Genomic DNA, 113,676 nt, shown 5'->3' with positions numbered 1-113,676 from the left:
GGAACAGGCGCAAGCAGGGGGGCGGGCCGGTCGAGGTCCCCTCCGGACAGTCGGGCGCGCCCGAGCGGCCCATGGGCAACGAGGCGGTGGCGGCGTGAGCGACAGCGCAGGACGACCGGCCCGGGACGGCGGGCAGCCGACCGGCCGGGGGCGGATCGCGGTGGTCGGCATGGCCTGCCGCTACCCCGACGCGGACAGCCCCGAACAGCTCTGGCAGAACGTGCTCGCCGGCCGCCGGGCCTTCCGCCGGCTGCCCGACGTGCGGATGCGCGCCGAGGACTACTACTCGCCCGACCCCGCCGCCCCCGACCGCTTCTACAGCGCCAAGGCCGCCGTCATCGAGGGCTTCGAGTTCGACCGGGTCCGCCACCGCGTCGCGGGCAGCACCTTCCGCGCCACCGACATGACCCACTGGCTCGCCCTGGACACCGCCGCCCGCGCCCTGGAGGACGCCGGCTTCCCGTTCGGCGAGGGCCTGGCCGACGCCAACACCGGCGTCGTCATCGGCAACACCCTCACCGGCGAGTTCAGCCGCGCCAACCTGATGCGCCTGCGCTGGCCCTACGTGCGCCGCACCGTCGGCGCCGCGCTGCGCGAACAGGGCTGGGACGACACCGAGTTGGGCGCCTTCCTGGACGGCCTGGAGGGCCGCTACAAGAGCGCCTTCCCGCCGATCGGCGAGGACACCCTGGCCGGCGGCCTGGCCAACACCATCGCCGGCCGGATCTGCAACCACTTCGACTTCAAGGGCGGCGGCTTCACCGTCGACGGCGCCTGCTCCTCCTCGCTGCTGTCCGTCTCCACCGCCTGCGACGCCCTGCTCGACGGCCGGATGGACGTCGCCGTGGCCGGCGGCGTCGACCTCAGCATCGACCCGTTCGAGGTGATCGGCTTCGCCAAGACCGGCGCGCTCGCCACCGCCGAGATGCGGGTCTACGACAAGGGCTCCAACGGCTTCTGGCCCGGCGAGGGCTGCGGCATGGTCGTCCTGATGCGCGACGAGGACGCCCGCGCCCAGGGCCGGTTCCGCTACGCCACCATCCCCGGCTGGGGCTACTCCTCCGACGGCCGGGGCGGCATTACCCGGCCCGAGGCCAGCGGCCACCGGCTCGCCCTGGCCCGCGCCTACCGGGCGGCCGGCTTCGGCATCGAGACGGTCGGCTACTTCGAGGGCCACGGCACCGGCACCGCCGTCGGCGACGCCACCGAGCTGCGCGCCTTCTCCGAGGCCCGCCGGGCCGCCGGCGCCGCCGCGCCCGCCGCGCTCAGCACCGTCAAGGGCAACTTCGGGCACACCAAGGCCGCCGCCGGCGTCGCCGGACTGCTCAAGGCGATCCTGGCCGTCCGCCACCAGGTCATCCCGCCCGCCACCAGCCACGTCGACCCGCACCCCGAACTCACCGGCCCCGCCCCGGCGCTGCGCGTCCCCGACCGGGCCGAACTCTGGCCCGCGGACGCGCCGATCCGGGCCGGGATCTCCTCGATGGGCTTCGGCGGCATCAACGCGCACGTCGTCGTCGAACACGCCGACGGCGTCCGGCGCACCGCCGTGCCCGCCGTCGCCCACCGGCTGGTCGCCTCCCGGCAGGACGCCGAACTGCTCCTGCTGGACGGCGCCGACCCGGCCGAACTGCACGCCAAGGCGACCCGGCTGGCCGCGTTCGCCGCCCAGCTGTCGTACGCCGAACTCGGCGACCTGGCCGCCGCCCTGCAGCGCGACCTGGCCGACCGGCCGCTGCGCGCCGCCGTGCTGGCCGACTCGCCCGAACAGGCCGCCCAGCGGTTCACCGCGCTGGCCCAGCTGCTCGACTCCGGGGCCCGCTCGCTGCTCAGCCCCGCCCAGGGCGTCTTCCTCGGCAGCGCCGGCCGCGCCCCCCGGATCGGCTTCCTCTTCCCCGGCCAGGGCGCCGGCCGGCGCGGCGACGGCGGAGCGCTGCGCCGCCGCTTCACCGCCGTCCGCGACCTGTACGCGCACCTCGACCTGCCCGCCGACGGCGACCAGGTCGCCACCGACGTCGCCCAGCCCCGGATCGTCGCCGCCTCGGTGGCCGGCCTGCGGGTGCTGGACCTGCTGGGCGTCGAGGCCGCCCTCGCCACCGGCCACAGCCTCGGCGAACTCACCGCCCTGCACTGGGCGGGCGCCATGGACGAGGACACCGTGCTGCGCGCCGCCGCCGCCCGCGGCCGGATCATGGCCGCCGCCGGTGACGGCGGCGGCACCATGGCCGCCCTGTCCACCACCCCCGCCCTCGCCGAGGCGCTGACCGTCGGCGAACCGGTCGTCGTCGCGGGCCTCAACAGCCCCACCCAGACCGTGGTCTCCGGACCCGTCGACGCCGTGGACCGGGTCTGCGCGCTGGCCGCCCGGCAGGGCATCGGCGTCGGCCGGGTCAACGTCTCGCACGCCTTCCACTCCCCGGCCGTCGCCCCGGCCGCCGCCGGACTCGCCGAACACCTCGCCGGGGAGCGCTTCGGCCCGGTCGGCCCCGGCCTGGTCTCCACTGTCACCGGCGCGCCGCTGCCCGCCGACACCGACGTGGTGGACCTGCTCACCCGCCAGGTCGTCCAGCCGGTGCGCTTCACCGACGCGCTGCGCGCCATGGACGGGCAGGTCGACCTGCTGATCGAGGTCGGCCCCGGCCGGATCCTGCGCACGCTGGCCGCCGAGGTGCTGCCCGCCGTGCCCGCGGTCGCCACCGAGGCCGACGCGCTCTCGCTGACCGGGCTGCTCGCCACCGTCGCCACCGCCTGGACGATGGGCGCGCCGGTCCGCCACGAGCGGCTGTTCGCCGACCGGTTCACCCGGCCGCTGCCGCTCGACAAGGAGTTCCGGTTCTTCGCCAGCCCCTGCGAGACGGGCGGCGAGGACTTCGTCCTGGAGCACGCCGCAGCGGCCCCCGCCACCGCCGCCGCGTCCCGGCCGGCCGCCGCCGCGGCGCCCGCCGCCGGGGAGGCCACCAGCCTGGAGGTGCTGATCCGGCTCGCCGCCGAGCGCGCCGAACTGCCCGCCGAGACGGTCGACCCGGCCGCCAACCCGCTCGACGAACTGCACCTCAGCTCCATCACCGTCGGCCAGATCATGAACCAGGCCGCCCAGGAACTGGGCATCTCCGCCCCCATGGTCACCACCGCGTTCGCCACTTCCACGCTCAGCCAACTCGCCGACCTGCTGGACGAGTTGGCCCAGCAGTCGCCGCAGGAGAACCGCCCCGGCGCCGCCGCCGGCGTCGCCCCCTGGGTGCGGCCCTTCCGGATCGACCTCACCGAGACCCCGCCGCCCGCCCCCGCCGCCGGACCCGGCGGCCCCTGGGAGGTCTTCGCCACCGACCGGCACCCGCTGGCCGGACCGCTCGCCGAGCGGCTCACCGCCACCGCCCCCGGCGGCGGCGTCCTGCTCGCCCTGCCCCGCGACTGCGACCAGCGCCACCTCGGCCTGATGCTCGCCGCCGCCCGCGCCGCCCTCGACCCGGCCCGCCGCGCGGCCGGCACCCGGTTCGTCGCCGTCGGCGACCGCCGCGGCGCCGCCGGCCTCGCCAAGACGCTCCACCTGGAGGCCCCCGACATCCCGGTCACCGTCGTCACCCTGCCCCTGGACGAGGACCTGTCCGCCCCGGCCGCCGAGCGGGCCGCCGCCCGGATCGCCGCCGACACCGCCGCCACCACCGGCTTCGGCGAGGTCCACTACGACGCCGCCGGCACCCGCCGGGTCCCCGTGCTGCGCCCCGTCCCGCTCGACCCCGACCCCGGACGGCAGGCCCTCGGCCCGCGGGACGTCCTGCTGGTCACCGGCGGCGGCAAGGGCATCACCGCGGAGTGCGCCCTCGCCCTGGCCGGCGGCAACGGCGCCGCGATCGGCCTGATCGGCCGCTCCGACCCCGCCCGGGACACCGAACTCGCCGACAACCTGGCCCGGATGGCGGCCGCCGGCATGCGGGTGCACTACGCCCGCGCCGACGTCACCTCCGCCGACCAGGTCAAGGCCGCCGTCACCGAGATCACCCGCGAACTCGGCCCCGTCACCGGCCTGCTGCACGGCGCCGGACGCAACGAGCCGCAGTCGCTGGCCACCCTCGACGAGGACTCCTTCCGGCGCACCCTCGCCACCAAGATCGACGGCGTGGAGGCCGTCCTGGCCGCCGTCGACACCGCCGCGCTGCGTCTGTTCGTCACCTTCGGCAGCATCATCGGCCGGGCCGGCCTGCGCGGCGAGGCCGACTACGCCACCGCCAACGACTGGCTCACCGACCTCACCGTCCGCTTCCAGCAGGACCACCCGCACTGCCGCTGCCTGGCCCTGGAGTGGTCGGTCTGGTCCGGCTCCGGCATGGGCGAGCGGCTCGGCGTCCTGGAGGCGCTGGTCCGCGAGGGCATCGAACCGATCCCCACCGAGGACGGCGTCGCCCTGCTCGGCCGCCTGCTCGCCACCCCCGGCACCGACCCCGCCCTGGTGGTGATGGGCCGCGCCGGCGGCCTGCCCACCCTCACCCTCGAACAGCGCGAACTGCCGCTGCTGCGCTTCCTGGAGCGCCCGCAGGTCCACTACCCCGGCATCGAACTGGTGGCGGACGCCGAACTCACCGGCGGCGGCGACCGCTACCTGCCCGACCACCTGCTCGACGGCGACCTGCTCTTCCCCGCCGTCCTCGGCATGGAGGCCATGACCCAGGCCGCCACCGCGCTGACCGGCCGCCGGGACACCCCGGTGCTGGAGGACATGGAGTTCCTGCGCCCCATCGTCGTCCCCGTCACCGGCGCCACCACCCTGCGCACCGCCGTCCTCGCCACCGGCCCCGACACCGTCCGGGCGGTGCTGCGCAGCGGCGAGACCGGCTTCCAGGCCGACCACTTCCGGGCCACCCTGCGCTTCGGCGCCGCCCGGCCCGAGGACGAGCCCGCCCCCGTCACCGACGAGGTGCCCCGGGTGCCGCTGACGCCCGCCCAGCTGTACGGGCCGGTGCTGTTCCAGGGCGACCGCTTCCAGCGGCTGCTCGCCTACCGCGACCTCGCCGCCACGCACTGCCTGGCCGAGATCGACGACACCCCGCGCACCGACTGGTTCGCCGGCTACCACCCCGGCGAACTGCTGCTCGCCGACCCCGGCACCCGCGACGCGCTGATGCACTCCATCCAGGCGTGCGTCCCCGACGCCACCCTGCTGCCGGTCAGCGTCGAACGCCTGCACCTGGCCGAGGCCGCCGCCGCCCGCACCGGACGGCTGCTCTTCCTCGACGCCCGCGAGCGCTCCCGCGACGGCGACAGCTACCTGTACGACCTGGACGTCCGCGACGCGGCGGGCTCCCCGGTCGAGCAGTGGGAGGGACTGCTGCTGCGGGCCGTCCGCAAGCAGGACGGCTCCGGCCCGTGGCTGCCCGCGCTGCTCGGCCCCTTCCTGGAACGGCGGGTCGAGGCGGCGCTCGGCCACCGCGTGCGCTGCGTGGTCCTGCCTGGCGGCGAGGACGCCGACGGCTCCGTCGCCGACCGGCGCCGGCGCACCGCCGAGGCCGCCAGCTGGGCCCTCGGCCGGGCCACCGAGGTGCACCACCGCCCCGACGGCCGGCCCGAACTCGCCGACGGGCGGCGGATCTCCTCCTCGCACGCCGCGGGCGTCACCTTCACCGTCGTCGCCGACGCCGGCCGGCCGCTGGCCTGCGACGTCGAACAGGTCGCCGAACGGACCGCCGAACAGTGGGCGGGCCTGCTCGGCCCCGACGCCGAACGGCTGGCCCGCCTGCTGGCCGCCGAGCGCGGCGAGCCGCTGAGCACCGCCGCGACCCGCGTCTGGGGCGCGGTGGAGACCCTGCGCAAGGTCGGCCACGCGGTGGCCGCGCTCAGCCTCGCGGACGGCTCCGGCCTGCCGCCCGGCTGGGTCGCCCTGAGCGGCGGCGCGCACCGGATCGTGAGCTTCGTGACGGCCCTGGACGGCACCGCCGACCCGGTGGCCTTCACCGTCCTGACGGGAGGCGCCCGGTGACCGGGCCGGACCACTACGAGTACCGCCACCTGGTGGGCTTCGAGGAGACCAACCTGGTCGGCAACGTCTACTACGTCAACTACCTGCGCTGGCAGGGACGCTGCCGGGAGATGTTCCTGCTGGAGAAGGCCCCCGAGGTGCTCGCCGACATCCGCGCCGACCTCAAGCTGTTCACCCTCAAGGTGGACTGCGAGTTCTTCGCCGAGATCACCGCCTTCGACGAGCTGTCCATCCGGATGCGCCTCGCCGACCTCACCCAGACCCAGGTCGCCTTCACCTTCGACTACGTCAAGCTCGGCCCCGACGGCACCGAGTACCTGGTCGCCCGCGGGCAGCAGCGGGTCGCCTGCATGCGCGGCCCCAACACCGACACCCGCCCGACCCGGGTGCCCGAGCCGCTGCGGCTCGCCCTGGAGCCCTACGCCGTCCCCGCGACGGCACCCTCCCTGACCGGCACCACCACCGTGGGGTGATCGCGATGTCCTCCTACCCGCCCGCCTCCGCACCGCTGCCCGGCTCGCTCGACCTGCCCCCGCTGCCCGCGGAGGCGCCCGAGGCCGACGTCCACGACCCCCGGGCGCTGCGCGGGGTGCTGGGACGCTTCGCCACCGGGGTGACCGTGCTGACCGCCGGGCGCGAGACGCCGTGCGGCATGACGGCCAACTCCTTCACCTCCGTCTCGCTGGAACCGGCGCAGGTACTGGTGTGCGTGGTGAAGTCGGCCGCGGTCCACGCGGCCGTGCTGGCCGAAGGGGCGTTCGCGGTCTCGGTGCTCGCCCGCGACCAGGAGTGGCTGGCCCGGCACTTCGCCGACCGCCGACGCCCGCGCGGCGCACGGGAGTTCGACGGGATCGGCCACACCCGCGGCCGCCACACCGGGGCGCCCGTGCTGGACCACGCCCAGGCGTGGCTGGAGTGCCGCCTCGCCGACGCCCACGAGGGGGGTGACCACACCATCTTCGTCGGCACCGTCCTGGGCGCGGGCCGCTCCACCGGCGGCGACCCGCTGCTCTACCACGGCGGCGCCTTCGCCCGCCTCGCCCACTGACGCCGCACCACCTCCCCACCGCCGCCCGGCCGGACCCTCCCGGCCGGGCGTCCGGCGTGCCCGCCCCCTCCTGCCCGTCCGGCGGGCGGCGCGGCACCGCGAAGGGCCCGGACCGGGAAGCGGTCCGGGCCCTTCGCGGTACGGGCGTGCGGGCGTACGGGGTGCGGGGGGTCAGCCGCGCGGGCGGACGGTCATCGGGAGGCCGCCCTTGACGCGCAGGGTCAGCATCGGCTCGGCCCGCACCCGGTGGCCGGGCGGGACGGCCAGGTGCAGGCGGCGCAGCAGGACGGCCAGCACCACGGTGGCCTCCAGCATGCCCAGGCTGCTGCCCACGCAGACCCGCGGCCCGGCGCCGAACGGCACGTAGGCGTAGCGGTGCCGGCCCGCCGAGCGGCCCCGGGCGAAGCGCTCGGGGTCGAAGCGCTCCGGCTCGTCCCAGAACTCCGGGTGCCGGTGCAGGGTGTAGGGGCAGAGCACGACGTCGGCGCCGGCCGGCACCCGGAAGCCGCCGACCTCGTCCTCGGCGAGCGCCTTGCGGGGCAGCAGCCAGACCGCCGGGTACAGCCGCATCACCTCCTGGAGGACCATCGAGGTGTAGGTCAGCCGGTGCAGGTCGTCCAGGGTCGGCAGCCGGTCGCCGAGCACCTCGTCCAGCTCGGCGCGGACCCGGTCGCCGACCTCCGGGTGCCGGTCGAGCAGGTACAGGCTCCAGCTGAGGGTGCTGGCGGTGGTGTCGTGCCCGGCCAGCAGCAGGGTGACCAGCTCGTCGCGCATCCGGGCCCGCCGGGCCGCCGGGTCGCCCTCGCCGGCGGTGGCGTCGATCAGCCGGGACAGCACGTCGTCCCGGGTGCCGTCGGAGGCGGGCCGGCGGCGGCGCTCGTCGGCGAGCGCGGCGACGATCCGGTCCAGCTCGGCGCGGGCCCGGCGGAACCTGAGCTGGAGCGGCAGCGGCACCCAGGAGGGCACCGAACTCAGGCTCATCATCTCGAAGATGGCCTGGTCCTGGACCACCTCGAACGCCTCGCCGATCGACGCGTGCACCCCCAGGTCGGCGTCCAGCAGGGCGCGGCCGAGCACCCCGAGGGTGAGCGAGGTCATCTCCTGCCGGACGTCCACCGGGCCCGGGCCCGCCGTCCGGCGCAGGCGCTCGGCGAGCAGCGCCGCCTCCTCGGCGATCACGTCGACCTGCCGGTTGATCCGGCGGGCCTGGAACACCGGCTGGATCACCTTGCGCTGGGCCCGCCAGCGCTCGCCCTCGCTGGTCAGCAGCCCGTCGCCGAGGGCGCGCCGGGCGTGCATCAGACCGATGCCCTTGTGGTAGTTGGCGCTGTTGTCGGTGAGCACCCGGCGGACGTGGTCCGGGTGGTTGAAGAAGTACAGCGTCTTCGGGCCGAGCGGCAGGCGCACCGCGTCGCCGTAGGCCGCCGCCGCCCCGGTCATCACCGCCAGCCGGTCGGCCGCCATCCGGGCCAGCAGCAGCGGCGTGGCGACCCGCGACGGCCCCGGCGGACGCCGGGACCCGCCCCGCCGCGGCCGGACGACGGCGGGACCGGCGAGCGGGGCGCCGTCGGGTGCGGCCCCGGCTGCGGCCGGGACGGGCTCGGGGGCGCTCACCGGTGGGCTCCGGCGGCGAGGTCGGCGATCCGGTCGGCGATCTCCTGCCGCCACAGCTCGTACGCGGGGACCGGACCGTCGACCGCCGGCCGCGGCCGGGCCCGGGTGCACACCCCGGCGGCCTGCTGCGGGGTGAGCCCGCAGAGCACCGCGGTGGCGGCTTCGGCGTGCTCGGTGAGCAGGCCGGACTCGACCCGGGCGGTGGCGGCGAAGGCCGCGCCCTGGGCGAGTTGGGGCCGGTGCGGGCCGGCCCGGTCGAGCAGCAGGCGCAGTTCGGCGTCGGTGGCCCCGGCCGCGTAGCAGGCGGCCAGCCCGACCCCGGCCCACAGGTCGGCGTGCCGGTCGGCCTGGTAGCCGTCGACCAGGTCGGCGACCACGGCCGGGTCGGTGCCGCCGATGAACCACAGGGCCCGGCCGACGCCCTGGTCGATGGCGTGCCCCGCGTAGCGCCGGGTCCCGTCGCCGGGCCACGGGAAGTCGCTCTCCCGGTGGTGCCGGTGCACGTACCGCGCGGTGCGGAAGTACGCCTGGTGGAAGCCGTACCCGTCCAGGGCGAGCCAGCGCAGCAGCGGGTCGGACGGCGCGATCGAGGCCCAGCGGAAGCGGGGCAGCCGGGCCATCGCCCAGCCGACCCCGACGTGCACCATGTAGTCGTGCGGCGCGCCGTGGCCGGCCAGGAACCGGGCGACCCGGTCGTTGCCGGGCAGCGGCAGGCCGTCCAGCACGGCCAGGCCCATCGCCGCGCCCTCGTAGGCGAAGCCCCGGTAGCGCACCGGTATCCGCTCCAGCCGCTCGTGCGCCTCGTCCTGGTCGCGCGCCTCGACGGCGATCGCGTAGCCGTCGAGGAAGGTCCCGCCGACGGTCTCCAGGTTGGTCCGCGCCGCGTCGTCCTTGAGGTGGAAACCCCTGGTGGACAACTTCGTCTCGTTGTGACTCGGTGTCAACAGGCGTCGTCGGACCGCCCGCCAGCCGCCGCTCATCACTGCCTCCCGCCCGCCGCGCGCCCGGATGGCCGCAGCTCTCCGGTTACATGCTCGGGACCCCGGCGGCGCGGGGCTTCTCCCACCGTGCCGATGCCGGGCAACCCGGAAGTAGTCACCCGACCGGTCCGATCCACGACACTCTGTGACGCCCCGCGCGCCACCCGTTCCCGACACCCTTCGGGAGCGGCCCTCCGTGAGCCGAGGAGACCCCACGTGACCGAGACCATCACGGGCCGGACGGTGAAGGCGCCACCGCGCGCCACCTCGCTGTTCGTCAACGGCCTGTTCCCACGCCGCCGCGCCCTGGTCGTCCTGCTGGGCCTCCTGGGCGGGCTGCTGCTCGCCTACGCCTGGTCCTCGAAACTGGCCGACGACGAGATCGGCTTCACCACCGCCGACCGCCTGCTGGGCCACGACGCCCGGTCCACCCCGCTGAGCGGCGTCGCCGCCGGGGTCCTGTTCGCCTTCGTCTCCGGCCTGGCCGGCTCGTTCACGGCCTGCAACGTGGCGGTGTTCGGCGCGGTCGGCCCGCTGGTCGGCCAGATGAGCCTGACCCGCCGTCAGCGGCTGGGGCACGCGCTGCGCCCGCTGGGCTGGCTGGCGGCCGGGATGCTACCGGTCTCCGCCGGGTACGGGGTGCTGGTCGGCCTGTGCGGCACCCACCTGCCGCAGTTCTCCACCGCGTCCGTGCCCGGGACGCTCTCGCCGCGCATCCTCCAGGCGATGGTCGTGTTCGGCGTGATCGGCCTGGTCATGCTGGTGATCGGCCTGGCCGCGGCCGGGGTGCTGCCCGACCCGCTGGCGGGGGTGGCCCGCCGGTTCCCGAACGCCCCGCTGGTGCTGGTCGGCGCGCTGGTCGGCGGCTTCCTGATCGGCCGCCCCTACCCGCTGTTCCGCACCCTGTTCCGGCACGCGGCGCAGGAGCACGACCCGCTGTACGGGGCGGTGGCGTTCGCGCTCCAGTCGATCGGCAACGTCCTGGTGATGGCGCTGCTGTTCCTGCTGCTCTCCTTCGCGCTGGGCACGCCCGTGCAGCGCTGGCTGGCCACCAAGCCGGGCCGGGCGGCGACGCTGACCGCGACCGCGTTCCTGGTGGCGGGCGCGTTCACGGTCCTGTACTGGGACGTCCGGCTGCTCGGCAACCTCGGCTACCTGTGGTGGCCCAAGGCGCCCTGGAACGCGTAGGCCGTTCCGCCCGGCCCGGCCGACCGCCCGGCCCGGGGTGCCGCCGACCGGCACCCGACACCCGGTGGACGCGGCCCGGACCGCCGCCGCCGGACCGGACGGAACGGCGGTCCGGGCCGTGGCAGGGCGCCCGCCACCGGCTGCGGAGGCGGGCGCCCGACGGCACCCCGGCGCGCGCGCACCCCCGCCCGCCCTCGACCCGCCCGCCCTCGACCCGGTCGGCCCCGGCCCGCAGCCGCCGGGCCGTCGGACCGCCGCATCCGGCCCGCAGCCGCATCCGGGCCGCAGCCGCCGCCGGGCCGCAGCCGCCGCCGAGCCGTCGCATCCGGTCCGCGGCCCCCGACTGCCGAGCCCCTGGACCGAGCCCGCTCGGGAACGGTCGGTCAGGACGTCAGCCCGCCGGGCCCGACCGGATAGCGGGCGAGGATCTTCTTCCGGGCGTCGGTGGACGGCCGGTGGAAGTACACCAGCTCCCGCGTCGTCCCGGCGCACTGCGCCGGTCCGGCCAGCACCGCCCGCTCGGTGCCGTCCAGGACCAGCAGGTCGCGTTCGGCGGCCAGCTCGGGCAGTCGGGCGAGGACGTCCCGGGCGTTGTCGTCGTCCACCTCCAGCAGCACGTACGAGGTCGGTTCGGGCAGCCGGCCGGCCAGCGCCCGCGCGGCGTACTCCATCCGGACCGTGCAGTCCAGCCAGCCGAGGGCGCGGTCCGCCTCCGCCGGGTCGAACGCCCGGCAGATGACCTGCTGGATCGCCACATCGGCCACCCCCGCGTGCCTGGCGACGAAGTGGTCGAGGTTGGTGCGCCACTGGCCGAGCATCTCCGCCGTGACCTCGCGCTCCCTCTGGTAGGACAGCGCCTCCGGCTGGAACGCGAACGCCAGCCCCCGGCGCCGCAGCCGGTAGCCGAGCTCGGAGTCCTCCAGGCCCCAGCCCAGGAAGCCCTCGTCGAAGCCCCCGACCGCGAGCAGGTGCTCGCGGCGCACCGACAGGTTGCAGGTGAACGCGTAGTGCCAGCAGGTCTCCAGGTTGTCGAAGTTCTCCGAGAACTCGGCCAGCAGGAACTCCCGGCCGTCCCATCTGACGATCTCCGGCATCGCGTCGAGCGAGAACTCCCGGGCCAGGCGCTCGTCGTCGATCTCCCCCGCGGCCATGTCGCCCCGCGGACCGGCCACGACCAGGTCGGTGCGGAGCCGGTGGTACCGGGCGTGCGCGGCGAGGAAGCCGGGTTCGACGACCTGGTCGGCGTCGACCAGGACGACCACGTCGCCGGAGGCCGCGCGGATCCCGGCGTTGCGCGCCGCCGCCCGGCCGGAGGTCGGGGTCCGCGGCAGGAACAGGTACTGCAGGGGGTAGGGCGGCTTCAGTGCGGCGAGGAGTTCCCCGGTGCCGTCGTCGGAGCCGTCGTCCACCACGACGACTTCGAACGAGTCACCGGCGTCGAGCTCGCAGAGGGCCAGGCACGACAGCAGTCGCCGCACCTGCGGGCCGACGTTGTAGGACGGGATGACCACGCTGATGTTCATCGTGACCCGACCAGGCGTGCGCTCACTTCGACTCCCCGTCCCGGTGTTCCGCCGCGGCCGCATCCCGCTCGCGCCAGGGTCCCACAGGGGCGGCGCGCCGGGCTAGATGCCCTGTCCCGTCAGGTCGGGGACGGCGGCGGGGCGGGGGGTGGCGGTCCCGTCGTGGCGGGTGGCCGGGCCGGGTCGCTGCGGGTTCAGGCCGGTCGCCGGGCCGCCTTGGCGACCGACTCCCGGGCGCGGGCCGGGTCGTCGCCGGCGCCGAGGACCATGCCGCAGACCTGCGCCTCGAAGCAGACGTCCGCGGTGAGCGGCTCCACCAGGTAGCCGCCGAGGTCGAGGGTGACCAGGCCGTGCAGGGCGATCCAGAGTTGATGGGCCACCAGTTCCGGGTCGGCGGGCCGGAAGCGCTCGGCGGCCACGCAGCGCTTGACCGCCCGGACCAGGGCGTCCAGGGTGTAGCGGCCGTGCTGGCGGTCGGCGTCGGTGAGCGAGAAGCTGCTGAGGCCGGCGCCGCCGAACATCACGTTGTAGAGGTGCCGGTGCTCGCGGGCGTTGGCCCGGTACGCCCAGCCGAGCGCGACCACGTCGGCGACCGGGTCGTCGGTCTCCTCGACCGCCTCCAGCCGCCGGTTGAGGAGCGTGAAGCCCTCGCGGACCATCGTCCGCACCAGGTCGTCCATGCCGCCGAAGTGGGTGTAGACCGCCATGGTCGAGGTGCCCACGGTGGCCGCCAGCTTGCGGGTGGACAGCGCGGCCGGTCCTTCTTCGCTGAGCAGCTTCGCCGCGGCCTCGATCAGCTGCGCACTGAGGTTCGGGTCGACCCGCCGTGGACTCACCCTTGACAGTATGTCAGCCGCCTGTGACCCTCATTAATGACGGCGTTATGTAACGGTGCTATTGACGGAGGGGGCCACCATGCCCGGCACCACCGCACACCCCACCAGGAGCCACCCGCACAGCACCACCCACCTGCTCGGACCCGGCTACCGGCCGGTGCCCGCCGAGACCGCGCACACCGACCTCCCCGTCCGCGGCACCCTGCCGCCCGAACTGGACGGCACCTTCCTGCGGATCGGCCCCAACACCCGCGGCGAGCACGACCCCGCCGTCCAGCACGCCTTCGCCGGCGCCGGCATGGTGCACGGACTGCGCCTCGGCGGCGGACGCGCCCACTGGTACCGCAACCGCTGGCTGCGCGACGGCGCCCTCAGCCGCGAACTCGGCGAACTGCCCGTCCCCGGCCCGCGCCACGGCCCGGACGGCAACATCAACGCCAACCTGGTCCGCCACGCCGGCCGCACCCTGGCCGTCACCGACGGCGGCACCCGGCCGCTCCTGCTCGACCCCGAACTGCGCACCCTCGCCCGCACCGACCTCGACGGCACCCTCCCCGGCGGCCTCTGCGCCCACCCGCTCACCGACCCGGTGACCGGCGAACTGCACGCCGTCGCCGTCGACCCGGACGGCGACCGGGCCGTCCTGCTCACCGTCGACACCGGGGGCCGGGTCCGCGACGCGCGGCCCGTACCGGTCAAGGGCCGCCCCTGGATGCACGCCTTCGCGCTCACCGCCCGCCACACCGTCCTGTTCGACCTGCCGGTCGCCCACGACCCCGCCGAGGCCGCCGCCGGCTCCGCCTTCCCCCACACCTGGCAGCACGACCGCGACGCCCGGATCGGCATCGTCCCCCGCGACCGGCCGGACGCCGCCCCGCTCTGGCTGGACGTCCCGCCCTGCTTCGTCTTCCACCCCGTCAACGCCTTCGAGGACGCCGACGGCCGGATCACCGTCGACGTCATCCGCCACGAACGCGCCTTCGACCGCGACCGGCTGCACCCCAGCGAATCCGCCCCCGCCCTGTGGCGCTGGACCCTCGACCCCCGAGAGGGCGCCGTGCTCGAACACCGGCTCGACGGCCGGACCCAGGAGTTCCCGCGGATCGACGAACGCCGCACCGGACTGCCCTACCGCTACGCCTTCACCCTCGAACTCGCCCCCGGCCAGGGCGCCGCCCTGTGCGGCCCCGCCCTGCTCCGCCACGACCTCACCACCGGCCGCACCGACCGGCACCCCTTCGCCGACGGCCGCCAGGGCGGCGAAGCCGTCTTCGTCCCGCGCGACGCCCGCGCCCCCGAAGGCGACGGCTGGCTGCTCACCCTGGTGTACGACCCCGCCGCCGACCGCAGCGAGCTGCTCGTCCTGGACACCGCCGACTTCACCGGACCGCCGATCGCGGCCGTACCGCTGCCGGTACGGGTGCCGCACGGGTTCCACGCGCAGTGGGTGCCGTCGGGGTGGTGACCGAGGCCGCCGGGCCCGGGCGGGGGAGCGGCGGGACGGCGGCGGTGTCGGGGGGCGGTTCCGGGCGCGGGGCGGTTGCGGCGGTGGTACCGGGAGGCGGCTCCAGGCGCGACGCGGACGCGGTTGCGGCCGTGGTGTCGGCGGGCGGCTCCGGGCGCAGCGCGCTCGCCGCGCCCCGCAGCAGGACCCGGCCGAAGAACGCCGCCAGCACCGGATCGGGCAGGCCGGTCGCCGCGGCCACCGTCCGCCACAGCACCCCCCAGTGCCGGGCCGCCGCCGCCCGGACCACCGGGTCGCCGGCCGCCGCCGCGTGCAACTGCCACTGGAGGGCGAAGGGACCGCCCGGCCCGAGCATCCGCCGCCAGGCCCGCTCCCCGGCCCGCAAGGCGGCGCGGCCGCCCGCGCCCCCAGCCGCCGCAGCCCGTAGCGCGGCGAGGCGGCCCGGGTCCGGGGCCCCGTCTGTGTCCCGGGTCGCGGCTCTGGCCCCGCCCACCTGCCCGGCTTCCTCCCCGTCCGTGGCCCCGTCCGTGTCTCCGATCCACAGCGCGGCGAGGCCGCCAGCGTCCCCAGCCCGGTCCATGTCCCCGGCCGGGTTCCCGGCCCGCAGCGCGGCGAGGCCGACCGCCTCCCTGGTCCCGGCCTCGGCCGCACCTGCCTCCCCGGCCCCGGCCCCGGCCCCGGCCCCGGCCGCGCCCGCGTCCCGGGCCGCGGCCGTGAACGCCCGGGCGGCTTCGTCGGTGGCGAGCTCGGCGGCGGCCAGGAACACCGCACGCTTGGTGGCGAACAGTCGGAACAGGTAGGGCTGGGACACCCCGGCCCGCTCCGCGATCGCCGCGGTCGTCGCGGCGTGGAACCCCTCGCGGGCGAACACCTCCACCGCCACCCGCGCCACCACCTCGCGCCGCTGATCCGCCGTCATCCGCACCGGCACCCACCTCCAGCGCCGAGTCTCACCCCCCGGTCGCCGCCCCGACTTCTCCGAGCGTGCCGGGGCCGGGCGCCGGGCTGCGCCGTTCCTCGGCCCGTGCCGTCTCCGGACTGCACCGCCTCCCCGCCCGTGCCGTCCCCCGGGCAATCAGGGAGAAGTCCCGGCCGGGCGCCCGCAGGTACCGTGCGGGGCATCCGACCGCCCGTCCCAGTCCCCGCCCGCGCCCCCGTTCCCGCCCCGGGTCGCTGCCGTGCCCCCGCCGTGCCGCGAACCGGGAGACGGGTCCAATACCGCTGCTGTACAACGTTCCTGACGTTTCATCAGTCATTTTTGGGTCGCTCCCGCCCCGTGACCGAGAGGCTCCCGCATGACCCCCACCGCAGCCCGCCCCAGGATCGTCGTGGTGGGAGCAGGTCTGGCCGGCACGGCCACCGCCATCAGGATGCTCCGCTTCGCCCGCCGCCCGGTCGAGGTGGTCCTGCTGGAGCGGCGTTCCGACTACCGCTGTGCCGGGGTCGCCTACCACCGGCGCGGCAACCCCTGGGACCACGTCTTCAACATCCAGGCCGGACGGATGTCGGTGTTCCGGGAGGACGTGCTCGACTTCGTCCACTGGGCCAATCGGGAGGCCGACCGCGGCGGTTGGCCCGCGCAGTGGGCCGACCACGAGTTCACCGAGCCGGGCCCGGCGCCCCGGCGGATCTTCCAGGACTACCTGGAGCAGCGGCTCGCCGAGGCCGCCCGGGAGGCCGCCCCCGGCGTCCTGCTCACCGAGGCCGACGGCGAGGCGCTCGACCTGGTGCCCAGCGCCGCCGGGGTCGACGTGGCGGTCGGCGGGAGCGACGGCGCCGCGCACGTGCTGCCCGCCGCGCACGTGGTCCTCGCCACCGGCCTGGAGCTGAAGGAACTCCCTTTCGCCGCCGAGGTGCTGGAGCACCCGCGCTTCGTCCGCCACCCCTATTCGGCCGACGGCGTGCGCCGCCTGGAGGCGCTGCCGCCGGACGCCGAGGTGGTGATCGTCGGCTCGGTGCTCAGCGCCTACGACTCGGCGGGCCTGCTGCTGCGGCGCGGCCACACCGGGCGGATCGTGCTGGTCTCCCGGACCGGGACGATGTTCCGCTCCTACCCGGGCGCCCACGAGCACGGCGTCCTGCGGCTGGCCTGCCCCCGCACGCTGCTGGAGCCCTACCGCGACCGCGAGGAGTTCCTCGGCCGGGTCCGGGCCGAGTGGACGGCGGCCTGCGCGAGCGTCGCCCGCGACCACCCCGAGATCGCCCCCGAGGTGGTCGCCGAACGGGTCGCCAAGGCCTGGGAGCCCCACCTGCCGGAGGCCCTCGCCCGCATCCCGTCCCCCGAACTGCGGTCCCTGCTGGACGAGTTCGGGACCGCGATCGCCGCCCTGCGGGTGGGCGCGGTGCCCTACACCCTGGAGGTGGTCGAGCGGGCGATGCACCCCGGCCCGGTGCGGCTGCTGGTGGGCGGCGTCCAGGCGATCGTCCCGGCCGGGTCCGGCCTGCTGGAGGTCACCGTCGCCACCGCCGACGAGAAGCTGACCGTCCGCGCGGACCTGGTGGTCTCCAACTTCGGCCGGGAGAGCGACTACCGGCGGGTCGAGGAGCCGCTCTGGCGCAACCTGCTGCGCCGCGGCCTGGCCGCCCCCCACGAGCGCACCGGCCGCGGCCTGGAGGTCGACCACCGCGGCGTCCTGCTCACCCCCGCCGGGGTGCCCGGTGCCCCGCTCACCGCGGTCGGGCCGCTGCGCGAGGGCGACGAGATCGTCCGCAACGGCCGCACCGGCGCCTTCGCCTTCAACCTCGCCGCGATCAAGAACCACTCCATCGCGGTCGCCGCCCACGTCGTCGAGCAACTCGAACTGCCCGGCGCCGCCCCCGAACCGGACCCGCCGTCCGCCCGCGACTTGGCCGGATCCCGCGCCTCCGACGGCACGTTCGAGGAAGCGACCGACCCCGCGTTCGATCAGGCTGTGAACCTGGAGGTGCGGAGGATGGCGACCCGGTCCCGGGCCCGTCGGGAACGGCTCGACACCCGCCTGGACGCCCTGATCGGCCTCCTCACCACCCCGGGCGACCCGGGCGGCCGCCGACTGCGGGCGGCCGTCACCCGGTCCGCCGTCCGGAGGCTCACGGACGTCTCCGTGACGCCGCGCCAGCTGCGCCGTCACCTGGGGATCGCGGACGGGGGTGACACCGACGAGGACACGGAGGACTGAGTGAACGGACGACGGATCCAGGGCTTCATGCTCACCGGCGGCACCCGCGCGACGCTGCGCGGCACCTGCAACCGCACCGGCCGCCCGCAGGAGGGCTCCATCCTGATCGCCCCCCACCTGGAGGCGGGCCTGTACGAGGCCATCGTCACCGCCGGGGCCGTGGTCTGCGGCGGCGGCGGGCAGACCGGCCACATGCAGTCCCTGTGCCGGGGCCGCGGCATCCCGGTGCTCCGGGTCGACGAGGCCGACCTCGCCGCCCTGGTCGGCGAGGTCACCCTCGACCTGGAGAGCGGGGCGATCCTGCTCGACCCCGACCCGGCCGCGGACCCCGCCCCCGGGCCGGGCGCCGCCGCCCCCACCGCGGCGGACCTCGGCGCGGCCTGCGCGGTCATCGCCGACTTCCAGGACATCCGGACCGTCAACTCCTCCGGGCCCGAGGCGGCCCGGGTCGACTCGTTCTTCATCCGCGAGGAGTTCCTCTGCCTCGCCGCCGGGCTCAGCCCGTTCGACGCCCTCGACGGCGGCCCCGCCGAGATCGCCGGCTACGGACGGGCCGTCGCCGAACGCCTCGGCGCCTTCGTCGGGGAACTCCTGCCCGGCCAGCGGCTGGTCCTGCGCCTGCTCGACCTGCGCTCCGACCACGCCGCCAGCGTCACCGAGCAGTCCGCCGTCGCCGTCGAGCCCAACCCCGAACTGGGCCTGCACGGCGCCCGCTGGCTGCTCGGCTCGGCCCCCTACCGGGACGCCCTGCGCACGGTGCTCGACACGCTGCGCACCCGGCTCGGCGACCAGGCGGACCGGATCCACCTCTCCGTCCCGTTCCTCAACGACGCCGACGAGTACGCCCAGCTCCGCGCCCACCTCGAACTCCCGGACAGCGTCCCGCTCTCCGCGTTCATCGAGACCCCGGCCGCGGTCCACGCCACCGGGGGGATCTGCGCCGCCGGGGCCAGCGAACTGTTCGTCGGCGTCAAGGACCTGGTCCAGTTCTACCTGGCCGCCGACCGGGGCAACCACCTCGTCGCCGACTCCTACCAGACCCGGCACCCCTCCGTCCTGGACGGCGTCCGCCGGGTGGTCGAAGCCGCCCGGGCCGCCGGCACCCCGGTCCGGGTCTTCTCCCTCGGCGCCGACCTCACCCACTACCTCGCCCACCTGCCCACCCCCGACGGCTACATGATGTGCACCGCCGAGCTCGTCCAGGTCCTGCACCCCCGGCCCGAACCCGCCCCCGCGGCCCCCGCGGCCCGCCTGATCGGAGTCAAGTAGCCGACCTCGCAGACTTGCTGACGTACCGTCAAGTCGCCGGAGCGGGCAACTGAGCACGTTGGAAGAAGCCCGCCCCGGCGCGCGGCCACCACGCTGGGGCACGCGCCGCCACCGCGCGTGCCGGCCGAGCTCCCGCCCCTCCCTCCGCTAGGAGATCCAGACCGATGACGACGCACACCGCACCGTCGAGAACCGGCTCCCAGGGGCCGGTCGCCCACCTGAACCACGGATCGCACCGCGCCGCCCTGAACGTCTTCCTGGTGGTGGTGCTCGGCCACTGGGCCGAACACCTCGCGCAGGCGTACCAGATCTGGGGCCTCGGCTGGCCGGTCCCGAAGTCCAAGGGGCTGCTCGGGTACGCGTTCCCGTGGCTGGTGACCTCGGAGTGGATGCACTACGGCTACGCCCTGGTCATGCTGATCGGCCTGTTCCTGCTGCGCCCCGGCTTCGTCGGACGGGGCCGCACCTGGTGGACGGTGGCGCTGGCGATCCAGTTCTGGCACCACATCGAGCACCTGCTCCTGCTGCTCCAGGCCCAGACCGGGCACTTCCTGTTCGGCCGGCCGGTTCCGACCTCGGTGCTCCAACTGGCCTTCCCCCGGGTCGAGTTGCACCTCTTCTACAACACCGTCGTCTTCATCCCGATGGTGATCGGCATGTACTACCACCTGCGGCCCAGCCGGACCGAACTGGCCGCGATGACGTGCAGCTGCCGACCCGCCGCCCACCAGCACGAGGCCGCGGCCCTCGCGTGAGCACCCCCGCACCGCGGCGCCCCTTCCAGCGCATCCTGGTCCTCGGCACCGCGTTCGCCGTCCTGCTGCTCGCCGGACTCCTCTGGATCAGCGCCCGCCAGCCGGTCCGGCTGGCGGGCATCACCCCGGCCGACGGCAGCGCCCTCACCCGGGCCCCCGGCGAGGTCGCCCTGACCTTCTCCGGCGACGACTTCCACCCCTCGGCGGTCTACCTCCAGGTCAACGGCCCCGACGGCACCCCCGTCACCGACGGCCCGCCCCGCCTGGACGGCCGCCGCCTGGTCGCCCGGGTCCGCACCGACGCCGCGGGCACCTACCGCGTCGTCTACCGGCTCGTCCTGGACGCCGACCGCGAGGTCTCCGGCACCACCGCCTTCGACCTCGGCACCACCACCGCCCCCCGCCCCGGCACCCCCCTCGCGGAGGACGCGGAGGACACCGCACCGGCCCACAGCCACGCCGTCGACGGCGCCTGGAACCTGCTGCTGCTCGCCGTCGACGCCGTCCTGCTGCCCGGCGCCCTCCTCCTGATGCTCCGCCGCCCCCGGCTCCGCCGACCCCGCACCCCCCGTCCGGTCCGCTGACCGGTCCGCTGACCGGGCTGGGGGCCGGGAGCCGCGCGCGGTCAGCCGGCCGCCGGGGCGTAGCCGCGGGCGACGATCCGCTCCGCGCCCTCCTCGTAGTAGCCGGGGTCGGCCGGAAGCTCGGTGTCCAGGCAGGTGACGTACCGGTTGAACAGGCAGAACGCCGCCGCGATCAGCACCGTGTCGTGGATCTGCCCGTCGTCGGCCCCGGCCGCCCGGGCCTCCGCCACCAGCTCCGCCGGCAGCGCCCGGACCGGCCCCCGGACGGCGCCGGCGATCCGCAGCAGCGCCCGCAGCTTCGGGGTCACGGGCGCCTCGTCCAGCCCGTGCAGCACCGCCTTCACCAGCTCCGCGCCGCCGTCCAGCTGGGCCGCGGCGAAGGCGCTGTGCGACTGCGCGCAGAACTCCGTCCCGTTGAGCTCCGAGGTGTACGCCGCGATCAGCTCGCGCTCGCCCCGGCTCAGTGCGGAGGACGCCGGGCTGCGCAGCAGCGTCTCGGCGAGCTGGTTCAACGGCGCTGCGGTGTCCGGGCGCTGGGCCATCAGGCCGCTGATGCCCGGAAGGCCGTTGGTGATGCTGATGTGAGGCATGGGTGTTCTCCCGCGGGGTCGGCCGGACGGAACGGACGGTCCATGCTGGGGCCCGGGCCGCCCCGCCGCCCACTCCCAGGTTGCCCTCCCGGCCGTCCCCGCCCGCGCCCCGTCCCGCCCCCGACCGCCCCCGGCCACTTCGATGCGGGAACGGTGCGACTTCCCCCGGCCGGGCCGGGCCCCGACGGTGGAGGGCGGAGGCACCCGCCTCCCCTGTCGAAGGAGAGAGTCGTCATGGACCTCCGTGATGAGCTTCCCGTGGACCACCCCCTCGCCCGGGTGTACCGGTTCGGCGCGGGCCTGTGCGGCGTCGTGCTGCTCGTGTTCGGCTGCCTGGGCCTGGCCGACGGCCTGGCGTTCTTCAGCACCCGGGGCGAGAGCGTCGCCGGGCTGTCTAGCAACGGCCTGCTCAGCCTGGTGTCGATCGCGACGGCCGTGGTGCTGATCGTCGGCGCGGCGATCGGCGGCACCACGGCCTCGACGGTCAACATCGTGGTCGGCACCCTGTTCGTGCTCAGCGGCTTCGTCAACCTCGCCCTGCTCGACTCCGGCGCCAACGTGCTGGCGTTCCGCATCCCCAACGTGGTCTTCAGCTTCGCGATGGGCCTGCTCATCGCGACCTTCGGCATGTACGGGCGGGTCAGCGGCCGACTGCCGTACGACAACCCGTACTGGCGCCACCGCCACCCCGAGGCGGCCGCACCGGACGCCGCGCGGCCCCGCGCGATCGACCCGGCCGACGCCCGCCCCGGAACCCTCGCGGCCGGGACCGGCCACCGCCCCCCGGCACTCTGACCCGGTCGGTCACCGGCCACCGGCCACCACGCGGGCCCGCCACCACGGCGGGCCCGCCGCCGTGCCCGGCCGGGCACGGCGCACCGGCGATCACACCGGCGGACGCATCGGCGACCACACCGGCGAACGCCGCGCGGATCGATGCGACAACGCTGCAAGTGGCGGGAAACGCTGCGGGCGAGGAGCGTGCGGAGCATGTCAGCCATCGCGACCACGACGTCCCGCCCCGACCGCGCCGAGTCGCTCCGGCACCTGCTGGAGCGCACCGCCCACGGCGACCGCGCGGCGTACGCGGACCTGTACGAGGAGATCGCGCCCACCGTCCACGGCATCGCCCTGCGGGTGCTGCGCGACGCCTGGCAGGCCGAGGAGGTCGCGCAGGAGGCGCTGCTGGAGGTCTGGCGCTCGGCGCCGTCCTACCGGCCGGAGCGCGGCTCGGCCGCTGCCTGGGTGGGCACGATCGCCCACCGGCGCGCCGTCGACCGGGTCAGGTCGGTGCGGGCCCGCACCGAGCGCGAGGAACGCGTGGTCCGCGCCGACCGGACGGCGACCGCGCCGACCGCCGAGCCGGTGGCGGACGAGGTCGAGCGGTCCATGGAGGCGGCCCGGGTGCGACGGGCCCTGGCCGCCCTCGGCCGGGCCCAGTGCGAGGCCCTGGTGCTCGCCTACTACGGCGGCTACTCGCAGAGCCGGATCGCGGCCCTCCTCGACGTCCCGCTGGGCACCGTCAAGAGCCGGATGCGGGACGGCCTGCTGCGGCTGCGCGCGGCCTTCGACGAGGCGTGAGACCGCGGGGACGGGTGAGGAGGAGAGCCGTGCGCCACGAGGACCGTCCGACCGAATCGGTCTGGGACTACCCCAGACCGCCCGCCGTGGTGCCCGACGGCCGGCTCGTCGAGGTCTTCTTCGCCGGGCGGCTGCTCGCCTCCACCCGCCGGGCCCTGCGCGTGCTGGAGACCAGCCACCCGCCGGTGTTCTACCTGCCGCGCCCCGACGTGGCGACGGCCCTGCTCCGGCCGGCCGACGGCGGCACCCTGTGCGAGTGGAAGGGCCGCGCCCGGTACTGGAACGCGCTGGCCGACGGGCGGCTGTCGCCCCGGGCCGCCTGGAGCTACCCCGAGCCGCTGCCCGGCTACCGCGCGCTCCGCGACCACCTGGCGTTCCACCCGGACCGGGTGGAACGCTGCACGGTGGACGGCGAGACCGTCCGGCCGCAGCAGGGCGGGTTCTACGGCGGCTGGATCACCGACGAGATCACCGGCCCGTTCAAGGGCGCGCCCGGGACGTCCCAGTGGTGAACGAGACGCCGCCGGGAGGCCGGACCCTCGCCACGACGGACACCGGTGACCCGCGCCCCGGCCACGACCCGGCGGACGACGCCCTGGCCGGCGTGTCGACCGGGGCGGTCGCCCGGCGGCTGGGCGTGTCGCCCACCACGGTCCGCTCCTGGGAGCGCCGGTACGGGATCGGCCCCTCGCACCGGGAGCCGGGCCGGCACCGCCGCTGGAGCCCCGCGGACATCGCCCTGCTGGAGGAGATGTGCCGCCTGACCTCCCGCGGGGTCCCCCCTGGGGAGGCCGCCCGCGCCGCCCGGCCGCCGGAGCCCGGCCCCGCGCGGCCCGACTCCGCGTCCGGCCTCGCGTCCGGCCTCGCGTCCGACTCCGCGTCCGACGGGGCGGCCCCGGCCGGGGCCGGTCCCCGTCCGCCCGGCGGCAGCCGGGCGATGCCGGTGGGCACCGTCCGGCCCGAGTGCCGGGGCCTGGCCCGGGCGGCCGTGCGGCTGGACGGCCCCGAGGTCGCCGACATCCTGCGGCTGGCCCTCGCCGAACTCGGCCCCGAACGGGCGTGGACCGAGGTGATGATGCCCGCGCTGCGCGCGGCCGGCCGGAAGTGGGCCGCTGACGGCGAGCAGTACGTCGAGGTCGAGCACCTGCTGTCCTGGCACGTCTCCGCAGCGCTGCGCGCGGTGGCCGTCACCCCGGCCCGCTTCCGGCCCGGGCCGCCCGTCCTGCTCGCGGCGATGCCCGCCGAGCAGCACACCCTGCCGCTGGAGGCGGTGGCGGCCGGCATGGCCGTCCGGGGGCTGCCCTACCGCATGCTCGGCGCGACCGTCCCGGCCCGGGCCCTGCTCGACGCCGTCCAGCGCCTGGGCCCCTCCGCGGTCCTGCTCTGGTCGCAGAGCGAGCGCACCGCGGACCCGCTCCTCGCCCGCCAGGTCGACCGGGCCGTCTGGGGACCGCCCGGCTCCCGGACCCGCCCCCTGGTCGTCGCCGCCGGCCCCGGCTGGCACCGCCACGACCCGCCCGCGCCGACCGGCCGCCCCCGCACGCTCGAAGCGGCGCTGGACCTGATCGAACAGTCCTTCACCGACCGGCCGCCCACCGCCCGCCCGGCTGCGCCGTCCCGCTGAGCCCCGCCCGTCCGCCTGCCCGCCCGTCCGCCTGGCCGGTCCGCCCGTCTGGCCGCCCGTCCGCCTGGCCGGTCCGCCCGTCTGGCCGGTCGGTCCGGGTTGCCGCCGGGACCACCGCCAGAGGCAGGGGCGGCCGATTCGTGGCGCGGGTGACCGATCCGCGGGGCGGTCGGCTCCGAACCCGGGGAGCAGACACCAGTGTGGGGCCGCCCGGCGGCCCCGTCCGGCGGAGGGGACCCATGACCGTACCTGCCACCCGCACCAGCCCGGCACCCGAACGGCGCGCGGGCGCGCGCACCGGGGCCGCCGAGGTGCTCGCCCCGGTGCTCCGGGAGCTGCTCGGGGGGCCGCCGCCGTTCGGCCTGCGGCTCTGGGACGGTTCGACCACCGGTCCGGCGGACGGGCCGCAGGTGGTGGTGCGCCACCGTCGGGCGCTGCGTCGGCTGCTGTGGCAGCCGGGCGAGCTGGGGCTGGCCGACGCGTGGATCAGCGGCGAGCTCGACGTCGAGGGCGACCTCGCCGAGGCCCTGTCCGCCGTCCGCCGGGAACTCGCCGGACGGCGGCTCGGCCGGCCGTCCCCGGGCAGCTGGCCCGCCCTGCTGTCGGCCGCCGCCCGGCTCGGTGCCGTCGGACCGCCGCCGCCGCGGCCCGGCGGCCGGGCCCGGGTCCGCGGCGCCCTGCACAGCCGGGGCCGGGACCGGGCGGTGATCAGCCACCACTACGACCTGTCGAACGAGTTCTACGCCCTGCTGCTCGGACCGGCGATGGCCTACTCGTGCGCCTACTACACCTCCGACGACCAGCCCCTGGAGGCCGCCCAGCGGGCCAAGTTCGACCTGATCTGCCGCAAGCTCGACCTGCGCCCCGGCACCCGGCTGCTCGACGTCGGCTGCGGCTGGGGCGCGCTGGCCCGGCACGCCGCCGTCCACTACGGCGCGCAGGTCACCGCCGTCACCCTCTCCGCCCGCCAGCACGCCCACGCCCGGTCGCTGGTGGCCGAGGCGGGCGTCGCCGACCTGGTCGACGTCCGGCTGTGCGACTACCGGGAGATCGCCGCGGACGCCTACGACGCCGTCAGCTGCGTGGAGATGGGCGAGCACGTCGGCCGGGACCAGTACCCCGACTTCGCCGCCCGGCTGCACGGGCTGCTCCGCCCCGGCGGCCGGCTGCTGGTGCAGCAGATGTCGCGCGGGGCCGCCGCGCCCGGCGGCGGCGCGTTCATCGAGGCGTACATCGCCCCCGACATGCACATGCGCCCGCTCGGGCAGACCGTCGACCTGATCGAGGCGGCCGGCCTGGAGGTGCTGCACACCGAGGCGATGCGCCCGCACTACGCCCGCACCATCGACGCCTGGCGGGACACCCTGACCCGCCACCAGGACCGCTTCACCGCCCTGGTCGGCCGGCCCGCGGTGCGGCTGTGGCAGCTCTACACGGCGGGTAGCTCGCTGGCCTTCTCCGAGGGGCGGATGGGGGTCGACCAGATCCTCGCCCGCCGCCCCGGCGGGCCGGACACGACCGTCAGGCCCGCCGACTGGTACGGCGGCTGAGGGGGCGTCGGGCCCGCCGGGCGGTACGGCGGCCGAGGGGCCGTCAGCCGCGCGAGACCCGCAGCGCCCAGGCGATCAGCGGGGCCTGCAACGGCAGCCGGGCGAACGCGGCGGCGCGCAGCGGGGCCGGGCGGTGGCGCCAGTCGTAGGCCATCTTCACGTTGGCCGGGAAGACGGCGGCGAACAGCCCGGCGGCCGCCAGCCCGCCGCCGCGGCGGCTGCGCGGGTGCAGCACCGCCGCGCCGACGGCCAGCTCGGCCAGGCCACTGGCCCTGGTCCAGGTGCGGGGGTCGCCGGGCAGGCTGCGCGGCACGATCGAGTCGAACGGCTTCGGCGCGGCGAAGTGCGCGACCCCGGCGGCCAGCAGGAGGCCGCCCAGCAGGCGGGCGGAACGGTCGGCGGTCATCGGTTCTCCTGGTCGTCCGGGCGGTGCGGGATGTTACCGAACAGTAGACCCGGTGGGCGCCCTTCGGGAACACCCCGGGTCCCGGCCGGCTCCCGCGCCGCTGCTGTCAGCGAGCCGTAAGGCCGTCCTGGGCGGATCGGCCGCCCGCCCTCCCTAGGGTGGGGGGCATGACCACTGCTTCTGCACAGGAGAACCCGCCCCGCGCCGACGGCGTCCCGAGCGCCGAGCTCGGGGTGATCGGGGGGTCGGGGCTGTACGCCCTGCTCGGGGACGCCGTCGAGGTCCGGGTGGAGACGCCGTACGGGCCGCCGTCCGACGCCCTGTTCGTCGGCGAGGCGGCCGGCCGGCGGGTCGCCTTCCTGCCCCGGCACGGCCGGGGCCACCGGCTGCCGCCGCACCGGATCAACTACCGGGCCAACCTGTGGGCGCTGCACGCGCTGGGGGTGCGGCAGGTGGTGGCGCCGTGCGCGGTGGGCGGCCTGCGCCCCGAGTACGGGCCGGGCACGCTGCTGGTGCCGGACCAGTTCGTCGACCGCACCTCCGGGCGGGCGCAGACCTACTACGACGGCCGGATACTGCCGGACGGTTCGGTGCCCGAGGTGGTCCACGTCTCGATGGCCGACCCCTACTGCCCGGCCGGCCGCGCCGCCGCCCTGGCCGCCGCCCGCGACCTCGCCTGGGAGCCCGTGGACGGCGGCACCCTGGTGGTGGTCGAGGGCCCGCGCTTCTCCACCCGGGCGGAGTCGCGCTGGTTCACCGCCAGCGGCTGGTCCGTGGTCGGCATGACCGGCCACCCGGAAGCCGTCCTGGCCCGCGAACTCGGCCTCTGCTACACCTCGTTGGCCCTGGTGACCGACCTGGACGCGGGCGTCGAGAGCGGCGAGGGCGTCACCCACGCCGAAGTGCTGGAGGTCTTCGCCCACAACGTCGAGCGCCTGCGCACCGTCCTGTTCGGGGCCCTGGAGGCACTGCCCGCCGTCCGGCACTGCCCGTGCTCGCACGCCCTGGACGGGCTGGTCACCGGCCTGCCCGGCGTGCCCTCCTGACCCCCCGTCGGACCACGGCGGTGAGCGCGGCCACGGCCGCGCCCACCGCCAGGAACAGCAGCCAGTTCCGCAGGTAGGGCAGCGGCAGCAGGGTCGGGTTGCCGTGGTCGTCCCCGGCCCGCAGCACCGCCGGGACGGCCACCGCGCCCACCGCCGCCACCACCACCAGCCAGCCGCGCAGCACCGGCCGGCCCGCCACGGCCGCGCCGACCGCGCACACCAGCGGCAGCCACAGCCCGTCGTGCAGCACCAGCAGCCCGGCCGCCCACAGCAGGACGCCGAGCGGGCCGGTCACGTACGGGTCGGTCAGCAGGCCGGTCAGCCCGCAGGCGAGCAGGGCGAGGCCGCCGAGCAGCAGGGCGCCGCGGAAGATCCGCACCTCAGACCACCTCGATCCGGGCGACCCACTTGGTCTGCAGCACCCCGGGCCGGTTCGGCGCGACGATCCGCGCCGGGAAGCCGTGGTCGGGCGTCAGCGGGCGGCCGTCCAGGGCCAGCGCCAGCAGGGTGAGCGGGTCGTCGGCGTACCCGGCGGGCATCTCGGTGACCCGGTACGGCCCCTCCTCCTCCAGCGAGGTGATCCGCACCGCCGACCCGGCCGGGACGCCGGCCCGGCGCAGCAGGTCGGTCAGCCGCACGCCCGTCCAGCGGGCGTTCGCGCTCCAGCCCTCCACGCAGGAGATCGGCAGCTCGGCGGTGGTCTGCGGCAGGGCGCGCAGTTCGGCCAGGCCGATCCGGTAGCCGGCCGGGCCGTCGACGGCCAGCCGCCAGTCGGCCGGGACGGCGCCCGTCCCGGCCTGCGCGGCGGTGCGGTTCACCGGCAGCGCCTGCCCCCCGGCGCCCGGGCGGCGCGGGGCGAACAGGTCCGGGGCGCGCAGCCACGGCACGGTCTGGCCCGCGGTGGTGAGGGTGACCGCGCCGACGGCGGCGGCCGTCGCCGCGAGCACCGCCCGCCGCCCGGGCAGCGGGACGGCGGCGGCCCGGCGCCAGTGCGCGGCGATCACCGGCGCCTTGACCGCCAGGTGGACCAGCAGCGCGCCGACCGCCGTCCACGCCGTCCAGTAGTGGGTCTGCCGGAACGGGAACGGCCACGGGTACCACTGGAGGGTGTTCAGCAGCCCGGTGAACAGCTCCAGCAGCACCGCCGCGACCAGCAGCGCGATCGACAGCCGCTCCAGCAGGTGCAGCACGCTCCGCGCGGGCGGCCAGGCGAACAGCCGCGGGTACACCGTCCACAGCTTCGCGCCGGTCAGCGGGATCGCCGCCAGCCCGGAGACCACGTGCAGCCCCTGGGTGACCCGGTAGCCGTTCACCGGGCGGGACGGCAGCCGCGGTGCCAGCCAGCCGGGCGGGTCCTGGAGCAGGTGGCTGACCAGACCGGTCGCGAAGCACAGCAGCAGCGCCGCGCCCAGCCACCGGCCGAGCACCACCGCGGTACGCGGCTCGTGCGCGGCGGAGCGGAACGCGCCCGGACGGAACGGGCCGCGCCGCAGCACGGCGGGCGGGACGGGCAGCGGCGGGTCGAAGCGCCGCCGGGCGGGGGAGGGGTCGGAGTCCACGGGCCCATCGAAGCGCGCCCGGCCGCCCCGGCGGCGCTGCGACGTGCTTACGGAATCCGAACGGCCCGGTCCGACGGCCCGCGACCGGACGGGTGTTCGGGGCGGCCGTCCGGGACGGGTGCTCGGCGGATGCTTACGGAATCCGGACGGCACCCCGCGCCGCCGCCCCCCGGACGCCCCGAGCTGCGAGGGTGGGGCGGTGACCGCACGCCCCGCCCTGCCCTGCGCCCTCGCCGTCACCGCCCTGGCCGGCTGCCTCGCGCTGACCTTCACCACCGGCGGCACCCTCGGCGACCGGACCCCGCTGTACGGCTGGTACGCCGCCGACGCCGCCCTGTTCGCGACGGCCCTGCTCCTGCTGCGCCGGGTACCGGCCCGACAGGTGACCCGGCTGGTGCTGGCCGGCGGCGTCCTGGTCGCCGCGACCGGCCTGCTCGCCCCGCCCCGGACCAGCGACGACGCCTACCGCTACGGCTGGGACGGCAAGGTGCAGGCCGCGGGCGTCTCCCCGTACGCGCACACCCCCGAGGACCCGGCCCTGACCCGGCTGCGCGACCCCGGCCGGTTCCCGGTCGGCGACGGCTGCGCCGAGTGGGACGAACGGCGCACCGCCGACGGCGCCTGCACCCGGATCAACCGCCCCGCCGTGCACACCGTCTACCCGCCGCTGGCCGAGGCGTGGTTCCTCCTCCAACGCCCCTTCGGCGACGGCGTCCGGGTCGCCCAGGCGGCCGGGGCGGCCCTGGCGGTGGCGACCACCGCCCTGCTGCTCACGGCGACGGGCGGACGGCGGCGGGCCGCGCTCTGGGCCTGGTGCCCGGGCGTCGCGGTCTGGGCCGTCAACGACGCCCACGTCGACACCCTGGGCGCCCTGCTGACCGTGGCCGGCCTGACCTGGGCGGCCCGCACCCGGCCGGTGTCGGCCGGCGCGGCCCTGGGCGCGGCGACGGCGGTGAAGCTCCTCCCCGCACTGGCCCTACCCGGCGCCCTCTCCGGCGTCCTCTCCCCCCGCCCGTCCGGCGCCGCGCCGGTCGCGGACTCGGGCGCGCCTGGTCCGGGAGTTTCCGGCCGACCCGCCGGGGGTGCGCTGCGGCTGCGGCTCCGGTCCGGGCTGCGGCAGGCCGTCCCCTCCCCGGCGCGGTTCCCGGCCCGTCTGTCCGCCGCGCCGGTCCCGGACTCGGGCGCGCCTGCCCCGGCGACCTCCGGTCGACCCGCCGGGGGTGCGCTGCGGCCTGCCGCCGCCCTGGCGCTGCTCGTGGCCGCCGCCGGGGTGTTCGTGCTCTGCTACCTGCCGTACGTGGCGGCGTCCGGGGCCGGGGTGTTCGGCTACCTGCCCGGCTACCTGCGGGAGGAGGGCTACCAGCAGGGGCACCTCGACCGGTTCGGGCTGCTGCGCCTGGTGCTGCCCGACCGGTTCGCGCCGTGGGCCGGGGCGGCGCTGCTGGCCGCCCTGGTGTGGCGGGTGCTGCGGCACGGTGACCCGGGGCGGCCCTGGCGGGGCGCGTTGCTGGTGACCGGCGGGGCGCTGCTGCTGGCCGCCCCCGGCTACCCCTGGTACGGGCTGCTGGTGGTGGCGCTGGTCGCTCTCGACGGCCGCTGGGAGTGGCTGGCGGTGCCCGCCGCCGGGCAGCTGCTGTACCTGGCCGGCGGCGGCCGGACGCAGCAACTCGCCTACGGCGCCGCCCTGCTGGTGATCGCGGCGGTGTCCGCGCGGCGGGCCGGACGGTGGCCGCGGCCGGTGCGCGCACAGATGACGGAAGTCTGACGGCCCGCCCGCGCCCCTGGGCAACGGCGGCCCCGCCTGGTCGAATCACCCCGTGGACGACGACAACGACACCCGCGATGACGAGAACGGCGACGGAGCCCGCGGCACCCCCGTCGGCCGCCGGGTGGTGCTCGGCCTGCTCGGCCTCGGCGCCGCCGGGGTCGCGGTCGGCCCGTGGCTGCAACGCGCCCAGGACACCCTGGCCCGCAACGACCCGACTGGGCTGAGCGGGCTGCTGCCCGGCGGGGGCGGGTTCCGCTACTACTCGGTGACCGCCTCGGTGCCCGAACGCGGTGAGGCCGACTACACCCTCACCGTCGACGGCCTGGTGGAGCGGCCCACCACCCTGCGGCTGGCCGACCTGCGGGCCCTGCCGCAGCGCCGGATCGTCCACGACGTGCAGTGTGTCACCGGCTGGCGGGTGCCCGCCACCCCGTTCGAGGGCGTCCCGCTGTCCGCGCTGCTGGAGGCGGCCGGGGTGCGGCCGGAGGGCCGCGCGGTGAGTTTCGGCTGCTTCGACGGCGCCTACACCGAGAGCCTGACGCTGGACCAGGCCCGCCGCGACGACGTCCTGGTGGCGCTGCGGATGCAGGACCAGACGATCGGCCACGCGCACGGCGGCCCGGTCCGCCTGTACGTCGCCCCGATGTACTTCTACAAGTCCGCCAAGTGGCTGTCCTCGATCACCGTCACCGACGCCGTCCGCCCGGGTTACTGGGAACGGCTCGGCTACGACGTGGACGCCTGGGTCGGCCGATCGAACGGACGCGACGATGCACCCACCGGCTGACCGCCGCCCCCGCTTCACCCGCGCCCAGCGCTGGACGCACCGCGCCACCGCCGCGCTGATGCTCACCTGCCTGGCCACCGCCGCCTGCCTCTACCTGCCGCCGCTGGCCCAACTCGTCGGCCGCCGGCGCCTGGTGGCCGGGCTGCACGAGTGGTGCGGCCTGCTGCTGCCCGTCCCGCTGCTGCTCTCCCTCGCCTCCCGGGCGATGCGCCGCGACGCCGTCCGCCTCGGCCGCTTCACCGCCGCCGACCGCACCTGGCTGCACACCGTGCGCCGCCGCCGACTCGGGCCCCGGCCCGCCGGGAAGTTCAACGCCGGGCAGAAGCTGTACGCGCAGTGGACGCTCGGCACCACCCTGGTCATGCTCGGCACCGGCCTGCTGATGTGGTTCACCGGCCTCGCCCCCGCCGTGTGGCGCACCGGCGCGACCTTCGTCCACGACTGGTTCGCGCTCGCCGTCGCCGTGGTGGTGCTCGGCCACCTGCGGATGGCCCACCAGGACCCGGAGGCCCGGCGCGGCATGCGCACCGGCACCGTCGACCGGGAGTGGGCCGAGCGCGAGCATCCGCAGTGGACGGAGCGCGACCGGCCCGCCACCGACCGGCCCGCCGCCGGGTGACCCGCCGCTGATCGGCCCGCCACTGACCGGCCCGCCGCCGGGTGACCCGACGTCAGGGGCGGGCCAGCGCCAGGAACGAGCGGCCGTGCGAGACCCAGCGCTCGGCCTGCTCCAGGCCGACCGCCCGGGCGTGCCGCAGCGTCGCGGCGGGCCCGCAGCGGGCCCAGGGGAACGGCGGACCGGCGCCGTCCGGGCCCTCCACCCGGACGTCCGCGACCTCGTCCACCTCCTGCGCCGCGGTCTCCACCAGCAGCAGCCCGCCCGGGGCGAGCAGCGCGCCCGCCCGGGCCAGCAGGGCCGCCGGGTCGCCGCCGATGCCGAGGTTGCCGTCGGCCAGCAGCACGCCGCCCCAACGGCCCTCGGCGGGCAGCCGGTCGAACACCGAACGGCGCAGCACGAGACCGCCCAGCCCCGCGGTGCGCTCCACCGAGGCCGCGCAGATGTCCACCCCGAGCGCGGGCACGCCCGCCTCGGACAGCGCCGCCACCAGCCGACCCGGCCCGCAGCCCAGGTCCAGCACCGGCGCGGACAGGCCCAGGCAGCGCAGCACCAGCCCGTGGTCGGCCCCGGCCACCGGCGCGCACCAGCGCTCCACCTCCAGCACCAGCCGCGAACCGTCCGCCCGCCGCAGCCACAAGGGCCCCCGCCCGGCCCGCACCGCCCGCCCGAACGGGTCGTCGACCCAGGGCTCGGCGGCGACCCGGGGCGCGGCGGTGTCGACGCCGGGTGCGGGGGAGGGGGCCGCGCCCGCCGGGCGGGCGTTCACCGGACGGCCGGTCCGGGGGCGGTCCCGCACTCGCGCAGCCGGGCGGCGAACCGGGTGCCGGGCGCCAGCGCGGCGACCCGGGCGGCGTCGTCCGGGCCGTCCACGTCCAGCAGCGGCGGCAGCTCGCCGACCGTCAGACCGGCGGCCCGCAGCCGGTCCCGGACGTCCCGGCCGGTGCCGGGAGTCGACATCGGCACGCCGTGCAGCAGCCGGGCCGCGAGGCGGGCGTCCGGGCGGGCCAGGCCGAGGGCCCAGAAACCGCCGTCCTCCGCGGGGCCGAACCAGGCGTCGACGCCCGGACGCCGCGCGGCCGACAGCGGCGCGGCGAGGACGGCCGGGTCCAGCTGCGGGGTGTCCATGCCGACCAGCAGCGCCGGGGCGTGCGGCGCCAGCCGGGCGGCGTGGGCGAAGGCGGCGGCGAGCCGGCGGTCCAGGCCGCCCGCGCACTGCGGCACCACCTCCCAGCCCGGCGGCAGCCACCGGCCCGGCGCCCCGTCCAGGACCAGCAGCCGCCGTCCGGCCGGGGCCAGCGACAGCGCGGCCAGGGTGTCGGCGAGGGCCGCCTCGGCCAGCCCGGCGGCCCGCTCGGCGCCGAACGCCGGGATCAGCCGGGTCTTCACCCGGCCCGGCACCGGCGCCTTGGCGATCACCAGCAGGGTCGGCGGCACGGCCGCGAGCACCTTCCGCATGTCGCGCACCGCCTGCCGGGTCCCGCGGACCGTCCCGGTCACCTTCGAACGGCCCGCCCGCGGCCGGTAGTCGACCGGCACCTCGGCGATCCGCATCCCCGCCGCCGACGCCGACAGCACCGTCTCCAGCGGGTAGCCCGAGCGCCGGTCGCCCAGCCCCAGCGCCAGCAGCCGCTCCCGGCGCGCCGCCCGCATCGGCCCGAGGTCGTGCAGCCCGGCCCCCGTCACCGCGCGCAGCCGCCGGGCCAGCACCAGGTTCGCCAACCGGGCGTGCGGCGGCCACGCCCCGAACGAGACCGGCCGCCGCCGCCCCAGCACCAGATCGGCCGCGCCCGCCGCCACCGGCCCGACCACCCGGGGCAGTTGCGCCGGGTCCAGCGAGCCGTCGCAGTCCAGGAAGCACACCAACTCGGCGTCGGCCGCCAGCAGCCCGGCGTGACAGGCCGCGCCGAAACCCCGGCGCGGTTCCGCCACCACCGTCGCCCCCAGCGAGGCGGCCAGCTCCGCCGAGCCGTCCCGCGAACCGTTGTCGACCACGATCGCCCGCCAGCCGGCCGGCATCCGGCCCAGCACCCAGGGCAGCGCCCGCGCCTCGTCCAGGCAGGGCAGCACCACGTCCACCGAGGACGGGAGCAGGGGAGACGGAAGGAGAGGAGGAGTCACGCCCGCCACGCTAACCACGCCCGCCCCCGCCACGGCCGAACCACGCCCTTACGGAAGTCGTACGGCGCAGGGGAGCCGCGCGGCGCGGAGCCGCGCGGGACGGCAACCAGCGGGTGGCGTCGGGGAACCGGTCGGCGCGGAGCCGGCCGACCGATCCCCCCGGCGACCTGTTCGGGCGATCCGTTCGGGCGGCGGATCTTACGGAACCCGAACGAGGGCCCGGGCCGGGGCCGTCGGCGGGGGAGGGCTCGTATCCTCGGGCGGGTGAACCACGGCCCCGCTCCCGTCCCCGCTCCCGCCGATCCGCCGGAGCCCGCCCGCATCCTGGTCGTCGACGACGACCCGACCGTCGGCGAAGTGGTGGCGGGCTACCTCACCCGGGCCGGGCACCTGGTCGACCGGGCCGAGGACGGGCCGAGCGGGCTCGACCTGGCCGCCCGCCACCGGCCCGACCTGCTCGTCCTCGACCTGATGCTGCCCGGCCTGGACGGCCTGGAGGTGCTGCGCCGCCTGCGCGCCCGCCCGGACCGGCCCGACTTGCCGGTGGTGCTGCTCACCGCCAAGGGCGACGAGGCCGACCGCGTCCTCGGGCTCGAACTCGGCGCGGACGACTACGTCACCAAGCCCTTCAGCCCGCGCGAACTCGTCCTGCGCGTCCAGTCGATCCTGCGCCGCGCCCGCACCGCCCCCGCCCCCGCCGCGTCCGGGCCCCTGCGCTCCGGCGATCTGGCGCTCGACCACCGGGCCCGCCGCGCCCACCGGGCCGGACGCGAACTCCCGCTCACCAGCCGCGAGTTCGACCTCCTCGCGTTCCTGCTCCGGCACCCCGCGACGGTCTTCTCCCGGCAGGAGCTGATGCAGCGGGTCTGGGGCTGGGACTTCGGCGACCTGTCGACCGTCACCGTCCACGTCCGCCGCCTGCGCGAGAAGATCGAGGACGACCCCGGCGCGCCCGCGCTGATCAGCACCGTCTGGGGCGTCGGCTACCGCTACGACCCGGCCGCGCCGACCGGCCCGACGGACCCGACCGAGCCGACCGGCCCGACGGGCGCGACCGGCCCGACCGGCCCGGCCGGTTCCGCGCGGGGCGGTGCGGCGTGAAGGACCTGCTGCTGATCGCCCTGTTCGCCGCGCTCGGCGCCGCCGCCGCCGGACTGCTCGGCCTGGCCGCACTGCGCCTGCTGCGCCGCCGCTCGCTGGCGCTCACCCTGTTCGCCGTCGCCGGGGTCAGCGTCCTCGCCGTCACCTCCGGGACGTTCGCGGTCGCCCAGGCGATGTTCCTCTCCCACCACGACCTCGGCGTGGTCGGCACCGTCCTGGCGATGGCCTCGGTGGTCGCGCTGCTCACCGCCGCACTGCTGGGCCGCCAGGTCACCGCGGGCGGGCGGGCCCTGGCGGTGGCCGCCCGCACCGTCGGCGGCGACGCCGGGTTCACCCCGCCGGACCGGCCGCTGGGCCGGGAACTGGCCGCCGTCAGCGCCGAACTCGCCGCCACCAGCGCCCGGTTGGCCGAATCCCGGGACCGCGAACGGGCCCTGGACGCCTCCCGGCGGGAACTCATCGCCTGGATCTCGCATGACCTGCGCACCCCGCTGGCCGGCCTGCGCGCGATGGCCGAGGCCCTGGAGGACGGCGTCGCCGAACAGCCCGAGCGCTACCTCGCCCGGATCCGCACCGAGGTCGAGCGGCTCACCGGCATGGTCGACGACCTGTTCGAACTCTCCCGGATCCAGGCCGGCGCGCTCTCCCTCACCCTCTCCCGGGTCTCGCTGCACGACCTGGTCGACGACGCGCTGGCCGGTGCCCACCCGCTTGCCCGGCAGCGCGGCGTGCGCCTCGAAGGCCGCCGGGTCGAACCCGCGCCCGTCGAGGCCGACCCCCGGGAGATCACCCGGGTGATCGGCAACCTGCTGGTCAACGCGATCCGCGCCACCCCGCCGGACGGCCTGGTCGCCGTCTCCACCCGCCGGGAGGCCGACGCCGTCGTCCTCGCCGTCACCGACGGCTGCGGCGGCATCCCCGAACCCGACCTCCCCCGGGTCTTCGAGACCGGCTGGCGCGGCACCCCCGCCCGCACCCCCCGCCCCGCCGCCCCCGGCACCCCCGACACGGCCGACAGCGGTGCCGGCCTCGGCCTCGCCATCGTCCGCGGCATCGTCGAGGCCCACGACGGCCGGGCCCGGGTGCGCAACGTCGACGGCGGCTGCTGCTTCGAGATCAGCCTCCCGACCACCCGCCGCCCCTGACGGCCGCACCGCGCCCCGTCCCCCGCCCCGGAAAACGGCGGGCCCGGTCCGGCCCCGGCCCGGCGCCCGCCCGGCCCCCCGCCCCGCCCGGCCGTCAGGCCCGCTGCGGGGCGGCCGCGAACTCGGCCACCCCCGCCTCGAACGCCACCCGGGGCCGCCAGCCGAGTTCGGTGCGGAGCCGTCCGGAGTCCGCCGTCACGTGCCGGACGTCGCCCAGCCGGTACTCGCCCGTCACCACCGGGGCCGGGCCGCCGTACGCCGATGCCAGCGCCCGGGCCAGGTCGCCCACCGTCCGGACGTCCCCGCTGCCCACGTTGTACGCCCGCGCGCTGCCCGGCGGCCGGTCGGGGAGGGCGGCCAGGGCCGCCGCGTTGGCCGCCGCCACGTCCGTGACGTGGACGAAGTCGCGCCGCTGGTCGCCGTCCTCGAAGACCCGCGGTGCCTCGCCGCGCGCCAGCGCCGAGCGGAACAGCGAGGCGACCCCCGCGTACGGGGTGTCGCGCGGCATCCCCGGCCCGTACACGTTGTGGTAGCGGAGCGCCAGGACCCGGCCCCCGCAGGCACGGGCCCAGGCGGAGGCCAGGTGTTCCTGGGCCAGTTTCGTGGCCGCGTACACGTTGCGCGGGTCGGCCGGGGCGTCCTCGCCGACCAGGCCGGGCAGCAGCGGTTCGCCGCACACCGGGCACGGCGGCTCGAAGCGCCCCGCGTCCAGGTCCGCCGCCCGGCGCGGCCCGGGGGCCACCGGCCCGTGCGCCCCGCACCGGTACGCGCCCTCGCCGTACACCACCATCGACCCGGCCAGCACCAGGTCCCGCACCCCGCGCCGGGCCATCGCCGACAGCAGCACCGCCGTGCCCAGGTCGTTGCACCCGGCGTAGGCGGGGGCGTCGTCCAGGTCCACCCCCAGCCCGACCATCGCCGCCTGGTGGCAGACCGCCGCCACCCCGTCCAGCGCCGCCTCCACCGCCGCCGCGTCCCGCACGTCGCCGTGCCGGAACTCCGCGCCCGCGGGCACCGCCGACGGCAGCCCCGACGGGTGCACCGCCGGCAGCAGCGCGTCCAGCACCCGCACCTCGTGGCCGCCCGCGAGCAGCGCACCCACCACCGCGGAGCCGACGAAACCGGCCCCGCCCGTCACCAGGATCCTCATGCCCCGCGACGCTACCCACGCCCGGCCCGGGAACGGCGCAGGCGGACGGCGACGTCACCGACCGGTAAGGAGACCGGTGCCCGGCGGGGCGGGGCGAAGGACCCTACCGGCGACTCCCGCGCGGTCGTTACCGTCGGTGGTCCGACCCCCGTGCGACGTGCGGTCGCGCCACCGGGGCGGGAGGTGCCGGCCGCTCCGGGAGGACCCGCGAGAGGAGACAGTGCCGTGCAACCGACCACCGTCCGGCCGGGCCACCCACGCTGGATGAGGCCGTGGGCGGCCCCGGTCGCCGCGATGCTGCTGGTGGCCCTGGCGGACGTCCTGCTGGGCCCGGACTTCGGGCTGCTGCCGCTGTTCGCGGCGGGTCCGGCGCTGGCGGCCGGGCGGGGTTCGCCGCGCACGGTGCTCGGGTCGGCGCTGCTGGGCACGGTCCTGGTGCTGCTGGTCGCGGTGTGGGACGGGCTGTGGGGGCACAGCCGGGTGTGGGTCGCGCTGGCCGGAGTGGTGTTCACGGCGCTCGCCGCGTGCTGGGTGTCGGCGACCCGGCGCCGGGCGGAGCGGGAACTGGTGGACGTCCGGGCGGTCGCGGAGACGGTGCAGAACGTGCTGATGCCGCCGCTGCCGCCCCGGCTGGGGCCGCTGGAACTGACAGGTTCGTACCGTTCGGCGCACCGGACGGCCCGGGTCGGCGGCGACCTGTACCAGGCGGTGCCGGTGCCGGGCGGGGTGCGCGTCCTGGTCGCGGACGTGCAGGGCAAGGGCCTGGAGGCGGTGAGCGCGGCGGCCGTGGTGCTGGGCGCGTTCCGCGCCGCGGCGCCGGACGCGCCGGACCTCACCTCCCTCGCGGCGCGGGTCGAGCGGGCACTGGCCGAACAGACGGCCGGGGACCGCTTCGTCACCGCGCTGCTGGCCGACGTCCGGGAGGACGGTCGCACGGTGCTGCTGGACCACGGCCACCCGGCGCCGGTGCTGCTGCGGGCGGGCGGGTCCGCACCGCTGCTGCCGCGGCTGGACCCGGCACCGCCGTTCGGGCTGTCCGCGCTGACCGGTGCCCCGGCCCCGCGGCCGACCGTGCTGCACCTGCGCGACGGCGACCGGCTGCTGTTCTGCACCGACGGCCTGACCGAGGCCCGCGACGACTCCGGCGCCTTCTACCCGCTCGCCGACCGCGCCCCGGCCCTGCTCGCTCCGACCTGCCCGGAACGGGCGCTGACCCGGCTGCGCGCCGACGTCCGGGAGTACACGGGAAGCGGCCCCGACGACGACTCCGCCCTGCTGCTCTGCGACTTCCGGCCGTCCCGGGCCGCCTGAGGGCCCTCCTGCCCGGGCCGCCCGCCCACCCGACCGCACCCGGCGCCCGCAGTCCACCGGCCGTCCGACCCGCACCGGGAGCCCGGCTCGCCCCGCGCCCACCCGAACGGCCCACCGTGCGAGGCGCCCGGCCACCTCGTTGGAAAGGGTGGCAGCGACACGGAGTCCTCTCCCCGGGAGTCAGCGATGAGCCAGCACACCCAGCCCGAGCCCGCCCAGCCGAGCATCGCGGAGGCCAACCGCGCGGTGCTCGGCCGGTTCCCGTTCGAGGACACCCGCGACTTCGAGGACGCCCGGCGCGGGTTCCTCGGGACGGCGGCCGAGCCGCTGGTCGAGGACGCGGACGGACGCACGGTGTGGGACCTGGAGGCGTACGGGTTCCTCGCCGAGGACTGCCCGGACAGCGTGAACCCGAGCCTGTGGCGGCAGAGCCGGCTGGTGTCCGACCACGGTCTGTTCGAGGTGGTGGAGGGGATCTACCAGGTGCGCGGCTTCGACCTGTCGAACATGACGATCGTGGAGGGGGAGCGCGGCGTCCTGGTGGTCGACCCGCTGATCTCGGCGCAGACCGCGGCGGCCGGCCTGGCGCTGTACCGGGCGCACCGGGGCGAGCGCCCGGTGACGGCCGTGCTGTACACGCACAGCCACATCGACCACTTCGGCGGGGTGCGCGGCGTGGTCCCGGACGGCGCGGAGGTCCCGGTCCTCGCGCCGGAGGGCTTCCTGGAGCACGCGGTCAGCGAGAACGTGTACGCGGGCACGGCGATGGGCCGGCGGGCGGCGTACATGTACGGTGCGGCGCTGCCGAAGGGGCCGCGCGGGCAGGTCGGCGCGGGCCTGGGGCAGACCACCTCGACCGGCGCGGCGGGGCTGATCCCGCCGACCCTGGACATCACCCGCACCGGGCAGGAGGAGGTGGTCGACGGCATCCGGATGGTCTTCCAGCTGACCCCGGGCACCGAGGCCCCGGCCGAGCTGAACATCTTCTTCCCGGACCACGCGGCGCTGTGCATGGCCGAGAACGCCACCCATAACCTGCACAACCTGCTGACCCTGCGCGGCGCGCAGGTGCGCGACCCGCACGTGTGGTCGCGCTACCTGACCGAGGCGATCACCCTGTTCGGCGACCGCACCGACGTGGCGTTCGCCTCGCACCACTGGCCGACCTGGGGCCGCGAGCGGGTGATCGCCTTCCTGTCCGAGCAGCGCGACCTGTACGGCTACCTGCACGACCAGACGCTGCGGATGCTCAACACCGGCCTGACCGGCCCGGAGATCGCCGAGCGCATGCAGGTCCCGCCCGCGCTGGAGAAGGCGTGGCACACCCACGGCTACTACGGCTCGGTCAGCCACAACACCAAGGCGATCTACCAGCGCTACCTGGGCTGGTTCGACGGCAACCCGGCCCACCTGTGGCAGCACCCCCCGGTCGAGGCCGCCACCCGCTACGTCGACTTCATGGGCGGCGCCGAGCAGGTCCTCGCCAAGGCCCGGGAGTCGTTCGCGGACGGCGACTACCGCTGGGTGGCCGAGGTGGTCAACCACGTCGTGTTCGCCGACCCGGACAACGCCGACGCCCGCGCCCTCCAGGCCGCCACCCTCGAACAGCTCGGCTACGGCAGCGAGAACGGCACCTGGCGCAACTTCTACCTGACGGGCGCCCTCGAACTGCGCGACGGCAACGTCGGCACCCCCACCGCCACCGTCTCCCCGGACCTCCTGGCCGCCCTCACCCTCGACCAGCTCTTCGACTCCCTCGCCATCCGGATCGACGGCCCCGGCAGCTGGGACGCCTCCCTCGCGATCCGCTGGAACCTCACCGGCCACCGGGAGCCGATCACGCTGCGCCTGCACAACGGCGTCCTCACCCACACCGCGGGCCAGGGCCCGGCGGTGGCCGCCCCCGACCTCACCGCCACCCTCGACGAGGCCGACCTGCGCGCCGTCCTGCTCGGCACCACCACCCTCGACCAGCTCGCCGCCGACGGCCGGGCCCACCTGACCGGCGACCCGCACACGGTCACCGAACTCCTCGGCCACCTGACCGCCCCCGACCCGGGCTTCGCCATCGTCACCCCCTGACCCGCCGCGCCCCGGCCCCGTTCCCGTCCGTCAGCCGATCACCCGGAGGGCGACCAGCGCGCCGACCGCGCTCAGCCCCATGAAGATCGGCGACAGCACCTTCACCTCGACCTTGCTGCCGGCCCGGAACCGCATCCCCTTCGGCGGGCCGACCGGGTACCACCGCTTGCGGCCGATCGGGATCGGCCACAGCACCGGGCAGCCCGAGACGGTCAGCGCGTCGCCGACGCAGTGCACCAGCGCGCCCAGCATGATCGGCAGGCCGATCCACAGGTACTGCTGCCCCGCTCCGTCGAACAGCCACCGCGCGCCGTGGCCCGGCTCCTCCAGGATGTCCGCCAGCATCCACGCGCTGGTCAACCCGAGCAGCCACACCAGTACGTCGCTGGAGACCCGGGCGTGCCGCCACAGCAGGCCCTCGACGGCCAGCACCATGTGCACGAACAGCACGGCGAGCACGCCCCACCGGCCGCCGTACACCGTGACCGCGGCGGCCACCGCCCCGCACGTCACCGCCCACGGCCAGGTGTGCGTCAGCGTCCGGTGGCCGCCCGAGCGCCGGGCGTCGCCCTTGCCCCGGGTGGACCTGTAGACCGCGGCCGACAGCTGGTCGATCACCTCGCACAGCCAGCGCGACACCGGCCCGAACGCCCGCGATATCGTCGCCGCCCTGTGGTCCAGGTCCGGCGCGAGCGCCGCGCCCGCGGTGATCAGCGCACCGACCAGCAGTACCGGCCAGGGCATCGGTTCGTCCAGCACGGCCGCCACCGCGCCCACCGCCACCCAGGCCGCCGCGCCCGACAGCGCGTGCGCCGGTCCCATCATCGTGACACCACCCTCTCGTTCCGCCAGGGCCGTCCGGCACCTGACGGAGCGTGAGCATAGCCATTCATGATCACCGGATGATCACACCGTTGTCGATGCCGTCCGGGCCGGTGCCGCCGCCGTCCGAGCCGCCACCGCCACCGCCGCCGTCCGGGTGGGGCCTCGCCGGACGCCGTATGGCCGGGGCCCGCGCCGGGAACCCTCGGGCGGTGCTGAGAGAGATCACCGTCCACGTCGACGGGACCACGCGCCGGCTGACCGTCGACACCCGCACCACGCTGCTCGACGCCCTGCGCGAGCGGCTGGGCGTGACCAGCCCGAAGAAGGGCTGCGACCACGGGCAGTGCGGCGCCTGCACGGTGCTGTCCGGCGGACGCCGGGTGCTGAGCTGCCTCACCCTCGCGGTCACCCAGGACGGCGCCGAGGTGGTCACCGCCGAAGGGCTCGCCGCCCGCGCGCCGGAGGCCGAGGACGGGCTGCACCCCGTGCAGCGGGCGTTCATCGACTGCGACGCCTTCCAGTGCGGCTACTGCACCCCGGGGCAGGTGGTCTCCGCGGTCGGCGCGCTCGACGAGTTCGCCCGGGGCTGGCCGAGCGCCGTCACGGACGGTACCCGGCCGCCGGAGCTGGACCGCGCCGAGGTGGCCGAGCGGATGAGCGGCAACCTGTGCCGCTGCGCCGCCTACGTCAACATCGTGCCCGCCGTCCAGCAGGCCGCGGCCGCCCTGCGCACCGGCGGGCGCCCGACCGCGGAGGCCGCCGGATGAAGCCCTTCGACTACCTGAGCCCCGGCGACCCGGCGGCGGCCGTCCGCAGCGTGGCCGGGAACCCGGCCGCGGTGTTCCTCGGCGGCGGGACCAACCTGGTCGACCACCTCAAGCTGGGGATCGCCGCCCCCGACCTGGTCGTGCACGTCGCCGACCTGCTGCCCGCCACGGTCGAGGACCTCGACGGGGGCGGCCTGCGGATCGGCGCGGGCGTCAGCAACAGCGCGCTCGCCGCCGACCCGCGGGTGCGCGCACGCTTCCCCGTGCTGTCCCAGGCCCTGCTGTCGGGCGCCTCGGGACAGCTGCGCAACATGGCCACCACCGGCGGCAACCCGCTGCAACGGACCCGCTGCGCCTACTTCCAGGACGTCACCACCCCCTGCAACAAGCGCGAGCCCGGCTCCGGCTGCTCCGCCCTCGGCGGCTGGACCCGCCACCACGCGATCCTCGGCGCCTCCGAGCACTGCGTCGCGGTCCACCCCTCCGACCTGGCGGTGGCGCTGGCCGCGCTCGACGCCCGGGTGCGGGTGCTCGGCCCGGACGGCGAGCGCACCGTCCCCTTCACCGGCCTGCACCGGCTGCCCGCCGACACCCCCGAACGGGACACGGTGCTCGAACACGGCGACCTCGTCACCGCGATCGACCTGCCCGCGCTGCCGCCGGCCCGCCGCTCGGCCTACCGCAAGGTCCGCGACCGCGCCTCGTACGCCTTCGCCCTGGTCAGCGTGGCCGCGGCGGTGGAGGTGCGGGACGGCGTGATCACGGACGCGCGCGTCGCGTTCGGCGGCGTCGCCCACGTGCCCTGGCGGGCCCGCCGGGCCGAGCGGGTGCTGCGCGGCGCCCCGGCGACCGAGGAGTCCTACCGGGCCGCCGCGGACGCCGAACTCGCCGACGCCCGCCCGCTGGAGGGCCTGGACGGCGGCAACGCGTTCAAGATCCCCCTGCTGCGCCGCACCCTCGCCGCCACCCTGCGCGAGCTGGTCGGAGAGGACGCCCGATGACCTCCGTCGACGAATCCGCCGCCATCGGCCGGGACCTGCCCCGCCGGGACGGCGCCGCCAAGGTGCGCGGCACCGCCGCCTACGCCGCCGAGGCCCCGGTGGCGGACGCCGCCCACGCGCACCCCGTCCAGGCCGCCGTCGCCCGGGGCCGGATCACCGGGCTGGACACCGCCGCCGCCGAGGCGCTCGACGGCGTGCTCGCGGTGCTCACCCCCGACCGCGCCGAACGGCTGGCCGACACCGGGAACCGCGAGCTGGCGGCCCTCCAGGACCGGGAGGTCGCCTTCCGCGGCCAGGTCGTCGCCCTGGTCGTCGCCGACAGCTCCGAGACCGCCCGGCACGCCGCCGCCCTGGTCCGGGTGGAGTACGAGCGCCAGGAGCACGACAGCGAGCTGCGGGCCGACCGCGACGACCTGTACGCGCCCGAGAAGGTCAACCCGGACTTCCCCACCGACACCGTCGAGGGCGACGTCGCGGCGGCCGTGGCGGCGGCGGAGGTGACGGTCGAGCGGACGTACACCACCGCGATGTACCACAACAACCCGATGGAGCCGCACGCCACCACGGCCCGCTGGGACCAGGCCGAGGGCTTCCTCACCCTGTGGGACTCCACCCAGGGCGTCCACCCCGCCCGGACCGCGCTGGCGGCCGTGTTCGGCCTGGACGAGGCGAAGGTCCGGGTGATCTGCCCGTACGTCGGGGGCGGCTTCGGCTCGAAGGGCGAGCCGCACGTCAACACGGTGCTGGCCGCGATGGCCGCGCGCGCCGTCCCCGGCCGGCCGGTGCGGCTGGTGCTGACCCGGCAGCACATGTTCGCGCTGGCCGGCTACCGCACCCCCACCATCCAGCGCTGCGTGCTGGCCGCCGACCGCGACGGCAGGCTGACCGCCCTCGCCGTCGACGTGGTCGAACAGACCTCCCGGATCAAGGAGTTCGCCGAGCAGACCGGCGTGCCCGCCCGGATGATGTACGCCGCCGCCAACCGGCGCACCACCCACCGGCTGGCCGCCCTGGACGTCCCGGTGCCGTCCTGGATGCGCGCCCCCGGGGTGTGCCCCGGCATGTTCGGGCCCGAGGTGGCGCTGGACGAACTGGCCGAGCGCCTCGGCCTCGACCCGATCGAGCTGCGGATCCGCAACGAGCCCGGCACCGACCCCGACACCGGCAAGCCGTTCTCCAGCCGCAACCTGGTCGGCTGCCTGCGCGAGGGCGCGGCCCGCTTCGGCTGGGCCGGTCGCGACCCGCGGCCCGGGGTGCGCCGCAGCGGCGACTGGCTGGTCGGCACCGGCGTCGCCGCCTCCACCTACCCCGTGCACCTGATGCCGGAGTCGACGGCGACGATCCGGCGGGAGGGCGACCGGTACGTCGCCGAGATCGGCGCGGCCGACCTCGGCACCGGCACCTGGACCACGCTGGCGCAGATCGCCGCGGACGCGCTCGGCGTCCCGGTCGAGCGGGTGGCGGTCCGGATCGGCGACACCGCCTACCCGATGGCGACGGTGGCCGGCGGCTCCTCGGGCACGGCGACCTGGGGCTCGGCCGTGGTCGAGGCCGCCCGCGCCTTCCGGGCCCGGTACGGGGCCGAGCCGCCGGAGCGGGCCGAGGCGTCCGGCTCCGTCCGGCCGGGGTCCGACCGCTGGGCGATGCACGCCTTCGGCGCCCAGTTCGCCGAGGCGCGGGTCCACCTGGACACCGGGGAGGTCCGGGTGCCGCGCCTGCTCGGCGTGTTCGCCGCGGGCCGGATCGTCAACCCGCGCACCGCCCGCTCGCAGTTCGTCGGCGGCATGACCATGGGCCTGTCCATGGCGCTGCACGAGAACAGCGTGCTCGACCCCCGCACCGGCCACGTCGTCAACCACGACCTCGCCGGCTACCACATCGCGGCCCACGCGGACGTCGCCGAGGTCGAGGCCCACTGGCTCGACGAGCACGACCCGCACGTCAACGTGCTGGGGACCAAGGGCATCGGCGAGATCGGCATCGTCGGCACCGCCGCCGCGGTGTCGAACGCGGTGTGGCACGCCTGCGGGGCGCGGGTGCGGGACCTGCCCGTCACGCTGGACAAGGTGCTGCCCGCCCTGGAGGAGCGGCCCGGGCGGTGAGGCCGGGGCCGCCCGGGAGGGGCTCGGGCCCTCAGCCCGCGCCGTGCGCCTCCACCAGGGCCAGGAAGACCGACAGGTTCGGGACGCTCTTCGCCATCGCGCGGGCCCAGGGCGAGGGCTCGTCGTCCCGCACCACCCGGACGGCGCCGCCGCCCAGCTCGACCCGCCCCAGCCGGTCCCAGGGGAGCAGCTGCCGCTGGTGGGTGATGCCCGCGCCGGAGAGGTCGAACGGGCCGAAGTCCAGCACCCCGCCCGAGCGCAGCGCCTCCTGCGCCCCGGGGCCCTGGGCCCGCAGGACCGCGTGCTGCATGGCCCGGGCCCAGACCGCCGGGGTCCGGTAGAAGTCGGTGACCGTCACGCTCGCGCCCGGGGTCCGCAGCAGGCAGGTGTAGCGGATCGGGCCCGGTATCCCGTTGATGATCTTCTGGGTCTGCTCCTCGTGCAGCCGGACCTCGTCCCACCGCAGGGCCACCGCGCCCGGGCCGGTCTCCTGGTCGACGATCAGGCCGTGCTCGAACAGGTGCAGCCGCTTCGCCGCCTGCCGGGGGTTGAAGTCCGGCCGGCGGCGCAGCGACACGTAGTAGAAGACCACGGCCGGCACCACGAAGAGGAAGAGCAGGACGGCCAGGGTCAGGTAGAACGAGACCTTCAGCAGCACCCCGTACCGCTGGGGCTCGAAGGTGGCGGTCGGGGCGCCCAGCCCGTGCCGCGCCGCCAGTTCGGCGTGGGCGGGGGAGAGGGGCGCGGGGGGTGTTGTCGCGGGCATCGGCCTCAACTTCGTCCGTGGGGAAGGGATCGCCGCCGGCGCGTGCACCGGCGCTGCCCGTAGTCTTCCGCACCCCACCCACACCGCCCCCGGGAGAACGGGGAACTGACGCCTGGTCAGCACGCGGGGGCTCGGCCGTTCGGGTGGGATGCCGCCGACCCCGGGCCTGCCGGTGCGGTCCCGGGCGCGGAAGGGGCTAAAGAGGGCTGAAAGTACTGCGATTACTGCGATGAGAGGGTCGGACGATGAAACGGTTGATGCTGGTCGGCGGTGTGCTGACGAGCGCGGCGGTGGGCGCCTCGGTGCTGTGCGGGGCGGGTGCCGCCACGGCGGTCGACGAGGCGGGGAGCGCCGCCGCGGCGGGATGCGGCCTGGCGCGCGCGTGGGCCGCCGCGCTGAACGGGGACGACTCCGGCGCGCGGCTGTGGCAGGCCCAGTGGCCGCAGGCGGGCGGGGTGCCGCAGGAGCGGGCCCCGTTCGACGGAAGCGTCTCGGTGGGCCGGTCGACCCGGACCGGCCTGACCGACCTGGTCGGGATGTCCCCGTTCGCCGGTCCGGTCGGCTTCCCCGGCGTCGTGTCGCTGCCCGGCGTGAGCGCCGCCGCGGTGCCGGCCGCGGCGGCCGACGGGCAGGACATGGCGGTGCGCACCGCCGCGAGCGGGACGTTGGGGGCGCGGCCCGGTCCGGAGGGCTGCCGGCTGGAGGCGTCGGTGCGGGCGCGGACGCTGGGGCTGTCGATCCCGGCCGCGGTGCCCGGCGCGGACCCCTTCGCGACGGCCGGTTCGGCCGCCGTTGAGGTGCGGCTGTCGGGGCTGCGCGTCTCGGTGGTGGCGGAGGCGGGCCGCGCACCCGAGTTCACGATGGCGCTCAGCGGCGGAACGGTCCGCTACGGCGGCATCGAGGTGGCGAGCATCCCGCAGGACCCGGCGCCGGGGACGCGCATCAGGATTCCCGCGGACCCCGCGCGGCCGATGGTCGCGGAGGTCGTCCTCAACGACCGGACCGCGCCCGTCACGGCCCCGCCGCTCCCGGGCCGTCAGAGCACGCCCGCGGCGGAGTCCGCATTCGCGTCGCCGACGAGCCCGACGAGCCCGACGAGCCTGACGAGCCCGATGAGCCCGATGAGCCCGATGAGCCCGACGGCGACCGGCCTGAGCGGCCCGACCAGTCCGACCAGCTCGACCGGTCCAACTGCCTCGACCGGTCCGAGCGGCCCGACTACTCCGAGCGGTCCGAGCAGTTCGATCGGTGGTGGAGCGGGGAGCGCCGGTGCGAGCATCGACGCGGTCCGCGTCACCGTCACCGGCTCCGAAGCCCGCCAGGCCGTCCTCGGTCACGCGGACGCGACGCTGGCCGAGACCGTCGGCCCCTGACCCGGACGCGAAAGCGGCCGGCCGCGGGGGAGACGTGCACGAGGACTCGTGTGCGTCTCCCCCGCGGCCGACCGCCGGGTGCGGGGTGGGTCAGCCGGTGAAGACGTGGCTGCCGGTGCTCTGCACGCCGGCGCCGGCCGGGCCGGCGGCGATCATGCTCTGCTCGTAGCCGGCGCCCGCGGTGCCGTTGTCACCGTCGAAGACGTGCGACTTGACCTGGGACAGGGCGGCGCCGTTGGGGCCCGCCGCCAGGTTGACGGCCTCGAAGCAGGCGCCGTTGCCCGCACCGCCGACGCCGTTGCCGACCTCGCTCATGATCGAGGACGCGGCCGCACCGGTCGGACCGGCGAACTGCTGGTCCTGGTGGTAGCCGGCGGTGTCGGCGAAGGCGGCACCGGTCAGACCGGCGAGGAACGGAACGGCCATGGTGCCGACAGCGATGACACGGGCGATCTTGCGCATGGAAATGCCTCTCTCGGAAAACGGTCCGCCGGGCGAGGACCGCCGGCGTCTCGTCCATCAAGACACGTGGTGACCGGAAGTGCATGTCGAGATACGCAATGTGACCGAGTTTGGCGCAAGGGACACCCGGACGGGCGAGTTCGGCCGCGCTCGCGGGCTTCCCCGGCCGCCGGTCGGGTGCCGTGCGCCCCTCCGGGGAGGCCGGCGGTGGGGATGAAAGCCGGTCCCATCGCCGGGCATGTTCAACGACCCGGCCGGCCGGAGCCCCGATCCGCGCGGGTGCGGGCCCCGAAGCAGGGGTGGTGCCGCGCCCGTGGCCGTCCGGCGGCGGGTGCACCACGGCGCCGCCGCGGCCCGACGGGTGCCGCGGGCCCCCGTTCCAACCGGAGGAAACCTCATGGGCTACGACGTGGTCTCCTGCCCGTTCGCCGCGCCCCTGCGCCTGGTCACCCTCGACGCGGCCCCCGGCCGCACGGCCCTCGCCCTGCCCGTGACGCCGGCCGTGGAGGGCATGCCGGGCACGGTCCACGGGACGGCCATCGCCACCCTGGTGGACACCGTCTGCTGGTTGGCGGTCAGCGACGTGGTCGACCCCGGCGGTGACGCCGTCTTCACCAAGGACATCCACCTGCGGTACCTGGCCCGGGTGCCGATGACCGTGGACCGGATCGTCGCCGAGGCCGGCCTGCTCGCCCGCGCGGACCGCACGGCCGTCGCCCACGCGGTGGTGACCGACGACACGGGCGCCGTCTACGCCCACGCCACCGCCGCGTTCAGCCGCCCCCGAGCGGCCCGCTGACCCGGAGCCCGGCCCGCGCGGGCGGGGCGGCCGTCAGGCGCCGGAGGGGACCGGCTCCCGGACGGGGGCGGGGCGCTGGCCCTGGCTGACCGCGTCGAGGTACTCGGCGACGGAATCGCGGTTGCGGATCAGGCAGTTGATGCGCTCGGTCATCCGGTCCCGCTCGGTGCGCAGGGTGGCCAGCATCTCGGGGGTGGCGTCCGGGAAGTGGATGGTTCGGGGCTTGTCCAGGCAGGGCAGAATCTGTTTGATGATCCTGACGGGCAGCCCGGCGTCGAGCAGCCCGCGGATCTGCAGGACCCGGTCGACGAAGCGCTCGTCGTACTCCCGGTAGCCGTTCGGCATCCGGGCGGAGACGATCAGCTGCTGTTCCTCGTAGTAGCGGAGCAGGCGGCGGGAGGTGTTGGTGCGTTCCGACAGCTCTCCGATGCGCATGTGACCCACCTCACATCAGGATTGATTGACCCTCACATATATGTGAGGGTTCAAACATAGCCGCCATGAGCACACAGTCGCCACCGGACATCCAGAACCCGACCGACGACGGCGCGCAGCCGGAGAGCCGCAAACTGCCCCTCCTGGCGCTGTTGGCCCTGACCACCGCGGTCTTCATCACCTCCCTGACCGAGACCCTCCCGGCGGGCGTGCTGCCCGCGATGAGCGCCGACCTCAAGGTCAGCGAGTCGGCGATGGGGCAGTCGGTGACGATCTACGCGATCGCCACCGCGCTCACCGCGATCCCGCTGACCGTGGCCACCGCCGCCTGGCGGCGCAAGCGGCTGCTGCTGACCGCGATGGTCGCGTTCGTGGTGGCCAACACCGTCACCGCGCTGTCGACCGACTACGTGCTGACCATGGCGGGCCGGTTCGTCGCGGGCGTGGCGGCCGGCCTGGCGTGGGCACTGCTGGCCGGGTACGCCCGCCGGATGGCGCCGGTGCCGCTCCAGGGCAAGGCGATCGCGATCGTGATGACCGGCATCCCGGTCGCGCTGTCGCTGGGCGTGCCGGCCGGCACCTTCGTCGGCCGGGTGTTCGACTGGTGGGTGGCGTTCCTGGCGATGTCGGTGCTGGCCGTGATCGTCATCGGGTGGATCGCGGCGACCGTGCCGGACTACCCGGGGCAGCGCCCCGAGGGCCGCACCCGCATCCTGGGCGCGCTCTCCGTGCCCGGCGTGACGCCGGTGCTGTTCGTGACCCTGGTCTTCGTGCTGGCCCACACCATCCTGTACGCGTACGTCGCGACCTACCTCGACCACCTCGGCATGGGCGACTCCACCGACCGGGTGCTGCTGGTCTTCGGCATCACCTCGATGCTGAGCATCTGGATCGTCGGCGCCCGGATCCACCGCCAGCTGCGGGTCCTGACCATCGCCAGCACCCTGCTGGTCGCGGTCGCGGCGGCGGTGCTCGGCCTGCTGTCCGGCACCCACGCGCTGGTGTACGTCGCGGCGGCGCTCTGGGGCCTGGGCTGGGGCGGCGTGCCGACCCTGCTGCAGACCGCGGTGGGCGACGCGGGCGGCGAGCAGGCGGACGGCGCGCAGGCGATGCTGGTCACCCTGTGGAACGTGGCGATGGCCGCGGGCGGCATCATCGGCGGCCTGCTGCTGGACGGGATCGGTGCCGAGTCCTTCCCGTGGACGGTGCTGATCCTGCTGGCCCCGGTGCTGGGCGTGGTGGTCTCCGCCCGGGCGCACGGCTTCCCGGCCCGGCGCGGGTGACCGGCCGTCAGGTGGTCCGGGGCGCGGGACGGCTGCCGTCCCGCGCCTGCGGGCCGCGCCGCGCCGTGGCGGGGCTGGGCTGTTGCGGGCGGCCCGCCGCCGCCGACCCGGACCGAATACCCCGCTGAACCAGCGCACACCGCACCAGGAGAACGTTCGCCGTGCCAGTGAAACAGATCCACCTCGCCGCCCAACTCCCCAGCGTCCAGCACACCGTGATCTGGTCGGACCCGGCCGCCGGGAGCCAGATCGCCTTCGACTCCTTCGCCCGGCTCGCCCGGACCGCCGAGCGCGGCAAGTTCGACTTCTTCTTCCTCTCCGAGGGCCTGCGGCTGCGCGAGCACAAGGGCCGGGTGCTCGACCTCGACGTGGCGGGCCGCCCCGAGGCGCTGACCGTGCTGAGCGCGCTCTCCGCCGTCACCACCCGCCTCGGGCTGGCCGCGACCGTCAACTCCACCTTCAACGAGCCCTACGACGTGGCCCGGCGGGTGGCCACCCTGGACCACCTCAGCGGGGGCCGGGCCGCCTGGAACGTGGTGACCAGCTACGACGCGTTCACCGGCGAGAACTTCCGGCGTGGCGGCTTCCTGGACGAGGCCGACCGCTACACCCGGGCCGCCGAGTTCCTGCACACCGCCCGGGAGCTGTGGGACAGCTGGCGGCCGGGCGACTTCCGGCCCGACGCCGCCACCGGCGCGTTCATCCGGCCCGGGGCCGGCCGGTTCGCCCACCGCGGGCAGCACTTCGACATATCCGGCCGGTTCAGCACCCCGTCCGGCCCGCAGGGCCACCCGGTGATCATCCAGGCGGGCGACTCGCCCGAGGGCCGCGAGTTCGCCGCCGCCGACGCCGACGTCATCTTCAGCCGGCACAGCGACCTGGCGGCCGGGCAGGCCGCCTACCGGGACGTCAAGGCGAGGCTGGCCAAGTACGGCCGCTCCCCGGAGGACCTGAAGATCATCCCGTCGGTCAGCTACGTCCTGGGCGACACCCCGGAGGAGGCCGCCGAGCGGGCCGAGGAGGTCGCCCGCGCCCAGGTGAGCCCGCAGACCGCGCTGATGCTGATGGAGGCGGCCTGGGGCCGCGACCTGTCCGGCTACGACCCGGACGGCCCGCTGCCGGACGTCGACCCCGTCCCGGAGAACGTCGTCACCAAGGGCCACAACCTGTACCGCAGCCGGGGGCGCGAGGAGACCGTCCGGCACTGGCGCAAGACCGCCGAGGAGCGCGGGCTGAGCATCCGGGAGCTGATCGTCGAGGTCACCGCGCGGCCCACCTTCGTCGGCACGCCGCGCCAGGTCGCCGACGCGATGAACGCGTTCGTGCAGAACGACGCCGCCGACGGCTTCGTCTTCTCCCCGAACGTGGTGCCCGGCGGGCTGGACGAACTGGTCGACCGGGTGGTGCCGCTGCTCCAGGAGATGGGCGTGCACCGCGCCGACTACACCGGCCCCACGCTCCGCGACCACCTCGGCCTGAAGCCCGCCCGCCGCCACTTCGAGGAGACCCCGTGACCCACCTGCACCTCGCGGTCGCCCTGGACGGCACCGGCTGGCACCCCGCCGCCTGGCGCGAGCCCGACGCCCGGCCCGCCGAGATCCTCACCGCCCGCTACTGGGCCGGCCTGGTCACCGAGGCCGAACGGGGCCTGCTCGACTTCGTCACCATCGAGGACACCCTCGGCCTGCAGACCTCGGCCTTCCACCTGCCCGACGACCGCACCGACCACGTCCGGGGCCGGCTGGACGCCGTCCTGCTGGCCGCCGCGCTCGCCCCGCTGACCTCGCACATCGGGCTGGTCCCGACCACCAACGTCACCCACACCGAGCCGTTCCACCTCGCCATCGGCATCGCCTCGCTCGACCACGCCAGCCTGGGCCGGGCCGGCTGGCGCCCGCAGATCACCTCCCGGGCCGCCGACGCCGCGCACTTCGGCCGCCGCACCACCCCGCAGCTGACCGACGAGGACGTCCGGGACTCCGAGCTGATCGCCGCCCGGCTGCGCGAACTCTTCGGCGAGGCCCACGAGGTGGTCGAGGCCGTCCGCCGGCTCTGGGACAGCTGGGAGGACGACGCGGAGATCCGCGACACCGCCACCGGCCGCTACCTCGACGGCGACAAGGTGCACCACGTCGACTTCACCGGCGAGCACTTCTCCGTCCGCGGCCCCTCGATCACCCCGCGCCCGCCGCAGGGCCAGCCGGTGGTGGCCGTCCTCGCCCACGCCGGCACCCCCTACGAGCTGGCCGCCGCCGGGGCCGACGTCGTCTTCGTCACCCCGCAGTCCCGGGCGGACGCCGTCACCCGGCTCGGCGAGTTCGACCGGGCCCGGCAGCGCTTCGAGCGGCCCGCCGAGGAGCCGATCCGGGCTTTCGCCGACCTGGTGGTCTTCCTCGACGAGGAGCCGGGCCGGGCCGCCGAGCGCAAGCGGCGGCTGGACGAGACCGACGGCAGCGTCTTCGGCTCGGACGCCCTGGTCTTCACCGGCACCCCCGCCGAACTCGCCGACCTGCTGCTGGACTGGCGGGGGACCGGCCTGGACGGCTTCCGGCTGCGGCCCGGCGCCCTGCCGCACGACCTGGCCGCGATCACCCGCGCCCTGGTGCCGGAACTCCAGCGCCGCGGTGCGTTCCGCACCGCCTACGCGGCGGACACCCTGCGCGGGCTGCTCGGCCTGCCCCGTCCGGTCAGCCGCTACGCCCGGGCCGGTGCCCCGGCCGGGGCCGTGGGCTGAGGCCCGGAGGAGCGGCGGAATAAGGAGGAACGGTTTCAAACATTTCCGGTGAGACGGCCGGATGAACAATTCCGGAAGCGGCCCGCCGGACAATGACTGTCCGCGACGCGGACCGCCGCGGAGCACACGCGCAGTGAGGATTCGCGGCGGGGACGCTATCGCCGGGATCGGGGCGCGGCTCCCCGGGGACCGAGGGTGGAAACCCTCCGGCCCTCGGGGAGCCGCGCCCGCTTCCATTGCCGCCGTGTGAAATCCGGAGCGGGTCCTTCGGCTCGAATCGGTACCAATTTGGACAGATTCCCTGGAGGGCCGGCCCGCCCGCGCGCGGCGGGCTCCGGCATATGCTTGCCCTCGGCGGCACGGGGTGTCAGGATATGGGCGAATCGCACTCGGAACGGACGGAATTCGCACGGGCGTCTTCCGTCACTCCAGCCCCGTCCGCACCGGTGCCGGAAGCCGTTCGAATCCTCAGGGGAGCAGGTCGGATGCAGAGCCGTCGCGAACCGGCCGCCGCGCCCACCGTACGATGTCACGCCGGTCGGTGACCTGACTCCCGGCCCCTGCCGGCCGCCCCGACCCGTCCCCCCGGGACGCGCCGGGGCCCCTCCGTGCCGTTTTCGCCCCGGGACCGGGCGACCGGGGCGGGACGTCGTGATGCGACCGTTTATGGAGAGGACGAGGAAACATGGTACGCGTGCTGTTGGTCGGGGAGCATTCTACCGTGGCCGAATCTGTTCTCTACACCCTTTTGCGAAAGGGGTACGAGGCCAAGATCGCCGGCACCGGCCGGGAGGCCCTGGAAATGATCCCCGACGTGGACCTGGTGCTGCTCGACCTCGACCTCCCCGATATCGAAGGGCTCGAAGCGTGCCGACTCCTGCGATCCTCCGGCAGTACGCCGGTCATTGCCTTCGCGGCCAGGGACCGGGAGTCCGACCGGGTGCTCGCCCTCCAGGCCGGGGCGGACGACTGCGTGACCAAATCCTGCCACCCGCAGGAAATCGTGGCCCGCATCGAGGCGGTCATGCGCCGCACCCGGGCCCCCGCCCCCGACCCCGAGCCCGCGGTGAAGGACATCTCGCTGCGCCCGCTGCACATCAACGGCCGCACCCGCGAGGTGCAGCTGGACGGCCGGGTGGTCAACGTCACCGCGAAGGAGTTCGAACTGCTCTACGTGCTGGCCTCCAACCCCGGATCGGTGCTGTCCCGCAAGGAGCTCATGGCGAAGGTCTGGGAGTGCGACTGGACCGAGTCCAGCCGGACCATCGACACCCACGTCAGCAGCCTGCGCAGCAAGCTCGGCGGCAACAAGTGGATCATCACGGTGCGGGGCGTCGGTTACCGGATCGGCAGCGGTTGAAGCCCGGGCCCGGCCCGCGCGGAGCGGCCGGGCCCGGGGCCGGCGGGGTCAGGCCGCGACGGCCCGGCGCGCCAGCCGGCGCAGCAGCGGGTGGTCGCCCGCCGCCTCGCCGGGCCGCCCGCCCGCCGCGCGCAGCGCCCACCAGACACTGGCCAGGTTGGAGCTCAGCAGCACCCGGTCCGGGTCGCCGTCGAGTTCCGCCAGGGCGTCCAGGGTGAACATCCCGGTGCCGGTGAAGAGCAGCGCCGCGTCCTCGGGCACGTCCTGCCGCCGCAGCTGGGCGAGCAGCCCGCCGGTGGTCACGGTGTACGGGTCGAACCGGCCGTCGGTGGACACCTGCACGACCCGCTCGACGGCCAGCCCGGCCCGCTCCCAGTAGGAGCGGGAGAGCTCGGTCAGCCACGGCTCGTAGGGGGAGACCAGGGTCAGCCGGGTCAGGCCGAGGGCCTGGAGGGCGTCCAGGGTGGCCAGCGCGGAGGAGCGCACCGGGAAGCCGGTCCGCCCGGACAGCTCCGCGCAGAACTCCCGGTCGCCGTCCGGCGCGTGCAGGTAGTGCGAGGCGCTGCAGGCCACCACCGCGGCGTCCAGCGGCAGCCGGCCGAACCCGGCCAGCACGTCCGGCAGCACCTCGTTGTAGGTGTCCAGCATTTCCCGCAGGGTGCTGTCCGGGGTGGTCGGGAAACGGGTCGTGTGGAATGTCGGGCCGCGGCCCAGGAGCTGGGTGTACTCCGGCTCCGCATTGGGGTTCTCCGGAGGAACGACCAGCCCTATCCGGGGTGCGGAAGGAATGCCCATGGCGATCTCACCCATCGGTCGGAGGTATTCCTCCCAGGCTATTGTCGACCGACCGTGCGGACACTACGGGAAACCGTAGCGGCGGGTGTTCAGGCGATTTGTTCCGGCGGTCCGCCCGCATTTACCCGCCCGTTCAGCGCGAGGGCCAGCTGGGCCCGGCGCCGAATGGCCAGCTTCCGGTAGATGCGGGTCATCTGGAATTCCACCGCGCGGGTGGAGACCGACAGCGCCGCGGCGATCGCCCGGTTCGTCATGCCCGCCACCGCCATCGCCGCGACCCGCTCCTCGTGCGGGGTCAGCGCCCCGGCCGCGGCGGCCGGCCGCCCGGCCCGCCGCGCGACCGACGGGGCGGCGGGCGCGGACGAGGCGGCGGGCGCGGGCGGCGCCGACAGGTCTCCGGTCGGCTGCCAGGCCCGCACCGTGTACCCGGTCACGGTGCGAAAGCGCAGGTAGGGGTCGTGTTTGAGCAGGCGCAGCACGGCCGCCCGGTCCGGGGCGCGGCACAGCAGCAGCTCCCCGGAGCCGTCCTGCCAGGGGCCGCCGGCGATCAGCACGCCCTCCCCGGCCAGGCCGTCCCAGTACGCCCGGTGCTCCCGCCGCCCGCGCGGAGCGCCGCCCGCGCCCGCGGGCAGGACCAGCTCGACCGCGAAGATCACCCGATTCCCCCCGTCCCCGTGCCCCGTCTCCGTGCCCCGGCGTTCCCGCATTCCGGCGGGCCGGCCGCCAGGCTCCGGGCTCCGGGAACCCTATCCCGGAATCCCGGCGGACGCACCGGTCCCCGGCGTGATCGGGAACACTCCGCCCGGCCCGGCGGATTCCGCGGCCCTGACATCGGCCTGACATTCGCCTGAGGAATATTGACACAGCTCTGACACGGCGGATCTTGACCCCGGATCGGGCGAGCGGCGAGGCTTGACCCCGGCTTCACCGCACCGCGTCGCACTGATTCCGTACGATTCATGACGGTCAATGAGGAGTGAATGCAATGGCACCTCCGGAGAACGTCGAAATACCCCCGGGAGAACTCCCCCGGATATCCGACGCCACCCTGCGCGACTCGGCCCACATGGCCGGTGTCGAGTTCGACGCCAAGGACGCCGCCACCATCGCCGACCTGCTGGTGAGGACCGGCGTGGAGCTGGTCGAGGTCGGCATGGTGTCCGGCCCGAACTCCGGTGACGCGGACCTCGTCCTGGCCGCCCACGAGGCGGTCGGGCCCGAGCGCAGCCTGACCCTGGTCATGGTCCGCGACCGCCAGCAGGTGGTGAAGGCGCTGGACGAGGCGCTGCGGCTCGGCGTGCGGTCGGTGATGTTCTCGATCCCGACCTCCGAGGAGCACGCCCGGCTCAAGCTGGCCTCGCCGAGCACCAAGTACCTGATCTCGCTGGCCCGCACCGCCATCGAGGAGGCCAAGGACCGCGGCTTCCACGTCACCTTCAGCGGCGAGGACGGCGCGCGCACCCCCAAGGAGCGCCTGGTCCCCTACGTCACGGCCGGCTTCGAGGCGGGCGCCGACCGGTTCCGGCTCGCCGAGACCGTCGCCTGCCTGTCGCCCTGGCAGATGGAGTCGGTGATCGGGGAGATCACCGCGATCGACGGCTCCGAGATCGAGATCCACTCGCACAACATGCTGGGCATGGCGGTCGCCAACTCGCTCGCCGCCTACCGGGCCGGCGCGCGCTGGATCTCCGCCACGGCCGGCGGCATCGGCGAACGCGGCGGCAACGCCCCGCTCGCCGAACTGCTCACCTCGCTGCGGGTGGTGTACGGCGACACCCGCTTCGACCTCAGCCACCTCACCGAGCTGACCAACGCCGCCCTGCGCGGCTCCCGGCTCGGCCCCGCCTTCCAGTCCGGCCCGACCGCCCCGCACGCGTTCGCGTACGAGCTGCCCGGCCAGCTGACCCACCCCGAGGCGTACGAGACGCTCCCGCCCGAGGTGGTGGGCAACGCCCGCGGACTGCGGGTGCGCACCCGGCTCACCACCCCGCTCGTCCGGTGGGCGCTCGGCGACACCGCCGGCTCCCTCGACCTGGCGGCCTTCACCACCTGGCTCACCGAACGCCAGGCGCACGGCGAGGACCTGCTCGACCGGGACGCGATCCGCGCCGCGGCCGACCGGTACCGGGCCGCCTGAGCCGCCCCCGCCTCCGGTCCACCGAACCGACCCGGTTCGACCCGAACCGAACCGACCCGAACCGATCACGGAGAACACCATGTCTGTAGCCACGCTCACCGGCCTGTGCCCCGAGTGCGAGACCGACCTCACCACCCCGCCGCTGGTGCAGGGCGAGACCATCGCCTGCCCCGAGTGCCTGCTGACCCTGCGGGTGGAGGACATCGAGGACGGCCGGCTGAGCCTGCAGGCCGTCGAGGTCCAGCTGCGCGACTGGGGCCAGTGAGCCGATGACACGCACCGTCGCCCTCATCGCCGACCGGGTCGGCTGGGAAGAACGCCGACTGATCGACACCGCCGCGGGCCTCGGCCTGCGGATCGAATGGGTCAACGACGAGTCGCTGGCCCTGGGGGACCGCGACGCGGCCTCGCTGCGCGAGCACGCCGCCGTCCTGGTCCGCAGCCGCAGCTACACCCGGGGCGGCCTGATCGCCACCCTCACCGAGGCGGCCCGCATCCGCACGCTGAACACCGCCCCGGCCATCCACGCCTGCGAGAACAAGCTCACCCTGCGCGCCCAACTGCGGGCCGCGGGCGTGCCGGTGCCCGACTTCCGCCTGGTGCTCTCCCGGCGCGACTTCGAGAAGGCGCTGACCGAACTCCCGCCGCCCGTGGTGCTCAAGCCGGTCTTCGGCGGCATGGGCAAGCGGGTCACCCTGCTGCGCGACGCCGACAGCGCGCAGTCCGTCTACGACTACGTCGAGGACCTCGGGCACGGCTTCGAACAGGCCGGCCTGGTCGAGCCCTACCTGGCCTCCGGCACCTCGCTGCGCTGCTTCACCGTCGGCCGCGAGACCGTGGCCATCGCCGAGTTCCGCAGCGCCGGCACCGACTGGCGCAGCAACGCGGCGCTCGGCAACCGCAACCGGGCCGTCGACCCGGACCCCGAGGTCCGCAAGACCGTCGAGGGGGTGCTGGACGTGCTCGGCCCCGGCATCTACGGCATCGACCTGTTCGCCACCCCGAACGGCTACGTCGTCAACGAGGTCAACCACGCCCCGGCCTTCCGGGCGGTCGCCTCGGCCACCGGGGTGGACATCGCCGCCGCCGTCGCCCGCTACGTCCAGGAGGAGACCGGATGATCCGGGTCGGCATCGTCGGGGCCTCCGGGCTGGCCGGCGGCGAACTGATCAGACTGGTGCTCCAGCACCCCGAACTGGAACTGACCTTCCTCGGCGGCTCCTCCAGCGCCGGCCGGCGTCCGTCCGAGCTGCACCCCGGGCTGCGCCTCGACCTCGGCCTGACCATCGAGGCGCTCCCGGACAGCCTGGCCGACCGCTGCGACGTGGTCTTCCTGGCCACCCCCGCGCCCGCCTCGGCGGCGCTCGCCGCCCGACTGGCCGACCAGGTGCCCTGCGTGGTCGACCTCAGCGGCGCCTTCCGGATCCGCGACCCCGAGCTGCACCGGCGCTGGTACCCCAAGGTGCCGCGGACGGACGACCTGGCCGACCGCTTCGTCTACGGCGTCCCCGAGCTGGTCGGCGACCAGCTCGTCGGGGCCGCCCTGATCTCGCTGCCCGGCTGCTTCGCCACCGCGATCACCCTCGGGCTCGCCCCGCTGGTGCTCTCCCTCGGCCTCAACCTGAGGACCGTGGTGGTGGACGGCAAGACCGGCTCCAGCGGCGGCGGCCTCGAACTGCGCACCGCCAACCTGCACCCGCTGCGCAACGGCGCCATCGCCCCGTACGCCCCGTCCGGGCACCGGCACGCCGCGGAGGTCAAGGACTTCCTGGACCGCGGCAAGCCGGGCGGCGTCGAATCGCTCAGCATGTCGGCGTACGGCGTCTCGCACGTGCGCGGACTGATGGCCAGCAGCTACGTGTTCACCGACGACCCGGTGGACGCGCGCACCCTGCAACGCGCCTACCTGCGGTTCTACAAGGACCACCCGTTCGTCCGGGTGCGCCGCTCCAACGAGACGCTGATCCCGGTGCCCGACCCGCAGGCCGTGCTGGGCTCCAACTACTGCGACGTGACCGCCCTGCACGACGAGGAGGGCGGGCGGATCGTCGTGCTGGCCGCCCTGGACAACATGGTCAAGGGCGCGGCCGGCCAGGCGATCCAGGTGACCAACATCCGATTCGGCCTGCCGGTCCAGACCGGCCTGACCATGCAGCCGGTGATGCCCGCATGAGCGCGACGACACCCGAGTCCACCCCCACCGTGGTCAAGCTCGGCGGCAGCACCGTCGACGACCTGGCCGACGCCTGGTGGGACGACCTCGCCGCGTACGCCCGGCAGCGGCCGCTGGTCCTGGTGCACGGCTGGTCCAAGCCGCTGAAGAACCTCGGCGCCCGCTACCGCGACCCGTCCGCGATCCTGCGCGACCGGTACGGCAACCAGAGCCGCTGGACCACGCCCGAGGTGATCGCGGACATCAAGCAGGTCAGCGCCGAACTCGCCGCCGACGTCCTGGCCCGGCTGGAGCGGCGCGGCGTCACCGGCGAGCGGCTGCTCGGCAGCGACGGCCTGGTCACCGCCGGCGAGGGCGAGCGCTGGTGGTGGAAGGACAAGCAGCTCGTCGAGCTGGAGAACCTGGTCGGCCCGATCACCGGCGTCGACCCGGCCCCGCTCAAGGCGGTGCGGCCCGGCCACGTCCACCTGGTCACCCCGCTGGCCCGCAACACCGCCGGCCAGGAGGTCAACACCGACGCCGACCGGGCCGCCGCCGCCGTCGCCGGGGGCATCGGGGCCGGGCAGCTGGTGCTCGTCACCGACGTCGCCCACCTGCTGATCGACGACCGGCCGGTGCGCCGGATCACCGCCGGGGCCGCCGCGAAGTTCCGCGACAAGGGCGCCACCGGCGGCATGCGCAAGAAGCTGCGGGCCGCCGGCGAGGCCCTGGACGGCGGCGTGGAACGCGTCGTCATCGGCAGCGCCCCCGTCACCGACCTGGTCGCCGAACGCACCGGCACCGTCATCACCCGAACCTGAGCAGCGAGGAGCACCGCACGTGGCGAAATCCCGAGTGCTGGTCGTCAACAACGGGACGCTGTCCCTGAAACAGCTCCGCAGCCGCTTCGAGGAGCTCGGCTCGGAGACCGAGGTGGCCGCCGCCGCCGAGCTGCCCGCCCGGCTGGACGGCCGCTACCAGGCGATCGTGCTCAGCGGCACCAAGGTCCGCGCCTACGACGGCGAGTTCTACAAGCCGCTGATCGACCTGGTCAACGAGGCGGACGTCCCGGTCTTCGGGATCTGCGGCGGCATGCAGGTCATCGCCGTCGCGGCCGGCGGCCGGCTCGCCGAGGGCCCGCAGCGGGTCGGCGGCCACCGGGCGCAGGTCGACCAGGAGGAACCGCTCTTCGCGTACGTCGGCCCGGAGGTGACGGTCTTCCACCGGCACACCCTCTACCTCCAGGAGGCGCCCGCGGGCTTCCGCTCGATCGGCCGCTCCGAGCACGCGCCGGTGGAGTTCATCCGCTCCGACGACGGCCGCATCCTCGGCTCCCAGGCCCACCTGGAGTTCCGCAGCGACGGCCGGGAGATCCTGCGCGGCTTCGCCCGGCTCTACCAGTGACCCCCGTCGCTCTACCAGTGACCCCCGTCCGGCCCGCCGAGGCGGCACACGACCCCGAACCGTCCGTGTACTGGAGGACCCCGCAATGACTTCGACAGACCCGCAGCCGCCCGCCTTCACCACCCACCTCAACGGCAGCGGCGGCACCCTCAAGGGCTGGGTGGTGGTCGACTCCCTGGTCGACGGCCTCGCCATGGGCGGCACCCGGATGACCCCCGGCGTCACCGAGGAGGAGGTCGCCGGACTGGCCCGCGACATGACCGAGAAGTTCACCCTGGCCGGGCTGCGGATCGGCGGCGCCAAGGCCGGCATCGTCTCCGACGGCAGCGACCGCGAGCAGACCTTCCGCACCTTCGGACGCACCGTCAAGCCGCTGCTGCACGGCGGCATCCACCTCGGCATCGACATGGGCGTCACCCCCGCCGACCGGGCGGTGTTCTTCGAGGAGGCCGGGTACGACCCGCGCTACCGGCTCGGCGCCCCCGACATGCCGATCGACTGGCGCACCTACTACGAGCCGCTGATCGACTGCACCGGCCACGGCGTCGGCGTCGCCGCCGTCACCGCCCTGGAGGCCGACGGCCGCACCGGCCCGGCCCGGGTGGTGGTCCAGGGCTTCGGCGCGGTGGGCCGCGCGGTCGCCCAGTTCCTGGAGGACCGCGGCCACCTGATCGTCGGCGTCGCCGACATCGGCGGCACCATCAGCGCCGACCGGCTGCCGGTCGCCGACCTGATCGACATCACCGACGAGTTCGGCCGGATCGACCGCACCCGCCTCCCGCAGGGCGTCACCCTCTCCGGCGAGCCCGACGCCTGGCTCGACGTCGACGCCGACCTGCTGGTCCTCGCCGCCCAGAAGTACGCGCTCAACGCCGAGAACGCCCACCGGCTGCGGGCCCGCCTGGTCGTCGAGGGCGCCAACCTCGCCTCCACCGCCGAGGCCAAGGAGAAGATCGCCGGAGCCGGCACCGTCCTCGTCCCCGGCGTCATCGCCAACATCGGCGGCGCCGGCTCGGCCGCCCTCGCCGTCACCCGGGTCGTCCCCTTCCACCTGCCCGCGCAGGCCCGCAAGCAGTGGGTCTTCGACTGGGTCGCCGACCGGGTCCGGCAGAACACCCGCGACCTGCTGGAGATCGCCGCCGGCCGGGCCGGCAACCCGCTGCCCGAGCTGCTCGACGTGCGCCGCAAGGAGCGCGGATGACCGCCGCCGAGACCGTGACGGCCGGTCAATCCCCTTCGGAGGCACCAGACTTCGCGCCGAGCCCCGAACTCGCCGCCGCGTACCTGCGGCGCGGCTGGTGGCGCCGGGAGACCTTCCTGGACGACCTGCACCGGCAGGCCCGGCTGCGCCCGCGCAAGCTCGCCGTCGCCGCCCGCCGGGTCGGGGAGTCGCGCACCGACACCCTCGACTACGCCGAACTCGCCCGGCTGACCGACCGGTTCGCCGTCGCCCTGCTCGAACTCGGGGTCCGGCGCGGCGACTTCGTCGCCGTCCAGCTCCCCAACCGGTGGGAGTCGGTGCCGCTGCTGTTCGCCGCGATCCGGATCGGCGCGGTGACCTGCCCGATCGACCCGGTCTGCCAGGAGGACGAGCTGCGCCACCGGCTCGAACTGACCGGCGCCCGGGTCTGCGTCACCGTCCCGGAGTGGAACGGCTACCCGCTGGCCGCGCACCTCGCCGCCCTCAAGGCCGACCTGCCGCTGGAGCACGTGGTGGTGGTCGGCGGGCGCAGCCCCGGCACCCTCTCCTTCGAGGACCACTTCGTGGCCACCCCCTGGGAGGAGGGCCGCACCGGCGACCTGGACGGCCTCGCCCTCACCCCCGACGAACCGTTCGTAGTGCTGTTCACCTCCGGCACCACCGGCCTGCCCAAGGGCGTCCTGCACAGCCAGAACACCGTCCACGCGGCGGTCCGCGGCTACGCCGACACCTTCCTGCTCGACGACAGCCTGGTCGCGGCCGTCACCACCCCGCTGGTGCACTACTCCGGCTTCGGCCAGGGCGTGCTGACCGGCGTCATGGTCGGCGGCACCGTCGCCTTCCAGGACCTCCGGCGCAACGACGTCCTGCTCGACCTGGTCGAACGGTACGGCGCCACGCTGATCTACGGCCCGCCGAGCACCTTCGCCGACGTCATCCGCGCCCAGCGGGCCGAACCGCGCGACGTCTCCACCCTGCGGCACGCCGTCACCGGCTCCGCGCCCGTCCTCCAGGACCTGGTCGACGACGTCCGCGAGACGCTCGGCGCCCGCACCTACTCGGTGTGGGGCATGTCCGAGTTCGGGCCGGTCACCATCACCCGGCTCGACTACGACGCGGACCGGGCCGCCCACAGCAACGGCGGACCGATCGACGCGATGGAACTGCGCGTGGACGACCCCGACCGCCCCGGCACCCGGGCCGACGTCGGCCGGCTGCGGGTGCGCGGCGCGGCCCGCGCGCTCGGCTACCACCGGCGCGCGGACGCCTTCGCCGCCGAACTCGACGCCGACGGCTGGTTCGACACCGGCGACCTCGCCCGCACCGACGGCCGGGGCGGCATCCGCATCCTCGGCCGGGCCCGGGACGCCCTGCTCCGGGACGGCGCGGTCGTCCCGACCACCGAACTGGAGGCGATCGTCTCCCGCCACCCCGACGTCGCCGAGACCGCCCTGGTCGGCACCACCGGCCGCCCCGACGACCCGATCCTCGCCGTCGTCGTGCCCAGCGGGCCAGCCCGCCCCGACCTGGACGGCATCCTGGCCCACCTGCGCGCGGCCGGCCAGGAGGAGCGCTTCCTCCCCGACCGCCTGGTGCTGGTCGACGCCCTGCCCAAGACGCTCACCGGCAAGGTCCGCAAGGCCGAACTGCGCCGCAGCCATGGCGGGCAGTGACCCCGCTCCCGCCGGGGGTACCGCCCCGGCGGGGCTCGCGGGATCTGCCGGGCCCCTGGGATCTGCCGGGCTCGTGGGACCTGCCGGGCTCGCGGGCGCCGCGGGGCCTTCGGGGCCGGGGCGCGGCGGTGCCACGGCGGGCGGCGTCCCCGCCCGGCCCGCCGGCCGCCCTCCCGTCCGACCCGAACCGACCCGTGGAGTCCGCCCATGACCGAGCCCGCCCCGGTGACCCTGTCGGCGACGCTGGCCGCCGACGAGGCACTCGCCCGCCGCCGCGCCGCCGGCGAGCAGGTCCTGATGATGGCCAGCGGGGAGATCGGCCTGCCCGTCCTCCCCGAACTGCGGGAGCGGCTGGCCGCCGCCGTCGGCGAGGCGACCTACGGCCCGGTGGCGGGCAGCCCCGCGCTGCGCGCCGCCGCCGCCGGGTACTGGCGGCGGCGCGGCCTGGCCGCCGAACCGGACGCGGTGGTCGCCGGGCCCGGCAGCAAGTCCCTGCTGTTCGCCGCGGTCAAGGCGATCGGCGGTGACGTGGTGGTGCCCCGGCCCAGCTGGGTCAGCTACGCGGCCCAGGCCGCGCTGGCCGGGGCCACCGCCCTGCGGGTCCCCGTCCGGCCCGGCGAGGGCGGCGTGCCGGACCCGGACGCGCTGCGCGAGGCCGTCCGGGCCGCCCGCGCCGTCGGACGCGACCCGCGCTCGGTCGTGGTCACCCTGCCGGACAACCCCACCGGCAACGTCGCCTCGCCCGACACCGTGCGGCAACTGGCCGAGGCCGCCCGGGAACTGGACCTGACCATCATCTCCGACGAGATCTACACCGACCTGGTCTTCGACCCGGACACCCCGACCGCCTCCCCGGCCCTGTTCGCCCCCGAACGCACCGTCGTCACCGGCGGACTGACCAAGAACCTGGCGGTCGGCGGCTGGCGCACCGGCGTCGCCCTGCTGCCCTCCGGCCCGGCCGGCCGGCAGCTGCGCGAGCGGCTGGTCGCCGTCGCCAGCCAGATCTGGTCCAGCCCGCCGGCCCCCGTCCAGGCCGCCGCCGCCTACGCCCTCGACGAACCGCCGGAGGTCACCGCCCGGGTGGCCGCCGCCACCCGGCTGCACGGGAGGGTCGTCCGCGCCGTCGCCGAGCGGTTCACCGCCGCCGGCGCCCTGCTCGACCCCGTCCGCGCCACCTGCTACCTCTACCCGGACTTCGAGCCGCTGCGCGAACCGCTCGCCGCCCACGGCGTGCGCACCGGCACGGAACTGGCCCGGCTGCTCACCGACCGCCACGGCCTCGGGGTGCTGGCCGCCGAGGAGTTCGGCGAGGACCCCGGGCCGCTGCGGCTGCGCGCCGCCACCAGCCGGCTCTACGGCGACACCGCCGAACGGCAGGAGGCCGCGCTGGCCGCCGCCGACCCGCTCGACCTGCCCTGGATCAGGGCGTCCGTCGACCGGATCGAGGAGGTCCTGGCCGACCTCGCCACCCCGCCCGTCACCACGCGTACCACCGCATCCGCCGCCCCACCCGTCACCGCGCGTACCACCCCACCCGTCACCGCACGCACCGTCCGGCCCGTGCCGGACCGCACGCACCAACGAGCTCAGGAGGAACCGGAGATGGCCGTACTCTTCGAATGCGAATACCAGGGCCAGCGGTACGCGGGCTTCGAGAAGCCCGTCCCCGGCGCCCCGCTGACCCTCTACCGGGTCAACGACGGCCGACTGCAGGCCGAGTTCATCGCCGCCGAGAACCCCGAGGACGTCATCGCCGCGATCAAGGCCGAGGCCGAGCCGGTCGTCGTCGAGGGCGGCGAGCAGGAGATCCGCTACCTGCCGCCGCTGCTGCCCGAGGCCACCGGCAACGCCCTGCTCAGCGGCTTCATGCGCACCCACCGCTCGAAGTTCGAGAAGGAGCCGGTCGAGGGCGAGGAGTTCGTGGCGCCGAACTGGTTCTTCAAGGGCTTCGGCTCCTGGCTGCGGCTGCCCGGCGACCCGCTGGTCGCGCCCAAGCGCTCCGTCGCGCTGATCGAGGAGCCCGAGGTGGCCCTGGTCTACGTCAACGACGACGCGGGCAACCCGCGCTACGCCGGGTACACCTTCGGCAACGACCTGTGCGACATCGGCCTGCACATCCGCAACCCCGGCTGGAACCCGTACTGCAAGCTGGTCGACACCTCCATCGCGCCCTGGCTCTTCCTCGGCGAGCCGCCCTCCTCGGTCACCGGCCGGGTCACCATCGAGCGGGACGGCGCCACCGCCTGGGAGGGCCCGTTCGACTGCGGCGAGGACGCGCTGTACTTCAAGGTCCAGGCGATGGTGGACAACCTCTTCGAGTACCCGGCGCTGCGCCGGCCCGGGCTGGTCCACTACCTGCTGCTCGGCGCGGACCAGGCCAGCTACCACGACGGGTTCCGGATCGCGGACGGCGACCGGATCACCATCGACGTCAGCAGCCACGGGGTGGTGCTCTCCAACCAGGTGGTGTTCGGGCTGCCGGACTCCGCTTCCTGACGTCCGGTCAACCAGCTTTCGAAACAGCCGCATCGGGAGCGCCCCGACCCGGACCGCCGGGCCGGGGCGCTCCCGCGCGGCCCCTTCTGAGTACGGGTACTCAGGCGGACCGTCCGCGTACGGCCCTAGCGTGGCGGGCGGAGGACCCCGGCGGGGCGCGACGGGCCGGGGCCGCTCCGACAGCCCGACCCAGGGGGGGAAGAGCACCGTGCCCAAGAGCGTGAAGATCGCCATCGCCACCGTCCTCACGGCCATGGTGACCGTGGCCGGCTACGGCGTCTACAACATCGCCACCGCCCTGACCGGCGGGTCCGGCGGGTCCGGCCGGTCCGGCGGGGCGGCCGCGGCCGGGGCGCGGCCCGCGGTGACCGGGCCGCCGACCGCCGAGCAGGCGGCCGGCGCCGCCCGGGCGTTCCTCGCGGCCTGGGCCGGGGGCGACCTGTCGGGCGCCGCGGCGGCCACCGACGACCCCGCCGCGGCGACCACCGCGCTGACCGCGTTCCAGCGCCAGGTGGGGCCGAGCGCGCTCCACCTGACCGCCAGCGGACCCGCGGCCACGCCCGGCCCCTCGGCGGCGGGCTCCACCCCGTCCGCGACCCCGGCGGACACCGCGCTCTCCGTGCCGTTCAGCGCGAGCGTGGAGTTCGCCGGAACCGGCACGCCGTGGACCTACGACGGCGCGCTCAGCCTGGTGCGGGCCCGCGACGGCCGGACCGTCGTGCACTGGACGCCGCACGTCATCCACCCGCACCTGGACGCCGGGGAGAGCATCGCGGTGCGCCCGGTCGCCGGGGCGCCCGCCGGCATCACCGACCGCAACGGCAAGCCGCTGACCGGCTTCCCCTCCCTGGCCGGATCCCTGGAACGGTTCACGGCGCGGGTCCCGCAGGGCGGCACCGCGGACGACGGCTCCGCCGTGCTGATCACCAAGGACTCCGACGGCACGGCGGAGAAACTGTTCACCGTCACCGAACCCCGACCGCTCCCCGCCCTGAGGCTCACCCTGGACGCCCGCCTCCAGGAGGCCGCCGAAGCCGCCGTCGCGAAGCAGTCCGCGGGCGGCACCCGGGCCGCCTCGCTGGCCGCGATCGAGCCCAGCACCGGCCACGTCCTGGCCTACGCCTTCTCCCCGTCCACCGGCTCGAACCTGGCCTTCACCGGCTCCACCCCGCCCGGCTCGACGATGAAGGTGGTCACCGCCGCCGCCCTGCTGGAGGCCGGGGTCACCCCGTCCACCCCGGTGCCCTGCCCGGCCACCACCCTGGTCACCGGCCTCCCGGTGGCCAACGACTTCGCGGACGCCCGGCCCGGCAACACCTTCGCCGACGACTTCGCCCAGTCCTGCAACACCGCCTTCCTGGAGAAGGGCCGGGACGTGCTGAAACCCGACAGCCTGCCGAGGACCGCCAAGGAGGTGTTCGGCCTCGGCCTGGAGTGGAGCACCGGCCTGACCAACTTCGACACCAGGATCCCGACCGAGTCGACTATGGCCGCCGCCGCCCCCGAACTCATCGGCCAGGGCCGGGTGCAGACCAACCCGCTCGCCATGGCCTCGGTCGCGGCGACCGTCCAGAGCGGCACCTTCCGGATGCCGATCCTGCTGCCCGACCTGCCGCAGCAGCCCGCCGCCCGGCGGCTCTCCAAGGGCGTGCTGAACGACCTGCGCGCCCTGATGACCCGGACCGCGCAGAGCGGCACCGCCGCCGGACCGATGGCCGGCATCCCCGGCGCCGCCGCCAAGAGCGGCACCGCCGAGGTCGGCGGCGGCAAACCCGACGACAGCTGGTTCACCGCCTACCGGGGCGACCTGGCCGTGGCCGCCGAGGTCGAGGGCGGCCTGCACGGCGCCCAGTCGGCCGGCCCGGCCGTCGCCGAGCTGCTGCGGATCGGCAACGGCTGAACCGCCGCGGTCCGGCGACGGCCACCCCGACACCGCGGACCTGCGCGAGGGCGTCCTCGTCCACTGGTTCCGCCCCGACGACCTGCACCGCCTCCACCTGCGCGGCTCCACCCGCCGCCTCATCCGCCACCACGCCGCCACCCGCACCGGCGAACCGACCCCCCACGGAAGGAGCCCCCGGTGATCGTCTGGCTCAACGGCCCCTTCGGCGGCGGGAAGTCCACCCTCGCCGCCACCCTGCGCAGCGAGCTGCCCGGGGCCATCCTGGTCGACCCGGAGGAGGTCGGCTTCCTGCTGCGCCAGGTCTTCCCCGGCAAGTACGCCGACTTCCAGGACAACCCGGCCTGGCGCCCCCTCGTCGCCGAACTCGTAGTCCGCTGCCACCGGGAGAACGGCGGCGGGCCGGTGATCGTCCCGATGACACTGCTGCGCCAGGACTACGCCGCCGAGATCTACCGCGCCGTCCGCGCCGCCGGCGTCCCGCTGCGCCACCTGCTGCTGCACGCCGACCCGGACACGGTCCGGGCCCGTATCGACGCCGGTGCCGAGTTCCCCGGGGACGAGGAGCGCAGCGAGGGGGTCCGGGTCTTCCGGCGCGGCAGGCTGCCCCGCTACACCGAGGCGTACCGGGGGTGGCTGGCCGCCGCCGCCGACGACGTCATCGACACCGCTGGCCGCACGCCCCGCCAGGTCGCCGACCGGGCCCTGGAGCTCCTCGGGGCGCTGCCGGACCGTACGCCACAGCCCCGGGAGGAGTCGGCATGATCGACGGTTGGACCACGTTCTCGTCGACCGTTCAGTACCGGGGAGTGCGGCTGGTGGTACGCCGTGACGCGGTCCGGCGGGCCGATCGGAGCACGGGGACCTACGAGTTCACGGAGTCCGTCGACGGGGTGCGGGTCGTGGCGCTCGACGGGTGGGGGCGGGTCGCGCTGGTGGCGCAGGGCGGCGTGCAGCGCGGCCAGCCGGGCGGCCCGGGGGTCCGTCGAGCCCTCGACCAGCCGGTCCAGGGCCGCCTGCATGATCGGGACGCGGGAGTCGCCGTCCCGGTAGACCCGGTGGCCGAAGCCCATGATCTTCCGCTTGGCGGCGAGCGCCTCGTTCAGCCAGTCCGCGGCCCGGGCCGGGTCGCCGATCTCCGCCAGCATGTGCATCACCGCCTCGTTGGCGCCGCCGTGCAGCGGGCCCTTGAGGGCGCCGATCGCGGCGGTGACGGCGCTGTAGAGGTCGGAGAGGGTGGAGGTGACCACCCGGGCGGTGAAGGTGGAGGCGTTGAAGCTGTGCTCGGCGTACAGCACCAGGGAGACCTCGAAGCAGCGCACCGTCTCGGGGGCGGGCACCGCGCCGAAGCACATGTGGAAGAAGTTCTCGGCGTACCCGAGGTCCGGGTCCGGCGCGACCGGTGCCAGGCCGCGGCGGCGGCGCTGGTCGGCGGCGACCACGGTCGGCAGCTTCGCCAGCAGGTTCAGCGATTTGGCGAGGGCGGGGGCCGGGCGGCCGTCGTCCTCGGTGGGGTCCTCGGCGCCGAAGAAGCTGACCGCGGTGCGCAGCACGTCCATCGGGTGGCAGGTCTCGGGCAGCTTGGCCAGCAGTTCGGCGGTGGTGCGGTCGAGCGGGCGCAGGGCGCGCTCGCGGGCCCGGAACTCGCGCAGCTGGGCCGGGTCGGGGAGTTCGCCGTGCCACAGCAGGTGGGCGGTCTCCTCGAAGGAGCGGTGCGCGGCCAGCTCCTGGACGGGGTAGCCGCGGTAGGTGAGGGAGTTGGTCTCCTGGAGGACGGTGGAGATCCCGGTGGTGTCGACGACGACACCGGCGAGGCCGCGGTGGATCCCGGGCGTGGTGGCGGGCATGGGTGAACCTCCGGTGCGTCAGGTGCCGGGCGGCAGGGTGAAGTCGAAGACGGCCGAGTCGAAGGCCGCGTACTCCCGGTAGCCGAGCAGCTCGTACAGCCGGGAGCGGGTCTGCATCCGGGGCAGCAGGGACTCCTGGGTGCCCTCGGCGGCGAGGGTCCGCAGGCCGTCCTCGACCGCGCCCATGGCCAGGCGCAGCAGGGTGACGGGGTAGAGGGCGAGGTTGTAGCCGAGCTCCGTCAGGGTGCGGGTGTCCAGCAGCGGGGTCCTGCCGAACTCGGTGAGGTTGGCCAGCAGCGGCACGTCGACCGCCGTGCGGAACGCCTCGTACTCGGAGAGGTCGGCCAGCGCCTCGGGGAAGACCGCGTCGGCGCCCGCGTCGACGTACGCCTTCGCCCGGTCGATCGCCGCGCCGAGCCCCTCGACGGAGCGGGCGTCGGTGCGGGCCATCAGCAGGAAGTCGGGGTCGCGGCGGGCGTCGACGGCGGCCCGGACCCGGCGGACCATCTCCTCCCGGGAGGTGACGGTCTTGCCGTCGAGGTGGCCGCAGCGCTTCGGGTTGACCTGGTCCTCCAGGTGGAGCCCGGCCAGCCCGGCGTCCTCCAGCAGCTGGACGGTGCGGGCGGCGTTCATCGGCTCGCCGAAGCCGGTGTCGGCGTCGATCAGCACCGGCAGGTCGGTGGCGCGGGTGGTCTGCTGGGCGCGCTGGGCGATCTCGGTGACGGTGGCGAGGCCGATGTCGGGCAGGCCGAGGTCGGCGGCGAGCACCGCGCCGGACAGGTACGCGGCCTCGAAGCCCAGGTCCTGGATCAGGCGGGCGGAGAGCGGGTTGATCGCGCCGGGCAGGCGCAGCAGCCGGCCGGAGGCGAGCTGTTCGCGGAAGGCCCGGCGGCGCTGGGCGGGGGTGGTGCGGGTGTGCAGCATCAGAACAGGCCCTTCGGCAGGGTCGCGTCGAAGGCGCGCACCGCTTCGGTGTCCACGGCCGGGAACAGCTCGCCCAGGTCGGCGGCCCCGAGTTCGGCGAGGCCCGCCGCGGCGGCCAGGAAGCGGTCCTGGTCGGCGGGGGAGACGACGCCCTCGGCGAGGGTGCGGAACTTGCCCTGGTAGGCGGGCCGGTCGAAGGGCCGGGCCCCGGCCGGGTGGGCGTCGGCCACGCCCAGCTCGTCCTCGACGACCGAGCCGTCGTCCAGCGTGATCACCACGCGTCCGCCGAAGGCCCGGCGCTCCGGGTCGGGGTCGTGGTAGCGGCGGGTCCACTCCGGGTCCTCGACCGTGCTGACCTTGCGCCACAGCGCGACGGTCTCCGGGCGCCCGGCCCGCTCGGGGGCGTAGGAGCGCTCGTGGTGCCAGCCGCCGTCCTCCAGGGCGACGGCCAGGATGTACGGGATCGAGTGGTCGAGCGTCTCGCGGCTCGCGGTCGGGTCGTACTTCTGCGGGTCGTTCGCGCCGGAGCCGATCACGTGGTGGGTGTGGTGGCTGGTGTGCAGGACGACCGAGCGCACCCGCTCCAGCGGGCCGGCCTTCTCGCGCAGCCGCCGGGCCAGGTCGATGATCGCCTGGGCCTGGTACTCGGCCGAGTACTCCTTGGTGTAGGTGTCCAGGATCGCCCGGCGCGGCTCGCCCGGCCCCGGCAGCAGCACCCCGTAGTCGGCGGACGGGCCGTCCAGCATCCAGGCCAGGAAGCCGTCCTCGCCCTCGTAGACCGGCGACGGCGAGGTCTCGCCGCGCATCGCCCGGTCCACCGCCTCCACCGCGGCCTTCCCGGCGAACGCGGGGGCGTACGCCTTCCAGCTGGAGATCTCGCCCTTGCGGGACTGCCGGGTGGCGGTGGTGGTGTGCACCGCCTGCTGGACGGCCTGGTAGGTCACCTCGGTCGGCAGCCGCAGCAGCGCCCCGAGGCCGCAGGCGGTGGCCGCGCCCAGGTGCGCGACGTGGTCGATCCGGTGCGCGTGCAGGCAGATGCCCTTGACCAGGGCGACGTGCACCTCGTACGCCGCGACGACGCCGCGCAGCAGGTCCGCGCCGGTGCGGCCGGTGTGCTGGGCGACGGCCAGCAGCGGCGGGACGTTGTCGCCGGGGTGCGAGTAGTCGGCGGCCAGGTAGGTGTCGTGGAAGTCGAGTTCGCGCACGGCGGTGCCGTTGGCCCAGGCCGCCCACTCCGGGGAGACCCGGGTGCCGCTGCCGAACACCGAGGCGCCCGGGAGCGCGGCCCGGTGCGCGGTGGCCTGGGCGCGGGCCACCGCCACCGGCCGGCGCAGCAGCGAGGCGACGGCCACCGCGGCGTTGTCGATCACCCGGTTGACGGCCATGTCCACGCCGGCCGTCTCCAGTTCCTCGGTGCCGGCGGCCACCTCGGCCAGCTTCCAGGCGAGTTGGTCCTCGCGCGGGAGGCGGTCGGCGCTGGGGTGGACACGGACGCGGTGCTCGATCACGGGACTCCTCGGAGGCGTCGGCTGCTGGGGTTCGCATGATCGAGACTGCCGGTCGCGCCGCGGGCGGTCCAGCAGGCCACACTGCCGAATCCGCACCTGCCGGGGCTGCGAAACTGCGAAACCTGCGAATCCCGCGAAGGAACGGGGAGCGGCCCGGGAGGGGCGGGACCGGCGGGAGTGACGCACGCGCCCTTGACCCGGTGTTTCGGGCCTCGCCATGATGGGCCGTCATGTTTCCTGACTCCGCCGTCGGGGGAAGTCCGGTCCGAATCCGGCGCTGACCCGCAACGGTAGGCCGTCGACGGCTGTCGACGGCGAGCCCGATCACCCGGTGGCGGAGGTGTACGTCCACTCCTCCCGTCGTGGTCTGCGGGCCGGAGCTCCGAGGGCTGAGCCGCCGCGCGCCACCTCCTCCGGGCCCCGCGCGCAGGTTCGGAAAGGCTCTCCATGACCGTGCTCCGCCGCCCCCTGCGCCTGCTCGCCGTACCCGGGCTCGCCCTCGCGGTGACGCTCCCCGCGGCCGGCACCGCCCAGGCCGCCCCGGCCCCCGCCGGCACCGCCCCGGCCCCCGCCGGCGCCGCCACCCTCCGGCCGGACGCCGCCGCCGCGGGCTGGCTGGCCCGCCAACTCGTCGACGGCGACCACTTCGAGACCGTCTTCGACGGCACCGCCTACCCCGACCAGGGGCTGACCGCCGACGCCGTGCTGGCCTTCGCCGCCGCCCACGGCTCCGACACGGCCGCCGCCCGCGCCACCGCCTGGCTCGCCCGGCCGGAGAACACCGCCGGCTACCTGGGCGACGGCACCACCGAGGCGTACGCCGGGGCCACCGCCAAACTGCTGCTCACCGCCGAAGTCCGCGGCGAGAACCCGGCCGCCTTCGGCGGCGTCGACCTCCCGGCCCGCCTGCGCTCCCTCCAGACGGCCGCCGGCCGCTTCTCCGACCGCTCCCAGTGGGGCGACTACAGCAACTCCTTCGGCCAGTCCCTGGCCGTCATCGCCCTCACCCGCACCCCCGCCGGGGCCCCGGCCGCCGCCGTCGACTTCCTGGCCGGCAGCCAGTGCGCGGACGGCGGGTTCCCGGCCTCCTTCGGCCAGGCCGCCTGCACCGCCGACCCGGACGCCACCGCGCTCGCCGTCCAGGCCCTCGCCGCCACCGGGCGCGCCGCGAAGGCCGCCGCCGGACTCGACTGGCTGAGCAAGCACCAGAACGCCGACGGCGGCTTCGCCGCGGCCGGGGCCGCCACCTCCAACGCCAACAGCACCGGACTGGCCACCCAGACCCTGCTCTCCACCGGACGCCCCGTCGCCGGGCTCAAGGGCTGGAGCGCCCTGGTCAAGCTCCAGCAGGGCTGCTCCGCCGCCCCGGCCGTCCGGGGCGCGGTCGCCTACGACGCCACCGGCTTCGACCCGGGCAACGCCGCCCGCGCCACCGCCCAGGCGGTCCTCGGCCTGAGCGCCACCCCGCTGGTCGCCCTCTCCGCGCACGGCGCCCGCCGCGCCGCGCCCGTCCTCGCCTGCCCCGCCGCCCACTGAACGCCCTGACCACGGAACGCCCTGACCACTGAACGCCCTGGCCGACCGGCCCCCGAAACAAGGAGCACCCGCATGAGCGACACCCTCGCCCCCGCCCGTCCGGCCCGCCGCGTCCTCGGCTCGATCGCCGCCGCGACGGCGCTGACCGCCGGCCTGCTCGGCGTCTCCGCCGTCCAGGCCCCCCAGGCGCAGGCGGCGGCCTGCTCCGGCACCACCGGCGTCACCGTCGTGGTCGACTTCACCGCCCTCGGCGGCGGCATCCAGACCGGCTGCGCCCCGGGCGACCCGGCCAGCGGCCTGGCGGCGCTCACCGGCGCCGGGTTCTCGTACGCCTTCCACCCGCGCTACCCCGGCTTCGTCTGCACGATCAACAGCCTGCCGACGACCTGCACCAACCCCAGCGGCAGCGCGTACTGGTCGTACTGGCACGCCCAGCACGGCACCGCCTGGACCTACAGCAGCCTCGGCGCCGGGAGCTACAACCCGGCGCCCGGCGAGGTCGAGGGCTGGTCCTTCGGCGCCGGCGCGCAGCCGGGCATCACCGCGCCCTGAGCCGGGGAACGCCGGTGCCCCGACCCCGGACACGGGGCCGGGGACGGGGCACCGGTGGCGCCGGACCGATCAGGGCGCGGCGGCCCGCCGTCGCCGCCGTCCGACCAGGCGGGCGACGAGCAGGACCGTGCCGAGCCCGGCGGCGGTGAACAGGACGGTGTTGCCGACCGTGCCCACGGCGGTCAGCCAGCCCGGCTCGCCGCCGTCCGGCCGCACGGTGTCGGCGACCAGCCCGCCGAGGCCGGTCGCCAGGCCGCGCAGCAGGTAGACGCCCGGCACCGCGACGAGACCGACCGGCAGGGTCAGCACCACCGCCGCGAGGTAGTACCGCCCGTCCTCGCGCAGCCCGCCCAGCGCCGCCAGCGTTCCCACCAGCGCCACGTAGCAGCCCGCGAGGTACCCGGACCTGTTCATCGCGTCCCCCTGCTGTTCGGTGAATTCCCGTGCGGTGCCGTGTTCTCGGTTCTCGGTTCTCGGTTCTCGCGGGAGCGAGGCTCCGCCCGCCCGGCCGCCGTGCCCGGAGCGCGGCGCGAGCGGCCGCGGGTGGCCGAGGGTGGTTCAGCCGCCGTAGCGCAGGGAGACCGTGTCGCCGACGCCGACCGCGGTGGCCCGGGTCGCGGCGGTGGCGGCGCCGCCGTCCAGGCTGACCTTCCAGCTGTTGGCGCCCGCGTTGGCGGTGCCGTTGACCGCGGTGACCGTACCGCTGCCGGTGGAGGGGGTGACGGAGGTGACGCAGCCGCTCGGGGCGGCGGTGGCGGCGGCGTCCAGGACGGCGCCCAGCGTGGTGGTGGTCCCGGTCGGGGTCAGGGTGACGGCGCAGACCTTCAGCGCCCCGGCGGTGCCGTTGTCCACGACCAGGGCGATCCGGGCGGCGGTGCCGGAGGTGAACGCGGAGGTGGCGACCCAGGTGGGGGCCCCGGAGGTGACGGGGACGGGCGGGGCGGCGGTGAAGCCCGCACCGGCCACCGCGCGCAGGCCGTCGACCGAGGCGTACGGGGACGGCGAGGTGTCGGTGGACAGGTACTTGAAGCCGCCGCCGGGCTTGAACTGCTGGGCGATCAGGTAGTCCACCGGGGTCTTGCCCGTGCCGCTGGTGAAGTCCGTGCCCTGCGGGTTGAGGCCGCAGGCGTTCAGGCCGGAGACGGCCCAGCCGTTGGAGTCGGTGTTGGCGCCGAACATCGAGTTGAAGGCCCCGGAGGAGAGCAGCTTGCCCTTGAGGAAGTTCTTCGCGGCGACGACCGCCGCGTCCGTGGTGGGGACGCCGCCGACGCAGAGCGAGGCCATGGCGGCACCCGTCATGTCGATGTCAGAGCCCTGGGCGAGGGCGGTCGGGTCGCCCGCGGCCTTGCCGTAGTTCCAGCCGCCGTCGGTGTGCTGGTTGGCGCGCACGGCGGCCACCGAGGAGTTCAGCAGCGCCTGCGGGACGCGCTGCGCGCCGGCCTGGGTCTTCGCCCCGCCGAGGGCGAGCAGGCCGAAGACGGTGCCGTTGAAGTTGGCGGACGGGCCCCAGTAGCCGGGCTCGGCGGTCTGCCAGTAGGCGGCGAGGTCGGCGATCAGGTTGCGGCCGGCGCCGATCCGGGCCGGGTCGATGCCCGCCGCGTAGGAGTTGAGGACCGCCCGCTCGTAGTCGGTGACGACCGGCGAGGAGCCGGGCCAGGTGCTCGCGGCGAGCTGGCCGCGGTAGACCGTGCGCGCGTTCTTGGTGGCGTCCCCGCCGGGGGTCACGTCGACGGCGGCCGTCCCGGCGGCGGCGAACGCGCTGAACGCCCACTCGTTCGAGAGCCCGCCGGAGGTGACGTAGCTCCCGTCGGCGGCCTGCAGGGACTTCAGGTACGTGACGCCGGTGCTCTTGGAGGTCGCTATCTGGGCCGGGGTGGCGGTCGCCGAGGCCGGGACGGCGGACAGCAGGACGACGCCGGTCGCCAACACGGCGGCGGGGGCGGAGGCGGAGCGGAGGGACACGGTGGGTCTCCTTGGACGGCGGGCGCCGACCGGTCCCGGGCGCGCGGCTCCGCTGGCGGGCCGCGTGCTGGCGGGCGGCCGCCGCCCGGATCGCGTGGGCTGGCTTTCGCTCGTGGTGCGCGGCCGGCGGGCATTCGGGCTCGGGGCGCCGGAGAGCCCCACACCGCTGCGCGTCAGCCCCGGATTCGCACCGGGTTCCCCCACGCGGCCACCCGGGACGCTACCGCACGGGGAGCGGAGCGGGGAGGTGGCGCAGGCGACATGACTCCCCGTTGACTCCCCGTCGCGCACCATGGTCTGATGAACGGGTTTTTCACCCTCGGCAGTCAGGGGAAGCCGGTCCGAATCCGGCGCTGACCCGCAACCGTAGATCCGCCCTCCGGGGCCGGATGAGCCGGAATGCCTGCGCCGAGGGGTTCGTCAGCAGCAGATGCGTCGTCGCGGACTACGACGCGGTGCCAGGCCGACCTCCTCGTCCGGGGCCGCCCGCCGCACCGTCGACCCCGCCTCGGCCTACCACGGGGAGAACCGCCGGTGAGGGTCACCAACACGCTCGCGCGCCACGGACGAGGAGACCGACGGCTGACGCCGCCGGCCCTCGCCGCCGCCCTCGCGGTCACCGCCGGCGCCACGCTCGTCCTCGGCCACCCCGGCCGGGCCGCGGCGGACCCGATCGAGGACTGCACCGCCACCACCGGCGCGATCGTCGCCGTCGACTTCGGCCACTGGGGCGGCGGCGTCGTACGAGGCTGCGACGCCCACCCCACCACCGGCATGAACCTGCTGCACAACGCCGGGTTCACCACCACCGGCACCCAGCACGACGGCCCCGCCTTCATCTGCCGCTTGGGCAGCAGCACCTTCGGCAACGGCGCCCAGTACCCGACCCCGGCCGAGGAACCCTGCGTCAACACCCCGCAGGCCACCGCCTACTGGTCGTACTGGATCGCCGCCCCCGGCCAGGACACCTGGTCCTACAGCCAGTTCGGCGCGGACGGACAGAAGCCCAAGCCCGGCGAGGTCGAGGCGTGGGTCTACGGCGGCACCGACATCGGCGGCACCAGCGGCGGCCCCGCCTTCACCCCGGACTCGGTGCGCGCCAAGAACAGCGCCAGTCCCTCGCCCGCCGCGTCCGAGTCGGCCTCCGCCTCGCCGTCCGCGTCGGCCTCCGCGTCCGCCTCGCCGTCCGGTGCGTCCTCGCCGAGCCCGACCGGCCCGCCGCCCGCGACGGGCGACCCCGCCGCCGCGGCCGCCTGGCTCGCCGGGCAGCTCGTCGACGGCAGCTACCTGGGCAACTGGGCCTTCGAGGGCCCCGACTACCCGCGCACGGCCCTCACCGCCGTCGCCCTCGCCGCCGCCGGCACCCAGGACCCGGCCCTGCGCAAGGTGGTGGCCTTCCTCCAGGCCCACACCGACGACTTCCTCCTGCCCGACGGCCCGAACGGCGCGCCCGACACCCGGGCGGCGGCCCTGCTCGCCCTCGTCGCCGAGAGCACCGGCGGCGACCCGCGCGCGTTCGGCGGCCACGACCTGATCGCCGCCCTCACCGACCACGTCTGCACCGCCGCCGGCGAGAACGGGCAGTGCACCGCCGCCGGCGACTTCCGCGGCGCGGCCTCGCCCTGGACCCAGAGCCTCGCCGTCCTGGCCCTGCTGCGGGCCAACGCCACCGTGCCGCCCGCCGCGCTCGACCGGTTCACCGTCCTCCAGTGCGCCGACGGCGGGATCTCCGGTGCCATGATCGGCGCCGGGGAGTACTGCGAGTCCGACCCGTCCACCACCGCCCTCGCCGTCCTGGCCCTGCACGCGGCGGGCGGACACGAACCGGCGGTGGAACGGGCGACCGCCCAACTCGCCGCGAGCCAGCAGCCCGACGGCTCCTACCTCCCCTACGCCGGCGCCTCCGGCGGCGACACCTCCAGCACCGCCGGGGCCGCCCAGGGACTCAGGGCCGCCGGCCGCCCCACCGGGCAGGCCGCCACCTGGCTCGCCGCCCGGCAGAACCCGGACGGCGGCTTCGCCACCGACGCGTGGACCCCCGACTCCGACCCGGCCGCCACCGAACAGGCCATCCTCGCCCTGACCGGCACCGACCCGCTGACGGTCACCCACGACCTCGGCCCGACCGCGCCGGGCACCCCCCAGCCCGGCCGGACGCCCGACCTCGCCAAGGGCGGCGCCTACCTCACCGACCCGGCCCGCCTGCTGGACGGGCACTACTACGAGGCCTTCCCCGACTCCGGGTTCGCCGACTTCGGCCTCACCATCGACGCCGCCTACGCGCTCGCCGCCACCGGCACCGACGACGCGGCGCTGCGCCGCATCGTCGACTTCCTCGACCGGCAGGGCACCGACGGCAGCGGACGCACCGTCAACGACTGGACGGCCGTCGGCACCGAGTACGTGGGCGGCGGCTCCGTCGGCAAGGAGGCGCTGCTCGCCGAGATCGTCGGCCGCGACCCGCACGCCTTCGGCGGCCACGACCTGATCGCCGCCCTCGACCAGGCCGTCTGCGACCACGCCGACGCCGACAACGGCTGCGCCGCGCAGGGCAACTACCTCTGGGCCACCTCGGTCTTCTCCCAGTCGCTCGGCGTCATGGCCCAGCTGCGGGCCGGCGACGCCGAGCACGCCGCCGCGCCCCTCGCCTACCTGAAGGGCCTCCAGGCCGCCAACGGCTCCTGGCCCAGCCTGATCCCCGCCTCCGGCGACTCCGACGTGGACAGCACCGCGATGGCCGTCATGGCGCTCGCGCTCGTCCCCGGCGACGAGGCGGCCCGGGCCGTCGACAAGGGCCTCGCCTGGCTGGCCGCCCAGCAGCTCCCGGACGGCGGCTTCCCCGGAGCGGCCGGCGACTCCACCAACTCCGCCGCGCTCGCCGTCCAGGGACTGACGCTCCGCCGGTCCGCCCACGCGGAACGGATCGCCAAGGCCGTCGAGTTCCTCGCGGCCGAGCAGAACGCCGACGGCGGCTTCAACGTCGCCTCCACCGGGCAGCAGGGCTCCGACGTCCGCGCCTCCACCCAAGCGATCGGCGGCGCGACCGGCCTCTCCTTCGGGACGCTCCACCGCGACCTCGGCGGCACCGCGCCGACCGGCTCGCCGTCGCCGTCGGTGTCGCAGTCCGCCTCGCCGTCGCCGTCGCCGTCGGTGTCGCAGTCGGTGTCGCCGTCGCCGTCGTCGTCCGGGTCGGACTCCGCCTCGCCGTCCCCCTCGTCCCCGGCCTCCCCGTCGTCCGACGGCCCGTCCGGGTCGGCCCCGGCGCCCTCGCCGAGCACCGGTACCGGCGCCGGCACCGGCGCGGGAGCGGGCGGTCTTCCGGGGGGCCCCGGGGCACCGGCGGGCGGTGCCGGTACCGACGGCACCGGCCCGGACGGGCTGGCGTTCACCGGTACCGACGTCCTGGAACTGGTCGTCCCCGGCCTGCTGTTCGCCGCCGCGGGCGGTGCCGTCCTGGTCGCCACCCGCCGGCGCAACGCCCCGGGCGCGGGCAGGCACCGGTGATCCGCCGGCTCGCCGCGCGCGCCGCGTCCGGCTGCGCCGCCCTCGCCCTCGTCCTGGTCGGCCTGGGCCCGGGGGCCACCCCGGCCGCCGCCACGGCGCTGCCGATCGAGCAGTGCACCACCACCTCGGGCGTGGTGCTGGCGGTCGACTTCAGCCACTGGGGCGGTCCGCTGCTGCGCTCCTGCGGCACCACGCCGACCACCGGCTACCAGCTGCTCAACCAGGGCGGCTGGAAGACCACCGGCACCCAGCACGACGGCCCCGCCTTCATCTGCCGGATCGGCTACAGCGGCCACCAGGGCGGCACCCAGTACCCGACCCCGGCCCAGGAGAAGTGCGTCCTCACGCCGCCCGCCACCGCGTACTGGTCGTACTGGCACGCGGACCCGGGACAGAACACCTGGTCCTACAGTCAGTTGGGCGCGATGAGCTACCACCCGGCACCGGGCAGCGTCGACCTGTGGATCTTCGGCGGGACCGACATCGAGGGCACCGAGGGCCGCCCGACCTTCTCGCCCGACACCGTCCGGGCCCACAACACCACCCCCGGCGGCACCACCCAGACCACCGCGCCCAAGCCGACCCCGCTCGCGAACGGCGGCGGCACCTCGGGCGGCGGGACGTCCGGCGGCACCGGCAGCGGCGGCACCGCAGGGGGCAGCGCAGGCCGGGGGACCACCGGCGGTGGACCGGCCGGCGGTGGGTCGGCCGGGAGTACCGGCGGCGCGGCGGCGGCCTCCCCGTCGCCGGCCGACGGGACCGGCACCGCGCCGCCGGCGGCCCAGGAGAGCCAGGGCGCCCCCTCGGCCCCCGCCACCGACGGCGCGGCCGGGGCACCGTCCACCGCCGCGGCCCCGCCGTCCGCCGCCCCGTCGGCGGCGAGCGGGCAGCCCGTGGCGGTGGACGCCGCCCCGGCGACCGCCGCCCGCCGGTCGGCGGGATCGATCGTCCCGGCCGTCGTCGGGATCGGACTCGTGGCCGCCCTCGGCACCGCCGCGGCCGTCACCGCGCTGCGCCGCCGCCGACGGGCCGAGTGACCCGGTGCCGAAGAAACCGGCCCCGACCGCTCGCGCTTCGGCCGCTCCCGCCCCGGCCGTTCCAGGTCCCGCCCCGGCCGGTTCCGCTCCCGCTCCCGCCCCGGCCTTCCGCCGGGTCCCGCGCGACCTGCACCCGGTCGCGTGGTGGATCTGGGCGCTCGCCATGGCCACCGCCGCCAGCCGCACCACCAACCCGCTGCTGCTGTTCCTGGTGCTGGCCGTGCTCGGCTACGTCGTCACCGCCCGCCGGACGGAGGCACCGTGGGCGCGCGGCTTCACGTACTACCTGTGGCTGGCGCTGACCGTGGTGGCGATCCGGGTCGCCTTCCGCTGCGTCTTCGCCACCGGCATCACCCCGGACGACCACCTGATCCTCACCCTGCCGCACCTCCCCACCCCCGCCTGGTACGCGGGCATCCAGATCGGCGGCCCGGTCTCGCTGGAGGCGACCCTGTCCGCCGCCACCGACGGGCTGCGGCTGGCCTGCCTGCTGTGCTGCATCGGCGCGGCCAACACCCTGGCCAACCCCAAGCGCGCCCTGCGGGTCCTGCCGGGCGCGCTGTACGAGCTGGGCGTCGCCGTCACCGTGGCGCTCAGCGTCGCGCCGCAGCTGGTGCAGAGCGTGCAGCGCGTCGCGCGGGCCCGGCGGCTGCGGGCCGGGCGCGGCAAGGGGGTCCGCGCGCTGCGCGGCATCGTCGTCCCGGTGCTGGAGGACGCGCTGGAGCGTTCGCTGCGGCTGGCCGCCGCCATGGACTCGCGCGGCTACGGCCGTTCCGGCACCGCCACCCGGGCCTCGCGCAGGCTGACCGGGGCGCTGATGCTGCTCGGCATGTGCGGCCTGTGCACCGGCATGTACGGGCTGCTGGACGGGACGGCCCCGGCCTGGCTGGGCCTGCCCGCGCTGGCGGCCGGGTCGGCGCTCTGCCTGGCCGGCCTGGCGCTGGGCGGTCGCCGGGTGCGGCGCACCACCTACCGGCCGGACCCGTGGCGGGCCGCCGAGTGGGGTGTGGCCGGGTGCGGGGTGGCCGCCGCCGTCCTGCTGTGCGTCACGGTCGGCTACGACGCCACCGACCTCAACCCGTCGCTCTACCCGCTGAGTTGGCCCACCCTGCCGGCCGTTCCCGTGCTGGCCCTGCTGATCGCCGCCGCGGCCGGGGTGCTCGCCCCGCCGCCCGGCCGGCGTCCGGCTCCCGCCGCCCTGCTCGGGCCGCGCGGCGCCGGTCCCTCCACCGACATCGACCGCACGCACCCCGAGGTGGCCAAGTGATCAGCTTCGACCGGGTCTCCGTGGTGTACGACGGCGCGTCCGAGCCGGTCCTGCGGGACGTCGGACTGACGATCCCGGAGGGCGAGTTGTGCCTGGTGGTGGGTCGGACCGGCGCGGGCAAGTCCACGCTGCTGGGGGCGGTGAACGGCCTGGTGCCGCACTTCACCGGCGGCACCCTGCACGGCCGGGTGACGGTCGACGGCCGGGACACCGCGCACCACCCGCCGCGCGAACTCGCCGACGTGGTCGGCGTGGTGGGGCAGGACCCGCCGGCCGGGTTCACCACCGACACGGTGGAGGAGGAACTCGCCTACGCGATGGAGCAGTTGGCCGTCCCGCCGGAGGTGATGCGCAAGCGGGTCGAGGAGACGCTCGACCTGCTCGGCCTGGCCGAGCTGCGCTACCGGGCGCTGCACGAGCTCTCCGGCGGCCAGCAGCAGCGGGTGGCGATCGGCTCGGTGCTCACCGCGCACCCGCGCGTCCTGGTGCTGGACGAGCCGACCTCCGCGCTCGACCCGACCGCCGCAGAGGAGGTGCTGGCCGCCGTCACCCGGCTGGTGCACGACCTGGGCGTCACCGTGCTGCTGGCCGAGCACCGGCTGGAACGGGTGGTCCAGTACGCGGACCGGGTGGTGTACCTGCCCGGCGACGGCACCGTCCGCGACGGGCTCCCGGCCGAGGTCTTCCGGGACACCGCGATCGCCCCGCCGGTCGTCGACCTGGGCCGGCTGGCGGGCTGGGAGCCGCTGCCGCTGTCGGTGCGCGACGCCCGCCGGGCCGCCGCCCCGCTGCGCGGGGAACTGGCCGCGCACCCCGTCCCGCCGCCGCGCCGCACCGGAGCCGTGGGCGGGACGGTGCTCACCGCCGAGCGGATCGTCGTGCGCCACGGCCCGGTGCTCGCCGTCCGCGAGGTGAGCCTCTACCTGCGGGCGGGCGAGGTCACCGCGCTGATGGGACGCAACGGCTCCGGCAAGTCCTCGCTGCTGTGGGCCCTCCAGGGCTCGGGGCCGCGCCAGGGCGGCACCGTCGGCACGACCGGCGCGTCCGGCGGGAAGCCCGTCGACCCCAAGCGGGTCTCCGCCGCCGAGGCCCGGCGGCTGGTCGGACTCGTCCCGCAGACCCCGACCGACCTGCTCTACCTGGACACCGTGGGGGCCGAACTCGCCCAGAGCGACCGGGACGCCGCCGCCCCCGGGCCGGAGACCCGGGCGGTCCTGGACCGCCTCGCCCCCGGCATCCCCGACGGCCTCCACCCCCGCGACCTCTCCGAGGGGCAGAAACTCTCCCTCGTGCTGGCGGTCCAACTCGCCGCCGCCCCACGGGTCGTGCTGCTCGACGAGCCCACCCGCGGCCTGGACTACCGGGCGAAGGAGGCCCTGATCGGCGTGGTCGACCGGCTCGCGGCCGAGGGGCACGCCGTCGTGGTGTCCACCCACGACGTCGAGTTCGTCGCCGCGGCGGCCGACCGGGTGATGGTGATGGCCGAGGGGGAGGTGGTGGCCGACGGCCCCACCGCCGAGGTGATCACCGCCTCGCCCACCTTCGCCCCGCAGACCGCCAAGGTCCTCGCCCCGCTGCCCTACCTGACCGTCCGCCAGGTCGGCTCGGCCCTCGACGCCGCCCGGGCCGCCCGGTGAGCGCCGCCCGGGTCGCCGTCCGGGTGCCCGGCCGGGCCCGCCTCGTCGTCGCGCTGGCCTCCTTCGTCGGCCTGGTGGCCTTCACCTGGCCGTTCGTCGTGGCGCCGGGCCGGTTCGGGTCCGCGTACGCGCCGCCGCTGATCTTCGGCGCGCTGCTGGTGCTGGTCCTGGCCGTGGTGGTCTCCGAGATCGCCTCCGGCGGCATCGACGCCAAGGCGCTGGCCATGCTCGGCGTGCTGTCCGCCGTCAACGCGGGCCTGCGCCCGTTGGGGGCCGGCACCGCGGGCGTGGAGACTGTCTTCTTCCTGCTCGTCCTCGCCGGGCGGGTCTTCGGCCCCGGCTTCGGCTTCACCCTGGGCTGCACCTCGCTGTTCGCGTCCGCGCTGCTGACCGGCGGCGTCGGCCCGTGGATGCCCTACCAGATGTTCGGCTGCGCGTTCGTCGGCCTGCTCGCCGGTCTGCTGCCCCGGCTGCGCGGCCGGGCCGAGGTCCTGCTGCTCGCCGGGTACGGGGCGCTCTCCGGCTACCTGTTCGGCTTCCTGCTGAACCTGTCGTTCTGGCCGTTCTCGCTGGACCCGCACAGCTCGATCGCCTACCTGCCCGGCCTGCCGTTCACCGAGCAGTGGCACCGCTACCTGCTGTTCGACCTGGCCACCTCGCTCGGCTGGGACACCGGCCGCGCCGTCACCACCGGCCTGGCCGTCCTGGTCGTCGGCCCCGCCGTCCTCGCCGTCTTCCGCCGCGCCGCCCGCCGGGCCGCCTTCGAAGCCCCGGTCGCCTTCGAGGCCCCGGTCGCGCGCGAAGCCCCGGCTCCGCTCGCCCCGGCGGGCCCGGGCGCCGCCGTCGAAGGGGGCCCGGCCCGGTGAGCCGGAACCCGCCGCCCCGCACGATGACGGCCGACGGCGCGGAGGCCGTCGGGCTGACCCCGCAGGAGGACGCCGGACCGAGCGGCCCCGCGACCGGCCGCCGGGCGCCCTCGACCGCCGCGCGGAGCAGCTGAAGCCCGAACCGCGGCAGGCCACGTGACCTGCGGGGCCGCGCCCGCTCACACCTCCGGGTGCGGGTGGAACCCCCGGCCGCTCTTGCGGCCGAGCAGCCCGGCCTCGACCATCCGGGACAGCAGCGGGGGCGGGGCGTACAGCGGCTCCTTGTACTCCTCGTACAGGGCGCGGGCGATGGCCTCGACGGTGTCCAGGCCGATCAGGTCGGCCAGGGCGAGCGGGCCCATCGGGTGGGCGCAGCCGTGCACCATGGCGGTGTCGATGTCCGCGGCGCCGGCGTGGCCGGCCTCGGCCATCCGGATCGCCGCGAGCAGGTAGGGGACCAGCAGGGCGTTGACGACGAACCCGGCCCGGTCGCGGGAGCGGACGACGTGCTTGCCCAGCACGTCCCGGGCGAAGGTCTCCACCCGGTCCAGGACGGCCGGCGCGGTGTGCAGCGAGGGGACCAGCTCGACCAGCGGCATCACCGGCGCCGGGTTGAAGAAGTGCAGGCCCAGGACGTACGGGGCACGTCCGGTGGCGATGCCGAGCCGGGTGACCGGGAGGGCCGAGGTGTTGGTGGCCAGCACCGCGTCCTCGGCGGCCAGCACCTCGTCCAGGGCGCGGAGCACCCCGGTCTTGGCCCGCTCGTCCTCGACCACGGCCTCGACGACGAGCTGGCGGTCGGCCAGGGCGTCGAGGCCGTCGGCGAACAGCAGGTGCGCCCAGGCGTCGGTGCGCTGCTCCTCGCCGATCCGGCCGCGTTCGACGGCCCGGTGCAGCGAGCGGTCGATGCGGCGGCGGGCGGCCCGCAGCGCCCGTGGTCCGTTCTCGCAGACGACGGTGTCGAGTCCGGCGCGGGCGAAGACCTCGGCGATGCCGGAGCCCATCTGTCCGGCGCCGACGACGGCGACCCGGCGGATGTCGTTCATGCGGAGGGCCCTTCGGGTTCAGGCCGCCGGGGCGGCGGTGCGCACCAGGTGGCGGGCGTAGGCGGCGGTGGTGAGGAAGGCGGGCAGCTCGGTGCCCAGCGCGGTCTCCTCCAGGACCCGCACCGCGTCGTCGAGCCGGGCCGGGTCGGCGCCCTCGGCGAGCAGCGCGGCCCGTTCGAGGTCGATCAGCCGCCGGACGGTGTCCGGGGTGGCGAGCGAGCCGCCGGTGAGCCGGGTGCGGTGGTGCTGCCACTGCCAGAGCTGGCAGCGGGCGATCTCGGCGGTGGCGACGTCCTCCATCAGCCCGAACACCGCGACCGCGCCGGTGCCGCCCAGCCAGGCCGTCAGGTAGCGCAGCGCGACGGCGACGTTGGCGCGCAGGCCCTGCTCGGTCGGCAGGCCGGCGGTCAGCCGGTGGACGGCGAGCAGGTCGGCGGCGGTGACGTGGACGTCCTCGCGGGTGCGGTCGAGCTGGTGCGGGCGGGCGCCGAGGACGGTGTCGAAGGCGGTGCGGCAGGTGTCGACCAGGGCGGGGTGGGCGACCCAGGAGCCGTCGAAGCCGTCCCCGGCCTCCCGCTCCTTGTCGATCCGGACCCGGGTCAGCGCGGCCTCGTCGGCCGCCGGGTCGCGCTGCGGGAGCGCCGCCGCCATCCCGCCGATCGCGTGCGCGCCGCGCCGGTGGCAGGTGCGCACCAGCAGGTCGGTGTAGGCGCGCAGGAAGGGCTGGGTCATGGTCAGGGTGGCCCGGTCGGGCAGCACGAACCGCGGCCCGGCCTGGGCGAAGTTCTTGATCAGCGAGAACAGGTAGTCCCACCGGCCGGCGTTCAACCCGGCGTGGTCCCGCAGTTCGTAGAGGATCTCGTCCATTTCGAAGGCGGCGGTGATGGTCTCGATCAGCACGGTGGCGCGGATCGTGCCGTGCGGGATGCCGAGGGCGGCCTGGGCGTGGGTGAAGACCTCGTTCCAGAGCCGGGCCTCCAGGTGGTTCTCCAGCTTGGGGAGGTAGAAGTACGGGCCGTGGCCGCGGTCGATCTGCCGCTGCCCGCAGTGGAACAGGTGGAGGCCGAAGTCGACCAGCGCGCCGACGGCGGGACGGCCGTCGATCAGCAGGTGGTGCTCGTCCAGGTGCCAGCCGCGCGGGCGGACCACGATGGTGGCGGGGTCGTCGCCGATCCGGTAGCGCTTGCCCGCCGGGGTGGTGTCGTCGATCCGGCGCTCGACGGCGTCGATCAGGTTGAGCTGGCCGGTGATCAGGTGGTGCCAGGTGGGGGAGGTGGCGTCCTCGAGGTCCGCCAGCCACACCTGCGCGCCGGAGTTGAGCGCGTTGACGGCCATCCGGCGCTCGGGCGGGCCGGTGATCTCCACCCGGCGGTCGGTCAGGCCGGGCCCGGCGCCGGCCACCCGCCAGCTGTCGTCGGCCCGGACGGCGGCCGTCTCCGGGCGGAAGTCCAGCGTGCCGCCGTTCGCCAACTCGGCGGCCCGGCGGGCCCGTTCGGCGAGCAGTTCGGTGCGGCGCGCGGCGAAGACCTCGTGCAGGCGGGCCACGAAGGCCAGGGCGGCGGGGGTGAGGACCTCCTCGAAGCGGTCCTCGTGCTCGCCGAGGATCTCGACGGTGGCCCCGGAGGGGGTCTCGGTGCGGCTGGTCGGACTCATCCGGTACTCCAGGAGGCGGGAGGCGGGAGGCGGGAAGCGGGGAGGGGATGGGGCCCGGGGCCTCGTCCCTCAACGAGGCCCCGGGCGGGGCGGGCGGCGGCCGTGGAGCCCCCCGGACCGGGCCGGGGCGGCCGCCGCGGGGCGGCTCAGTGGAACTGCTCGGCCTCGGTGGAGCCGGTCAGCGCCAGCGTCTCGGCGTTCGGGTTGAGCGCGGTGGAGACCAGGTCGAAGTAGCCGGTGCCGACCTCGCGCTGGTGCTTCACGGCGGTGTAGCCGTCCGGGGCGGCGGCGAACTCGGCCTCCTGGAGCTCGACGTAGGCGGTCATGCCGTGCTCGGCATAGCCCTTGGCGAGCTGGAACATCGAGTGGTTGAGGGCGTGGAAGCCCGCCAGCGTGATGAACTGGAAGCGGTAGCCCATCGCGCCCAGCTCTCGCTGGAACGTGGCGATCCGGTCGTCGTCCAGCGCGGCCTTCCAGTTGAAGGACGGCGAGCAGTTGTAGGCCAGCATCTTGTCCGGGTACTGCGCCTTGACCGCCTCCGCGAACTCCCGGGCCTGGGCGAGGTCCGGGGTGCCGGTCTCCACCCAGAGCAGGTCCGCGTACGGGGCGAACGCCAGGCCGCGCGAGATGACCGGGGCCATGCCGGGCTCGACCCGGTAGAAGCCCTCGGCGGTGCGCTCGCCGGTGCAGAACCGCGCGTCGCGCTCGTCCACGTCGCTGGTCAGCAGGTTGGCGGCCAGCGCGTCGGTGCGGGCCACGACCAGGGTCGGCACGTCGGCGACGTCGGCGGCCAGCCGGGCCGCGTTCAGGGTGCGCACGTGCTGGGCGGTCGGCACGAGGACCTTGCCGCCCAGGTGGCCGCACTTCTTCTCGGACGCCAACTGGTCCTCGTAGTGGACGCCCGCGGCACCGGCCGCGATCATGCCCCTGGTCAGCTCGAAGGCGTTCAGCGGGCCGCCGAAGCCCGCCTCGGCGTCCGCGACGATCGGCACCAGCCAGTCCGGGCCGTCGTTGCCCTCGGCGGTGTCGATCTGGTCGGCGCGCAGCAGCGCGTTGTTGATCCGGCGCACCACCTGCGGCACCGAGTTCGCCGGGTACAGGCTCTGGTCGGGGTAGGTCTGCCCGGCCTGGTTGGCGTCCGCCGCGACCTGCCAGCCCGACAGGTAGACCGCCTCCAGCCCGCCCTTGACCATCTGCACGGCCTGACCGCCCGTCAGCGCGCCCAGCGCGTGCACGTAGTCGCGCTCGTGCAGCTGCCGCCACAGCCGCTCGGCCCCCCGCCGGGCCAGGGTGTGCTCCTCGCGCACCGAACCCGACAGGCGCACCACGTCCTCGGCGGTGTACGTGCGCTCGATGCCCGCCCAGCGGGGATCGGACGCCCACCGGGCTTCGAGCGCGGCCGCCTGGTGCTCCTGCTGCTGTCGAACCGACTGGGTCATGGTGATCCGGCTCCAGAGATGGGTTGCGAAGGATGTGAGACACCTCTCACCGCGAGGTGGGCGGGCGGCCGGCCGACGCCGGGCCGCGGCGCGGTGCCGCGGGACGTGGTGGCCCGGACAGCCCGAACCACGGTGACCGACCTGGTGGTTCGCGACTGCTCACTGCGCCTTCCGGCCGCGGCACCGACTCTTCCACCGCGCTCCGCCGCCGTCACCGGTGGACCGGAGCCACGTTCTGCGAAGCCTTCCGGGCGGATCGGCGAAGCCTGCGAAGACCGCCGGACGGCCTTCCCGGCTAGGCTCCCGCACCGAAAAGCCGACGAGTGGCCGACAAGCGGCCGACGAGAAGCCGACGGGCGGCCGACGGGCGGCCGACGAGCGGCCGGTGCACGGCCCGGCCGGGACGGGGGAGTGACCCATGGGAAAGGCGTTCGCCGGCGCCCGGCTGCGCAGGCTGCGCGAGGAGCGCGGCCTCAGCCAGGCCGCCCTCGCCCGACTCCTCGAACTCTCGCCCAGCTACCTCAACCAGCTGGAGCACGACGCCCGCCCGCTCACCGTCCCCGTCCTGCTGCGCCTCACCGAGGCGTTCGGCGTCGAGGCCGGCTACTTCGCCCCGCCCGACCGGGCCCGGCTCACCGCCGAACTGCGCGACGCCCTCGGCGAGGAGGTCGCGGCCCGCCGGATCACCCCCGGCGAACTCGACGAGCTCGCCACCCGCCTGCCCGCCGTGGCCCGGCTGCTCACCGACCTGGCCCGGGGCCGCCGGGACACCGCCGAGCAGCTCGCCGTCCTGGCCGGCGACCGGGGCGCCCCGCCCGACGCCCGCACCCCGCACGAACAGGTCCGCGAGTTCTTCTACCGCCGGCAGAACTACCTGCACGCCCTCGACACCGCGGCCGAGCGGTCGGCCGAGCGGATCGGCGTGCGGCCCGGCCGGGTCCGGGAGGCCCTGGCCGCCCGGCTCGCCGACGGGCACCTGGTCCGGATCGCCACCGGCGGCGAGCAGCTGCACCACTACGACGGGCGGACCCGCACCCTGCACCTGGCCGACCGGCTGCGCCCCGGCCAGCAGGCGTTCCGGATGGCCACCCAGCTCGCCTACCTGGAACACGACGCGCTGCTGTCCGAACTCGCCGCCCAGGACAGCCCCGAGGGCTCCACCGCCTTCGCGCTCACCCGGATCGGCCTCGCCAACCACTTCGCCGCCGCCCTCGTGCTGCCCTACCGGGCGTTCCACGCCGAGGCCGAACGCTCCCGCTACGACATCGAGCACCTCGCCGACCACTTCGGCGTCGGCTACGAGACGGTCTGCCACCGCCTGTCCACCCTCCAGCGCCCCGGCCTGCGCGGGGTGCCGTTCTCCTTCGTCCGCGTCGACCGGGCCGGGAACGTCTCCAAACGGCAGTCCGCCACGCCGTTCCACTTCTCCCGCACCGGCGGCACCTGCCCGCTGTGGAACGTCTACGACGCCTTCGCCGCCCCCGGCCGGGTGCACGTCCAGGTCGCCGCGATGCCCGACGGCCGCCGCTACCTGTGGACCGCCCGCGCCGTCACCCGCTCACCCGGCGGCTGGGGGCGCCCCGGCAAGACCTTCGCCATCGGCCTGGGCTGCGAGGTCCGGCACGCCCACCGCCTGGTCTACTCCGCCGGGCTCGACCTCGCGGACGAGTCCGGCGCCACCCCCATCGGCCTCGGCTGCAAGGTCTGCGACCGCCCCGCCTGCCCGCAGCGCTCCGCCCCCGCCATCGGCCGCACCCTCGCCGCCGACGAGCACACCAGCACCTTCGTCCCGTACGCCGTGCGCGCCGACCCGGAGCTCCGGGACCACTGACCGGCGGGCTACTCGGGCAGCCGGGTGTGCAGGCGGACGGTGGTGCCCGCCTCCGCGGTGGAGCGGATCCGGACGAGGTCGCAGAGCTGCTGGACCAGCCAGAGCCCGCGGCCGCCGATCTGGTCGGCGGTCGGCCGGAGCCGGCCGACCAGCGGGTCCCGGAGGTGGCCGGAGTCGTGGAACTCGCAGATCAGGTCGGCGTCCTCCACCCAGGTGCGCAGGACGCCCCGGCCGCCGCCGTGCTTGATGCTGTTGGCGGCGATCTCGGAGGCGGCGATCAGCAGTTCGCGCAGCCGGGTGCCGCCCAGGCCGTGCGGGGTCGCGCAGGCCGTGATGTGGGCGCGGACCGCGGGGAGCCGGCCCCGCTGGTAGGAGAGTTCCTGGTGGGGGGAGGCGGCGGGGGTGAGCTCGGGGAAGGCGTAGGGCTCCTCGACGTAGGAGCCGTTGGGCCCGTGGGCCCCTTCGCTGAGGAGCATCGGGTGGCAGCGCCGGGCCGACTCCACCACGGCGGGCTCCAGCGCCGCCGTGTCGTACGGGCAGAGCAGCCACCAGGCGGGCGACCGGGCGAACGCCAGGTTCAGCAGCCACTCGTGGTACCCGAACTCGCCGCTCTCCGCCGGCGAGGGGTCGCTCCACACGGATTCGCTGATGCCGCGCACCGGGCTGCCCTCGGCGGCCTTGGAGACCCAGTCGCGCCAGGCCGGGATCAGCCGCCCGGGGTTGCGGCCCAGCGCGGCGGCGTCGAGGAAGGTGACGCCGTCGGCGGCGTCCGTGCCCGCCAGTTCGGTGCGCAGCATGCGCTCCTTCGGCTCCGCGACCGCGACCAGCACCGGCTCGCTGCCCGCGCGGGCGTCCCGGATGAAGGACATGGCGCCGTCGAGGAACTGCGCGTCCCCGTCGTACGGGTACAGCTCGTGCCGGAAGGCCGAGTCCTGGGCGGAGGCGGCCGGGCGCGTCGTGCTGTTCTCGCTCACGGTGCCAGCTCCACGGGGATCTGCGGGACGTCGTAGCCGAGCAGCGACCAGCAGCGCCGGAACGTCTCGTCCGTGTTCTCGACCACGATCCGGCGGCCGGGGACCCCGCGCGCCGCGTCCGCCAGGGCGCGCATGCCCGCGACGTCCACCAGTTCGAGGTCCTGGCAGCGCAGGCGCACGGTGGCGGAACGGGCGACCAGGGCGTCCAGGGCGGTGCGGAACGCCTCGGCGCCCTCGAAGTCCACCACGCCGCTCACGCTCCAGCAGTCCGTTCCCGCGCTGTACATCCGAAATCCCGGCACCTCCGCGCGTGTGCCCAACTGCTGCGGATGTACTCCGACGGCCTGGTCGAGGGCCGCCGGGCGGAAACCGACCTGGTGGTAGGCGCAGACGACGACGGCCGCCCCGGCGAGCACCAGGTCGTCCAGGCCCAGCTCGTGCCGGGCGATCTCCCGCGGGCTCGCCCCGTCCGGCCACACCCGGTCCATCCGGGCCAGCACCCGCAGCGCGCGGAAGCCCTGCCGGCACGCGGTGTCCGCCTCCCGGCGCACCGTCTCCAGCAGCGCCGCCGCGTCCCACACCGACCCGCCCGCCCGCTCGGCGACCGGGTCGAGGACCACGCCCTGGGCCGCGCCGCCCAGCGACCAGCGGGTGTCGGGGGTGCCGATGACCAGCACCTTGTCGCCGAAGAGCGCGCCGTCGGCGGCGAAGGCCCGCGCCGTCACGGCGAAGTCGTCGTCCGGGCCGACCAGCCAGCAGACGTGGTCACCCGCTTCGACGGAGTCGAGGGTGGACACCGCACGTGCGCTCCTCACACGCCCTCCCTCCACCCCGACCGGCTCCGGCGGCATCCTATCGTCCCCGGTCCGGCACCCCGGGCACCGCGGGCACCCCGGGCACCACGGGCCCGGCGCCCCGGAGCAGCCCGACCGGCCGAACACGCCTGCGGCCGAACACGCCTGCGGCCGAACACGCCTGCGGCCGAACACGCCTGCGGCCGAACACGCCTGCGGCCGAACACGCATGCGGACGGGTCGGGCATGCGGACGGGCGGACCGGGCAGAAGGCCGCCGGGCGCGGACCGCACACGACCGCCGCGCGGAGACCAAGGGGAAGGACGGACGTCAGTGAAGGGTTTCCGGGGTTTCGTCCTACGGGGCAACGTCGTCGACCTGGCCGTGGGCGTGGTGATCGGAGCGGCCTTCTCGGGCGTCGTCACCGCCCTGGTCCGGGCCTTCCTCACCCCGCTGGTCGGCCTCGCCACCGGCGCGGTCGGCGACTTCAGCCGCCGGACCCTCCACGTCCACGGGGTGGAGTTCCCGTACGGCGCCTTCATCGACGCCGTGATCACCCTCCTGCTCACCGCGCTGGTGCTCTACTTCGTGGTCGTGCTCCCGTTCAACAAGCTGCACGAGCGCTTCGCCCCGCACCAGGACGTCCAGGCGCCCAAGCGGGACTGCCCCCAGTGCCTGTCCGCGATCCCCGCCCAGGCGAGCCGGTGCGCCTTCTGCACGGCCGAACTCGTCCGGGCGCCCGACCTGCCGTGACCGCCCCCGGCCCGGTGGCGGCGTGGCGCGGGAAGGCGGCGGACGGCCGGCAGGTCGTCCGGGACGCGCTGCGCCACCCCGGGCGCGCCGTGCGGGCGCACCGCGAAGGGGTGGTGCGGACCGCCCGGGTGGCGGTGGCCTGCGCGCTGGCCTGGGAGGTCGCGGTCGTGCTGCTGGGCGAGGACGAGCAGCCCGTGCTGGCGCCCCTGGCGGCGCTGCTGACCGTCCAGCTCACGGTGTTCCGGACGCTGGCGCAGGGTCTGCGGCAGTTCGGCGGCGTCATGCTCGGGGCCGTGGCCGCGCTCGGCCTGCTGCGCCTGGCCGGGGCGAACTTCGCCACCATCGGCCTCGCCGTCGGCGTCTGCCTGGGCCTGGGGAAGCTGCTGCGCCTGGGCGAGCAGGCCACCGAGGTGCCGGTCACCGTCCTGCTCGTGCTCAGCACCGGCGCGCCGTACGCCCCCGTCCGGATCTGGGACACCCTGGTCGGCGTCGCCTCTGGCGTCCTGGTCAACCTGGTCGCGGCGCCCCCCACCTACGTCGGCCACGCCGCGGACCGCTCCGCCCGGGTCGCCCACCGCCTCGCCGACATCGCCCACGACACCGCCCGCGGACTGCGCGAGGGCTGGGACGAACGCACCTCCGACGGCTGGCTGCGCCGGGTGGAGACGGCCGCCCGCGAACTCGACCGGGCCCGGGAGGCGGCCGTCCAGGCCGAGGAGGGCATCCGCCTCAACCCCCGGCGGCTGCGGCAGGGCACCGACCCGGCGGTCGCGCTCGGCCCGCTGGGCGAGGGCCTGACCTGCCTCGGCCACGTCTGCGACCAGCTCGGATCGGTGCTCCGCGGCCTGGACGACCTGGCCCGCGGCGAGCGCCAGTTCCCGCGCGAGGCCGAAGCCCTCAGTGACGCGCGCGAACGGGTCCGGCCGATCGGCGACGTCCTGGAGGCCGTCGGCGACGCGCTCGACGTGCTCGCCCGCATCCAGCGCGACCACGTCCGCGAGGCCGGGCACACCGACGACCTGACGGCCGCCCTGGAACGGGGCCGCGACCACCACGCCGCCGCCGCCGAGACGCTCTGCCGCACCGACCACGGCCCCGCCGTCTGGTCCCTGCACGGCTCGATCATGGACGAGACCCAGCAGATCCTCCACGAACTCGACCCCCGCCACGGCCCCCACCCGGCCGCCCTGCACCCCCAGCCGCTCCGCCTTGCGGCCCCGCGCCGGGAGCGCCCGGAGCACTCCGAGGAGTCCCGGTCCCCAGTAAGTTGAACACGTTCAAAAAGTGCGGCATGATCGGCGCCACGAGGTCCGGACACCAGTCCGGACCGGCGCCGCCGTGCCCTGCGCGCGGACGGCCGGGGGAGTGGGAGGGGGGATCGTGGCAGACCTCGGAAGGACCCGGTGGCCGGCCGTCGCGGTCGCATCGATGTGGTGGTACGAGGGTTTCTGGTGCAAGGTCCTCCCCGGACGGGCCGACCAGCGGGCCATCGTCGAAGGACTGCCCCTGCTGCCGACCGGCGCGGTCACCCCGCTCCTGGTCGTCCTCGGCCTCGCCGAGGTCGCACTCGGAACGTGGGTGCTGCTGGACCGCCGCCCGCACGCCGCCGCAGTCGTGCAGACGCTCCTGGTGGTCGGCTTCAACACCGGCGGACTGCTCTTCGGCGCCCGACACATCCCGGAACCCGGGCGGCTGGTCGTCCAGGACCTCTGCTTCCTCGCACTGATCTGGCTCGTCGCCGCCCGGCGCCGCGCGAGCGTGGTGCGGCAGGGGGCCTGGGCGTGGTGACCGTCCCCGCGGTCTCCTCCGCCGTCGGCCGGCCCGGAGCCGTGCTGCGTCCGCCGGTCCCCGTCGCCGCCGGTACGCCGTGGCAGGCGGGTCGGCTGTTCGCCGGGCCCGTCGGCCGTCCCCGGGTGCTCTTCGGCCGGATGTACGAGGATCCGGCCGTCGAACTCGCGGTCTTCCCGCCGCCCGGCGCCCGGGTGCTCTGCATCGCCTCAGCCGGGGACACCGCCGCCGCCCTCGCCGCGGCCGGGTACGAGGTCACCGCCATCGACCTGAACCCTGCCCAACTCGCCTACGCCCGAGCCCGGTTGGAAGCCGGGGCGCCCGCGGTCACCGGCACGGCCGAACGGCTGACCGGCCTCGGCCGCGCCACGGCCGCCGCCCTGCTGCCGGCCTGGCGGTCCGCGTCCGTCGCCGATTTCCTGCGCCTCGACGATCCCGGCCAGCAACGGCGCCGGTGGGCGGCCGAGTTCGACGGCCCCGGGCTGCGGCTGCTCGCCGCCGCCGCCCTGCGGCCCGCCGGGGCGCTCGCCGCCGTGCTGCGCCCGGGCTTCCGGTGCGCGCTCCCGCGCGGCTTCGACACCGTGCTGCTCCGGCGGATCGCCCGGACCGTCGCCCGGCACCCCAATGCGGCCAACGACTGGGCCTGGCGGCTGCTGCTCGGCCGCGAACGCCCCGGCGCAGCCGGGCCCGTTCCCGCCTCCGCCCTCGCCCCCGCCGCTGCCACGGCCGGTGGCGGACGGGTGCGGCTGGTGCGGGGCGAGGTCGTCGAGCACCTGGAGCGGTCCGCCGCCGGGAGCTACGACGCGGTGACGCTCTCCAACGTGGTCGACGGGCCGGGGCCGCGGTTCGCCCGGCGGCTGCGCGCCGCCGTCGAGCACGCGGTACGACCGGGCGGCACCGCGGTGGTCCGCAGCCTGCGCGAACCGGGCCCCGGCGGGCCGGGACTCGCCGCCGAGGACCGGTCGATGATCTGGGGCGTGGTACGAGTCGTCCGCACCGGGACGGACGGAACCGAGACGGACGGAGCCGAGACCCGATGAAGCACCTGCTGCGCCGCCACCCCGTCCCGATGCGGACCCACTTCGCGCACTCGCTGGTCCTCACCTACGCCCTGCCCCCGCACGTCCTGGAACCGCTGCTGCCCCCGGGACTCGCGCTCGACACCTACACCGACCCGACCGGCACCGAGCACGGGTTCGTCGCCGTCGCCCTGGTGGACACCCGGAACCTGCGGCCCGCCTTCCTGCCCGCCCGGCTCGGCGCCGACCGGGTGCTCACCGGGTACCGGATCTTCACCCGCTTCCCGACCCCCCGCGGGCGGGCCATGCGCGGGCTGAAGATCCTCCGCAGCGACACCGACAGCCGGATCATGGCCCTCGGCGGTAACCTGCTCACGCGCTACCACTACCGGCCGGCCCGGATCGGCAGCCGGGTCGTCGGCGACACCCTGGAGTTCCGGGTCGTCAGCCGCGACGGCCGGGCCGACCTGCACGTGCGGGCCGACCTCGGGTCCGTCCCCGCCGACCTGCCGGCCGGCAGCCCGTTCGCCTGCGCCAAGGACGCCCGGCGGTTCGCCGGCCCGCTGCCCTACACCTTCGAACACGAGCCGGAGACCGGATCGATGATCGTGGTCAAGGCCACCCGGACCCACTGGGAGCCGACCCCGGTCGCCGTCGAACTGCCGACCCCGCCCGCCTTCTTCGACCACGGCCCCTTCGCCGGGACGACCCCCGTGCTCGCCAACGCCTTCCACGTCGCCGACCTCGACTACGGCTGGCACGCCGGCCGGCGCCGCGCCGAGAACGGGGCCGAACGGTGAAGCCGCCCCCGCCGGCCCCGGGAGAGCCGGCCGCCTTCTCCGGGGTCCGGGAGGTCGTCCGCTACAACTGGCCGATGTACGCGGCGGGTTGCCTCACCGCGGCAGCCGGCCTCGCCCTCGCGCACCGCCTGCCCGGGCCCGCCGCCGGCCTCGCCCGGGCGGGCGCGGTCGCCGCCGTGGCCCTGCTGGCGACCGGCACGGCCGCCACCTGGTGGGTCTACGACCGTTCGGAGCTGCGCACCTTCGACTGGCTGGAGGAACTGCTGCCGACCGGCCCGGGCGAACACCTGGTGGTCTCCTCCGGCCTCGACGAGACCAGCCGGCCGCTGGTGGCCCGCTGGCCCCGGCACCCGCAGACCGTGGTCGACCTCTACGACCCGGCCCTGATGACCGAGGGCTCGATCCGCCGGGCCCGCCGCCTGGTGCCGCCCGCCCCGGGCACCCTCCCCGGACGGCCGGACCGGCTGCCCGTGGCGACCGGTTCGGCGGACACCGTCCTCGCCGTCTTCGCCGCCCACGAACTGCGCCGACCCGGCGACCGGCACGCGCTCTTCGCCGAGTTCGCCCGGGTCCTGCGCCCCGACGGCCGCCTCGTCCTGGTCGAGCACCTGCGGGACGCCGCCAACACCGCGGTCTACGGCCCCGGCGCCTGGCACTTCTTCCCCCGCCGGACCTGGCTCCGGGCCGCGGCCGCAGCGGGCCTGCGCCCCGTCGCGCAACGGCGGATCGGCGGACTCGTCACCGCCCTCTCCCTCACCCCGACCACCGCCCCGGCCCCCACCGTCACCCCGACCACCACCCCCGCCGTCACCTCGACCGGAAAGCGCCGCACACCGTGACCCACCTGCTCACCCTGGACGGCCAACTGCGCCTGGTGGGCGCGGCCCTGATCGCGATGGGCGCGCTCCACCTCGTCCTGCCGCGGCTCATCGGCTGGCCCGCCGACCTGGCCGGAACCACCCTGCTGACTCGCCAGGTCTCCTACGTGCACCTCTTCTTCATCGCCCTGACCTGCGTCCTGCTCGGCCTGCTGCCGCTGCTGCTCACCCGGGACCTGCTCGCCGGCGGCCGGCTCGGCACCGCGCTGCTCGCCGCGCAGACGCTGTTCTGGGGCATCCGCTGGATCTTCGAGTTCGCGGTGTTCTCCCCGGAGTTGTGGCGCGGCGACCGGCTGCGGACCGCCGCCCACGCGGCGCTGTCGGTGCTGTGGACGTGGGTGACGGCCGTGTTCACCTGTGCGCTCGTGACGGCGCTCGGCAGCTGAGCGGCAGCGGTACGGCGCCACGGACCCCCGCCGGCCGGGCGGCCGACGGGGGTCCGGTAAGAGCGGACGGACCGGCGGGCGCCGGGGTCAGCCGACGGTCGCGAGGCCGTTCACCCAGAGGCTGTTGACCCGGTTCCGCTCGGTGGTGTTCGGGTACGGGTTGGTGCACGAGGTGCCGGGGCCGCCGCCGGACATCAGCTCGCTGCACGGGCCGGAGTAGTGGTCGGGCAGGCCGAGCACGTGGCCGGTCTCGTGGGCGGTGACGCGCAGCGAGCTGTACTGCCGGTTCTGCGCGTAGTCGAGGAAGACGTAGCCGCGCCCGTGGCCGTCGGTGGAGGCGTAGGAGCCGCGGGAGTCGTTGCCCTCGTAGTAGCGGAAGTCGGCGTTGGTGCCGGAGCGGAGCTGGACGTTGCTGACCGAGGAGTTCCAGATCTGCGCGCTCTGCGAGATGACGCTGCGGAAGGTCGGGGCCTGGCTGGCGTCGTAGGTGACGGCCACGGTCAGCAGATAGGGGTTGGCGGCCTGCTTGGCGCGGGCCGACTTCATCACCGCCTCGTAGAACGCCTTGTTGCCCGCCTCCTCGGCGGAGTTGGCGGCGATGCCCGCGGACGGGGTGTAGCCCTGGGCGGTGGGGGCGCCGGGGGCGGTGACCGCGGCGGCCGGCACGGTGGCGGTGCCGACCGCGAGGACCAGCCCGAGGGCAGCGGCGAGCACGGTCATGGAGCGGTTCATGTGGGGACTCCATTTTTTCGCGGGCCCCGGGGCCGTGGGGAGGCCGTCCGGGACGCGGTGACGGGTTGTTGCACCGAGCTTGGAGCAGGGCGGGCGGGGCGCGGAGATGGCAACCGGCGATAGCACCGGTCAATACCCTTGCCCAGCAAGCGGTTTGACGGGTCGTGGTCGGCTCTTGACATGCTCTTGGCAGATGAGGGACGCCTGGCTATGCTCCCGTGATGGAGCTCGACGTCCGACACCTGCGGGTGCTGTGCGCGATCGCGGACACCGGCAGCGTTCGGAAGGCCGCCCGTCGACTCGGCATGACCCAGCCGTCTCTGACCACCCAACTGCACCGCATCGAACGCACCATCGGCGGACGGCTGTTCACCCGCGGACAGACCGGCAGCCGCCCCACCGCCCTCGGCCACTCGGTGCTCTCCCGCGCCCGCCCCGTGATCACCGAGATGGACGCCCTCCTCGCCGCCGCCCGTGCCGAGGCCGCCGGACCGGGCCGCCGCCGACTGCGGATCGGCAGCGTCGGCAGCCGCGCGGTCGCCGCCTGGCTGCGCCGCATCCACGACCGGCTCCCGGAGACCGACACCACCATCCACATCGACATCTCGGCGATCGCCCTGCTCCACCTGGTCGCCGCCGAACAGCTCGACACCGCCTTCGTCCACGAGAGCGAGGGCTTCCCGCTGCACGTGCCGGCCGGCACCGAACAGCGGGTCCTGGTCGCCCGCGAACCCCAGTTCGTCGCCCTCGCCGAGACCCACCCCGCCGCCGGCCGACCGGTCGTCAGCCTCGCCGACCTCGCCCACGACACCTGGATGGTCGACCCCACCGCCGACCACGAGTACGCCGCCCTGCGCCGGGTCTTCGCCGAAGCCGGACTCGACCCGCGCGTCGTCCAGGTCCGCGACAACGCCACCGCCGCCGAACTCGTCGCCTCCGGCGAAGCCGTCCGCCCCTGCCAACCCACCTCGCCACCCGGCCCCGGCACCGTCCTGCGCCCCGTCCACGGCGACCCGCTCGCCGTCCGCCTCCTGCTCACCTGGCGCCCCGACACCGTCGGCGGCCCCGCCCTCGACGGCCTCTGGGTCGACCTCTGCCACGCCTACCTCGCCCTGGCCGGCGCCAACCCCGCCTACCGCGCCTGGCTGCACCGCCACAACCGCCCCCTGCACACCCTCCTCGCCCCGGCCGGCCCACCGCCCTGACCCCCCGCCCGGCCGGCCCGCCGAAGACCCCCACGGGAACCTCGGCCCCCGCACGAGAGACCGGAACGCCCCGGGCCCACCCTCCGGAACGCGGCTCGCCGCCCTACCGGAGGGCGGGGCCGGAGCACTGGACGCCACCGCCGGTACGGCGACGGGTCGCGCGGCGGCTGCCGGCGGCGGCACGTGGTCGCCGCCGTGCCGGCGAGGCGGGAGCAGTGGCCGTCGGCCCGCGCCGCGACCGAATCCCGCCGGTGCACCGCCCGGAAGGTGTCCGCCCCAGGCTCCACGGTCAACTCCGGCGCGGTTTCACCGACGTTCGCGACCACCGGCCGCGCCGGGCCTCCGGCGGACATCCCCAGCGCTTCTGCCGTCCCCTGAACGCCCGGGTACCCACCCGCCACCGGCGCGCACGGGCTGGTCCGCGCACCCCGGATTCGACCCCCCGGTCCGTGGACCCGCCGGTTTGCGAACCCACCGGTTTGCGAACCCACCGGTGCCGGGTCCGTCCGCAGTGTGCGGCGGCCCTCGATCGGGCTAACAGGGGTAGGGCCTCTGCGGCGGCGCGACACCCCGCCGGTACGGCGGCAACGGGAGGTGCCGACCGCCGCTCGGCGGGTGGGGGCGGCCCGTTCCGGTGGCGCGCCGACCGGTCGTGGACACGATGGGTGGCAGTCCCAGCACTCGTTGTGAAGGAACGTGATGACCATGCGTGTTCCCGCCGTTCTCGCCGCTGCCGCCCTGGGCGCGGCCGTCCTCGTGCCGGTCGCCTCGGTGACCTCCGCGCAAGCGCTGACCCCCGCGGCGGATCTGAACTGCTCGGACTTCGCGACGCAGCCGCAGGCGCAGGCGGTGCTGGACGCGGACCCCTCCGACCCGAACCACCTCGACACCGACAACGACGGCATCGCGTGCGAGGACCTGCCGGCCGGCACCACCTCCGGCGGCAGCACGGCCTCCGCGAGCGCCGCGCCCTCCGCTTCGGCGAGCGCGTCCACGGCGGCCGGCACCACCGCCTCGGCTTCCGCTTCGAGCGCCGCCTCGGCCTCCGCCCCGCCGAGTGCCTCCGTCTCCGTCTCCGCCTCCGCCTCCGCCGCGGTGCCGCGCGGCGCGGTCGCGGCCGGCTACGGGCCGTCCGACCACACCCAGGCCGCCGCGGTCCTCGGCGCCCTGGCCCTCGCCGCCGGCGGCGGTGCCGTGGTGGTCCGCCGCCGCACCCGTACCGGCCGGCACTGACCCCCCGCTCCCCACGGCCCGGTTTCGCCGGTCGCCGGTCCCGCCGTCCAGGGCCGTGTCCCGCGGCCCTGGACGGTCTTCTGGACGGCCTGGAGCGATGGCGACGAGGAGAGCGGTGAACGACGTGGGCAGCACAGCAGCCGGCACGCCCGGCGGCGACCGGCGCGGGCCCGGAGGCACCCGGGGCAACGGCCTCGCCGCCGCCCTGGCAGCCGCCGCGATCGGACTCGCCGGTACCGCCACCGTGCTCGCCACCACCGGCACCCCAGCGCCGCCCCCGCCCGCGCCGGCCGCCACCACCCCGGCCCCGGACGACCCCGCCACCACCGGCGCGCCGGGGATGCCGAGGGCCGACCCGACCCGCCTGCGCATCCCCTTGCTGGGCATCGACACCACCCTGATCCCGCTCGCGCTCGGCCCGGACGGCACCCTGCAACCTCCGCCCCTCGACCAGGGCGCCACCGCAGGCTGGTACGCGGCCGGCACCAGCCCCGGCGAGACGGGCACCGCCATCGTCACCGGCCACGTCGACACCCCCGCCGGCCCCGCCGTCTTCCACCCCCTCTCCCTCCTCACCCCCGGCGCGACCCTCACCGTCGACCGCGCCGACCGCACCACCGCGACCTTCACCGTCGACCGCGTCACCAACTACCCCAAGACCGACATCCCCGACGAGGTGTACGCGCCCGCCGCCCACCCCGAACTCCGCCTGATCACCTGCGGCGGTACCTTCGACCGCGCCCACGGCGGCTACCAGGACAACACCGTCGCCTACGCCCACCTCGTCGGCTGACCGCCGCCGACGACCGGCCGCCCCTTCCGGTGAACCGCCGACCCTCGACTTCTCCCGTCCACCCCGTCCAGGGGACGACGACCGGGCACTCGACCACTTCCACCGGCTGCCGGGCCCCGATCCGCGAGGGCGGCGGCGGTGCCGCCCGCGGCAGTCGACGAGACGGGGCATCGCGCGCCCGGCGAACTACCGGTCCCGGCCCGGGAATCGGCACCGGGTCCGGCTGCGCGGCCTCGACCGCTGCCGAAAGGGGCGCGGACAAAAGCGACATTCCCGCCCGGCTTTTGCCCGCGTTTGCACGGGGGGCTTTTCCGCGTGGTTCGCGCGAGGTGCGGGAGTAGCGTTGCGTACCAAGGCCGCAACTCACTGTACCGGTGATGTTGTCGTGGCCGGTGGGCCAACACCGACCACGACGAAGGGCCGATCCAAGCAAGGACGAAGAAATGCTTGAACGACCCGCTCGGGATCGAGCGATCATGCCCTCGATGAGCCTCCACGCTAGCAGGATGTGGAGGTTGGGTGACGGAACGCCCCGGCCGGGTGCGGCCGGGTTCCCCGTGAAGCTCGGCAGAGCGCTGGTGGTGTCGGCGCTGCGGTGGGCCGCGGTGGCCGACGGGCCGAGCTGCCGGGAGCGTGCGGCGCTGGTGTTGGCGCTGCTGTGGATGGCGAAGGACGTCCAGGTCGGCGCGGTCGCGGCCGGCCGGCTCTGACGTTCCCGGCGGCCGACCGGATGTGGTGTCCGGCCGGTCGCGCGCCCCGGCGCGCTCCGTACGCGCCGGGTTGCCTCCCCCGCCCGGGCCTCCGGCCCGGAACGGGTGTCACCGTTCCGTCGAGTTGACGTCGAAGGAGTCACGGTGTCCGGTCACCGGCCCGCGATAGCACTCGGGTACGCGGCCTTCGTCCAGCTGCGCCACGGCCCCTACGAGCAGTACGTCCGCGCCCGGTTGGGCGACGCGGAGGTGAGCCGCCAGGTGGTCCGGCACGCGCTGCGGCGCACCGAGTTGAGCTGGGACGCGGTGCTGGCGGCCGATCCGGCGGCGTTCGCCTGGCGGGTGCTGGGCGAGGTGGTGGCGGAGGCCCTGGCGGCCGTCCCGCGGCCCGGCGCTGACGCGCTCCACCGCGAACTGCCCGCCCGGGCCGCCGACGCGGCGCTCCTGTACGAGCACCTCGGCATGCCGGCCTGCGTGGCGGCGGAGCTGATGGGGCTCGCCGAACCCGAACTGCACGTCGAACTGCTGGTGGCCCGCCGCCTGCTGGCCGAAGGAAGGAGGAACGCCCCCGCCTAGAACCGGACGCCGCCCAAGAACCGGACACCGAAGCCCGCCGCCCGGCGGTCGCGCCGGCGCACTTCCTCCCCTCGGAACGCGCCGGAGCGGACCCGCACCAGGGGTCGCGCCAGGGCTCGCCATGCTTGCGCCATGCACCACCCGCACGGGTGATGCCGCTTCGCCATGCCCGCGCTATAGCATGACGCGCCGTCACATTGACTGGCGCAGAAGTTACTTGGCGACGCGAGGGGGAACGCGTGAGCGATTCACTGCCGGACGAGATCGACGTCAGCAAGCCGACCGCCGCGAGAATGTACGACTACCTGCTCGACGGCCGGTTCAATCACGCCTCCGACCGGGCCGCCGTCGCGCAGCTGCTGGAGATCGCGCCCAGCACCAAGGAACTGGCGCTGAACAACCGCGCCTTCCTGCGCCGGGTCGTCGAGATCATCGTCCGCGACTACGGGATCCGGCAGTTCGTCGACCACGGCTCCGGACTGCCGACCCAGGACAACGTCCACCAGGTCGCCCAGCGCATCGACCCGGACTGCCGCGTCGTCTACATCGACAACGACCCCCACGTCCGGGCCTACAGCGGCCTCCTGCTCGACGAGAACCCGCGGGTCGCGTTGATAGCGTCCGACATGACGCTGACCGAGCAGATCTTCGCGCACGAGGACTTCCGCTCCATGATCGACCTCCGGGAGCCGGTCGCGGCCCTGTTCGTGTCGGTGGCCCACTGCCTCACCGACGAGCAGGATCCTTTCGGCATGATCCGGCGCACCGTCGACGCCCTGCCCGCCGGAAGCGTCGTGGTGGTGTGCCAGCTCGTCAGCGAGGACGAGAAGGTCCGCGACGGGGTCACCCGCCTCATGCAGGAGGGCACCGGCGGGCGCTGGGGCCGGGTGCGCACCGAGGCCGAGGTGCGGGCCTTCTTCGACGTCGACCGGCTGCGGATCGAGGAGCCGGGCCTGCGCGACGTGACCTACTGGCGCCCCGACCGGGAGGTCTTCCCCCGGCAGCGCAGCGACGAGTGGATCGAGTTCGGCGGCCTCGCCGTCGTCCACTGACCGGGCGGGCGCGGGCCGTCCTCCGGTGATCCGGCGGGCGCGGGGCCATCGCCCGGTGGGCGCGGTTCCGCGGCGGCGGTTCCGCGCCCGTCACCCGGCCGAATCGCCCCGCATCCGGGCCCGGTGCCAGGCGATGGCCTTCCGGATCAGCTTCCGGCTCGGCTCGCGGTGCAGGGCCCGGGCCACGACCGTGTTCAGGACCTCCTTGTAGTCCTCGAAGGCCGCCGCGTCCCCCTCGCCGGGGTAGTAGTAGTGCCCCTCCCGCTCGCCGGTCTCCACGTAGACCAGCTCCGGCATGGCGTCCGGCGTGTCGAAGTGCAGCAGGGTCAGGTTCATGACCTGGAGCGCCAGCGGCAGTTCCACCGGGATGATCCGCACCCCGATGTTCGGGGTCTCGGTGTACTCCAGCAGCTTCTCCAACTGCTCGACCATGAGCTCGTGGCTGCCCATCACGCGGTACAGCGCGGACTGGTGCATGCAGAACACCGCCCGGACCCCGGACTCGCGCACCACCCGCCGACGCACCTTGCGCGCCTCGATCGCCGCCGGCGCCTCGTGCAGACGGCTGCGCAGCACGGTCTCCTCGGTGACCGCCGCCATGTACCGGTCGGTCTGCAGCGCGCCCGAGACGACGTTCACGTCCACGGCGATCAGCAGCACCGCCCGCCACACCATCCCGGAGAGCCGCTGCTGCGCCCCGGCGCCGGAGTCCCGGTGGAAGCCCGGCGGGTTCTTCTGCGACGCGGCGACCGCGAGCTCCATCAGCGCCGCCCGGTCGGGGCCGTGCAGCAGCCCGACGGCGTTCAGGATCGTGGCGACGTCCTCCGGGTTGTTCAGGCGCCGCTGCCCGTTCTCGATCCGGCTCAGCTTCGACGCCGAGAAGTGGGTCCGGGTCTTCAGCCACTGCAGCGTCCGACCGCCGCGCAGGGCCCGCAGCTTGCGGCCGAGGTGCGCGGCGGGAATGGACCACTCCGGCGCCCCCTGGTCGGCGGCGCGGGAAATGGGCTCCAGGTTTTCGTTCGAATCAGCGCTGTCGAACGGGTCAGCGGACACGAGGCCCCCCTTGCGAAAAACCGAATGATCGCGGTCAGCTTGACACAGGGAGGGCTTCGGCGTCACGCCGGGTTTCCCGCGAAAACGGGAAACCCCGTTTGATCAGGTCAGCAGGTTGTCGAACTCTTCCTTCTTCGCGCCGTCCAGCCAGGCGTCGATCTCGGGCCGGGTGAAGACCAGGGCCGGGCCGCCCGGGTCTTTGCTGTTGAACACCGCCACCCGGCCGTCGGGCAGGCGCCGCATGGTCACGCACTCCCCGAGCCCCTGGCTCTTCACGGCCTTCTGCGCCGGATACGGCGACTCGATGGCAGCCGCCGGCATCCCGTTGTAGTGCTCGCCACTAAGGTCCATGACTCATCTCCTCTTGTACGAAAAACGCCGACCATGCCCTCCGGTCATACTTTTTCGGGCTTTCGCAGGTCAGCGAACTGTGCAATCCCACGTGCAATTGCCCGGAGGGGGCAGAGTGAATCATTGCGCCCGGAAATCGAACAGCGCCACTCCCTGATCGGGTGATTCGGGAGCGAAAACGATAAATTCCGATCAGGCTTTGATCTGACCGTCGCGCCCGTCGCCCGTCGCCCGTCGCCCGTCGCCCGTCGCCCGCCGCCGGTACACACGCCCCCGGCCGTTCTCAGCTCCTGGACCCTGACCGGGGCCCGGCTCACCAACCACCAGGGGCGGAGCCGGCTGGCAGCGCGACCCGCGCACCGACCCGTTGGTGCGCGCCGTGACGCACTTCTCCGGCCGGCACAGCCTCCACGAGAACGCCGCCGATCGGGAGGAGCGCTTCACTTCGCTGCTCCGCCGCCTCGCCCTGGAAGCCCGCCCCCGCCGCCGACCACACCCTCACCACGAGCCTGACCGCCGACCGCACCCACGTCACCTGCCTGCGATCCACCGCCTGGTACCCCCCCGGCACCCTGGACGTCATCAAGACCACCGACGGCCCCGCCGAGCTCCACCCCGGCCCGGTCGTCGTCGAAGTCACCTGCGACGACGGCGCGTTCGGCCGCGTCGTGCTGCCCGCCGGCGAGAGCACCGCGAACCTGCCCGAACCGCTGCGCTTCCTCGACCCCGCCCGGTGCACCGTCACCGAACCCGACAACGGCGCCGACCCGGCCGCCGAAGTCACCACCACCGGCCAGGCCGTCCACGACGACACCACCGACCTGCCCGCCGGCAGCCCGCTCCCGCCGAGCTTCACCGTCACCACCCCCCGGCAGGACCACCGCGCCACCGTCCACAACACCTACCGCCTCCCGGCACCCCCGCCCCCGACCCCCACGCCGGCCCCGACCCCGCCGCCGCACCCCGCCCCGCACCCCGCCCCGCCCCCGCACCCGGGACACCTCACCGCCACCGGCGACGACAGCACCACCGCCCTGCCGGCCGCCGCCATCGCCGCAACCCCGGCCCTCGCCGGCGGCGTGCTCCTCCTGGCCGCCCGCCACCGCCGCAGCTGAGCGGTACCGGTCACCACGCTCCCGTTCACCGGGCACGAGAGCAGAACGAAGGGCCCCGACCGTTCAACGGCCGGGGCCCTCCCGCCGCGGGCGGCGCGGTCGCGGCTGCCGCGGTCAGCGGACGGCGGGAAGCTCCGCGGTGACGGTGAAGACCTTGCCGGCACCGGTGATCTCCAGCAGGTGCGTGGCGGCCTGCGAAGGCCGGGTCAGCCACAGCGCGCAACCGGCGCCCTCGCTGTCCATCCGGGCGTGCAGCAGGACGTTGAGACCGGAGCTGCTGATGAAGTCCACGTCGTTCAGGTCGATGTGCAGGACCGCGGGGCGGGCGGCCAGCGCGTGCTCCAGGGCTGCGGCCAGCTGCGGTGCGGTGTCGAGGTCCAGGTCGCCCGCGCACGCCAGGACCGGCCCGGCATCGCTGTCGTACACGGTGACAGTGAACGCCTCATCGTCGATCATGGCCACCCTTCACGTTCTCTGAGAACCGTTGCGTCGTGACAAACAATAGGGGACGGCGCCCGGGCGGCGACGGACGGCGGGATCGGATTCGGCCGCCGCGACAGGCAGGCCACCTGCGGCTCGTGCCGGTGTCAGGATTCGGGGGCACCCAGCAGGACCCACACGGTCTTGCCGCCCGGCACGGGCCGTACGCCCCAGTCGCGGGCGAGGCGCTGCACGATGTGCATCCCGTGGCCGTTGGGCTGCTCCGGCCGCCAGGGCCGCACCACCGGCAGGCCGGTGCCCGAGTCGGTCACCGCCACCGTCATCCGCGCCGGGCCGGGCGTCCCGGAGTCCTCGGCGCGCAGGTCCAGGGCGGTCGGGCCGGGGGTGTGCCGCTGGGCGTTGGCCAGCAGCTCGCACGCCACCAGCAGCACGTTCTCGCGGTAGCGGTCGCCCTTGAGCGCGGTGTCGGGCAGCGTGTCCAGCACCTCGCGCAGACGGGCCATCCCCCACGTCACCGGCCGTTCCACGTCCGGGTCGAACGCGATGCGCCAGTGCTGCTCCGCGCCGTGCGCCACGCCCGTCGCCTCCCGTCCGTCGTCGGCCTGGTCCTCCTGGCGGCGCGCCTCGCGAGACGGGCAGCCCACCGCATCGTACGCGCCCCGGCGGAGCCCACCCGGTGAGCGCCGGGACCGGGTCGCCGTCGGAAGCGGGGGGGATGCGGGCCCGGTCGCCCGGGGAACGGCGGATCAGCGCGGGCTCCCGGAAGCGACGGGTTGGCCTGACCTGACGGTTTCCACCGCGGAGAGGAGTTCTTCGGGTGAGTCGCCCCTGGTCATGGAGCCGAGGGCTCCGGCCCGGAGCGCATCGGTCGCGTCAGCGGGCTCCGAGGAGACGGGCAGGGCGAGGACCTCCACTTCCGGGACGAGCTGCTCGATGACGTCGAGGGGGTGGTCGAGCCGGTCCAAGTCGAGAGTCAGGAGGCCGTACCGGGAGGGGTCGGGGAGGTCTGCCGGGTCCTCCACGTCCGGCGGGCGACGACGTTCTGCCGGGTCCCCGCAGCGGGTGCCACAGGCGGCCGGCCAGTCCGCTCACGGCGTTCGACCGCTTCTGCCAGCAAGCCGCCCGAGGCGCCGTCGCCGGCGGCCCGGGCCCGGTCCGTGTCCCCCCGTCGATCACTGGGACGGGCATCGGTGCCGGTGCTCCCTTCGGGCGAGCGCGGCCCGGTGCGGGTGCGGCTTCCGCCGAGTCCGTCACATCCGTCGGGGATGCCGGCGAGGCGGCCGCCACCTTGCCCGGAACTCCGCCGAGACCGCCGAGACCGCCGAGTCCGGACGGTCGCCGGTCCGGCTCCGGCGGTGCCGTCGCACGGAGGCCCTACAGGGCCAGGGTGGCGCTGACGCGCTTGCCGCCGCCCGGCAGCGGGCGCACCTCGCAGACCTCCGCGAGCAGCTGCACGATGGGCCAGCCCCGGCCGCCCAGGCGCGACGGGTCGCGCAGCGCCGCGAAGTCGCCGCGCGGGTGGCGGCCGTCCGCGTCCTCGACGCTGATCCGCAACCGCGAACCCCCGCCCTCGACCCGCACCTCGAAGCCCGTGACGCCGCCCGCGTGGCAGATCGCGTTGGTGACCAGCTCGGTGACCACCAGCCGCGCGTCCGCCTCCCGGTCCGTCAGCGCCCCCGCCGTCCCCGCCAGCGCCCGGCTCACCGCCTCCCGCGCCCGTCCTGCCGTCCACACCGGCGTGCCGGTCGCCCGTGCACGTTCCTCCCGGCTGCTGTCCGCGGGCGGATGCGTGGCGGGGTGCGGCATGACGGTGACCTCGGATCGGTGCGCGGCCTGACGGCACGAAGGGGAGGAGGGTGCTGACACGGCGACTGCCCCGACCATCCCTGCCCACTCTCCCTCCGCCGGGTTTCTCGACCGCGCCGGCCGCCCGGCGGTGGTCGCGGGGGCGGACCGCTGGGCCGGGCGACGTCATCCGCGGCGCGGCCGTGCTCGAACCGGTCGATCGGGGGAAGGCGTGGAGGGTGGACGACTACGACGTGGACGCGGTGCTGCAGCAGGCACTGGACCGGCTGACGGTGCTGGCCGACGTCAACACGGCCCTGGCCGGAACCCTGAGCGCCACCGAGGGGCTGCGCCGGGTGGCGCGGATCGCGGCGCGCCGCCTGGGCGACTGGTGCGCCATCGACCTGCTGACCGCCAAGGGCCGCATCGAGCGCGTCTGCGTCAGCCGCACGCCCACCGGCCCGCCGCCGCGCGAGGAGCTGGTGCTCCTGAACCCGCCGCCGCCCCCGGCCGCCGGCCCGCTGGCCCGCGTGCTGCGCGGCGCCGGGCCCCTGCTGCTGACCGGTACCGACCTCACCCCCGACGACGCCGATCCGTGGGACAAGGAACAGGCCGACCTGCTGACCGGCGCCGCCAGCGCCGTCCTCGCGCCGCTGCGCGCCCACCGGGAGGTCCTCGGCGCGCTGACCGTCACCCGCACCGCGCAGCACCCTCCGTTCACCGAGCAGGACCTGCCGCTGATCGAGGACCTCGTCCACCGCGTCGGCCTCGCCGTCGAGAACGCCCGCCTGCACTACGAGACCCGCAATATCGCCGAACGCCTCCAGCGCTCCCTGCTCCCCGACCTGCCCACCACCAACGGCCTGCAGATGGCCGCCCGCTACGCCCCCTCGCACGCCACCGCCGAGGTCGGCGGCGACTGGTACGACAGCTTCGTGCTGCCCGCCGGCCACACCACCCTGATCATCGGCGACGTCACCGGCCACGACCTCAAGGCCGCCGTCACCATGAGCCAGCTGCGCAACATGCTGCGCGGCATCGCCTGCGACCGCCAGGAACCCACCGACAAGATCCTGCACCGCATGGACCTCGCCCAGCAGACCCTCTACCCCGGCACCACCGCCACCTGTGTCTACGCCATCCTCGAAGGCCCCGAAGGCGGCCCCTGGAGCCTCGAATACGCCGTCGCCGGCCACCCCCCGCCCCTGCTGATCACCCGCGACGGCGACACCCGCTACCTCGACGGCGGCCGCAGCCACCTCCTGGGCGTCACCACCCGCCTGCCCCGCACCAACGCCGCCGAGACCCTGCCCGCCGGCTCCACCCTCCTGCTCTACACCGACGGCCTGATCGAGCGCCGCGGCGAGAACATCGACCACGGCTTCACCCGCCTGCGCCAGCACGCCGCCGCCCTCGCCCGCGAGGACCCCGACACCCTCCTCGACGAACTCCTCACCGGCCTCGCCGCCGACACCACCGACGACGTCGCCCTCCTCGCCCTCCGCCTCCCGGAAGGCCGACCGCACGGCCCGGCCGAGCGATGAACGGCCGGGTCGAGGAGGCCCGCGGGCCGATCACCACGGACACCGGCAGACCGTACCGGGGCCGGCCGCGATCGATGCGGCGGTGAGGGGAGCGACAGCGGGGACGAGGGAGAACCGGCGGACGGCGGTGGCCGACGGCACCCCGGGGGACCGGGGCTGAAGGGGTGGGAATGGTCAGGAACCGGTGGGCGGGTGCCGCCGCCGGGCTCGCGGCGGCGCTGGCGGTGGCGGTGACGGTGGCGGTGGCGCTGGCGCTGGCGGGGTGCGGGCAGCTCCCCGAGCGGCAGCGCGCGGCGGACGCGGCGGCCGCCGACTTCGAACGGGCCCTGACCGGCCGACAGGGCGACGCGCTGTGCGAGGCGCTCGCCCCCTCCACCCGGCAGGAGCCGGAGCGCTCCGCCGACCAGCCGTGCCCCGAGGCCGCGGCCGACCTGAAGGTCGCCCCCGGCGGCGCGGCGGTGCGCACCGAGGTGTGGGGCGACCAGGCGCATGTGGTCCTCGCCGACGACACCCTGTTCCCGGCCCGGCCGCGGGACGGCTGGAAGGTGACCGCGGCCGGCTGCGAACCGCAGCCCGGGCAGCCGTACGAGTGCGGCCTGAAGGCGGGATGACCCGGTGCGGACGATGTTCAGCGGCTGCCTCCCCGCCGTCCTGGCCGGACCGGCCTTCTTCACCGCGCTGGGGCTGATGCACCGATGACCTCCCCTCCCGGCCCGACCACGGCTCCCTCCCGCGCGCCGGGCGCTTCGTGCGCCACAACGCGCCGGCGCTGGCCTTCGACGCGCCCTTCCTGCTCGCCCTGGCCGGCCAGGCGTTCGCCGGCTGGGCGCAGTTCAACGACCACCCGACCATCGACGGCCCTGATCGAGGACCAGGCAGGAACCACCCGGGTAGTGCTGGCTGCGGTGGCCGTCCGGAACGACGCCTCGTTCTTCGCCGAGATCCACACGCTCCGCGACGGCGAGTGTGCCTTGGAGTGGCAGAGCGGTTGCTCGCCCTGGAGCGGCCCGAGCCTGCCTTGGGCCCGGCAGATCGTGGACGGCCTCGGTGAGTCGGTAACGGCCCGCCTGCCGGGCGTCCCCCAGCCGGGTGCGGGGGCCCGCAATGCTCCCGGGGCGACCCGCAGGTCCGTGCCTTTCGATCCGTCCCGCCTTTCGATCAACGCCCAGCCCCGTACCCTCCGCGAGGAAACCGGGAGATGGCTGCCCGGGGCCGGCAGGCTGTCAGGCGGCGGTGGTGTCCGGGACCGATCCGGCCGCGAGGGCGGCGGGGTTGGTGGGTTTGCGGAAGAAGAAGATAAGGACGGGCACCACGTAGGCGGCCCACACGATGACCTGGAGGGTGGTCGGGTCGGGCTGGAAGTTGAAGACGCCCTTGAGCACGGTGCCGTACCAACTGGTCTTGGGGATGGTGGTGGAGATGTCGAAGGCCAGGGTGCGTAGTCCGGGCAGATGACCGGCTTCCTGGAGGTCGTGGACGCCGTAGGCGAGGACGCCCGCGGCGACGACGACGAGCATGCCGCCGGTCCAGGTGAAGAACTTCGCCAGGTTGATCTTCAGTGCGCCGCGGTAGAACAGCCAGCCGAGCACGACCGAGGTGAGCAGGCCGAGGGTCGCGCCGACCAGCGGGTTCCAGCCGTCGCCGGTGGCCTGGACGGCGGTCCAGATGAACAGGGACGTCTCCAGTCCCTCGCGGCCGACGGCGAGGAAGGCGGTGACGACGAGGGCACCGGTGCCCATGGCGAGGGCGGCGTCCAGCTTGCCGTGGAGTTCGCTCTTCAGGTGGCGGGCGGTGCGGCGCATCCAGAAGACCATCCAGGTGACCAGGGCGACGGACAGGACGGACAGGGTTCCGCCGAGGGTCTCCTGGGCCTCGAAGGTGAGGGTGGAGGAGCCGAACTGGAGCAGCGCGCCGAAGGCCAGGGAGAGGGCGACGGCGGCTCCGACCCCGGTCCAGACCGGCGGCAGGCGGTCCCTGCGGTCGGTCTTGACCAGGTAGGCGATCAGGATGCAGACCACCAGGCTGGCTTCGAGGCCCTCGCGCAGGCCGATCAGGTAGTTGGCGAACACGGCGGTTCTCCTTGTTCAGACTTCGGAAGAGCGGGGCGGGGGGTCAGCCGAGGAGGGTCTGGCCCCACCACTCGCCGGGCTTGCGGACGCCGGGCGGGCAGGCGAAGTGGGCGGAGGCGACGTGGGTGATGTACTCGTTGAGCTTGTCGTTGGCGGCGAGCTTGGTCTGGAGCGGGACGAACGCCTTGCGGGTGTCGCGCTGGTAGGCCAGGAAGAACAGGCCGGCGTCGAGGCGGCCGAGGCCGTCGGTGCCGTCGGTGAAGGAGTAGCCGCGGCGCAGGATCATCAGGCCGTCGTTGTTGTCGGGGTGGGCCAGGCGGACGTGCGCGTCGGCGGGCATCGCGGACAGGTCGGGGGTGTCGCGTTCCTTCTGCTTGCCGTAGGGGGCGCCCTCGATCTTGGTGCGGCCGAAGGTGTCCTCCTGGTCCTTGAGCGAGGCGCGGTCCCAGGCTTCGATGGTCATCCGGATGCGGCGGGCGACCAGGTAGGAGCCGCCGGTCATCCAGTCGGCGCCGTCGCCGGG

Annotated in this window: 103 protein-coding genes, 2 pseudogenes and 3 riboswitches (1 of these 108 only partly in view); of the genes and pseudogenes, 68 read left to right on the top strand and 37 right to left on the bottom strand. The window is 75.6% G+C overall.

The genetic code is table 11. The annotated features are described in order from the left end of the window. From K353_RS04635 to K353_RS04620, 4 genes are all read left to right on the top strand, one after another. Window positions 1–98 carry the final stretch of an enediyne biosynthesis protein gene (locus K353_RS04635; RefSeq protein WP_111552275.1) on the top strand. 925 nt of this gene lie to the left of the window's left edge, so 98 of the gene's 1,023 nt are visible here — the last part of the coding sequence; its start codon lies beyond the left edge, outside the window; its stop codon occupies window positions 96–98. A 71-nt stretch (window positions 99–169) separates the two neighbouring features. Continuing rightward, entirely contained in the window at window positions 170–5,971 is a 5,802-nt protein-coding gene (locus K353_RS36770) for a type I polyketide synthase (RefSeq protein WP_111552493.1), read from the top strand. Then, window positions 5,968–6,444: a thioesterase family protein gene (locus tag K353_RS04625; protein ID WP_111552274.1), complete on the top strand. Its 477-nt coding sequence runs from the start codon at window positions 5,968–5,970 to the stop codon at window positions 6,442–6,444. Before K353_RS36770 ends, K353_RS04625 begins: the two co-directional genes overlap by 4 nt. A 5-nt stretch (window positions 6,445–6,449) precedes the next feature. Beyond that, window positions 6,450–7,019 carry a flavin reductase family protein gene (locus K353_RS04620; RefSeq protein ID WP_111552273.1) on the top strand — a complete coding sequence of 190 codons (570 nt, stop codon included), beginning with the start codon at window positions 6,450–6,452 and terminating at the stop codon, window positions 7,017–7,019. A gap of 171 nt (window positions 7,020–7,190) precedes the next feature. Here K353_RS04620 and K353_RS04615 read toward each other — a convergent pair whose 3' ends face one another. Both K353_RS04615 and K353_RS04610 read right to left on the bottom strand, forming a co-directional pair. Further along, the gene (locus tag K353_RS04615; RefSeq protein WP_255410661.1) at window positions 7,191–8,498 is read right to left on the bottom strand and encodes a cytochrome P450; all 1,308 of its coding nucleotides are present in this window, start codon (window positions 8,496–8,498) and stop codon (window positions 7,191–7,193) included. A gap of 131 nt (window positions 8,499–8,629) precedes the next feature. Then, window positions 8,630–9,613 (bottom strand): DUF1702 family protein, encoded by a 984-nt coding sequence (locus tag K353_RS04610; protein WP_111552272.1) that lies wholly within the window; start codon window positions 9,611–9,613, stop codon window positions 8,630–8,632. A 216-nt stretch (window positions 9,614–9,829) separates the two neighbouring features. Between K353_RS04610 and K353_RS04605 the strand changes: the two genes are divergently transcribed. After that, the gene (locus K353_RS04605; protein ID WP_199527983.1) at window positions 9,830–10,801 is read left to right on the top strand and encodes a hypothetical protein; all 972 of its coding nucleotides are present in this window, start codon (window positions 9,830–9,832) and stop codon (window positions 10,799–10,801) included. Window positions 10,802–11,184: 383 nt separating this feature from the next. Here K353_RS04605 and K353_RS04600 read toward each other — a convergent pair whose 3' ends face one another. Continuing rightward, a complete protein-coding gene (locus K353_RS04600; RefSeq protein WP_158585336.1) occupies window positions 11,185–12,324 on the bottom strand; it encodes a glycosyltransferase family 2 protein in 1,140 nt (379 codons plus the stop codon). Window positions 12,325–12,518: 194 nt separating this feature from the next. Beyond that, window positions 12,519–13,160, bottom strand: a complete 642-nt coding sequence (locus K353_RS04595; RefSeq protein WP_111552270.1) for a TetR/AcrR family transcriptional regulator — start codon at window positions 13,158–13,160, stop codon at window positions 12,519–12,521. A gap of 79 nt (window positions 13,161–13,239) precedes the next feature. Here K353_RS04595 and K353_RS04590 point away from each other — a divergent pair, with 79 nt between their 5' ends. After that, complete coding sequence (locus tag K353_RS04590) at window positions 13,240–14,625, top strand: carotenoid oxygenase family protein (protein WP_111552269.1); 1,386 nt, start codon at window positions 13,240–13,242, stop codon at window positions 14,623–14,625. Here the strand turns inward: K353_RS04590 and K353_RS37120 are convergent. Then, the gene (locus K353_RS37120) at window positions 14,540–15,544 is read right to left on the bottom strand and encodes a helix-turn-helix domain-containing protein (RefSeq protein ID WP_111552490.1); all 1,005 of its coding nucleotides are present in this window, start codon (window positions 15,542–15,544) and stop codon (window positions 14,540–14,542) included. The two genes, K353_RS04590 and K353_RS37120, sit on opposite strands and share 86 nt — an antisense overlap. Before the next feature lie 376 nt (window positions 15,545–15,920). Between K353_RS37120 and K353_RS04580 the strand changes: the two genes are divergently transcribed. The 4 genes from K353_RS04580 (at window position 15,921) to K353_RS04565 (ending at window position 20,391) form a co-directional block, all read left to right on the top strand. Then, a complete protein-coding gene (locus tag K353_RS04580) occupies window positions 15,921–17,783 on the top strand; it encodes an FAD/NAD(P)-binding protein (RefSeq protein WP_111552268.1) in 1,863 nt (620 codons plus the stop codon). Further along, a complete protein-coding gene (locus K353_RS04575; protein ID WP_111552267.1) occupies window positions 17,784–19,052 on the top strand; it encodes a putative PEP-binding protein in 1,269 nt (422 codons plus the stop codon). Window positions 19,053–19,216: 164 nt separating this feature from the next. Then, window positions 19,217–19,807 (top strand): hypothetical protein, encoded by a 591-nt coding sequence (locus tag K353_RS04570; RefSeq protein ID WP_111552266.1) that lies wholly within the window; start codon window positions 19,217–19,219, stop codon window positions 19,805–19,807. Beyond that, window positions 19,804–20,391: a copper resistance CopC family protein gene (locus K353_RS04565; protein ID WP_158585335.1), complete on the top strand. Its 588-nt coding sequence runs from the start codon at window positions 19,804–19,806 to the stop codon at window positions 20,389–20,391. Before K353_RS04570 ends, K353_RS04565 begins: the two co-directional genes overlap by 4 nt. A gap of 41 nt (window positions 20,392–20,432) precedes the next feature. On the opposite strand, the gene K353_RS04560 is transcribed toward K353_RS04565, so the two are convergent. Then, window positions 20,433–20,981 (bottom strand): carboxymuconolactone decarboxylase family protein, encoded by a 549-nt coding sequence (locus K353_RS04560; RefSeq protein WP_111552264.1) that lies wholly within the window; start codon window positions 20,979–20,981, stop codon window positions 20,433–20,435. A 234-nt stretch (window positions 20,982–21,215) separates the two neighbouring features. On the opposite strand from K353_RS04560, the gene K353_RS04555 reads away from it, so the two are divergent. The 5 genes from K353_RS04555 to K353_RS04535 all read left to right on the top strand — a co-directional run bounded on the left by K353_RS04555 (window position 21,216) and on the right by K353_RS04535 (window position 25,736). After that, window positions 21,216–21,776 (top strand): DUF4383 domain-containing protein, encoded by a 561-nt coding sequence (locus K353_RS04555; protein ID WP_111552263.1) that lies wholly within the window; start codon window positions 21,216–21,218, stop codon window positions 21,774–21,776. A 195-nt stretch (window positions 21,777–21,971) separates the two neighbouring features. Continuing rightward, on the top strand, window positions 21,972–22,562 hold the full coding sequence (locus tag K353_RS04550; protein WP_111552262.1) for a sigma-70 family RNA polymerase sigma factor: 591 nt from the start codon (window positions 21,972–21,974) through the stop codon (window positions 22,560–22,562). A 29-nt stretch (window positions 22,563–22,591) separates the two neighbouring features. After that, entirely contained in the window at window positions 22,592–23,074 is a 483-nt protein-coding gene (locus K353_RS04545) for a DUF427 domain-containing protein (protein WP_233533370.1), read from the top strand. Continuing rightward, a complete protein-coding gene (locus K353_RS04540; RefSeq protein WP_370447558.1) occupies window positions 23,071–24,186 on the top strand; it encodes a MerR family transcriptional regulator in 1,116 nt (371 codons plus the stop codon). The genes K353_RS04545 and K353_RS04540 overlap by 4 nt, the downstream gene beginning before the upstream one ends. A gap of 239 nt (window positions 24,187–24,425) precedes the next feature. Then, on the top strand, window positions 24,426–25,736 hold the full coding sequence (locus K353_RS04535) for a cyclopropane-fatty-acyl-phospholipid synthase family protein (RefSeq protein ID WP_111552260.1): 1,311 nt from the start codon (window positions 24,426–24,428) through the stop codon (window positions 25,734–25,736). Window positions 25,737–25,779: 43 nt separating this feature from the next. On the opposite strand, the gene K353_RS04530 is transcribed toward K353_RS04535, so the two are convergent. After that, window positions 25,780–26,142: a MauE/DoxX family redox-associated membrane protein gene (locus K353_RS04530; protein WP_100834687.1), complete on the bottom strand. Its 363-nt coding sequence runs from the start codon at window positions 26,140–26,142 to the stop codon at window positions 25,780–25,782. Window positions 26,143–26,309: 167 nt separating this feature from the next. Between K353_RS04530 and K353_RS04525 the strand changes: the two genes are divergently transcribed. After that, the gene (locus tag K353_RS04525) at window positions 26,310–27,188 is read left to right on the top strand and encodes an S-methyl-5'-thioadenosine phosphorylase (RefSeq protein WP_111552259.1); all 879 of its coding nucleotides are present in this window, start codon (window positions 26,310–26,312) and stop codon (window positions 27,186–27,188) included. Here K353_RS04525 and K353_RS04520 read toward each other — a convergent pair. Together K353_RS04520 and K353_RS04515 are read right to left on the bottom strand one after the other, a co-directional pair. Beyond that, the gene (locus K353_RS04520; protein ID WP_111552258.1) at window positions 27,160–27,567 is read right to left on the bottom strand and encodes a hypothetical protein; all 408 of its coding nucleotides are present in this window, start codon (window positions 27,565–27,567) and stop codon (window positions 27,160–27,162) included. The two genes, K353_RS04525 and K353_RS04520, sit on opposite strands and share 29 nt — an antisense overlap. Before the next feature lies 1 nt (window position 27,568). Beyond that, on the bottom strand, window positions 27,569–28,702 hold the full coding sequence (locus K353_RS04515) for a molybdopterin-dependent oxidoreductase (protein ID WP_370447566.1): 1,134 nt from the start codon (window positions 28,700–28,702) through the stop codon (window positions 27,569–27,571). A 244-nt stretch (window positions 28,703–28,946) separates the two neighbouring features. Between K353_RS04515 and K353_RS35230 the strand changes: the two genes are divergently transcribed. The 3 genes from K353_RS35230 to K353_RS04500 are packed head-to-tail and all read left to right on the top strand — an operon-like array spanning window position 28,947 to window position 31,921. Beyond that, window positions 28,947–30,512, top strand: coding sequence for a glycosyltransferase 87 family protein (locus K353_RS35230; protein WP_233533369.1), 1,566 nt, complete (start codon window positions 28,947–28,949; stop codon window positions 30,510–30,512). 52 nt (window positions 30,513–30,564) lie between these two features. After that, the gene (locus tag K353_RS04505) at window positions 30,565–31,302 is read left to right on the top strand and encodes a molybdopterin-dependent oxidoreductase (RefSeq protein ID WP_111552257.1); all 738 of its coding nucleotides are present in this window, start codon (window positions 30,565–30,567) and stop codon (window positions 31,300–31,302) included. Next, window positions 31,286–31,921, top strand: coding sequence for a cytochrome b/b6 domain-containing protein (locus K353_RS04500; RefSeq protein WP_111552256.1), 636 nt, complete (start codon window positions 31,286–31,288; stop codon window positions 31,919–31,921). Before K353_RS04505 ends, K353_RS04500 begins: the two co-directional genes overlap by 17 nt. Window positions 31,922–31,973: 52 nt before the next feature. On the opposite strand, the gene K353_RS04495 is transcribed toward K353_RS04500, so the two are convergent. From K353_RS04495 to K353_RS35220, 3 genes and pseudogenes are all read right to left on the bottom strand, one after another. Then, complete coding sequence (locus K353_RS04495) at window positions 31,974–32,687, bottom strand: methyltransferase domain-containing protein (RefSeq protein WP_233533368.1); 714 nt, start codon at window positions 32,685–32,687, stop codon at window positions 31,974–31,976. Further along, entirely contained in the window at window positions 32,684–33,142 is a 459-nt protein-coding gene (locus K353_RS35225; protein WP_370447565.1) for a DUF2064 domain-containing protein, read from the bottom strand. Before K353_RS35225 ends, K353_RS04495 begins: the two co-directional genes overlap by 4 nt. A gap of 174 nt (window positions 33,143–33,316) precedes the next feature. After that, window positions 33,317–33,997 (bottom strand): annotated as a pseudogene (locus tag K353_RS35220) (glycosyltransferase family 2 protein); the annotation flags it as partial. Between the two features lie 306 nt (window positions 33,998–34,303). Here K353_RS35220 and K353_RS04485 point away from each other — a divergent pair. Beyond that, window positions 34,304–35,140, top strand: coding sequence for a response regulator transcription factor (locus K353_RS04485; RefSeq protein WP_111552254.1), 837 nt, complete (start codon window positions 34,304–34,306; stop codon window positions 35,138–35,140). Beyond that, window positions 35,137–36,285, top strand: coding sequence for a sensor histidine kinase KdpD (locus K353_RS04480; RefSeq protein WP_111552253.1), 1,149 nt, complete (start codon window positions 35,137–35,139; stop codon window positions 36,283–36,285). The genes K353_RS04485 and K353_RS04480 overlap by 4 nt, the downstream gene beginning before the upstream one ends. 94 nt (window positions 36,286–36,379) lie before the next feature. Here K353_RS04480 and K353_RS04475 read toward each other — a convergent pair whose 3' ends face one another. After that, window positions 36,380–37,435: an NAD-dependent epimerase/dehydratase family protein gene (locus tag K353_RS04475; RefSeq protein WP_111552252.1), complete on the bottom strand. Its 1,056-nt coding sequence runs from the start codon at window positions 37,433–37,435 to the stop codon at window positions 36,380–36,382. Window positions 37,436–37,699: 264 nt separating this feature from the next. On the opposite strand from K353_RS04475, the gene K353_RS04470 reads away from it, so the two are divergent. Further along, complete coding sequence (locus K353_RS04470) at window positions 37,700–38,746, top strand: PP2C family protein-serine/threonine phosphatase (RefSeq protein ID WP_146616393.1); 1,047 nt, start codon at window positions 37,700–37,702, stop codon at window positions 38,744–38,746. A 186-nt stretch (window positions 38,747–38,932) separates the two neighbouring features. Beyond that, complete coding sequence (locus K353_RS04465; protein WP_111552250.1) at window positions 38,933–40,828, top strand: alkyl/aryl-sulfatase; 1,896 nt, start codon at window positions 38,933–38,935, stop codon at window positions 40,826–40,828. Window positions 40,829–40,858: 30 nt separating this feature from the next. Here K353_RS04465 and K353_RS04460 read toward each other — a convergent pair whose 3' ends face one another. Then, window positions 40,859–41,653: a metal-dependent hydrolase gene (locus K353_RS04460; RefSeq protein WP_111552249.1), complete on the bottom strand. Its 795-nt coding sequence runs from the start codon at window positions 41,651–41,653 to the stop codon at window positions 40,859–40,861. A 176-nt stretch (window positions 41,654–41,829) separates the two neighbouring features. On the opposite strand from K353_RS04460, the gene K353_RS04455 reads away from it, so the two are divergent. Genes K353_RS04455 through K353_RS04445 form a run of 3 tightly spaced genes read left to right on the top strand, consistent with a single transcriptional unit; the run spans window position 41,830 to window position 45,523 of the window. Further along, window positions 41,830–42,420 carry a (2Fe-2S)-binding protein gene (locus K353_RS04455; RefSeq protein WP_370447564.1) on the top strand — a complete coding sequence of 197 codons (591 nt, stop codon included), beginning with the start codon at window positions 41,830–41,832 and terminating at the stop codon, window positions 42,418–42,420. Then, complete coding sequence (locus K353_RS04450) at window positions 42,417–43,421, top strand: xanthine dehydrogenase family protein subunit M (RefSeq protein WP_111552248.1); 1,005 nt, start codon at window positions 42,417–42,419, stop codon at window positions 43,419–43,421. The genes K353_RS04455 and K353_RS04450 overlap by 4 nt, the downstream gene beginning before the upstream one ends. Next, on the top strand, window positions 43,418–45,523 hold the full coding sequence (locus K353_RS04445) for a xanthine dehydrogenase family protein molybdopterin-binding subunit (RefSeq protein ID WP_111552247.1): 2,106 nt from the start codon (window positions 43,418–43,420) through the stop codon (window positions 45,521–45,523). Before K353_RS04450 ends, K353_RS04445 begins: the two co-directional genes overlap by 4 nt. Before the next feature lie 31 nt (window positions 45,524–45,554). Here the strand turns inward: K353_RS04445 and K353_RS04440 are convergent, their stop codons facing one another. Further along, window positions 45,555–46,289: a DUF6585 family protein gene (locus tag K353_RS04440; protein WP_111552246.1), complete on the bottom strand. Its 735-nt coding sequence runs from the start codon at window positions 46,287–46,289 to the stop codon at window positions 45,555–45,557. Between the two features lie 245 nt (window positions 46,290–46,534). Between K353_RS04440 and K353_RS33660 the strand changes: the two genes are divergently transcribed. After that, window positions 46,535–47,662: a hypothetical protein gene (locus K353_RS33660; protein WP_146616392.1), complete on the top strand. Its 1,128-nt coding sequence runs from the start codon at window positions 46,535–46,537 to the stop codon at window positions 47,660–47,662. A 90-nt stretch (window positions 47,663–47,752) separates the two neighbouring features. On the opposite strand, the gene K353_RS04425 is transcribed toward K353_RS33660, so the two are convergent. Next, window positions 47,753–48,124: a hypothetical protein gene (locus tag K353_RS04425; protein ID WP_111552243.1), complete on the bottom strand. Its 372-nt coding sequence runs from the start codon at window positions 48,122–48,124 to the stop codon at window positions 47,753–47,755. A 397-nt stretch (window positions 48,125–48,521) separates the two neighbouring features. On the opposite strand from K353_RS04425, the gene K353_RS04420 reads away from it, so the two are divergent. Next, window positions 48,522–48,923 carry a PaaI family thioesterase gene (locus K353_RS04420; RefSeq protein WP_158585333.1) on the top strand — a complete coding sequence of 134 codons (402 nt, stop codon included), beginning with the start codon at window positions 48,522–48,524 and terminating at the stop codon, window positions 48,921–48,923. 33 nt (window positions 48,924–48,956) lie between these two features. Here the strand turns inward: K353_RS04420 and K353_RS04415 are convergent, their stop codons facing one another. Beyond that, a complete protein-coding gene (locus K353_RS04415; RefSeq protein WP_111552241.1) occupies window positions 48,957–49,358 on the bottom strand; it encodes a MerR family transcriptional regulator in 402 nt (133 codons plus the stop codon). 65 nt (window positions 49,359–49,423) lie between these two features. On the opposite strand from K353_RS04415, the gene K353_RS04410 reads away from it, so the two are divergent. The 4 genes from K353_RS04410 (at window position 49,424) to K353_RS04395 (ending at window position 54,735) form a co-directional block, all read left to right on the top strand. Next, the gene (locus K353_RS04410) at window positions 49,424–50,641 is read left to right on the top strand and encodes an MFS transporter (RefSeq protein ID WP_111552240.1); all 1,218 of its coding nucleotides are present in this window, start codon (window positions 49,424–49,426) and stop codon (window positions 50,639–50,641) included. A 167-nt stretch (window positions 50,642–50,808) separates the two neighbouring features. After that, complete coding sequence (locus K353_RS04405; RefSeq protein WP_199527998.1) at window positions 50,809–52,155, top strand: NtaA/DmoA family FMN-dependent monooxygenase; 1,347 nt, start codon at window positions 50,809–50,811, stop codon at window positions 52,153–52,155. Continuing rightward, on the top strand, window positions 52,152–53,375 hold the full coding sequence (locus K353_RS04400; protein ID WP_111552238.1) for an LLM class flavin-dependent oxidoreductase: 1,224 nt from the start codon (window positions 52,152–52,154) through the stop codon (window positions 53,373–53,375). The genes K353_RS04405 and K353_RS04400 overlap by 4 nt, the downstream gene beginning before the upstream one ends. A 685-nt stretch (window positions 53,376–54,060) precedes the next feature. Next, complete coding sequence (locus K353_RS04395) at window positions 54,061–54,735, top strand: response regulator transcription factor (RefSeq protein ID WP_111552237.1); 675 nt, start codon at window positions 54,061–54,063, stop codon at window positions 54,733–54,735. A gap of 48 nt (window positions 54,736–54,783) precedes the next feature. On the opposite strand, the gene K353_RS04390 is transcribed toward K353_RS04395, so the two are convergent. Together K353_RS04390 and K353_RS04385 are read right to left on the bottom strand one after the other, a co-directional pair. After that, entirely contained in the window at window positions 54,784–55,545 is a 762-nt protein-coding gene (locus tag K353_RS04390; RefSeq protein ID WP_233533367.1) for an arylmalonate decarboxylase, read from the bottom strand. A 74-nt stretch (window positions 55,546–55,619) separates the two neighbouring features. Then, window positions 55,620–56,186, bottom strand: coding sequence for a LuxR C-terminal-related transcriptional regulator (locus tag K353_RS04385; RefSeq protein ID WP_233533366.1), 567 nt, complete (start codon window positions 56,184–56,186; stop codon window positions 55,620–55,622). Between the two features lie 329 nt (window positions 56,187–56,515). On the opposite strand from K353_RS04385, the gene K353_RS04380 reads away from it, so the two are divergent. The 11 genes and pseudogenes from K353_RS04380 to K353_RS35215 form a co-directional block, all read left to right on the top strand. Next, window positions 56,516–57,667: a LeuA family protein gene (locus tag K353_RS04380; RefSeq protein WP_111552235.1), complete on the top strand. Its 1,152-nt coding sequence runs from the start codon at window positions 56,516–56,518 to the stop codon at window positions 57,665–57,667. 79 nt (window positions 57,668–57,746) lie between these two features. Continuing rightward, window positions 57,747–57,932 carry a lysine biosynthesis protein LysW gene (locus tag K353_RS04375; protein ID WP_100834662.1) on the top strand — a complete coding sequence of 62 codons (186 nt, stop codon included), beginning with the start codon at window positions 57,747–57,749 and terminating at the stop codon, window positions 57,930–57,932. A gap of 4 nt (window positions 57,933–57,936) precedes the next feature. Beyond that, the gene (locus K353_RS04370) at window positions 57,937–58,788 is read left to right on the top strand and encodes a RimK family alpha-L-glutamate ligase (protein ID WP_111552234.1); all 852 of its coding nucleotides are present in this window, start codon (window positions 57,937–57,939) and stop codon (window positions 58,786–58,788) included. Beyond that, the gene (gene argC, locus K353_RS04365; protein ID WP_111552233.1) at window positions 58,785–59,840 is read left to right on the top strand and encodes an N-acetyl-gamma-glutamyl-phosphate reductase; all 1,056 of its coding nucleotides are present in this window, start codon (window positions 58,785–58,787) and stop codon (window positions 59,838–59,840) included. The genes K353_RS04370 and argC overlap by 4 nt, the downstream gene beginning before the upstream one ends. Beyond that, window positions 59,837–60,640 carry an acetylglutamate kinase gene (locus K353_RS04360; protein WP_111552232.1) on the top strand — a complete coding sequence of 268 codons (804 nt, stop codon included), beginning with the start codon at window positions 59,837–59,839 and terminating at the stop codon, window positions 60,638–60,640. Before argC ends, K353_RS04360 begins: the two co-directional genes overlap by 4 nt. Before the next feature lie 19 nt (window positions 60,641–60,659). Beyond that, a complete protein-coding gene (locus tag K353_RS04355; protein WP_111552231.1) occupies window positions 60,660–61,223 on the top strand; it encodes a type 1 glutamine amidotransferase in 564 nt (187 codons plus the stop codon). Between the two features lie 85 nt (window positions 61,224–61,308). After that, window positions 61,309–62,424, top strand: coding sequence for a Glu/Leu/Phe/Val dehydrogenase dimerization domain-containing protein (locus K353_RS04350; RefSeq protein WP_111552230.1), 1,116 nt, complete (start codon window positions 61,309–61,311; stop codon window positions 62,422–62,424). Continuing rightward, complete coding sequence (locus K353_RS04345; RefSeq protein ID WP_111552229.1) at window positions 62,421–64,097, top strand: AMP-binding protein; 1,677 nt, start codon at window positions 62,421–62,423, stop codon at window positions 64,095–64,097. The genes K353_RS04350 and K353_RS04345 overlap by 4 nt, the downstream gene beginning before the upstream one ends. A gap of 207 nt (window positions 64,098–64,304) precedes the next feature. Beyond that, window positions 64,305–66,593, top strand: a complete 2,289-nt coding sequence (locus K353_RS37115) for an aminotransferase class I/II-fold pyridoxal phosphate-dependent enzyme (RefSeq protein WP_370447557.1) — start codon at window positions 64,305–64,307, stop codon at window positions 66,591–66,593. A gap of 208 nt (window positions 66,594–66,801) precedes the next feature. After that, window positions 66,802–68,493, top strand: coding sequence for a penicillin-binding transpeptidase domain-containing protein (locus tag K353_RS04330; RefSeq protein WP_111552228.1), 1,692 nt, complete (start codon window positions 66,802–66,804; stop codon window positions 68,491–68,493). A gap of 180 nt (window positions 68,494–68,673) precedes the next feature. Then, a pseudogene (locus K353_RS35215) lies at window positions 68,674–69,021 on the top strand (AAA family ATPase); the annotation flags it as partial. Window positions 69,022–69,104: 83 nt separating this feature from the next. Here K353_RS35215 and K353_RS04315 read toward each other — a convergent pair. The 3 genes from K353_RS04315 to K353_RS04305 are packed head-to-tail and all read right to left on the bottom strand — an operon-like array spanning window position 69,105 to window position 72,772. Further along, entirely contained in the window at window positions 69,105–70,340 is a 1,236-nt protein-coding gene (locus K353_RS04315; RefSeq protein ID WP_233533365.1) for a citrate/2-methylcitrate synthase, read from the bottom strand. 18 nt (window positions 70,341–70,358) lie between these two features. After that, window positions 70,359–71,264, bottom strand: a complete 906-nt coding sequence (gene prpB, locus K353_RS04310) for a methylisocitrate lyase (RefSeq protein WP_111552226.1) — start codon at window positions 71,262–71,264, stop codon at window positions 70,359–70,361. Next, window positions 71,264–72,772, bottom strand: coding sequence for an MmgE/PrpD family protein (locus K353_RS04305; protein ID WP_111552225.1), 1,509 nt, complete (start codon window positions 72,770–72,772; stop codon window positions 71,264–71,266). The genes prpB and K353_RS04305 overlap by 1 nt, the downstream gene beginning before the upstream one ends. A 217-nt stretch (window positions 72,773–72,989) precedes the next feature. Continuing rightward, a riboswitch (cobalamin riboswitch) is annotated at window positions 72,990–73,123 on the top strand. A gap of 96 nt (window positions 73,124–73,219) precedes the next feature. On the opposite strand from K353_RS04305, the gene K353_RS04300 reads away from it, so the two are divergent. Continuing rightward, a complete protein-coding gene (locus K353_RS04300; RefSeq protein WP_111552224.1) occupies window positions 73,220–74,308 on the top strand; it encodes a prenyltransferase/squalene oxidase repeat-containing protein in 1,089 nt (362 codons plus the stop codon). 72 nt (window positions 74,309–74,380) lie between these two features. Next, window positions 74,381–74,860 (top strand): hypothetical protein, encoded by a 480-nt coding sequence (locus K353_RS04295; RefSeq protein ID WP_111552223.1) that lies wholly within the window; start codon window positions 74,381–74,383, stop codon window positions 74,858–74,860. 69 nt (window positions 74,861–74,929) lie between these two features. Here K353_RS04295 and K353_RS04290 read toward each other — a convergent pair whose 3' ends face one another. Beyond that, a complete protein-coding gene (locus K353_RS04290; RefSeq protein WP_111552222.1) occupies window positions 74,930–75,274 on the bottom strand; it encodes a hypothetical protein in 345 nt (114 codons plus the stop codon). Between the two features lie 144 nt (window positions 75,275–75,418). After that, complete coding sequence (locus tag K353_RS04285) at window positions 75,419–76,822, bottom strand: hypothetical protein (RefSeq protein WP_111552221.1); 1,404 nt, start codon at window positions 76,820–76,822, stop codon at window positions 75,419–75,421. 128 nt (window positions 76,823–76,950) lie between these two features. After that, window positions 76,951–77,023: riboswitch (cobalamin riboswitch) on the bottom strand. Between the two features lie 88 nt (window positions 77,024–77,111). Next, window positions 77,112–77,249, top strand: a riboswitch (cobalamin riboswitch). Window positions 77,250–77,356: 107 nt separating this feature from the next. Between K353_RS04285 and K353_RS36765 the strand changes: the two genes are divergently transcribed. The 6 genes from K353_RS36765 to K353_RS34215 are packed head-to-tail and all read left to right on the top strand — an operon-like array spanning window position 77,357 to window position 85,267. Beyond that, window positions 77,357–80,326 carry a prenyltransferase/squalene oxidase repeat-containing protein gene (locus K353_RS36765; RefSeq protein WP_111552220.1) on the top strand — a complete coding sequence of 990 codons (2,970 nt, stop codon included), beginning with the start codon at window positions 77,357–77,359 and terminating at the stop codon, window positions 80,324–80,326. After that, complete coding sequence (locus K353_RS04275) at window positions 80,323–81,363, top strand: hypothetical protein (RefSeq protein WP_111552219.1); 1,041 nt, start codon at window positions 80,323–80,325, stop codon at window positions 81,361–81,363. Before K353_RS36765 ends, K353_RS04275 begins: the two co-directional genes overlap by 4 nt. A 4-nt stretch (window positions 81,364–81,367) precedes the next feature. Beyond that, window positions 81,368–82,630: a CbiQ family ECF transporter T component gene (locus K353_RS04270; protein WP_111552218.1), complete on the top strand. Its 1,263-nt coding sequence runs from the start codon at window positions 81,368–81,370 to the stop codon at window positions 82,628–82,630. Next, on the top strand, window positions 82,627–84,267 hold the full coding sequence (locus tag K353_RS04265; RefSeq protein WP_111552217.1) for an ABC transporter ATP-binding protein: 1,641 nt from the start codon (window positions 82,627–82,629) through the stop codon (window positions 84,265–84,267). Before K353_RS04270 ends, K353_RS04265 begins: the two co-directional genes overlap by 4 nt. Continuing rightward, entirely contained in the window at window positions 84,264–85,133 is an 870-nt protein-coding gene (locus tag K353_RS04260) for an ECF transporter S component (RefSeq protein WP_111552216.1), read from the top strand. Before K353_RS04265 ends, K353_RS04260 begins: the two co-directional genes overlap by 4 nt. Continuing rightward, window positions 85,130–85,267, top strand: a complete 138-nt coding sequence (locus tag K353_RS34215) for a hypothetical protein (RefSeq protein ID WP_158585331.1) — start codon at window positions 85,130–85,132, stop codon at window positions 85,265–85,267. The genes K353_RS04260 and K353_RS34215 overlap by 4 nt, the downstream gene beginning before the upstream one ends. Before the next feature lie 45 nt (window positions 85,268–85,312). Here the strand turns inward: K353_RS34215 and K353_RS04255 are convergent, their stop codons facing one another. The 3 genes from K353_RS04255 to aceA form a co-directional block, all read right to left on the bottom strand. Further along, on the bottom strand, window positions 85,313–86,179 hold the full coding sequence (locus K353_RS04255; RefSeq protein WP_111552215.1) for a 3-hydroxybutyryl-CoA dehydrogenase: 867 nt from the start codon (window positions 86,177–86,179) through the stop codon (window positions 85,313–85,315). A gap of 18 nt (window positions 86,180–86,197) precedes the next feature. Beyond that, window positions 86,198–87,832: a malate synthase A gene (aceB, locus tag K353_RS04250; protein ID WP_111552214.1), complete on the bottom strand. Its 1,635-nt coding sequence runs from the start codon at window positions 87,830–87,832 to the stop codon at window positions 86,198–86,200. Between the two features lie 146 nt (window positions 87,833–87,978). Further along, window positions 87,979–89,271, bottom strand: a complete 1,293-nt coding sequence (aceA, locus tag K353_RS04245) for an isocitrate lyase (protein ID WP_111552213.1) — start codon at window positions 89,269–89,271, stop codon at window positions 87,979–87,981. Between the two features lie 418 nt (window positions 89,272–89,689). On the opposite strand from aceA, the gene K353_RS04240 reads away from it, so the two are divergent. Continuing rightward, the gene (locus K353_RS04240; protein WP_111552212.1) at window positions 89,690–91,102 is read left to right on the top strand and encodes a short-chain fatty acyl-CoA regulator family protein; all 1,413 of its coding nucleotides are present in this window, start codon (window positions 89,690–89,692) and stop codon (window positions 91,100–91,102) included. An 8-nt stretch (window positions 91,103–91,110) separates the two neighbouring features. Here the strand turns inward: K353_RS04240 and K353_RS04235 are convergent, their stop codons facing one another. Further along, window positions 91,111–92,076 carry an anti-sigma factor RsbA family regulatory protein gene (locus tag K353_RS04235; protein WP_111552211.1) on the bottom strand — a complete coding sequence of 322 codons (966 nt, stop codon included), beginning with the start codon at window positions 92,074–92,076 and terminating at the stop codon, window positions 91,111–91,113. Further along, a complete protein-coding gene (locus K353_RS04230) occupies window positions 92,073–92,873 on the bottom strand; it encodes an MEDS domain-containing protein (RefSeq protein ID WP_233533364.1) in 801 nt (266 codons plus the stop codon). Before K353_RS04230 ends, K353_RS04235 begins: the two co-directional genes overlap by 4 nt. Before the next feature lie 330 nt (window positions 92,874–93,203). Between K353_RS04230 and mscL the strand changes: the two genes are divergently transcribed. The 7 genes from mscL (at window position 93,204) to K353_RS04190 (ending at window position 98,494) form a co-directional block, all read left to right on the top strand. After that, window positions 93,204–93,623 (top strand): large conductance mechanosensitive channel protein MscL, encoded by a 420-nt coding sequence (gene mscL, locus K353_RS04225; RefSeq protein ID WP_233533363.1) that lies wholly within the window; start codon window positions 93,204–93,206, stop codon window positions 93,621–93,623. Continuing rightward, window positions 93,620–94,894 (top strand): aromatic acid exporter family protein, encoded by a 1,275-nt coding sequence (locus K353_RS36760; RefSeq protein ID WP_158585330.1) that lies wholly within the window; start codon window positions 93,620–93,622, stop codon window positions 94,892–94,894. The genes mscL and K353_RS36760 overlap by 4 nt, the downstream gene beginning before the upstream one ends. Window positions 94,895–95,051: 157 nt before the next feature. After that, on the top strand, window positions 95,052–95,411 hold the full coding sequence (locus tag K353_RS04210; protein ID WP_111552207.1) for a DoxX-like family protein: 360 nt from the start codon (window positions 95,052–95,054) through the stop codon (window positions 95,409–95,411). Then, window positions 95,405–96,451 (top strand): DUF3419 family protein, encoded by a 1,047-nt coding sequence (locus K353_RS04205; RefSeq protein ID WP_199527982.1) that lies wholly within the window; start codon window positions 95,405–95,407, stop codon window positions 96,449–96,451. The genes K353_RS04210 and K353_RS04205 overlap by 7 nt, the downstream gene beginning before the upstream one ends. After that, window positions 96,448–97,230 carry a DUF2071 domain-containing protein gene (locus K353_RS04200; RefSeq protein WP_199527981.1) on the top strand — a complete coding sequence of 261 codons (783 nt, stop codon included), beginning with the start codon at window positions 96,448–96,450 and terminating at the stop codon, window positions 97,228–97,230. The genes K353_RS04205 and K353_RS04200 overlap by 4 nt, the downstream gene beginning before the upstream one ends. Before the next feature lie 74 nt (window positions 97,231–97,304). After that, complete coding sequence (locus K353_RS04195) at window positions 97,305–98,069, top strand: class I SAM-dependent methyltransferase (RefSeq protein ID WP_146616391.1); 765 nt, start codon at window positions 97,305–97,307, stop codon at window positions 98,067–98,069. Next, window positions 98,066–98,494: a hypothetical protein gene (locus K353_RS04190; protein ID WP_111552205.1), complete on the top strand. Its 429-nt coding sequence runs from the start codon at window positions 98,066–98,068 to the stop codon at window positions 98,492–98,494. The genes K353_RS04195 and K353_RS04190 overlap by 4 nt, the downstream gene beginning before the upstream one ends. An 87-nt stretch (window positions 98,495–98,581) precedes the next feature. Here K353_RS04190 and snpA read toward each other — a convergent pair whose 3' ends face one another. After that, window positions 98,582–99,226 carry a snapalysin gene (snpA, locus tag K353_RS04185; RefSeq protein WP_111552204.1) on the bottom strand — a complete coding sequence of 215 codons (645 nt, stop codon included), beginning with the start codon at window positions 99,224–99,226 and terminating at the stop codon, window positions 98,582–98,584. A 221-nt stretch (window positions 99,227–99,447) separates the two neighbouring features. Between snpA and K353_RS04180 the strand changes: the two genes are divergently transcribed. The 6 genes from K353_RS04180 (at window position 99,448) to K353_RS04160 (ending at window position 104,795) form a co-directional block, all read left to right on the top strand. After that, complete coding sequence (locus K353_RS04180) at window positions 99,448–100,431, top strand: LysR family transcriptional regulator (RefSeq protein ID WP_199527980.1); 984 nt, start codon at window positions 99,448–99,450, stop codon at window positions 100,429–100,431. A gap of 699 nt (window positions 100,432–101,130) precedes the next feature. Continuing rightward, on the top strand, window positions 101,131–101,664 hold the full coding sequence (locus K353_RS35190; protein WP_111552202.1) for an excalibur calcium-binding domain-containing protein: 534 nt from the start codon (window positions 101,131–101,133) through the stop codon (window positions 101,662–101,664). A gap of 124 nt (window positions 101,665–101,788) precedes the next feature. Beyond that, the gene (locus K353_RS04170; protein WP_233533362.1) at window positions 101,789–102,457 is read left to right on the top strand and encodes a class F sortase; all 669 of its coding nucleotides are present in this window, start codon (window positions 101,789–101,791) and stop codon (window positions 102,455–102,457) included. A 557-nt stretch (window positions 102,458–103,014) separates the two neighbouring features. After that, window positions 103,015–103,167 carry a hypothetical protein gene (locus K353_RS34205; RefSeq protein WP_158585329.1) on the top strand — a complete coding sequence of 51 codons (153 nt, stop codon included), beginning with the start codon at window positions 103,015–103,017 and terminating at the stop codon, window positions 103,165–103,167. A 144-nt stretch (window positions 103,168–103,311) separates the two neighbouring features. Then, the gene (locus tag K353_RS04165; RefSeq protein ID WP_111552200.1) at window positions 103,312–103,743 is read left to right on the top strand and encodes a hypothetical protein; all 432 of its coding nucleotides are present in this window, start codon (window positions 103,312–103,314) and stop codon (window positions 103,741–103,743) included. A gap of 239 nt (window positions 103,744–103,982) precedes the next feature. Next, window positions 103,983–104,795, top strand: coding sequence for an SAM-dependent methyltransferase (locus K353_RS04160; RefSeq protein ID WP_111552199.1), 813 nt, complete (start codon window positions 103,983–103,985; stop codon window positions 104,793–104,795). 90 nt (window positions 104,796–104,885) lie between these two features. Here the strand turns inward: K353_RS04160 and K353_RS04155 are convergent, their stop codons facing one another. Next, window positions 104,886–105,848 (bottom strand): Scr1 family TA system antitoxin-like transcriptional regulator, encoded by a 963-nt coding sequence (locus K353_RS04155; protein ID WP_158585328.1) that lies wholly within the window; start codon window positions 105,846–105,848, stop codon window positions 104,886–104,888. A gap of 102 nt (window positions 105,849–105,950) precedes the next feature. Further along, a complete protein-coding gene (locus K353_RS04150) occupies window positions 105,951–106,199 on the bottom strand; it encodes a DUF397 domain-containing protein (RefSeq protein ID WP_111552197.1) in 249 nt (82 codons plus the stop codon). A 425-nt stretch (window positions 106,200–106,624) separates the two neighbouring features. Between K353_RS04150 and K353_RS34200 the strand changes: the two genes are divergently transcribed. Next, a complete protein-coding gene (locus K353_RS34200; protein WP_370447563.1) occupies window positions 106,625–107,314 on the top strand; it encodes a DUF5979 domain-containing protein in 690 nt (229 codons plus the stop codon). A gap of 114 nt (window positions 107,315–107,428) precedes the next feature. On the opposite strand, the gene K353_RS04135 is transcribed toward K353_RS34200, so the two are convergent. The 3 genes from K353_RS04135 to K353_RS34195 form a co-directional block, all read right to left on the bottom strand. Further along, a complete protein-coding gene (locus tag K353_RS04135; RefSeq protein ID WP_111552195.1) occupies window positions 107,429–107,770 on the bottom strand; it encodes an STAS domain-containing protein in 342 nt (113 codons plus the stop codon). Window positions 107,771–107,901: 131 nt separating this feature from the next. Then, window positions 107,902–108,399, bottom strand: a complete 498-nt coding sequence (locus K353_RS04130) for an ATP-binding protein (RefSeq protein ID WP_146616390.1) — start codon at window positions 108,397–108,399, stop codon at window positions 107,902–107,904. A 730-nt stretch (window positions 108,400–109,129) separates the two neighbouring features. Continuing rightward, window positions 109,130–109,561 carry an ATP-binding protein gene (locus K353_RS34195; RefSeq protein WP_370447556.1) on the bottom strand — a complete coding sequence of 144 codons (432 nt, stop codon included), beginning with the start codon at window positions 109,559–109,561 and terminating at the stop codon, window positions 109,130–109,132. Between the two features lie 218 nt (window positions 109,562–109,779). Here K353_RS34195 and K353_RS04115 point away from each other — a divergent pair, with 218 nt between their 5' ends. Beyond that, complete coding sequence (locus K353_RS04115) at window positions 109,780–111,084, top strand: PP2C family protein-serine/threonine phosphatase (RefSeq protein ID WP_111552191.1); 1,305 nt, start codon at window positions 109,780–109,782, stop codon at window positions 111,082–111,084. Between the two features lie 170 nt (window positions 111,085–111,254). Beyond that, window positions 111,255–111,695 (top strand): hypothetical protein, encoded by a 441-nt coding sequence (locus K353_RS04110; protein WP_233533361.1) that lies wholly within the window; start codon window positions 111,255–111,257, stop codon window positions 111,693–111,695. A gap of 612 nt (window positions 111,696–112,307) precedes the next feature. Here the strand turns inward: K353_RS04110 and efeU are convergent. Together efeU and K353_RS04100 are read right to left on the bottom strand one after the other, a co-directional pair. Beyond that, complete coding sequence (efeU, locus tag K353_RS04105) at window positions 112,308–113,153, bottom strand: iron uptake transporter permease EfeU (RefSeq protein WP_111552190.1); 846 nt, start codon at window positions 113,151–113,153, stop codon at window positions 112,308–112,310. A gap of 43 nt (window positions 113,154–113,196) precedes the next feature. Continuing rightward, a partial coding sequence (locus K353_RS04100; protein ID WP_146616389.1) for a Dyp-type peroxidase occupies window positions 113,197–113,676 on the bottom strand: 480 nt, incomplete at its 5' end.

Origin of the sequence: Kitasatospora sp. SolWspMP-SS2h (assembly GCF_003259315.1) — a bacterium.
Classification (GTDB): domain Bacteria; phylum Actinomycetota; class Actinomycetes; order Streptomycetales; family Streptomycetaceae; genus Kitasatospora; species Kitasatospora fiedleri.
This window is presented reverse-complemented; position numbering and strand designations above follow the sequence as displayed.

Excerpts from the sequence above, each read along its gene's own strand:
- K353_RS36770 (WP_111552493.1), top strand. The coding sequence starts at position 170 with ATGGCCTGCCGCTACCCCGACGCGGACAGCCCCGAACAGCTCTGGCAG.
- K353_RS04620 (WP_111552273.1), top strand. The coding sequence starts at position 6,450 with ATGTCCTCCTACCCGCCCGCCTCCGCACCGCTGCCCGGCTCGCTCGAC.
- K353_RS04610 (WP_111552272.1), bottom strand. The coding sequence starts at position 9,613 with ATGAGCGGCGGCTGGCGGGCGGTCCGACGACGCCTGTTGACACCGAGT.
- K353_RS04600 (WP_158585336.1), bottom strand. The coding sequence starts at position 12,324 with ATGAACATCAGCGTGGTCATCCCGTCCTACAACGTCGGCCCGCAGGTG.
- K353_RS04590 (WP_111552269.1), top strand. The coding sequence starts at position 13,240 with ATGCCCGGCACCACCGCACACCCCACCAGGAGCCACCCGCACAGCACC.
- K353_RS37120 (WP_111552490.1), bottom strand. The coding sequence starts at position 15,544 with ATGACGGCGGATCAGCGGCGCGAGGTGGTGGCGCGGGTGGCGGTGGAG.
- K353_RS04580 (WP_111552268.1), top strand. The coding sequence starts at position 15,921 with ATGACCCCCACCGCAGCCCGCCCCAGGATCGTCGTGGTGGGAGCAGGT.
- K353_RS04570 (WP_111552266.1), top strand. The coding sequence starts at position 19,217 with ATGACGACGCACACCGCACCGTCGAGAACCGGCTCCCAGGGGCCGGTC.
- K353_RS04560 (WP_111552264.1), bottom strand. The coding sequence starts at position 20,981 with ATGCCTCACATCAGCATCACCAACGGCCTTCCGGGCATCAGCGGCCTG.
- K353_RS04555 (WP_111552263.1), top strand. The coding sequence starts at position 21,216 with ATGGACCTCCGTGATGAGCTTCCCGTGGACCACCCCCTCGCCCGGGTG.
- K353_RS04550 (WP_111552262.1), top strand. The coding sequence starts at position 21,972 with ATGTCAGCCATCGCGACCACGACGTCCCGCCCCGACCGCGCCGAGTCG.
- K353_RS04535 (WP_111552260.1), top strand. The coding sequence starts at position 24,426 with ATGACCGTACCTGCCACCCGCACCAGCCCGGCACCCGAACGGCGCGCG.
- K353_RS04530 (WP_100834687.1), bottom strand. The coding sequence starts at position 26,142 with ATGACCGCCGACCGTTCCGCCCGCCTGCTGGGCGGCCTCCTGCTGGCC.
- K353_RS04525 (WP_111552259.1), top strand. The coding sequence starts at position 26,310 with ATGACCACTGCTTCTGCACAGGAGAACCCGCCCCGCGCCGACGGCGTC.
- K353_RS04500 (WP_111552256.1), top strand. The coding sequence starts at position 31,286 with ATGCACCCACCGGCTGACCGCCGCCCCCGCTTCACCCGCGCCCAGCGC.
- K353_RS04475 (WP_111552252.1), bottom strand. The coding sequence starts at position 37,435 with ATGAGGATCCTGGTGACGGGCGGGGCCGGTTTCGTCGGCTCCGCGGTG.
- K353_RS04470 (WP_146616393.1), top strand. The coding sequence starts at position 37,700 with ATGAGGCCGTGGGCGGCCCCGGTCGCCGCGATGCTGCTGGTGGCCCTG.
- K353_RS04465 (WP_111552250.1), top strand. The coding sequence starts at position 38,933 with ATGAGCCAGCACACCCAGCCCGAGCCCGCCCAGCCGAGCATCGCGGAG.
- K353_RS04460 (WP_111552249.1), bottom strand. The coding sequence starts at position 41,653 with ATGATGGGACCGGCGCACGCGCTGTCGGGCGCGGCGGCCTGGGTGGCG.
- K353_RS04455 (WP_370447564.1), top strand. The coding sequence starts at position 41,830 with ATGGCCGGGGCCCGCGCCGGGAACCCTCGGGCGGTGCTGAGAGAGATC.
- K353_RS04450 (WP_111552248.1), top strand. The coding sequence starts at position 42,417 with ATGAAGCCCTTCGACTACCTGAGCCCCGGCGACCCGGCGGCGGCCGTC.
- K353_RS04445 (WP_111552247.1), top strand. The coding sequence starts at position 43,418 with ATGACCTCCGTCGACGAATCCGCCGCCATCGGCCGGGACCTGCCCCGC.
- K353_RS04440 (WP_111552246.1), bottom strand. The coding sequence starts at position 46,289 with ATGCCCGCGACAACACCCCCCGCGCCCCTCTCCCCCGCCCACGCCGAA.
- K353_RS33660 (WP_146616392.1), top strand. The coding sequence starts at position 46,535 with ATGAAACGGTTGATGCTGGTCGGCGGTGTGCTGACGAGCGCGGCGGTG.
- K353_RS04425 (WP_111552243.1), bottom strand. The coding sequence starts at position 48,124 with ATGCGCAAGATCGCCCGTGTCATCGCTGTCGGCACCATGGCCGTTCCG.
- K353_RS04420 (WP_158585333.1), top strand. The coding sequence starts at position 48,522 with ATGGGCTACGACGTGGTCTCCTGCCCGTTCGCCGCGCCCCTGCGCCTG.
- K353_RS04415 (WP_111552241.1), bottom strand. The coding sequence starts at position 49,358 with ATGCGCATCGGAGAGCTGTCGGAACGCACCAACACCTCCCGCCGCCTG.
- K353_RS04410 (WP_111552240.1), top strand. The coding sequence starts at position 49,424 with ATGAGCACACAGTCGCCACCGGACATCCAGAACCCGACCGACGACGGC.
- K353_RS04395 (WP_111552237.1), top strand. The coding sequence starts at position 54,061 with ATGGTACGCGTGCTGTTGGTCGGGGAGCATTCTACCGTGGCCGAATCT.
- K353_RS04390 (WP_233533367.1), bottom strand. The coding sequence starts at position 55,545 with ATGGGTGAGATCGCCATGGGCATTCCTTCCGCACCCCGGATAGGGCTG.
- K353_RS04380 (WP_111552235.1), top strand. The coding sequence starts at position 56,516 with ATGGCACCTCCGGAGAACGTCGAAATACCCCCGGGAGAACTCCCCCGG.
- K353_RS04375 (WP_100834662.1), top strand. The coding sequence starts at position 57,747 with ATGTCTGTAGCCACGCTCACCGGCCTGTGCCCCGAGTGCGAGACCGAC.
- K353_RS04370 (WP_111552234.1), top strand. The coding sequence starts at position 57,937 with ATGACACGCACCGTCGCCCTCATCGCCGACCGGGTCGGCTGGGAAGAA.
- argC (WP_111552233.1), top strand. The coding sequence starts at position 58,785 with ATGATCCGGGTCGGCATCGTCGGGGCCTCCGGGCTGGCCGGCGGCGAA.
- K353_RS04360 (WP_111552232.1), top strand. The coding sequence starts at position 59,837 with ATGAGCGCGACGACACCCGAGTCCACCCCCACCGTGGTCAAGCTCGGC.
- K353_RS04350 (WP_111552230.1), top strand. The coding sequence starts at position 61,309 with ATGACTTCGACAGACCCGCAGCCGCCCGCCTTCACCACCCACCTCAAC.
- K353_RS04345 (WP_111552229.1), top strand. The coding sequence starts at position 62,421 with ATGACCGCCGCCGAGACCGTGACGGCCGGTCAATCCCCTTCGGAGGCA.
- K353_RS37115 (WP_370447557.1), top strand. The coding sequence starts at position 64,305 with ATGACCGAGCCCGCCCCGGTGACCCTGTCGGCGACGCTGGCCGCCGAC.
- K353_RS04315 (WP_233533365.1), bottom strand. The coding sequence starts at position 70,340 with ATGCCCGCCACCACGCCCGGGATCCACCGCGGCCTCGCCGGTGTCGTC.
- prpB (WP_111552226.1), bottom strand. The coding sequence starts at position 71,264 with ATGCTGCACACCCGCACCACCCCCGCCCAGCGCCGCCGGGCCTTCCGC.
- K353_RS04300 (WP_111552224.1), top strand. The coding sequence starts at position 73,220 with ATGACCGTGCTCCGCCGCCCCCTGCGCCTGCTCGCCGTACCCGGGCTC.
- K353_RS04295 (WP_111552223.1), top strand. The coding sequence starts at position 74,381 with ATGAGCGACACCCTCGCCCCCGCCCGTCCGGCCCGCCGCGTCCTCGGC.
- K353_RS04290 (WP_111552222.1), bottom strand. The coding sequence starts at position 75,274 with ATGAACAGGTCCGGGTACCTCGCGGGCTGCTACGTGGCGCTGGTGGGA.
- K353_RS04255 (WP_111552215.1), bottom strand. The coding sequence starts at position 86,179 with ATGAACGACATCCGCCGGGTCGCCGTCGTCGGCGCCGGACAGATGGGC.
- aceB (WP_111552214.1), bottom strand. The coding sequence starts at position 87,832 with ATGAGTCCGACCAGCCGCACCGAGACCCCCTCCGGGGCCACCGTCGAG.
- aceA (WP_111552213.1), bottom strand. The coding sequence starts at position 89,271 with ATGACCCAGTCGGTTCGACAGCAGCAGGAGCACCAGGCGGCCGCGCTC.
- K353_RS04240 (WP_111552212.1), top strand. The coding sequence starts at position 89,690 with ATGGGAAAGGCGTTCGCCGGCGCCCGGCTGCGCAGGCTGCGCGAGGAG.
- K353_RS04210 (WP_111552207.1), top strand. The coding sequence starts at position 95,052 with ATGTGGTGGTACGAGGGTTTCTGGTGCAAGGTCCTCCCCGGACGGGCC.
- K353_RS04200 (WP_199527981.1), top strand. The coding sequence starts at position 96,448 with ATGAAGCACCTGCTGCGCCGCCACCCCGTCCCGATGCGGACCCACTTC.
- K353_RS04195 (WP_146616391.1), top strand. The coding sequence starts at position 97,305 with ATGTACGCGGCGGGTTGCCTCACCGCGGCAGCCGGCCTCGCCCTCGCG.
- snpA (WP_111552204.1), bottom strand. The coding sequence starts at position 99,226 with ATGAACCGCTCCATGACCGTGCTCGCCGCTGCCCTCGGGCTGGTCCTC.
- K353_RS04180 (WP_199527980.1), top strand. The coding sequence starts at position 99,448 with ATGGAGCTCGACGTCCGACACCTGCGGGTGCTGTGCGCGATCGCGGAC.
- K353_RS35190 (WP_111552202.1), top strand. The coding sequence starts at position 101,131 with ATGACCATGCGTGTTCCCGCCGTTCTCGCCGCTGCCGCCCTGGGCGCG.
- K353_RS04150 (WP_111552197.1), bottom strand. The coding sequence starts at position 106,199 with ATGGACCTTAGTGGCGAGCACTACAACGGGATGCCGGCGGCTGCCATC.
- K353_RS04135 (WP_111552195.1), bottom strand. The coding sequence starts at position 107,770 with ATGATCGACGATGAGGCGTTCACTGTCACCGTGTACGACAGCGATGCC.
- K353_RS34195 (WP_370447556.1), bottom strand. The coding sequence starts at position 109,561 with ATGCCGCACCCCGCCACGCATCCGCCCGCGGACAGCAGCCGGGAGGAA.
- K353_RS04110 (WP_233533361.1), top strand. The coding sequence starts at position 111,255 with ATGGTCAGGAACCGGTGGGCGGGTGCCGCCGCCGGGCTCGCGGCGGCG.